A 114621-nucleotide genomic window follows, 5' to 3' on the forward strand; every position below is an offset into this window, starting at 1 on the left:
AGGATCGAATAGCTGTAGCCCTGCTCCGAGAGGAACCGCTGCCTGTTCTGCGCGAAGTCCTGGTCGAGCGTGTCGCGGGCGACAAGCGTGTAGAAGTTCGCCGTGAGCCCCGACGTCTTCGGGCGCAGCAGGCGGCCCAGACGCTGCGCCTCCTCTTGGCGCGAGCCGAACGATCCTGACACCTGAATGGCGACCGTCGCCTCGGGCAGGTCGACCGAGAAGTTGGCGACCTTCGAGACCACGAGCACAGGTTCGCTTCCGTCGCGGAAGAGCTGGTACAGCCGCTCGCGCTCATCGTTGGGAGTCTCTCCCGTCAGCTTGGGAGCGCCGAGAACGTCGGCGAGTTCGTCGAGCTGATCGAGGTACTGCCCGATCACGAGAATCCGTTCGCCCGCGTGCTTGTCGATCAGCCGCTTCACGGTGCTGATCTTCGCGGGAGTCGTCGCGGCGAGGCGATACCTCTCGTTGTCCGCCGACGCCGCGTATTCGAGCCGGTCGGCCTTGGGCATGTCGATGCGCACCTCGAAGCATTCCGCTGGGGAGATGTATCCCTGCGACTCGATCTCCTTCCACGGAGCGTCGAACCGCTTGGGGCCGATCAGGCTGAACACATCGCCGGCTCGCCCGTCCTCACGCACGAGCGTTGCGGTGAGGCCGAGGCGACGCCGTGCCTGCAGATCCGCCGTCAGCTTGAACACGGGGGCCGGAAGCAAGTGAACCTCGTCGTAGACGACGAGTCCCCAGTCGAGAGCGTCGAGAAGAGAGAGGTGTGCGTACTGTCCCTTCCGGCGCGACGTGAGAATCTGGTACGTCGCGATGGTGACGGGCTTGACCTCTTTGACCTCGCCCGAGTACTCGCCGATTTCGTCTTCGGTGAGGCTCGTGCGGCGCAGCAGCTCGTCGCGCCACTGCCGCGCAGAAACGGTGTTCGTCACGAGAATGAGCGTCGTGGTGTTCGCGGTCGCCATGGCGCCAGCGCCCACGAGGGTCTTCCCGGCGCCGCAGGGCAGAACGACCACGCCGGAGCCGCCATCGAAGAAGTTGTCGATGGCCTTGTGCTGATAGTCGCGCAGCGACCAGCCATCTTCGCGCAGATCGATGTCGTACGGCGTGCCAGGCGTGTATCCCGCGAGGTCTTCTGCGGGCCAGCCCAGCTTCACGAGCTCTTGCTTGACCTGCCCGCGAGCCCATGGCTCGATGAGGTAGCTCGTCTCTGACGGCTTTCCGATCAGTAGCGGGCTGATGCGCTTCGAACGCGCCACTTCCGTGAGCACAGCCGGGTCACCGCTCGACAGCACGAGCTCGCCCTCGTTGTTGCGCTCGATCACGAGCCGTCCGTATCGCGACACGGTATCGGCGATGTCGGTCGAGACGCTCTGCGGAACCGGGAACTTCGAGTACTCGTTGAGCGTTGCAAGCATCTCGTCTGAGCCATGGCCGGCTGCGCGAGCGTTCCACAGCCCGAGCCGCGTGATGCGATACGTGTGAATGTGCTCGGGGGCGCGCTCGAGTTCGGCGAAAACCGCGAGTGCGTGCCGAGCGTCTTCTGCGTCGGGGTGAGCGACTTCGAGAAGCACGGTGCGGTCGCTTTGAACGATGAGAGGGCCGTCAGACATAGCGTCTCAGCTTAGCGTCGTCAGCTGAGAACAGGGTTCACGAGCCAGCGGGCGACACAGAGCGGATGCTGGCAAGCGGAAGCGTTCGCTCGACATCTGCCGTGCTGTCGCGCCCCCGCAGCCGGCCCCCCGCGAGCCCCGTCGGCTCGAGCGAAAGTTCGACCGTCTCGCCTCCGGGCATCGCCACCGCGACGATGACGGTGCTGCGCGACCGGACGGCGAGCTCCAGCTGGCGAATCAGCCAGGCGTCGTCGGGGTGCGCGCTCGTTCCCTTGACGGAGCCGCGCAGCCTCGAGACAAACCCCGACAAGTCGGGTTCGGAGTCGACGGAGGGCTCCGCGACATGATGGCGTGAGACGCGCACAAGCTCACCGTGCTCGTCTTCTGCCGAGACGGGGTACCGTGCGTCCTGCAACGCCCAGAACACGAGATCGCGAGAGAACCGGCTCTCGAGGAGTCCGTGCCCCATCCGCCGCAGCGACAGCGACGCGAGGTTCTGGTCGACGGTGAGGGTCTCAAGAAGATCGTCATCGCTCGAGCGGATGATTGACGTCGCGCGGCCATCGATGATGCTCTCGCGCACGCGCAGCAGGCCGTGGTGCGCCGCAACGTCAGAGATCAGGTAGCGCAGGGGCTGAGGGATCCCGGTGAGCGAGAGGTCGGTGAGAAACGCGACGATGCTCGACTCGTCTTCGCCCGCGCCGAGTGCCCGGTCGATGCTGGCGCGCGTGAAACGGTACGTCGTCGCCTGCGATCGTGACTCGATGTCTGCCATGACACGCAACCGGGAGTCGCGCGATGGCACGAGCGGTCCAGGCGAGATGACGCTCAGGTCGTCTTGGACATAGACCTGACTGACCTCGTGGGGGAGCGTCGACCGCAGATGCGTGGCAGCGGCGTCAGGATGCCCCTCAAGCAGTTCCGCTCCGGCGCGTGAGAGAGTGTCGTCGGCGACGATGCCGAGAAGTTCCGCCTGAGTTACGAGGGCGTCGACGCGATTGCTCACGCGTTCGCCTCCGAGCGGATAACGCCAGCGTGCCTTCTCACGCAGCGTGCTCGCCCAGCGCGCGTCGCATCGAGCGCTCAGCAGCGGCCGGATCTCGTCAGGAATCGCGGTGCACCAGGCCGAGGCGAGAGCCATCCAGCGGTCAGCTGTCGATAGTTCGAGCCAGTTCAGTCCGTGCTGCGTTGGAGCCCAGTTGCGGCCGTCCAGCGCGAGAAGCTGTGCTGCCGCCGCCGCACGAAGCACCGCTCCGACGCTCTCGAACTCGATGCCCGTCGCCGTCGCAAGTCGTCGCGCGTCTGGCAGTGCGAGCCCTCCGCGGCCCAACTCTCTCGCAGGCGCGCGCAGCAGCTCGGTCACGAACTCGCCAGCCGCCGTCGTCGTCGTGAATGCGCGCTCGCCGGCAAGGGAGTCGATGCGGTCCGTGTCCGTGACGACGTTGAGCGCCGTGGGCGGATGATCGGCAAGCGCCGCGGTCGGGGGAAGGCCCTTGCCTCGAAACTCGTCGAGCGCGCTTCCGACCGCGTCAAGCGAATGAACGTGGTCATCCACAACGACGAGGCCAAGCGCGCCAGCGCGTGCAAGGCCATCAGCGGCCTCTTCCGCCGTCTCCTCGCCCGCACCCAGGGAGGCGACGAAGCTCGTCAGCTCAGCGAGAGTGTGGGGGGAGCGCAGCTCCGCTGCGGCCGAGAGCGCGAGCAGCATCCGCCTGTCACACGCGCGAAGCGCGCGCTCAACGCTCTGTCGCTCGAGAAGCTTCTCTGCAAGATCGAAGAAGTCTGCGATGCGCGGATCGTCAGAGACTCCGCGAGCGTGAAGCAACCGTAAGAGCTCATCGTCGGACAATGAGCGCACGTGCGTTGCGACGAGCAGGGCATCTGTCATGCATGGTTCCCGGTCATTGTCTGCGGGCTGCCCGGCTGCGGCCGACCGCTCCGGCGACGAGTAGCGCGATGAGCATGATCATCGCGAGAGGAAGTCCGATATACGGCGTCATCGCCACGACAGGCCAGAGCCCCGTTCCGAAGTCGGCCTGTTCCATGCCGTTCCAGGTGCCGATCATGATGGCGAAGAAGCTCGCGACCGAGATGAGCACGACTCCGAGAAGAGCGTAGGCGAGAACGCGCTGAACAACGCTTGTCGACGAATCCGATCCAGATGAAGCCACGTCCTCAAGGATAGGCCCACGAGCGCGAGCAGCGAATACGATAGAGGGGAGCAGGGTTCTCCTGCTCGCCGACGGTGACGTTCCGTCGGCGCACACCAGGCGCGTTGAGCGTCTCTTTTCACAGTGAGGTTTTCCATGCCCACCGGCAAGGTTAAGTTCTACGACGAAGACAAGGGATTCGGCTTCATCACGAGTGAAGACGGCGAGCAGGTCTTCGTGCACGCCTCGGCGCTTCCCGCGGGCGTGACGAGCCTGAAGGCGGGAACGCGCCTGGAGTTCGGCGTTGCGCAGGGAAAGCGGGGCGCGCAGGCATTGTCCGTGCGCCTGCTCGATAAGCCGCACAGCGTGGTTCGCATGAACCGCAAGCCGGCCGACGACATGGTTGTGATCGTCGAAGACCTGATGAAGATCCTCGACGGCGTCAGCGGAACCCTGCGTAAGGGGCACTACCCTGAGAACGCTCACTCACGAAAGGTCGCGGCGCTCCTTCGCCGCGTTGCGGACGAACTCGATGCCTGATTCCAGCGAAGAGACAACACGCGAGACAGCCGAGCAGGCGCCGCCGATGACGGATGCTGCGACAGCCGCAGCTCCCGAGGCCGACCCAGTGCTGCTCGACTCCGTCGATCTTGCCCGCGATGCGCTTCTCGATGTGACAAGCGAAAGCACGATCGGCGCCTTCGTCGGACACACCGTCGAAGACGCGACGACAGTGTCGCTGCTGTTCGAGAACAAGCTCGACGGGTATCCCGGGTGGCTGTGGACGGTCACCATTGCTCGTGTGGACGCCGAAGCACCCACGGTCGTGGAATCAGAGCTCATGCCGGGCGACTCGGCGCTGCTCGCCCCCGACTGGGTGCCGTGGTCCGAGCGTCTCGCCGAGTACCGTGCGCAGCAAGAAGAGGCAGCGCGAGAGGCCGCCGAGGCAGACGACGACTCTGACGACGATGATGATGATGACGACGTCGATGAGCACGGCTCGCACCTGCACGCGGGCGACCTCGACGGGGTCGACGTCGATGAGCTCGACGAGTCGAACGCCGAGGCCGATGATGATGAGACAGACGACTCGGACGATGACGACGCCGATCACGAAGACTCCGACGACGCCTCTGAGGGCTCAGCCGACGATACCGAGGGCGACAACTCCTCGAATCGAGCCGGTCGGCGCGGTTCTCGGCGCGGCGGCGGACGCGGCAGACGGCGTTCCCGGGGACGACGCCGCAGCTGAAAGCCGGCGTGGCCGTCCCCGAACGGCACTGCGACTACAGCGCGTCGACGACGTACTCGATCGACTGCACGAGCAAGCGCACGTCATCGGGGTCGATCGAGACGAACGTTGCTATGCGCAGCTGGTTGCGCCCGAGCTTTCGGTACGGCTCGGTATCGACGATGCCGTTTGCGCGAAGAGCCGATGCGACCGCCGCCGCGTCAACGCGATCGTCGAAGTCGATTGTGACGACGACGTTCGAGCGGTGGTCGGGGTCGGTGACGAACGGACGAGCGTAGTCGACAGCCTCTGCCCACGTGTAGAGAACAGACGACGACTCTGCCGTGCGCTCGACAGCCCAGTCGAGACCGCCGTTCTCACTGATCCAGCGAAGCTGGCTGTCGAGAAGATGAAGCGTTGCGACGGCAGGAGTGTTGAGGGTCTGGTTCTGCCGTGAATTGTCGACGGCGTTCTTGAGGCTCAGAAACTCGGGAATGTATCGATCAGATGCGGCCACGCGCTCCACTCGCTCGAGTGCCGCGGGCGAGAAGAGAGCGAGCCACAGGCCACCATCTGAACCAAGGTTCTTCTGCGGAGCGAAGTAATAGACATCGGTCTCCCGAGCATCGACGGCGAGACCTCCTGCGCCGCTCGTCGCGTCGATCACCGTCAAAGCGCCGTCGTCGCCCGATACGCGCTGCACGGGCGCCATGACGCCCGTCGATGTCTCGTTGTGCGGCCAGGCGTAGACGTCGACGCCTTCGACGGGGGACGGCGTCGCGAGCGAGCCCGGCTCGGCGCTGCGCACGTCGGGAGCCGACAGCCATGGCGTCGCGGCAGCCTTGGCGAACTTGCCCCCGAATTCACCGAACACCATGTTCTGCGAACGCTGTTCGATCAGACCGAACGCCGCGGCGTCCCAGAACGCTGTCGATCCGCCGTTTCCGAGAATGACTTCGTAGCCATCGGGAATCGAGAACAGCTCGCCGATCTGCTCTCTGACACTTCCGACGAGGTTCTTCACTCCTGGTTTGCGGTGCGACGTCCCGAGAAGGTCGCCCGCGACGTCGGAAAGGGCCTGAACCTGTTCGGTGCGGACTTTTGCTGGACCGCATCCGAATCGTCCATCGGCGGGCAGCAGGGCAGAAGGAATTTCGATCTCAGGCATAGGCCGATTCTATTTGCACGTCGACCGCGGCGCCGTATATTTGACGAATTCAAGATTCAGACGGATTCCCGGTAGGCTTGACGCCATAAGTGAGCACTGCCGGGGGAGGCATTGATGACCGACCTTATTGACACGACCGAGATGTATCTGCGCACGGTTCTCGAGCTGGAAGAAGAGGGCATCGTTCCTCTGCGTGCGCGCATCTCGGAGCGGCTCGGGCACTCGGGACCGACCGTGTCCCAGACTGTCGGGCGCATGGAGCGCGATGGACTCATCGTCGTGTCAGATGATCGCCACCTCGAGTTGACTGAAGATGGTCGTCGCAAGGCCGTTCATGTCATGAGGAAGCACCGGCTCGCCGAGCGGCTGCTGAACGACGTGATCGGTCTCGAGTGGGAGTACGTTCACGAAGAGGCGTGTCGCTGGGAACACGTGATGAGCGAGCAGGTTGAGCGCAAGCTCCTCGACATGCTGAATCACCCCACAGAATCCCCGTACGGCACGCCGATTCCCGGACTCGACGAGTTTGGGGAGAGTCCCGGTTCTGCGTTTTCCCAGGGCGTCGTCAACCTTGTCGCTCTCGTTCGTGATGCTGCTGGCCCCCGGCGGGCCAGCGTACGGCGCCTCGCTGAGCCCGCCCAGTTCGAGCCAGAGCTTCTCGCTCAGCTGAAGCAGGCGGGAGTTGTTCCCGGAAACGACGGAGAGTTCTCGCAGAACGACTCGTACATTGCTGTCACGATCGACGGCTTCGATGAGGGAATCGAGCTGCCCGAAGAGGTTGCGGCACACATCTACGTCACCGCGCCATAGCCGCACAAAAGGGCAGTGGGAACTGTCTGGCGCAAAACGTTGCGAAAACGTGACAAAACGATGCTGATGCCGTAGCCTCGGGTGGGTCCTGGGGTGGTAAGCCCTGGGAACGCCGTCGGGCGCCCTGCGTGAACTCGTCCCTGACGGCGAAACCCGAGACGACACCGCGTGGACGAGTCAGCTGTGCTGAAAGGGCGCCGGAGGAACCAGTGGCCCTATCCACCCCCACCGAACCCGAATCGACATCGTCCGCATCTGACGCACCGCTCACCCGACGGCAGCGTCGCGCCGCAGAGGCGAAGGCATCGACGGAGCTCGCGCATGTGCGCAGCACTCCACGGCTGGCGACAACGCGTGCCGCGCGCAGCGCCTCGACGCGGCCTGCTACGCGAACGGCGCCGGCCTCGGCGGAACGCATGGAGCGGACATCGCGATGGAAGCGCTGGCGTTCGACTCTCGTCATGATGATCGTCGTTCCGGGGCTGTGCGCGGCATTTGCGCTCCCCGGATCGTTCGCGGCGCCGAGCCAGGCTGCCGCCCTCTATGCCGAAACCGATCGAACCGCCGGTGCCCAAGAGCTGAGCGTCAGTACGGAGGCGAGTATCGCGACGGTTGCGCGTGACACTTACTCGGCGACGACGCAGGGCGAGCTCGATGCGGCAGCGGCCGAGAAGGCGGCGGCCGAGGCGGCGAAGCGCGCGCGTGCAGCGGCCGAGAACTCCACGCCGTCGGGCACCGCTGCACCTGCCGCCCCGCCGACCACCCCGTACAGCCTGTCCGCCGTATTCAACACGGCCAAGCAGTACATCGGCACTCCCTACGTATATGGGGGCGCGACGCCCGCTGGCTTCGATTGCTCCGGCTTTATCATGTACGTCTTCGGCCAGTACGGAATCTCCCTTCCGCACGGCGTCTCCGGTCAGGCGGCTGCCGGAACCCGCATCCCGACATCGCAGGCGCAGCCGGGTGACCTCGTCATCATGAACGGACACGACGGCTTCTATGCGGGCAACGGCATGATCCTCGACGCTCCGAAGCCCGGCGGGCATGTCAGCATTCGCCCGATCTGGACGAGCAACTACTACATCGTGCGCATCTGAGCATCGTGACGACCGGGTGAATTCTCGGTTGCAGCAACAGCGAACGGCGCGCCCGGTTACCCGGGCGTGTCGTTCGTGGGTTAATCTAAAGCTCAGACAACCCGCTGGAGGTGAGCGAGGCGATGAGCGGATTAGCCGGTGTCCATCCCATGGACATACGAGACTTCTCTGCTCGCCGCCATGTCGGAGAGATAGGCCGTCGATCGGCTGGAGGAAGGCACTGCCCACAGGGCGGTGCCTTTTGCGTTTCCGACCCCGTCTCCCCGCGGGATGCCGATGTGTCGAATTACCGGGAAGCCGTCACGGCCATTCGAGAGGAAGCGCTATGCGCACGTTGGTATTGAACGCAGGTTTCGAGCCGCTCGCGGTCGTCTCGTTCCGCAGGGCCCTTGCCCTGGTGATCTGCGGAAAGGCAGCCGTCGTCGAGATCGTCGAGGACGATCCGGTATGGGGAGTATCCGTGCGCTATGACAGACCGAGCGTCATCGTGCTGACGCGGTACGTGAAGGTACCGTACTCGCGACGCATCCCCGTGACGCGGCGCGGCGTGCTCAAGCGCGATCTGCACCGATGCGCCTACTGCGGAGCGCACGCGACGACGATCGATCATGTCGTTCCGCGGTCTCGAGGGGGAGAAGACAGCTGGCAGAACCTCGTGGCCTGCTGCCTCGCCTGCAACAGTACGAAGGGAAATCGGACGCCTGCGGAGATCGGCTGGCAGCTGCGCATCACTCCACGCATGCCGTACGGACCCGGGTGGGCCGTTCGCGGAGCCGAGGGAGTCGTGCCGCAGTGGGAGCAGTACCTCGCTCCCGCCGTCGCGGCGTGAGACGCAGAACACGTTAGACTGTCGAAGGTTTGCCTCTGTAGCTCAATGGAAGAGCAGTTGCGTCCTAAGCAAACGGTTGGGGGTTCGAGTCCCTCCAGGGGCACCGTTGAACAATGATGACACGTGATCACTGGCGACATCGCGACGTGCACCCACAGATTCCTCAGGCGTCTCGGCATAGGATCGAAGCTGATTGAGAACCTGCGAGGAGTGCCCCATGAGACTGCTGCTGATTCGTCACGGACAAACCCCGTCGAACGTAGCAGGACGCCTCGACACCGCGGTTCCCGGTCCCGGCCTGACCGAACTCGGCCTTGCTCAGGCCGCCGCAATTCCGCGAGCACTCGAACACGAATCTATCGGGACGATCTTCGCATCGACGCAGCTGCGCGCCCAGCTCACCGCGACCCCGCTGGCCGAGAGCCTCGACCGCGCGCTCACGGTGCGCGACGGCATCCGGGAAATCGACGCGGGTGAACTCGAAATGCGCAACGACTGGGATGCTGTTATGGAGTACCACCGCGCCTCGTTCGCGTGGGTCGACGGTCAACTCGATGAACGTGTTCCCGGCGGCGAGAATGGGCACGACGTGTTCGGGCGCTTCGACGCTGTCGTCGACGAGGCGGCAGCGCTCGGAGACGAGACCGTGGCAATTGTCGCGCATGGTCAGGTGCTGCGCGTCTGGGCCGCAGCGCGAACACGCGCCACGCAGAACTTCGCCGCAGAGAACCCGCTGCACAATACGGGCATGATCGTCGTCGACGGTACTCCGGGGGACTGGTCACTTGTCGAGTGGCGCGGCGAGCCGCTCGGCGGCGAGAACCTTGATGTCGGCATCAGCGGCGGTCCGGGCGGCACCGCGGAGCCCGTGCGCTGACCGCGCAGCTCGAATCAGGCGCGCGTGGGCTGACGCAGCGGAAGGCCTGCCGCACGGTACGCATCGTCAATGAGCGACATCGTCGCGACAGCATCCTGGGCATCTGACACGACGGGCGTGCCCGACCTCACAGCGTCGACGAAAGCGCGCAGCTGAAAGGCATAGGTGCTCTCGTTCGTCACGGACGCGACGCGCGTGCCCTCGGTCGTCGTGATCGTGAACTCGTTCCCCTCGTGAGGCAGGAACGGATGCGACGACACCAGCGTGCCGCGCTCGCCCGTGATCGTCGCGGACATGCTGGGCTCGCGTGTCATCGAGCAGGATGCCGTTCCTGTGGCGCCGTCCGGAAATTCGAGCGAGATGAGCATTGATCCGTCGACGTCTGGCGTGAACTCCGTCGCGGTGGCCGAGACCACGCGAGGCTCACCCGTGCCGAGCGCGCGCAGCAGGCGCAGCGGGTAGCAGCCGACGTCCATGAGCGAGCCGCCGGCGAGCTCACGGCTCCAGCGGACGTTGTCGGACTGGTCGACGATCGAGAACGAGAAGTCCGCGTCGATCGATCGGATGCCGCCGAGCTCGCCCGAGCTGATGACGTCGGTCATGAAGGACGTGACCGGATGGTAGAGGTTGTGGAACGCCTCCATCACGACGAGCCCGGAATCTGCGGCAACAGCGGCAACGCGGCGCGCCTCGTCGGCATTGGCAGCGAACGGCTTCTCGCACAGCACGTGCTTTCGCGCAGCGATCGACGCGAGTGTCCACCGGCCGTGAAGCCCGTTGGGAGCAGGAACGTAGACGGCGTCGATGTCGTCGTCGGAGAGGAGCTCATCGTACGAGCCGAACGCCCGCGGAATCGCGTGTTCGGCGGCGTAGCTGCGCGCACGGTCGATGTCTCTCGCTGCCACGGCGACGACCTCTGTGTCTGCGTTGTCGCGGGCAGGCTCGATGAGCGCGCGGGGCGCGATGTCTGCAGCGCCGAGCACGCCGATGCGAAGACGGGTCATAGTGCTCAGTCTGGCAGAACGGACACGGCTGTGACGCGTACGGGGGGCACGCTGGAGCGTCCGTGACGGCATCCCGGCGCCACGATGCACAAAACTGTGCGAAACTCGCCGACATTACCGGTTTTTCATGCTCTGGCGCTTAGTGTGGCGGTGTGTGGAGGCGTGACAGAATGAGCGAGAGAGCAATGTCTGACGACAACTCGTCACTTGAGCTTGCTCCCAACCTGACGCAACCACAGCAGATTTCCATGGGGGATCCCACAGTCGAAATGGGCAACGTGGCAGACGACGAGTGGCAGCGTTGGCGTGACGATCTCGCCGAGACCGGCGGAGTGTCGCCGCTGCTGCACTTCGACGACGAGCGCGAGTACCGCATCGAGCTGAGCGCGGCCCACCCGGGAAGCCTTCCGCAGTTCATCACCGGAAACTCCACGCTCCTGTCGAACCTCATTCGTGACGACGTCGCCCTGCGCTCCGCGCGGTCTGCGGCCGACCTCATCACGACGAAGGGCATCGAGCTGCGCACCGTGCGCGGGCTCGAAGCGGTGCACCTCGCCGTGGGGCTCGCTCACTGGCGGCATGGCGGAAAGAACTTCTGCGCTCCCGTGCTGCTTCGCCCGCTCGCGATTCGCCGGTACGGCAACGACTTCGAGCTCAAGCTCACGGGCTCCATCACGCTGAACCCCGAGCTCGCTCGCGCGCTCGAGGAGCAATTCGACATTCACCTCGACGCTCGAGCGTTCGAGGCGCTCGCCATGTCTGAGGGAGTCTTCAAGCCGCAGCCGGTCATTGACAGCCTGCGGGGCCTCACGGGCCATCTCGACTGGTTCAACGTTCAGCCCCGCCTCATCGTGTCGTCGTTCTGCGCCGTCGGTGCCGCCATGCGCCAGGATGCTGCTGAGCTCGACCATCCGGTGCTCGACGCTCTCGCTGGCAACGCGAGCGCGCGCCGGCTCATCGAATCGGGAACGAAACTCGTCGACGCAACGGGATCCGACGAACGCAGCCCCTCGACAGACACTCTCCTGCTTGACGCTGACGCCGAGCAGGAGAACGTGATCGCGCAGATCACCGAGGGGCAATCGGTCGTCGTCTCGACGCTGCCCGGAACAGGCGGTACGCAGACCATCGTCAATGCGCTCGGCGCGCTGGTCTCAGAACACAAGCGCGTACTCGTCGTGAGCCCGCGAAAGTCGACACTCGACGGCATCCGGCACCGCCTCAACGGTGTTGGGCTGCAGGGCCTGGCCGCTCACCCGCGCACACTGCGCCGAGACATCGTGCAGGCGATCTCGCGCAACGAGAAGTCGACGAGTCCCAAAGTCGCCGACATCGACGACGCTCTCGTGCGTCTGCGCAAGGTGCTGCTCGACTATCGCGCGGGGCTCGCGCGCAAAGACCCCGCTCTCGGGGTCACGATCTCAGACATGCTGAGTGCGCTGACGGCCCTGTCGAACCGTGCGACTCCGCCCTCGACGACCGCTCGACTCGGCTACGCGTCGCTGGCGCAGCTCGCCACGGGACGCGATGAGGTCGCCGAATCACTCGCGCACGCGGCGACGCTCGGGGAGTTTCAATACGGGCCGGACGACTCGCCGTGGTACGGAGCGAACTTCTCGACGACACCGGAGGCCAAGCAGGCTCACGAACTCGCGAAGCGCATCAACAACGTCGACCTTCCGCGTCTGCTCGAGCGCGCGTACGAACTCGTCGGGCAGACCCGCATGCGGCCGTTCGAGAGCATCGACGAGCTCGGCGTCTACCTTCGGCTCATGCTCGATATTCGCGAGACGCTCGACAAATTTCAGCCGGCCGTTTTCGATCGCTCGCTCACGGAGCTGATCGCGGCGACGGGGAGCCGCCGCGAGTCCGGGAGCATGTCGGCAGGCAACCGGCGTCGGCTGAAGAAGCTTGCGCGCGAGTACGTTCGCCCGGGCGTGCACATCGCCGACATGAACGCCTCCCTGCGTCGCATTCAGCAGCAGCGCATTCTGCTTCAGCGGTACGTCGATTCGGGACTGGCTCCAGAGGTGCCGCTCGGCATTGCCGATGTTCATGTCGCGCACCAGAAAGTCGTCAACGATCTCGCTGAGCTCGACATGCCGCTCGGACGCACCGATCACAACAGCCGCCTGGCCGCGCTGCCGATCCGGTCGCTTGTTCGCGTCATGTCGGGGCTCGCGGCAGAGTCGACGGTGATGGAGAACCTGCAGGAGCGCACGACCCTGATCACGCAGCTGCGTGAGCTCGGACTGACCCCGCTGTTGACCGATCTGTCGAACAGGCACGTTCCCGCCGACCGCGTCGCAGACGAGCTCGAGCTCGCGTGGTGGCAATCGGCGCTCGAGCACATGCTCGCCACAGACAAATCGCTGCTCGGGGCGAACACGAAGGTCGTCGACCGGCTCGAGTCGGACTTCCGGCTCGTCGACGAGGCGCACGCATCCGCGTCGGGGCAGCTTCTCGCCGGCATGCTCGCAGAGACGTGGCGCATCGGCCTCGTGGACTGGCCGGAAGAGGCGCGGGATCTCCGCTCCCTTCTCAAGTCGGTTCCGCGAGCGACCCCGGCGGAGCTCGAGGGAGTCGCGCCGCACTTGTCGCGTGCGCTGTCGCCCGTGTGGCTCACATCGCCGTACGAGGTGTGGCAGATTCCCGACAGCATCCGATTCGACGCCGTCTTTCTCGTGGATGCCGGTGCGTCGACGATCGCCGAGAATGTTGGTGCGATCAGACGCGCCAAACAGGTCGTCGCGTTCGGCGACACGGTGACGCAGAGCCCGACTCCGTTCCACACGGCAGTGGCGGATGCCGCTTCTGACGCGGCGCTTGCCGAAGACGTCGAATCACGCCACGCTGACTCAGCCATGGCCCGGCTTTCAGACCTGCTGCCGGGGCTGACGCTGACGCGCAGCTATCGGGCCGGGGGAGAGGACCTCGCAGAGCTGGTCAACCAGCGCTTCTACGGCGGTGAGATCGACTCGCTTCCCTGGGCAGGCTCGTTCCTGGGGCACGGCAGCCTCACGCTCGATTACGTGTCGAACGGTCACGGCATGCCCGACCCCGACACGGGAACCGTCGAATCCGTCGATCCCGAGGTCGTGCGCGTGGTCAATCTCGTGCTCGAGCATGCGACGAATCGCCCGCGCGAGTCGCTCATGGTCATCACGGCAAGTCAGCGGCATGCGACGCGCGTGCAGCAGTCCGTGCTCGCGGCTTTCGCGCGGCGTGCCGATCTGGCGGACTTCATCTTGCGCGAGCGCGCCGAGCCATTCACCGTGCTCACACTCGAACAGTCGGTGGCCGAGAGCCGTGATCGGGTGATTTTCTCGCTGGGTTACGGCGTGACCCCGCACGGTCGCGTGCTGTCGACGTTCGGCACGCTCGGGGAGCCCGGAGGGGACAGGCTGCTCGCTGTCGGCATGACCCGCGCACGCCGCTCCATGGTGATCGTGACGTGCATTCGCCCCGAAGACATCGATCCCGAGCGCATGCAGCACGGCATCGCCGCGCTCGCTCAGCTTCTGCGAGAACCGCCGCGCTGGTCTCCGCGTCCACCCGTCGTCGAAGGTGCCGAGCCGATGATGCTCGATCTCGCGGAACGCCTCTACCGCAACGGGCTCTCCGTCGAGATCGGCTATCGCGGAAAGCTCGCCCTCGTGGCCAGCTACCGTGACCGCGCGATCATCGTCGAGTCAGACGTCGAGGTGGCGTCAGAGTCGCTTCGCGAATCGCTACGTCTTCGGCCCGAGGTGCTCAGGCGGCTGGGCTGGCATTATCTGCGGGTGCACGGTTTCGATCTCTTCAGCGATCCCGTCGCGGTAGCGAGCAAGGTCATGTCGATCGTCGGCGCTCCCGAGACGCAGCCCGCGCAGCCGGGCAATGATCGTGCCGCTCAGCTTCTCGACACGGCACCGCAGCCCACGTTCGACGCGTGAACATGAATGAGCGTCCCGAACCGGCGCCGCGCCGCATCGTCCGGTCGCGCGGAGGCAGACGGGCGACGCTTCCGGCAGCGCCCGGCACCGATCCCGAGCCGGAACGAGGGCGTCCTCGTCCGCAGAGCGACTCCGATGAGGCCTGGGGCGACGACCCCTCGGGAAACGACCGCCGACTGCGCGCGGATAAACCGCCGCACTGGGGTTAAGGTGGCGCGCCGCAGCCCTCTGCGGGGAACCGCGGCACGCCTGTCTGTGTCAGACGTGCTTGCCCGTGCCGGAGTCCTTCGTCGTGTCCTGCTGCAGCAGGTCGCGAATCTCGGTGAGAACGTCGAGCTCGGTGACGGGACCCTCCTCATCGACGACACCGGCGTTCCGTCGCTCCTCTGCACGCGTGCGGAGCGTGTTGACGGGCAGAACAAAGACGAAGTAGACGACAGCGGCCACGATGAGGAAGCTGATGATCGCACCGATCACGGCGCCGAACTTGAATTGTGCGCCCGCGACCTCGAGAACCAGCGCGTTGTTCAGGCTCTCGGCCTTGAACAGCAGTCCGACGAGCGGGTTGATCAGGTTGTCGACGAGCGATGTGACGACAGCGGTGAACGCGGCTCCGACGACAACGGCGACGGCAAGGTCCATGACGTTGCCGCGCATGATGAATTCTTTGAACCCCTTGAGCACGTATCCCCCTCGTTATGAGCCGGAGGAGCTTCCCCCGGAATCCGATGCTGTGGTTGAGGATACCGGCTTCGACGCCGATCGCGAGTCATTTCGGTAGAAGCCTGTGCCGTTGAACGTGACCCCGAGGTTTCCGAACACCTTGCGCAGTTGCCCGCCGCATGAGGGGCATTCCGTCAGTGACGCGTCGGAGAACTGCTGGTGAATATCGAAGGCGTTATCGCACGCCGTGCAACGGTAGGAATAGGTGGGCATGGTCTTTCACTCGAATGAGAAATCCAGAATGCGGCCCGGAGTCACGACGCCGTCGACCGGCTGGTCGTGAGCCTCCTTCGGTACTTCCGGGAGCACCTCGTTGTCGAAGACGACTGCGTACACGGGAGGACGTTTCTCCATGGAACCCAGCGTCTTGTCGAAATAGCCGCGGCCCCATCCTAGCCGGGTTCCCTGAGTGTCGACGGCGCACGCGGGCACGATGATGAGATCGACATCGTTGATGGCGATCGGGCCCAGCAGCTCGCCGACGGCCTCGGGCATGCCCCACAGCCCTGTCTTCTCGACTCCCTGCTCACCGACGGTCCAATCGAGAAGGCCGTCTTCCCTGCTGATCGGAAAGAGAACCCGGATGCCGCTTGCCAGCGCCCAGTTGATGAAAGGCCGAGTGTTCGGCTCTGCCGTCGACGAGAGGTAACACGACACGGATCGGGCATCGAGTGCGGTCACGAGCGACTGCAGATTCTGCAGAAAGCCCTGCGTCGCCTGCTCCACTTCCGTCGATGTGAGGTTGTGGCGGCGTTCGCGAAGCTCGGCGCGCAGGGCGCGCTTCTCGTGATCTGAGGGGCTGGGCATGGGCCCCATTGTAGGTCGGGCGGCATCGATGCTTGTGTCATGAGGCGCGAGAGAGCGTCTGGCCGGTTACGCTTGGGGTATGACAGCGAGAGTTCGTAAAGCCGTTATTCCCGCCGCAGGCTTGGGCACCCGTTTCCTGCCGGCGACGAAGGCTCTTCCGAAAGAGATGCTTCCCGTGGTGGATAAGCCGGCGATCCAGTACGTCGTTGAGGAGTCGGTCAGCGCGGATCTGACGGATGTGCTGATGATCATCGGCCGGAACAAGAACGCGATCAGCAATCATTTCGACCGGGTGACGGAGCTTGAGCTGAATCTGCAGAAGAAGGGCGACACCCAGAAGCTCGAACGGGTCGTGAAGTCGCAGGAGCTCGCCGACATCTACTACCTGCGCCAGGGCGACCCGAAGGGGCTCGGCCACGCTGTCGCGAAGGCTCGCGCGCACGTCAACGATGAGCCGTTCGCCGTGCTGCTCGGAGACGACCTGATCGATGCGCGCGACCCGCTGCTGTCGACGATGATCGCGGAGCAGGAGAAGCGTGACGCGACGATCATCGCGCTCATGGAGGTCGACCCCGATCAGATTCATCTGTACGGTGCGGCGCAGGTCGAGCAGACCGATACCGAAGATGTCGTGAAGGTGACCGGGCTGGTCGAGAAGCCGGCGAAGGAAGATGCGCCGTCGAATCTCGCGATCATCGGCCGCTACGTGCTCAAGCCCGAAGTTTTCGACATCCTCGAGCGCACGGAGCCGGGTAAGGGCGGCGAGATTCAGCTCACGGACGCGCTGCAGGAACTTGCTGCCGATGACGAGCTCGCGGGCGGGGTCTACGGTGTCGTCTTCCGCGGACGTCGCTACGACACCGGAGACCGACTCGACTACATCAAGGCGATCGTGCAGCTCGCCCTGGACCGTGACGACCTCGGACCAGCCCTGGGGCCATGGCTCAAAGACTTCACCGGCTCTATCGACTGACGCCAACGCTCATCCTCGAACGCCGGCAGGAGGACTGACCGATGGTTGCTCCGCTGCCGACGCTTGAGCACGGGCGAATCGGCCTTCGCCCCATCAAGGTGCGGGACTCGAAGGTGCTCGAGCGTGAGCTTCTCGGAAATCGGACATGGCTGCGAGCCTGGGAGGCGACGAACCCGTATGGGGCCGGAAGCTTCGACGTTCGCGGCAGCATCCGCTCGCTCTTGGCACAGTCGCGGCAGGGAACCGGCCTTCCGTTCGTGCTCGAGTACGACGGCGAGTTCGCCGGTCAGCTCAACGTCTCGGGAATCACGTACGGTTCGGTCTCGTCTGCGACGCTCGGCTACTGGGTCTCTGAGCGGTTCGCGGGGCGCGATGTGACCCCGACGGGCGTCGCTCTCGTGACGGACTACTGTTTTGAGCGGCTCGGTCTGCACCGAATGGAGATCTGCATTCGCCCGTCGAACGCGCCGAGCCTGCGCGTCGTCGAGAAGCTCGGCTTTCGCTACGAAGGAATGCGCCGTCGGTACATTCACATCAACGGAGAGTGGGCCGACCACTTCTGCTTTGCTCTCGTGCGCGAAGAGCTCAACGAGTCGCTCCTCACGCGATGGCTCGGCAGGCGTGTGCCGCCAGATGCCTGTGTGATCCCCGAGGCGGACCGGCTGGCAGCGTCAGCGCCGCTTCGCATCTATCCGACTCGGTGAGGATGCTGGTAGGACACACCGAACGAATGACGGCTGTGTGCCGGTGTGACACGTAGCCTTGTGCCATGGCTGGCGGCGGATTTCTCAGCGGGGGCATCGTCTTCGCAATCGCAGCCGTGCTCTGGCTCGTCTACCTGATTCCCACATGGGTGCGCCGGCACGAGTACATGACGGCCGAGCGCAACTCCGTCCGGCTGCAGCAGACCCTGCGCATTCTCGCCGAGACGTCGGAGCTTCCCGACGAAGTGCGTGTCGAGGCCACGGCGCGCGAGGTCGCAGAACAGCAGAAGCGACTCAAGCGCATTGAGGCGGAGCGCGAGGCTGCGCGCAAAGCTGAGAGTCGCGCTGCCGTCGAGGCGGCGCGTGCAGAATCGCATGCTGCCGCGATGCGCGCGAAGGCCGATGCCCGGGCAGCGGCCGCACGAGCACGCTCGCAGGCCGCAGAGGCAAAAGAGCGTGCCGCAGCTGAACACGCTCGTGCTCGAGCGAAGACCAGGCTCATGCGCTCGCGTCGACGCGCGCGTCTTGCCACAACCGTCTTCATGGTCGCGAGCGCCGTCACGGCGGTCGCGACAGGTGTACCGGCCATGTCGACCGGGGCATGGATGCTGCCGGGCATCGCCGCGGGAAGCGTCGTCGTATCGATCGCGCTGCTGTCGCGTATGGCGACGATCGGCGCGCGAGTGATGCCAGCCGCGGCCGTGCCGCGCATGACGAACGTCGCCGAGCGTGAGATCTTCGATGCCGATCTGACGGACGAGCAGGAGGCCGTCGAGCGCACCTGGACGCCCACGTCACTGCCCAAGCCCCTGCACTTGTCGCAGGGTTCTGTTGCCGCGGCGACGCTCGCGGCAGAGGCGTCGCGCAAGCGTCTCCGTGAGGCGGCGCTCGCCGAGGCAATGGCGCAGAAGGCCGCAGAGGCGCAGCCGCAGGCGCTCTCGATCGAGCAACGGCGCGCCGCGAAAGACGAGCAGCGTGCCGCGCGGGAGCAACCGGCGCAGGCATCGCCCTATGCATCGATGGGCGTGGTCGATGAGGGCGAGATTCGAGCAGCCGATCTGCTGCGTCGGCGTATGGCCGCCGGATAGCCTGCTCACTCCTCGTGTCCGGAGAACGTGTCAGGACGTGATAATCTCGTATGCGTCTACGGGCCTATGGCGCAGTTGGTAGCGCGTCTCGTTCGCAATGAGAAGGTCGGGGGTTCGAATCCCCCTAGGTCCACCGTTTAAATGTCGCTGACCAGGCGTTGTGTATCACGCGACGTCGACGCGAACCTCATGCCAGCCTTCGGCGCCATCGGGAACGACCGGGACATCGTCTCCGCTTTGAACTGTGCCTTCGGCGTCGGTGGCACGAGCTTCGATGGTGTGCGCTCCTGGGGGAGCATCCCACTCATAGACCCACTGCACCCACGTGTCCGCTGAGATCGGCTCAGCGAGCCGACCCGGCATCCATTCGCCTCCATCGACGCGAACCTCCACCGCGCGAATTCCCGTGTGCTGCGCCCACGCGATGCCGGCAACGGCAATCGTGCCGACGTCGAGCGTCTTGCGTCCGGTCGGTACATCGATGCGCGAGCTGACCTTGACCGGACCCTTCTCAGCCCAGCCTCTGTTGGTCCAGTACGCGCTGGAACGCGCGAACGTTGTGACCTCGAGCTCGACGACCCACTTCGTTGCCGAAACATAGCCGTACAGGCCGGGCACGACCATGCGGACGGGTGAACCATGCTGGGGTGGAAGCGGTACGCCGTTCATGCCGACGGCAAGCAGGCAATCGCGATCCTCTTGCTCGAGAACCTTGAGCGGTGTGCCAGCCGTGAAGCCGTCGATGCTCCGCGACAGCACCATATCGGCGCCCGCGCGCGGCTGCGCCCGTCTGAGGAGCTCTCGAATCGGATAACCGAGCCATGTCGCGTTGCCCGTCAGGTCTCCGCCGACCTCGTTCGAGACGCACATGAGCGTGATATTCCGTTCTGTGAGCGGCAGTTCGAGCAACTCGCTGAAGGTGAGCGTCAGCGGGTTGTCGACCATTCCCGTGACGCGCAGGCTCCAGTCGTCAGGCGCGATGGACGGAATCTGAAGTGCGGTGTCGATGCGATAGAAATAGCGATTCGGGGTGATCAGCGGTGTGATGCCCGTGACGTCGAGAGCGGCGCCTTCGGGAATCGGGGGAGCAGGGGCCGCGGGACGCGGCAGCTTGATCGCCTTTCGAGCGGCATCGACCGCGAGGGATCCGGCATTGATGGCCCGGGACCCCGCGCCGATGACGGCGGCGCCCACGGCCGTGCTCGCGAGCACGACGAAGAAGCTGCGCCGCGACGCGACACCGGGCTGTCTCTGCCCGGTGCTGGATGGACGAGCGTCTGCCTGCCAGTGCGTGAGCAGTCTGCCGATTCGCAATAGCGTAAACACCGCTCCGAGCGTCCCGACGACGGCAGGGATCGCCCACCAGGGATCGGATTGCTCGCGCGTGGTCGCCGCAACGGTGGCGACGGCGCCGAGCACGCCGAAGATCACGACGCCCCACGGAGTACTGCGCACCTGGAGGATCCCTGCCGCCACCGCGGCCGCCACGAGAACGGCGGCGAGGAGCGTGAGAAGGAAGATCTTGTCGTTCGTGCCGAAGACGGCGATCGAGACGTCCTTTGCCCATGCGGGTGCGACATCGATGACGACAGAGCCGATTGCGATGATGGGACTGCTGGCGGGAGCGATGACGAGCGCAAGAGCTTCGGCAATGGCCGTCCCCACCGCCGCACTCACGATCCCCGAGAGTGCGGCCCACGTCAGAAGTGGTCTCGGCTTCATGGAGTCACCTTAGGCCGCATTCTCGTGAGTTCTCCGATTATCCGATGTCTGGACGCACCCCACGTGCGCGCGTCACGCTGCTGTCGGATGCTGTGCCCTGACAGCATCCGCGTGGCGCGAGAATGGGGCCATGCCGTTTACTCGTGAGCAGCTCGAGTCCTTTCGCAATGCGCCCGTTCCCGATCTGGTTGATGATGGCGTTCTCCTGCTCTTCGTCGGGATCAACCCGGGACTCTGGACGGCGGCGACGAGCACGCCGTTTGCGCATCCGGGAAACAGATTCTTTCCCGCGCTCCGTGAAGCGGGCATCTTCGATGCGGGAACCACGTTCTCAGACGGTCTTTCGGACTCAGAACGCCGCCGGTTCACGAACGCAGGACTTGGCGTGACAAATCTCGTGAATCGCGCCACGGTGCGTGCAGACGAGCTCTCCCTGCAGGAGCTGCGCGATGGGGCAGAGGCCCTTGAGCAGCGCGTTGCGCGACTCCAACCGCGCGTCGTCGCCATGGTCGGGCTTACAGCGTACCGGCAGGGGTTCAGGAGGCCGAAGGCGCGAGCGGGGCGTCAGGAGCAACGGCTCGCCGGCGCAGAACTCTGGGCGGTTCCCAACCCGAGCGGATTGAATGCTCACGAGACCATCGAAAGTCTCGCGCGCGCATACGCTGCGCCCGCGCGATCAGCGGGTGTCATCAGCTAGGAATGCCGTGCGAGGGCGCCCTTGATGTCTCGCAAAAAAAGTGGCGCAGTCGGGAATGATTCGAGAGCCCCAGCGTTACATTGAGTCGAAGGCACTCAAGTTTACTGTGGAGGTCAACACCTTGCCTGCATACTTCGGCCCCGTCGGCTCAGATCCACGCTCATTCGACGAGTTCCTCGCTCGTTACCTGCAGGGGCAGCGGGCCGCTCAATCAAGCCGCTCCATTGACATCACCCGCGTGCTCACGCGACGCACTCACGGCGTGCTCAATGACGCCGCCCGCTTCGCGGTGGAGCACGGCCATCACGAAGTCGACGCATTGCACATCCTGCGCGTCATGGCACTAGAATCGCCCGCCGCCGATGCCATGCGCGGCACGGGCGCGGATCCCGACGCGATCGCGACGAGCGCGGAGCAGGGACTGCCTGCAGCCCGCGAGCGCGATGCAGAAGAGCAGTCGCCCTCGCTGACGTCGTCTGCGCGACGTCTGCTCATCGACGCGTATCAAGTTGCTCGCGGATTCGGTTCGACCTATGTTGATCCCGAACACCTGTTTCTGGCGTTCGTTCTCGGAGACGACTCTCCGGCAGCGCGAATTCTGCAGAAGGCCGGCGTGACCCCTGCAGCGCTGCAGGCCGCAGCGAACGGGGAGGCTCCGACTCAGACCTCGACGGGGCAGGCCACGGGTGAAGCATCCGACAGTCCCATGCTCGAGCAGTTCGGTCGCGACCTGACGGCTGAAGCGCGTGAGGGCAAGCTTGATCCCGTCATCGGGCGCGCAGATGAGATCGAGCAGGCTGTTGAGATTCTGTCGCGGCGCACCAAGAACAACCCCGTGCTCATCGGCGACGCCGGCGTCGGAAAGACGGCTGTCGTCGAGGGTCTGGCACAGAAGATCGCGGCCAAGAGCGTGCCAATTCAGCTTCGCGAGAAGAGCGTCATCGAGTTGGATGTCGCGGCGATGCTGAGCGGCACTCGCTACCGCGGCGACTTCGAAGAGCGTCTCACCACCGTGATGAACGAGATCAGTGCTCGCAAGGACGAACTCATCGTCTTCATCGATGAGCTGCACACCGTCGTCGGAGCGGGTGGAGGCGGCGAAGGCGGAATGGATGCCGGAAACATCCTGAAGCCCCGACTCGCTCGAGGTGAATTGCACCTCATCGGCGCCACGACGCTCACGGAATACCGCACAATCGAGAAGGATGCTGCGTTCTCACGCCGTTTCCAGCCGATCACGGTCGGTGAGCCGAGCATCGACGACTCCGTGACGATTCTTGACGGTCTCAAGGGCGCATACGAGCAGTTCCACGCCGTCACCTACACGGATGAGGCGCTGCGCTCTGCCGTCGAACTTTCTGCACGGTACATGACCGACCGCTTCCTGCCGGATAAGGCCATCGACCTGATCGACCAGGCGGGCGCTCGAAAGCGTCTCGCCGACGGAGAAGCTCTCGACCTCGACACCCTGCGCACGGAGCTTGCCACACGCGAGGCCGAGAAGGGGGATGCTGTCGAGCGCGAGGACTACGAGGAGGCGTCGCGCATTCGCGATCAGATCACCGAGATCGTCGCCACGATCGACGCCGCGACCGGGACGGCGCAGCCAGTCGTCGGAGAGGCTGACATCGCGGAGGTGATCTCGCGAGCGACAGGAATTCCGGTCAGTCAGGTCAGCGACGACGACCGCGTGAAGCTCGCACGGCTGGAAGAAGAACTGCACGAGCGCGTCATCGGACAGCACGACGCTGTCGAGATGGTGTCACGCGCCGTGCGTCGCAGCAGAACCGGCATGGGCGACGAACGACGTCCGGTCGGAAGCTTCCTCTTCCTCGGACCGACGGGCGTCGGAAAGACCGAGCTGGCCAAGGCTCTTGCCTCGTCACTCTTCGGCACCGACGACGCTATGGTGCGGTTCGATATGAGTGAGTTCGGCGAGCGGCACACGGTGTCGCGCCTTGTCGGAGCGCCTCCCGGATACGTCGGCTACGACGAAGCGGGTCAGCTTACGGAGCGGGTGCGTCGGCGCCCGTACTCCGTGGTGCTGCTCGATGAGATCGAGAAGGCACACCCCGACGTCTTCAACCTGCTCCTGCAGGTGCTCGACGACGGACGGCTCACCGATGGCCAGGGGCGAACCGTTGACTTCCGCAACACGGTCATCATCATGACGTCGAACCTCGGGTCTGAGTTCTTGTCCAGTAAGACCGGAGCAATCGGCTTTGTTGCCGACGGAGCCGAGGGGATCGACGTTCGTGCACGGGTCATGGGTCGCCTGCGTGAGTCGATGCGGCCCGAGTTCCTGAACCGCATCGATGAGATCGTGCTCTTCAGCAAGCTGGAGCCCGAGCAGCTGCACGAGATCGTCCGGCTGCTTGTGACCAGCACAGAGAAGCGCGTGCAGGCCCAGGGCCTCAGCTTCTCGATCGACGAGCAGGCCATCGAGTGGATCGCGCAGCACGGGTACGAGCCAGAGTACGGCGCCCGGCCGCTGAAGCGCCTCATCCAGCGCGAGGTCGACGATCGCATCGCCGAACTGCTCGTCGACGAATCGTTCGCCGACCGTGCCGGGGTTGAGGTGACGACGGCTGACGGTGAGCTCATCGTTCTGCCGAGCCACAGCGACACGCGCCTCGTCGCCTGATCACGCAACACACACGGCGGCTCCCGCATTGCGGGAGCCGCCGTGCTCGCGTTCACTCCGGTCAGGTCTTGGAGGACCCGGAATCGATGATGGGAATCTCCGTCGTCGGAATCTCGGTTCCCCTGATGGACGCCCCTGCCGTCTCCGGAACGAACTTGAGGGCGATGAGTCCGACGGCGCACGCAGCCATCATGTAGAAGGCGGGAACAAGCAGGTTGCCCGTCGAATCGATGAGGGCTTCGTTGACGGCCGGAGCCGTGCCTCCGAAGAGCGCTGTCGCGACGTTGTACGTGATCGCGAACCCTGCGTATCGCACCTGAGTGGGGAACATCGCCGGGAACGTTGCTGAAATGGTTGAGAGCTGAATCACGTACAGCACGCCAAGGACCGCGAATCCGACGAGCGCGCCCGCGAAGCCCGTGCCCATGAGCATGTACATGGGCACCGCCGCGACGATGAGTCCGATCAGCGAGACCGCCCACATCGGTCGTCGCCCGACTCTGTCAGAGATCTTGCCCGAGAACGGAATGATGGCCATCATGCACAGCTCGCCGATGATGATCAGCAGCAGCGAGCCATCCTTGCTCATGTCGATCTGAGTTTCCAGATACGTGGGCATGTACGTAAGCAGCGTGTAATTCGCGACGTTCAGGGCGATCACGAGTCCCGCCATGCTCAGCAGAGGACGCCAGTAGTGGAGCACGAGGTCCTTCAGATCTCCGGTCGCCGACTGCTCGATCTGAGCGGTGTCCTCCATCTCGCGGAAAACGGGAGTGTCTTCCATCTTGCTGCGCAGATAGACGCCGATGAGGCCCATGGGTGCAGCGATGAGGAACGGAATCCGCCAACCCCACTCCATCATGGCGTCCTCGCCGATGATGAGGCTCAGAATCAGCACGAAGGCGGTCCCGAGCACGTAGCCGAAGAGAGTGCCGAATTCGAGGAAGCTTCCGAAGAAGCCGCGCTTCTTGTCGGGCGAGTACTCCGCCATGAACGTGGCAGCTCCTCCGTACTCGCCGCCCGTTGAAAAGCCCTGGACCATACGCAGGAAGATCAGCAGCCCTGGGGCCCACATGCCGATCGCGTCGACGTTCGGCAGGAGTCCGATCAGCGTGGTCGATCCCGCCATCATGACGATCGTCAGTGCAAGAATGGCCTTGCGCCCCAGCCGGTCTCCGAGCGGCCCCCAGATCAAGCCGCCCAGAGGGCGCACGAGGAAGGAGATTGCGAATGTCGCCAGCGCCCAGACGGTTCCGCCTGGGAAAAAGTTTGCCGTGATGTACGTAACGGCAACGGCGTAGACCCCGTAGTCGTACCACTCCGTCGCATTTCCGATCGCTGATGCTCCGATCGCACGCCTGATGGTCTTGCGCCCTTCGGGCGAGTCGGCGCTGGGAGCGCGGTACTCGGCCTCAGGCTCGGTCGGCTCCCCGGTATTCGGTGGCGTCGCCATGCTTCCCCCTCTGCAATTCGCGTGAACGTGCCAGGTGGCAGTGGGCCTATCTTGCCGCGCTTGAGGGCATTTGTCACCCATTTGCGACGAGAAATCACCGTGGTTCGCCACGCATGCGCACACGCCTCGTCACTCAGATAGGATGGAGCGCATGGGCTTCATCATCTCGTTCCTGCTCTTTGTCGTCGGGCTCTTCCTCTTCGGTGTTGCCTTTAACGCCGCCGCGTTCCAAGCTGTCATCTTCTTCGCCGGGATCATCCTGGTATGCCTCTCGTTCGGCATCCCTGCTCACATCCTGTCGAAGCGATAACGAGTTCATCGACTGGCGTCGGTTCAACTCTGTGAACGGTCTGCGCCGCATCGCCAGCAGGTCGGTGAGTCATCTTCGATGAACGCGCCGCACTCCGCGCAGACGTGGCTTAGCCAGCATGCTGGGTCTCCACCCGAATCCACATCGTCACCCATCACTTAATCGTGCGACGATGTTCGACGCCGGTCAAGACATCGAGCATCCCTGCCGTGTCACGCTCCCGAGACCGGACCGAGAAGTCCGTTGGCCGCCGCTTTGTGCGCAGCATCCGAATCGGATGGATGGAAGGCTCCTGCGAGCACGTCCCGATAGAGCCGCCCGAGCTCGCTCTTCGAGAAGTAGCTGCTCCCGCCCGCGACAGCTATGGCCTGGTCGACGACTGAGCGGGCTGTTTCGGTTGCTCGCACCTTGACCGCCGAGAGCTTGGGAAACCAGAGGCTTGCATGATCGACGCCATCGGCGATGTCCTGAGCGGCGCGTTCGATCTGAGCAGGGATCGCGTCGAGAGCCATCCACGCGTCTGCGATGCGCCAGCGAATGACCGCGTCGTCGGAGTACGCCGCGCCGTTGTTCTGCTTCGACGTGCGCTTCTTCGCGGTCTCGATGGCCAACTCGAGTGCGCGCTCTGCAAGGCCGGTGTACACGCTCGCGACGAGCAGCTGAAAGTTCGAGGAGATTGCGAAGATGAATGGATCCGGGTTCGGCCCCGGCTCCAGCCGACGCACAATCCTGTCAGGCGAGGCATGCGCACCCTCGAGGATCGTCGTGCGGCTCTGCGTCGCGCGCATGCCAACGGTGTCCCAATCATCCTTGATTGTGAATCCGCCATCGGCGCGGCGCACGAATCCGTACGCGATCTTCGGTGCATCGTCGGACGTCGAATCGAGTCCCATGGTTCCGAGGACGGTCCAGGCGGGGGAGAGCGACGTGAAGATCTTCGTGCCGTAGAAGGAATAGCCTCCCTCGCCATCAGGCCGCGCCTCAGAATTGGAGCCGACGAGAACGAGATCGTTGCCTGCCTCGCTGATTCCGAATGCGTAGACCTCGCCACGTGAAGCGCCTTCGAGCACAAAGTCCAGAGAGGAGTCGCCGCGTCGTCGGAGCTGCTGGGCCACTCCCGTCCAGATCAGATGCATATTGACGGCGAGGGCAGTCGCCGGCGCGGCTGTCGCGAGCCTTCGCTGCAATCGGGAAACCTCGACAAGCGACAGCCCCGATCCTCCGAGTTCTGTCGGGACGAAGGCTTTCAGATACCCGGCCTCCACGAGATCTTCGAGATCGTCGTGGAAGAACCCGTTGCTGCGATCGAGCTCCGCGGCTCGGGAACGAATGCGCTCGAGCAGAGCGTCGGGCAGCAAATCAGTCATTGTCGTCTCCTCGATCCTCGACGCTGCCGAGTGGCGTCGTCGTCACCTCCATGCTCGCACTCCGGCGGTGTCCGAGGGGGCTATTCGCGGACAGCATCCGACATAAATGATGAATGCTCAGCTTTCCCCCATTATTGGGGTGAGAAATCTCTCACGCTCGGCCACACAATGGAGGAGAGCTGGCCCCTAACCAGTTGAACCCGAAAATTCCTCCTCAGAAGAGTGAGCCAATGACGATCAAAAACCCCCGATCGAGCGAGCGTCCCCAACGTTTCATGCTCGTTCTCGGCAGCGCCCGCCAGGGGCGCATCGCCCTCCCGATCACCCTCTGGGTGCATGACCTCCTGTCGGACTACTCCGGTGTGTCGGTCGACCTCGTCGATCTCATGGAACAAGACCTCCCGTTCATGAGCGAACCCGATCTCAGCGAGAACCGTGCCTATATCAACGCACACTCACGAGCCTGGAGCGAGCGAGTTTCCGCGGCGGACTCGGTCATCTTCGTCGCTCCCGCGTACGGCGATGGCCTCTCGCCCGTCGTGCGCAACGCCATCGACTACCTGGGCCGAGAGTGGAAAGAGAAGCCCGTTGGCCTCGTCACGTATGGGCGAGACGCGAAACGACTCTCGAGGCGTCTCGGTCGCTCGCTTCAGGAGCGCGGCATGAGCGTTGTTCGGCCCCTCGTTGCGCTCGCTCACGCGCGAGCGCACGTTCACGGTGTCGACTTCGACAATGATCCGCAGAGCAGCAGGGCGTGCGAACGCATGATCGATGAGTTGCGCGTACTGTCGGGGCGTTCGGATCGCCAGATGCTCGCCGAGGACGTCGCCTGAGAGCGCGTCAGAGTGTCTGCACCGGCTCGGTGTCGGGGATGGGCGATGCGTCTCTTCCGCGAAGGTCGGGCAGAGCGGGGCGGAGTGCAAGCGGCACGAGGAATCCGATGAACGCGAAGACGGCGGCCGTCCAGAGCGCTCCGACGGCGCCGTTCTGATCGATCAGGAATCCGGCAATCGCCGAACCGATCGCCGAGCCGATCAGCTGGCCCGTGCCGATCCAGCCGTACGCTTCCGCTGTATCGCTGAACTTGACGCTCGACGACACGATGGCGAAGATCACGGCGAGAGCCGGAGCGATGCCCACTCCGGCGATGAGGAGCGTTCCGGCGAGCCACCACACGCCAAGCGCTGCGGTGGCTGCGGCCATTCCGAAGCTCACGATGAGCATTCTCCGCGCGAGGGACCACGGCGTGATCCCCGCGTGTCCAAGTGATAAGCCGCCGACGAGACTCCCGACAGAGAAGATCGCCAGGACCAGCCCCGCTTCGACTCCCTCGTCTCCGAACGTCGCCACGACTCCCGCCTCGACGGCTGCGCACGCGCCTACGAGCAGAAAGCCCGTCATGGTGGCGATGAGCACCGTCGGCTTCTTCAGAACGCTCCCGAAGGATCTCCGGCTGGGCGGAATGCGCACCTGCCCCACTTCCGGTGAGGCGATGAACCATGTGCCTCCGATGACCATGAGGGATGCTGCGAGGGCGATAGCCCACACGGGGCCCACTTGCGTCGCAACCACCGTCGTGACGACGGGGCCGAGTACCCAGATGATCTCCTGGGCGGAGGCATCGAGCGAGAACAACGGCGTCAGCTGCGTCGAGTTCACGATCTTTGGATAGATCGTGCGCACGGCCGGCTGGATCGGCGGCGTGCTCAGGCCTGTGAGGAGTCCGAGGCTGATGTACGCCCAGAGCGGCATCGGCACGAGCGCGATCGTGAGCACGGAGAGCGTGCATATCGCGAGTGTCAGAACGAGCACGCGCCGCATGCCCCAGCGCCCCATCCAGCGGCTCGTCAGTGGGCCGGCGACGGCCTGCCCGATGCTGGTGGCGGCGAGCACCAGCCCCGCGTCGGCGTACTGCCCAGTCTTGTGCTCGATGAAGATCAGGAATCCGAGCGACAGCATCCCTCCAGGGAATCGCGCAACCAGCTGCGCGCTGATAAGCCGCCCCACTCCGGGGTGGCGCAGCAGGCTCCAGTAGCTCGTCACGATTCACCAGTGTAAGTGCATCTCGACACGCCGACACGCCCAAAGAATGTCGGTGGCTGCCCCTAATTTTGGAGCTGTGGATGAAGAGCGGATTCACAGCGACGAAAGGGCAGGTATTCGCCCATTTAAGTGTTGTATTCGGTGAGGGAGCGGCAGTGGAGAAACGGTGGATAACTCACCGAAATCGGTGGAAAGTGCGGTGGAAAACTACATCCCTGTAACTACTATCCCTAGGGGTTCCACTCAAAACGAAGAACTATATGTAGTATTGAAAGCCCGGCGGGGGAATGCCGGGAAAACAAGAGATTTCAGGTTGGGAAGGGTCTTCAATTATGGCAATCGCGGTTTACACAAAGCCTTCATGTGTTCAGTGCACGGCGACCTACCGAGCGCTCGACAGCAAAGGCATCGAGTACGAGGTTCACGATCTTTCCGAAGACGAGTCGGCGCTCGAGCAGGTCAAGGCTCTCGGCTACCTGCAGGCCCCCGTCGTCATTGCCGATGACGAGCACTGGTCCGGGTTTCGTCCCGACAAGATCAACGAGCTCGCCGAACGTCTCGGCTAACAGCCTCGACGGTGCCCTGCATCGCGTGGCGGCACCACGCAGCCGCCACGCCCACACTGCCATGGGAGGTGACGCACAATGACTCGGCTCGTCTATTTCTCGAGTGTCTCGGGAAATACGCACCGTTTCGTCGAGAAGCTGGGGAAGCCGGCTGAGCGCATACCCCTGTACGCGAAGGAAGCCGGGTTGAAAGCCGACGAGCCATTTGTGCTTGTCACCCCGACGTATGGCGGCGGCAATGGGCAAGGCGCTGTACCCAAGCAGGTGATCCGGTTCCTCAACGACGAGGAGAACCGAGGCCTGCTGAGGGGCGTCATCGCCGCGGGAAACACCAATTTCGGTGACGCGTACTGCCTCGCGGGCGACATCATCTCGGCTAAATGCAAAGTGCCGACGCTTTATCGATTCGAACTCTTCGGAACACCGGACGACGTGAGCGTCGTCCATGATGGATTGGACCAATTTTGGAAAGCACACTGACCGACGCGGTCGCGACGGAGAGCGGCATGGACTACCACTCGCTCAACGCCATGCTCAATCTGTATGGAGCGAATGGCGAGATTCAGTTCGACAAGGACAGGGAAGCGGCTCGCGAGTTCTTCCTGCAGCACGTCAATCAGAACACCGTCTTCTTTCACTCGCTCAAGGAGCGCCTTGACTACCTCGTCGAGAAGGAGTATTACGAGAAGGACGTTCTTGACCAGTACTCCTTTGAGTTCATCCAGAAGCTCAATGACCTGGCCTATTCGAAGAAGTTCCGTTTCCAGACCTTCCTCGGCGCTTTCAAGTACTACACGTCGTACACTCTGAAGACGTTCGATGGCAAACGCTACCTCGAGCGGTTCGAGGACCGCGTCGTCATGACGGCTCTCGGCCTCGCGCAGGGCGACGAGAAGCTGGCGATCGACCTGGTCGAAGAGATCATCTCCGGGCGCTTCCAGCCGGCGACTCCGACGTTCCTCAACACGGGCAAGGCCCAGCGCGGCGAACTCGTCTCGTGCTTCCTGCTGCGCATCGAAGACAACATGGAGTCGATCTCACGCGGGATCAACTCGTCGCTTCAGCTCTCGAAGCGAGGTGGAGGAGTTGCGCTGCTGCTGTCGAACATCCGTGAGTCGGGCGCCCCAATCAAGCAGATCGAGAACCAGTCCTCTGGCATCATTCCGGTCATGAAGCTGCTCGAAGACTCCTTCAGCTACGCGAACCAGCTCGGAGCGCGTCAGGGAGCCGGTGCCGTCTACCTCAACGCGCACCACCCCGACATTCTGCGCTTCCTCGACACCAAGCGAGAGAACGCTGACGAGAAGATTCGCATCAAGACGCTCTCTCTCGGAGTTGTGGTTCCCGACATCACGTTCGAACTCGCCAAGAAGGGCGAGGACATGTACCTGTTCTCGCCATACGATGTCGAGCGTGTCTACGGAGTTCCCTTCGGCGACATCTCGGTGAGTGAGAAGTACCAGGAGATGGTCGACGACCCGCGCATCAAGAAGTCGAAGATCAATGCGCGCGAGTTCTTCCAGACGCTCGCGGAGATTCAGTTCGAATCGGGCTACCCCTACATCGTGTTCGAGGACACGGTCAACCGTGCGAACCCGATCAAGGGTCGCATCAACATGTCGAACCTGTGCTCGGAGATCCTGCAGGTCAACACGCCGACGACATACAACACCGACCTGTCGTACGACCAGATCGGCAAGGACATTTCGTGCAACCTCGGGTCGCAGAACATCGCTCTCACGATGGACTCGCCCGACTTCGGCAAGAGCATCGAGACGGCGATCCGCGGCCTCACGTCGGTGTCCGACCAGAGCCACATCAGCTCAGTTCGCTCTATCGAGGACGGCAATGACCGCTCGCACGCCATCGGCCTCGGCCAGATGAACCTGCACGGTTACCTCGCCCGTGAGCACGTGCACTACGGCAGCGAAGAAGGCATCGACTTCACGAACATCTACTTCTACACGGTGCTGTTCCATGCGCTGCGCGCCTCCAACGCGATCGCGAAGGAGCGCGGCGAAACCTTTGATGGGTTTGCCGACTCGAAGTACGCCTCGGGTGAGTTCTTCGACAAGTACACGGATCAGGTGTGGGAGCCGCAGACAGAGCGCGTGCGCGAGCTGTTCGCCGATGTTCACATTCCCACCCAGGAGGACTGGGCGGCGCTCAAGGCCGACGTGCAGGAGCACGGCATCTACAACCAGAACCTTCAGGCTGTGCCCCCGACGGGATCGATCTCGTACATCAACAACTCCACGTCGTCGATTCACCCGATCGCGTCGAAGATCGAGATTCGCAAGGAAGGCAAGATCGGCCGCGTGTACTACCCGGCGCCGTTCATGACGAACGACAACCTGGAGTACTACACCGACGCGTACGAGATCGGCTACGAGAAGATCATCGACACGTACGCTGCGGCAACTCAGCACGTCGATCAGGGTCTGTCGCTGACGCTGTTCTTCAAGGACACCGCTACGACTCGAGACATCAACCGTGCGCAGATCTACGCATGGCGCAAGGGCATCAAGACGATCTACTACATTCGTCTCCGTCAGCTGGCCCTCGAGGGCACTGACGTGTCCGAGTGCGTCTCCTGCATGTTGTGACTAGATCGTTATCTGTGAAAGGTAGTAAGAACCCGTGACCCCTCCCGAGAAGTTGAAGCTGGTCGAGCAGGTGCAGGCCATCAACTGGAACCGCATCGAGGACGAAAAGGACGTCGAGGTGTGGCACCGCCTCACCGGGAACTTCTGGCTACCCGAGAAGGTGCCGCTCTCGAACGATGTCCAGTCGTGGAACACGCTCACCGAGCAGGAACAGGTGCTCACGATGCGCGTGTTCACGGGGCTGACGCTGCTCGACACCATTCAGGGCACGGTCGGCGCCGTCTCGCTCATTCCCGACGCTGTCACACCGCACGAAGAGGCCGTGTACACGAACATCGCGTTCATGGAGTCCGTGCACGCGAAGAGCTACTCGTCCATCTTCTCGACGCTGTGCTCGACGAAGGAGATCGACGAGGCGTTCCGCTGGTCGGTCGAGAACGACAACCTTCAGCGCAAGGCAGCGATCATCATGGATTACTACCGTGGTGACGAACCGCTCAAGCGCAAGGTCGCCTCGACGCTGCTCGAGTCGTTCTTGTTCTACTCGGGCTTCTACCTGCCCATGTACTGGTCGAGCCGGGCCAAGCTCACCAACACGGCAGACCTCATTCGCCTGATCATCCGCGATGAGGCCGTGCACGGCTACTACATCGGCTACAAGTACCAGAAGGGCGTCGAGAAGCTCGGCGAGGCAGAGCAGCAGGAGCTCAAGGACTACACGTTCAACCTGCTCTACGAGCTCTACGAGAACGAGGTGCAGTACACGCAGGATCTCTATGACGGCGTCGGTCTGACCGAAGACGTGAAGAAGTTTCTGCACTACAACGCCAACAAGGCGCTCATGAACCTCGGATACGAGCCGATGTTCCCCAAGACGGTCACCGACGTGAATCCGTCGATCCTCTCAGCGCTCTCGCCGAACGCCGACGAGAACCACGACTTCTTCTCGGGGTCGGGATCGTCGTACGTCATCGGCAAGGCCGTGTCGACCGAAGACGAGGACTGGGACTTCTAGATCGCACGAATGAACGGGGTGGATGCTGTTGCACACGCGACAGCATCCACCCCGTTCTCGTGTCGGGGAACGTGGCAGACTGAACGAGATGACAAAGCCGTACTACCGCGACCTCGGCGGATTGACCTTTGAATCGACGATCCACGCCCAGGGGGCCTGGAACGAACACGAGCAGCACATGGCTCCAGCATCGGGGCTGCTGACGCACGTGATCGATGGGGAATTCGCGAAGCCGGGGCTGCGCATCTCCCGGCTGAGCTTCGAGATCTACGGGATCATTCACGCAGGACAGTTCAGCGTGCGCACTCAGGTGCTGCGCCCCGGCCGCACGATCGAGCTCGTGCAGGCCGACATGATCTGCGGTGATCGAGTCGCGATCTCGGCCCGCGCCTGGCTGCTCGCGACCTCAGACACTGCCGATATCTCGGCGATTGAGGATGCTCCCATGCAGCCGCTCGCCGCCGCGGCCGAGTGGAACGGTATGTCGCCGTGGCCCGGAGGCTATATTGAGTCGCTGGAATTCAGAACCCTCGGCGAGCCTCGTCCCGGCGCCAGGCAGACGTGGCTGCGGTCGCAGCATCCGCTTGTCGACATCGGTGATGTGTCGCCGCTCGCGCACCTCGTGAGACTTGCCGACACGGCAAATGGCCTCTCCGGTCGTGAGCATCCCGACCGGTTGCTGTACCCCAACGTCGATCTGCAGATTCACGTGCACCGCCTGCCGCAGGGCGAGTGGCTCGGCATCGACGGTGTTCAGCAGTACGGACCCGATGGCGTCGGGCTGACCTCAAGCATCCTGAACGATGAGCTCGGTCCGTTTGCACGCACAGAGCAGATTCTCACGTTGCGGCGGCGCTGACCGCCTGGCGATCGAGACAGAGGAGGAACATGACATCGGCCCTTGTGACGCCCCGGCAGCTTCGAGGGATGCTGGAGGGCTCGTCGACTGTGCGGCTTCTCGACGTGCGCTGGAGGCTCGACAGCCCGCATGGCAGGGCGGAGTATGAGCGCGAGCATCTTCCCGGCGCCGTCTACGTGGACCTCGACACCGATCTCGCTGCTCTGGGGAAACCGGCGACCGAGGGGCGCCACCCGCTTCCGGACATCGCTGCGCTGCAGGAGACCGCACGAAGGCTGGGAATCTGCTACGGCGATACGGTGATCGCGTACGACGCGTGGAACAACATGGGCGCGGCACGCGCGTGGTGGCTGCTCGGCTGGGCAGGAATCCGCGACGTGCGCGTCGTGAACGGCGGCATCGCCGCGTGGCAGGCTGCGGGTCTGCCGGTCGAGAGTGGAGACGTGGTGCCCGCGCGCGGCGACGTTGACCTGATGCCCGGGAGTCGGCCGACGCTCACGATGGATGAGGCGGCTGCGCTCGCCGACGACGGAGTGCTCACCGACTCGCGTGCCGAGGAGCGCTTCCGCGGGGAAACGGAGCCGTTGGACCCTCGCGCCGGACACATTCCCGGGGCAGCCAATGTTCCTGCGGCGTCGTACCTGCGCGACGGCATCTTCGCAGACGCAGATGAGCTGGCGCACGTGTTTCGCGAGATCGGAGTCGAACCGGGAGTCGAGGTCGGCACCTATTGTGGCTCAGGAGTTACGGCGGCCCATACCGCTCTCGCGCTGCACGAGATCGGAGTGACAGCCTCCCTCTTTCCCGGATCGTGGAGCCAATGGTCGAACCACAGTGATCGCCCTGTCGCGACGGGACGGTGAACGAGGGTGCCGAAACGCTACTGCTCTGAGGGCTGCGGCCGCAGAAAGTAGGCGCCGAGTGAGCCGGCGAGAGTGGCGAACACCACGACGGAGTACACGGCGAGAACGATCTGCAGAAACTGCGAGAGCGCGCTCGTGCTGTCGATGCCGCCGCCCGTAATCGTTGCCAGTGCGGCCTCGTGCAGTGCCTGCCCATACGTCTCGTATGAGCCGGTGAGGTACAGCAGCTGACTCGACACCAGCACGACGACGGCGGTGACCGCGCCGAGCCAGGCAATGCGTCCCGTGAGCAGTCGTCCTGCCGAACGCGTTCCGCGGATACCGGCCGAGATGACGCTGCCGAAGCGCGCGAATCGCGTCAGCCGCACGAGGCGAAACGCCTGCAGCGCCCGAAAGAACCGCAGGAACGGTACGAGGAGGAAGATGATCTGCCACCAGTTTCGCTTCCAGAAGGCCTTCTGAAATCGAGCGATGTACGCGCGCAGAAGGAATTCGGCGACGAAGATTGCCCAGAAGCCCCAGCTGAGGACCGTCAGCACCGTGATGAGAACGGGGTTCTCGGCGAGAAGCTGACCGAGCACGATGAAGACGAAGATGACCCCGAGGATTCCCATGGGACGGTCGAGGTGCCGCGCGAGCGCTTCGGCATCGCTGATGCGCTCTGCCTCGCGGGCCGCGGCGGTATCCCGTGTCTCTCCGCTCGTCATCATCGCCTTCCTCTTCGCCGCACACAGCTGCGCCGATTGGTTCGACGCTACCAACTCGCGGCGCGGGATCAGGCGGTGAGCACCTTCTGAATGCGCTGCGGCGAGACCGTTTGAGCGGTGCCCAAGTGCTGCGCGAAGTAGCTCACGCGCAGTTCCTCAATGAGCCAGCGCGCGGTCACGAGCTTGTCTGCTGCGAAGGGCGCAAGCGGAATGGTGCCGCCAGCATCTTCGAAGCGCTGGGTCACGGTCTGCACGTCTGTCATCCACACGCGATCGCGGTTCGGGTTGTCGGGGAGCTTCTCTGCGCGATGCTTAATCGCCGCAAGGTAACGCGGGAGATGCTGGAGGTGCTCGCGTCCGGTCCTCGACACGAACCCGTCGAACACGAGACCCTCACGCTGCTGCTTGGCATCGGTCAGCGCTGGAATTAGCGCCATGCTGCTCACGCGCTTCAGCGCTTTGTCGGCCTCACGCGCTGCCGTGAGAATGCGTGCCGTGAGTGAGACCACCTCGAACATGGCATCCATGACCGACGACGACACGCGATCGCGCACGGCCTCGAATTGAGCACGCGTGAAGACCATGCCGTCGGGGTGCATTCGAAGCAGCACGTCATCGACGCACGCGAGCAGGCAGTCGTTCATCAGCTGCGGCGTGGACGGGTACGGACTCGCCGCGAGCGTCAGCTTCTCGGCGGATGTCAGGTGGGACTGCACATACGACGCAGGGTTTGCGGTGGCGAGCAGGAGCAGGCGCCGGATGCCGCCTGGCATCGCCCTGCGCTGGTCGCGCTCAGAAGCTTCAATGCGAATCGAGACGCTCTCGCCGTCGTCGACAAGCGCCGGGTATCCCCGGATGACTCCGGCAGCCTGCCGGGTGTCGACGTAGCGCGGCAGCTCATCGACGTCCCACGTCGTCAGCCCCGTTCTCTCGATGCGGCTCGGAGCGCGCGTCGATGCTGCCCGAGCGACGCTGTCTCGCACGCGCGAGCTGAGCCGCTGCTGCAGCCGTCGGAGATCCTTGGATGCCGCGACTTCGCGCCCCTTCTCGTCGACAACGCGAAAAGTCATGCGCAGGTGCCCCGGTACGCGGTCGATGTCGAAATCGTCGGCCTCGATGGGCATGTAGGCGAGGCGCTTCACCGCGATCGCGAGCGAGGCAGTGAGCGTGTCAGCATCCGTCGATTCTGGCTCTGGCGGCGCATCGGGGAGCTCGGCCAGCAGCTTTGCCGCCCAGTCGGAGGCCGGAACGATATTGCGCCGCAGTGCCTTCGGGAGTGATTTGATGAGAGCCGTCACGAGTTCGTGTCTGAATCCCGGAACCTGCCAGTCAAAGCCCGCCGGCGACAACCGGGGGAGCAGGGCGAGAGGAACGGCAGCGGTCACACCGTCTCGCTCGCTGCCCGGCTCGAACCGGTAGGTGAGCTTGAGGGTCTGGTCACCCTGCCGCCACGTCGGAGGGAAGGCCTCGTCGTCGACGGCGGGGACATCTTGCGGAAGAAGGTCGTCGGGCTTCATCGTGAGCAGCTCCGGAGCGTCGCGACGCGCAGTGCGCCACCAGCCCTCGAAGGAGCGCGTCGACACGACGTCTGAGGGAATTCGCGCGTCGTAGAACTCGAAGACCGCTTCGTCGTCGAACAGGATGTCGCGTCGGCGCGTGCGTTCTTCAACGCGGGCCAGTTCGCGACGCAAACGCGTGTTCGCCTTGTCGAACGACTGCGGGGAATCCCACTCTCCGTCGACGAGAGCGTGCCTGATGAAGAGCTCTCGGCACAGCGGCACGTCCACGCGGGCGTACTGCATGCGCCTGCGGGGCACGATCGGTACGCCGAAGAGCGTCACCTTCTCGTAGGCGACAACAGCGCCCTGCTTCTTCTCCCAGTGCGGTTCGGAATAGCTGCGTTTGCACAGATCTCCCGCGATCTGCTCGGCCCACGCGGGGTCGATCGACGCGTTCGTGCGCGCGAAGAGCCTGCTCGTCTCGACGAGTTCCGCACTCATGATCGCGTTCGGCTGCTTCTTCGCGAGGGCCGAACCGGGGAAGATGACGAATCGGGTGTTGCGCGCGCCGATGTAGTCGCCCTTCTTCGGCGGCCGGCCAGACGTCGTTCCTTTTCGTGATGTGCTTGCGGCAGCATCCTTGAGCCCGATGTGCGAGAGCAGCCCGGCCAGCAGCGATCGATGGATGCCGTCGGGATTCACCGCGGGCGCGGCGAGGGTGAGACCGAGCGGCTTTGCGAGGCGCTTGAGCTGCCGATACACGTCTTGCCACTCGCGCACGCGCAGGTAGTTGAGAAGCTCCCGTTTGCAGAGTCTGCGGAATGCACTCGACGAAAGCTCGCGCTGCTTCGCCTCGAGATAGTTCCAGAGCCCGAGGAGCGTGAGGAAGTCGCTTGTCGGATCGACGAATCTCGCGTGCAGCTCGTCGGCCTGCTGCCGCTTCTCGAGGGGACGCTCGCGCGGATCCTGAATGGTCAGGGCCGCGACGATCGCGAGCACTTCGCGGGACGTGTTCCAGCGTTTCGACTCCACGACCATGCGAGCGAACCGGGGATCGATGGGAAGCCGCGCCAGATCGCGGCCGACCTTGGTGAGCTTCGGCGTCGTTCGCGCGCCGTGGCCTGGCGGCAGCGCGCCGAGCTCAGTGAGCAGGTCGACGCCGTCTTTGATGCCTCGAGGATCGGGTGGCTGCAGGAACGGGAATGCCTGGATATCACCGAGCCCGAGCGACACCATCTGAAGGATGACCGATGCCAGATTCGTGCGCAGGATCTCCGGGTCGGTGAATTCAGGCCGCCGCTCGAAATCTTCTTCGGAGTAGAGGCGGATGGCGATGCCGGGGCTTGTTCGGCCCGATCGCCCAGATCGCTGATTCGCCGATGCCTGCGAAATGGCTTCGATGGGTAGACGCTGCACCTTCGATCGCGCGCTGTAGCGCGAGATGCGCGCCGTGCCCGCGTCGACGACGTAGCGTATTCCCGGAACCGTGAGGCTGGTCTCGGCCACGTTCGTCGCCAGAACGACGCGTCGTTTCACGCCCGCCAGTTCAGACGGCCGGAAGACCTTGTGCTGGTCGGCCGAACTCAGGCGCCCGTACAGGGGGAGAACCTCCGTGACACCGCCGCGCTCATTCGCAAACCTGCTGCGCAGCGCGTCGGCGGCGTCTCGGATCTCCGCCTCTCCGCTGAGAAAGACGAGAACGCCTCCATTCGACTCGCGGGAGAGCTCGTCGAGAGCGTCGACGATGCCGTCGACGATCGTGCGGTCGTCCGTCGAGGAATGCGTCGCGTCTTCGTCGTCGGACTCCGTCTCGTCGTCGGCGACGAGCGGGCGGTAGCGAATCTCGACGGGGAACGTGCGGCCGGAGACTTCGATGATCGGTGCGTCGTCGAAGTGCTGCGAGAAGCTCTCGGGGTCGATCGTCGCCGACGTGATGATCACTTTCAGGTCTGGCCGCTTCGGCAGCAGCTGCTTGAGGTACCCGAGGAGGAAATCGATGTTGAGACTTCGCTCGTGGGCTTCGTCGATGATGATCGTGTCGTAGGCACGCAGCATCCGGTCTCTGTGAATCTCGTTCAGAAGAATGCCGTCGGTCATGAGCTTGATGCGGGTGTCTTTCGACACGCGGTCGGTGAAGCGCACTTGGTACCCGACCGTCGCCCCCAGTTCGCTGCCCAGCTCGTCGGCGATCCGCTCGGCGATCGTTCGCGCCGCGAGACGCCTCGGCTGCGTGTGCCCGATGCTCTCGCGGCCGAGTTCGAGACAGATCTTGGGCAGCTGCGTCGTCTTTCCTGACCCGGTCGCTCCCGCGACGATGACCACCTGGTTGTCACGGATCGCTGTCGCGATGTCGTCGCGCTTCTGGCTGACCGGAAGCTCAGGCGGATACGAGACCGAAAATGACATAGCCCTCCATCTTACCGGCGGATGGCTGTGCACGGCCGTCGTCGCTATGCTCGTTGCGGGGCGAAGCGCTCCACCGCGACTTTCAAGGAGGACACATGGCCTGGCTGGTCACCGGAGGCGCCGGGTACATCGGCGCGCACGTCGTTCGGGCGTTCCGCGCCGAGGGCATCGACGTGGTCGTGCTCGACAATCTCTCCAGCGGCCATGCTGACTTCGTTCCCGACTCGGTGCCGTTCGTGCGCGGCTCAATCCTCGACAGAGAGATGCTCGAGCGAACGCTCCGCGAGCACAACGTCACGGGTGTTGTTCACGTCGCCGGGTTCAAGTACGCCGGCGTTTCTGTTCAGAAGCCGCTGCACACGTACGAGCAGAACGTCACGGGCACCGCCATCCTTCTCGAGGCGATGCAGAGCACGGGAGTCGACAAGATCGTGTTCTCCTCGAGCGCCGCCGTCTACGGCACGCCTGACGTGGATCTCGTTACCGAGGACACTCCGAAAGCTCCCGAGTCGCCCTACGGCGAGTCCAAGCTCATTGGCGAATGGATGCTGCGGGACCAGGAAATCGCGATGGGGCTCGCCCACACGTCGCTGCGTTACTTCAATGTCGTCGGCTCGGGCTACTCCGACGTGTACGACACGAGCCCGCACAACCTGTTTCCCCTCGTCTTCGACGCGCTGCTCGGGGGCCAGACGCCGCGCATCAACGGCGATGACTACCCGACCCCGGACGGAACCTGCGTGCGCGACTACATTCACGTCGCCGATCTCGCCGCCTCGCATGTTTCGGCGGCGAAGAGTCTGGATGCTGGTCAGGTGCTTGAGCCTGTCTACAACCTGGGGTCAGGCGACGGCGTCTCTGTCGGGCAGATCATGGCGACCGTCGCCGAGGTGACCGGAATCGACTTCACGCCGGAGATCGCGCCTCGCCGCGCCGGCGACCCCGCGCGAATCGTGTCGACGGGGGAGAGCGCGGCCCGTGATCTCGACTGGGTGATGCGCCACAGCCTCGCCGACATGGTCTCGAGCGCGTGGAGCGCACGTCGCTCAGCACAATGAGATAACTCTCGGTGAGTCGTGAACCCTCGATCGAGGGTTGAGGGTTTACGATCTACGACTTGACCGAAACGAATTACAGGGGTGTAATTTATTGAACGCGTCAACCGGCGTGTTGCGGGTAACACAAGGTGGGGAGACGATATGGCACTGCCAGAATATCGTTCCGGAGTTCCCGATGACTGGTTCGTCGACCCGGTTCAGTTGGGGGTCCCTGGAGTTCGGCGGGATGTCGATGATGACAATCCGCTGGCGTGGCAGGCAGATGCGCTGTGTGCTCAGACCGATCCCGAGGCGTTCTTTCCCGAGAAGGGCGGCTCGACGCGTGATGCCAAGCGCATCTGCGACAGTTGTGAAGTTCGGTCCGAGTGCCTGGAGTATGCGCTCATGAATGACGAGCGATTCGGCATTTGGGGCGGCTTGTCTGAACGTGAACGCCGGAGGCTCAAGAAGCGGGCGAGCTGACTGGTCACGGCAGCAGGACGCGGGACGCCGACGAGGCAAAGGCCTCGTCGGCGTCCGCGTTTTCGACTGGGCGTGCCGCAACGCGTGTCTCGGGCAAAGCCGACATAAGCTGAGCCCATATGGAAACACGAGTCACCGCACTCGTCGTCGCCCACCGCGACGTCGAGCACCTGCGCCGCACGCTCGACGCGCTCGACAGTCAGACCCGTCGTGCCGATGCGGTGGTCGCCATCGCGTTCGACGCGTCTGACGAGGTACGGCGGCTACTTGAGGAGCGACCGATCGATCGTCTTCTCACATCGAAGGAGCAGCTGACCTTCGGTCGCGCGCTCGCCGAGGGAGAACGCACGCTTGAGGATCCCCGGGGAGACGATGACTTCCTGTGGCTGCTCGCACAAGACAACGCTCCACTCCCGCACGCGCTCGAACAGCTGCTCGCGCGCTTCGAGACAGCGCCCTCGGCAGCGGTTGCCGGGCCGAAGCTCGTGGATTGGAATGACGCCTCCCGGCTCAGGGGCATCGGTGAAACGATGACGACCCGCGGCAAGACCGTGACCTACGTCGACGATCAGCTCGACCAAGGGCAATACGACACCATGAGCGATGTGCTCGCTGTCGCGTCTCCCGGCATGCTCGTGCGGCACACCGTGTGGCGCGAGGTCGACGGCTTCGACCCGGCACTCGGTCCGATTGACGATGGTCTCGATTTCTGCGTCCGCGCTCGGCTCACGGGGCGACGCGTCGTTCTGGCGCCTCGAGCCGTCGTCGCGGTCTCGGGAGATGGCATCGCCGGTGCGCCACGCTCTCGCCGATGGAGCGTCAAACAGAGGCGCGCTCGCCTCTCCCGTACGGCAGAACTTCATCGGCGGCTCGTCTACGCCCCTCGCGTCTCGCTGTTCTGGCATTGGGTTCTTCTCATCCCTCTTGCCGTTGCGCGCTCGATCGCGCTGCTCATCCGCAAGCAGCCGGAACTCATCGCAGCGGAATTTCGAGCGGCGGCGTGGGTAGTGTTCGGCGGCACCCACGTGGCGGCGGCCCGCAAACGACTCGCCGCAGCTAAAACGGTCGGCTGGTCGACACTCAACGATCTCAAGATGTCAAGCCGCGAAGTCGCCCGCCGCAAGCGCCTGGAACGTGAAGACGGCGTGCCTCTCGGGGCCGTCGAGCGGAGTGACCTGCGCTTCTTCACGGGCGGTGGCGGATGGATCGTGCTCGCGTCACTCGTCACGGGAGCGATCTTGTTCATTCGCTTCGTTCCCGCGACGACGCTTGCCGGAGGGGCGCTCCTTCCGCTCAGCGGCGACGTCTGGAGCCTCTGGCAGAACGTCGGCTACGGCTGGCGCAGCGTCGGCGACGGCTTTGTCGGAGCGGCAGATCCATTCGCTGTCGTTCTGGCTCTTCTGGGCACCCTCACGTTCTGGCAGCCGTCGTATTCGCTCGTCCTGCTCTGGATTCTCGCGCTTCCTCTTGCAACGCTCACGGGCTGGTTCGCCATGACGCGGCTCACGGAGCGCAGCGGCTACCGCAACCTGGGCGCCATCGCCTGGACGCTCGCGCCGACCTTCCTGATCGCCCTGGCCGAGGGACGTCCGGCCGCCGTCATCGCGCACATTCTGCTGCCTGTGCTCTTCTCGGCGGGAGTCGTCGCCGCGCGCTCGTGGGGCGCTGCCGCTGCAGCATCCCTTCTGCTCGCTCTTGTCTCGGCGTGCGCGCCGTCGCTGATTCCCGCTCTGCTTGTGCTGTGGCTCGTTGTCGTCGTTCTTGCGCGTGCCCGTTTCGGGCGCGTACTCTTCGTTCCAGTCCCGCTCATCGCCCTCTTCGGGCCTCTCGTGTGGCAGCAAGGGGTTGAATCCGGGCGGTGGATCGCGCTCCTTGCCGATCCGGGCAAGCCGATCATCTCACCAGACGTGTCTGTCGTCGACCTGCTTCTCGGCATTCCGCAGACAGGTCTCGCCGGGTGGCGGGATGCCGCAGCAGAACTGGGCGTGAATGCGATGGCCGTAAGCATCGCCGTTCCCGTGCTCGTGGGAATCGTCGCTCTGGTCGGGCTGAGCGGCCTGTTCCTGCCCGGTGCACTGCGGGGCCTCGCCCTCTGGTGCATCGCGGCGCTCGGTTTCGTCACGGCCGTCGTGGCCTCACACGTCGCCGTGACGTTCGTCGGCGCGCAGACCACGAGCATCTGGCCTGGGCCGGCACTGAGCCTGTTGTGGCTCGGCATGACGGGAGCTGCGGTTTCTGCATGCGACAGTCTGCGTGTTCACGGTCGGCTTCCGGCGATCGTCGCGGGAGTGGCCGTCGCAACGGTTGCCGTACCCGCGCTCATCATGGTTCCGCTGGGAGACGGCTCCGTGTCGTCGAGCGATGGACGCACCCTGCCCGCCTATGTCACAGCGGCTGCCGACGACGATCCGGGACTCGGCACCCTTCGCATCACTCCCGAATCAGACGGGGCGATCGTCGCGACGGTGATTCGGGGCGAGGGCGAGTTTCTCGACAGGCAATCGACACTCGTGAACACAGGCTCGCTCGCCGCTGACGCGAACGGCGACCTGGCCGTGCTCACGGGCAACATCGTCTCGGTGAGCGGACATGCATTCACACCCGATCTGCAGAAGCAGGGGATCGAATTCGTGCTGCTCGCACCGGCGCCCGACGCGACGAGCGAGGAACAGCTCGCCGTCGCGTCGCGTGCAGAAACTGCTCTTGACGCGAACGCCGAGCTGGAGAACGTTGGCGTGACAGACGTCGGAACCCTTTGGCGCACGACGGAGGAGGTTGACGGACGCGAGCCAGGTGCTGTGCGCTCAGTCGGAACGGCTCTCTCGCTTGCCGCACTCATCGCCGTGACGCTTATCGCGCTGCTCATTGCGATTCCGACGAGCAGCTCGAGAGAGGCGGCCCGTATGAGCCCGCGCACGGTCGGCCGACGGGACCCGAACGAGGGAATGGTCGTGCGCGAGGTACCGGATGATCAGGCGCTGCTCGCCGATCCGGATGCCGAAGCAGAACCGGAGTGGGCGGACGTCGTGTCGCTGCCCGGTGCCGCGCCAGCGCCCGAAGGCGCCACATCAGAGAAGGAGAGCGACGATCATGCGTAAGCACCTGCGATTCAGCATGCGCATGGGCGCGGGAGCGGTGACGGTGCTCGCACTCGCTGTCATTGCCGCGGCCGCGCTGATCGTCGACGTTCCGACGTACCGGGCCGACGCGACTCCAGTCACGGTGACGCCCGAAGCCGCTGATCAGGTGCGCGTGTGCCCGGGGAGCCTGCTCGAGGTCGGACAGGAGGCGAGCGCGGCGACCGCACTCACGCGCTTGGGCGATCCGTCGCGCGCGGCCTCGGCATCGGGAGACACCGGCATCGACGCGTCCACGATCGCCGCGCCCGGCGTCAGTGGTGACGCTCCAGGACCTGCGACTCTCACGCTCCCGGCATCCGGCGACGCGGGAACCATGGGGGCAAGCCAGTCGCAGTCTGTCGGCACAGAGACGATCGCGGGCTTCGCCGCGGCCGAGTGCCAGGAGACACGCTCCGACATGTGGTTCGTCGCCGGGTCGACCGATGTCGGGCGCACGAGCCTCGTCATGCTCAACAACCCCACGGGAGTCGACGCGATGGTCGATATCGCGGTCGTCGGAGAGAACGGGGCGATCGACAGCCCCAACGGAATCGGCATTCTCGTCGAAGCAGGCTCGCAAAAAGTTGTTCCTCTGGCCGGGATTGCGCCGAACACCGTGACTCCCGTCGTGCACGTGACGAGCACGGGAACCGATATTCAGGCGTGGGTTCAGCATTCGTCGATCCGCGGTCTCATTCCCGCTGGTGTCGAGATGGCCGGGCACGGAACCGACCCGTCCGAGTCGACGACGATTCCCGGCGTGCAAATCTACGCGGAACAGCCGACGATCGATACGCAGGAGTACGACGATCGGCGGCCGTCGCTTCGCATCTATGCGCCGAGTGGAGCTCCCGCGCATGTCTCGGCTACGGTGACTGACGAAGCGGGCGCCGAAGTCTCGACGTTCGCTGTCGATGTCGCCGCGGACACCGTGGGAGAGTATCCGCTCACCGACCTCAAGCCGGGGCGCTACAGCATCCAGATCGACGCCACAGAACCCGTCGTCGCAGGCGCGCGCACAAGCGTCGCCGACGACAAGAGCGGTGATTTCGCCTGGTTCGCATCGGCTCCGCCACTCGAATCGCCATTTGTCGTCGACGCCGCACCTGGTCCAGGACGGAGCCTCGTTCTGCACAACGCAAGCGCGACCGAGACCACCGCAGACATCGGGTCAGAGTCCGTGACGATCGCGGCCGGGGCCACCTACACGCACGCGCTGGACGGGCCGGTCGTCGTGACGCCGGAGTCGCCGCTCTCGGCGGCCGTGACCTACGCAGGCGGAGACTCCGTGTCGTCGTTCACGATCACCGCGCCGAAGCCGGCATCGGAACCCGTCGACGTCTATGTGCGATGACCTCAGTGAAAGCTGTGCCCGCCGAGATCGAGATCCCAGGGGTCGAGCCCGAGGTATTCGGCAGCCGCTTGAAACGTGCAGCTCTCGGCCGCCATGCGCCGGTGAAGATCGTCGTTGAGATGCAGCCGCGTCAGACGCTGAACCGGAACGCGATACAGCACGATGCTCCGTCGAGAGCGGTCGATGCTCCAACGGTCGATGCCGTCGCCGTGCTGCTCAGACGCGGGCATGCTCGCCACCATGAACGTCACATCGCCGAGCTCCTCGGGGTACGCGCCGCGCAGATAATCGGCGGCCGCGGCGACACTCACGGCGAACAGATCCGTGCGTGCGGCGAGCGGCCGAAGCGGAGGGCGCAGAACCGAGCTGCGCCCCGAACGACCGTGCCTGTCGTGGCGGTGTGCGGGGCGAGGAAACATCTCGCGTTTTCCGCGTCCGGAGATGCGTCTGGGCATGTTCCCATCGTATGTGAGGAGCGCCCCGCTCTGGGGTGAGGAGCGGTGGTGAAGTCACCGTAAACTGATGCTGATGGATGAGAGAATCTGTTCACGAGTCGGATGCAGCCGCGAGGCCGTCTCGACGCTCACATACGACTACGCGGACCAGATGGCCGTGCTCGGCCCACTCGGTCTGTCACGGGAGCCGCACAGCTACGATCTGTGTGCGCTGCACGCGGAGCGGCTCTCCACTCCGCAAGGGTGGCAGATCATCAAACATGCGAGTCAGACGGAGGCATAGTGGGCGCGAAGCAGGTTCGGTCGGCGGCTGAGAGGCTGACGGCCGCCGTCAAGACGTACGACGTGCGCGGGCTCGTCGACGTCGATCTGACCGACGAGATCATCGAGGCCGTCGGTGCCGCGTTCGTGGATGAAATCGACGCGGAAGGCACCGAGGTCGTCGTCGGACACGACATGCGGGACTCCTCGCCGCGCTTCGCCGCCGCGTTCAGTGCGGGCGTGCGCGCACGCGGCGGCAATGTCGTCGCGATCGGGCTCTGCTCCACAGACGAGAGCTATTTCGCGTCGGGGTCGATGGATGCCGCGGCGGCAATGTTCACGGCCAGCCACAACCCCTCGGTGTACAACGGCATCAAGCTGTCGCGTCCGGGCGCGCAGTCCCTGTCGATGGACACGGGCCTCGGAGCAATCAGGGACCGCGCTATCCGCTATCTCGAATCCGGGATCCCCACGGTGGACGCACCGGGCACCGAACGCTCCGCTGACGTGCTCTCTGACTATGCGCGAGCCCTGCGTGCCGTCGTTCCCCTCGAGCAGATCCGACCGCTGCGCATCGTCGTCGATGCCGGCAACGGAATGGGCGGTATGACGGTCCCCGCAGTCCTGGGCGAAGCAGCGGGTCTCGCGGCGCTTCCCGTGGAGATCATTCCCCTCTACTTCGAACTCGACGGCACGTTCCCGAACCACGAGGCGAACCCGCTCGACCCGGCGAACCTCACAGACCTCACTCGCGCCGTCATGGAGCACGGTGCCGACGCCGGTCTCGCCTTCGACGGCGACGCCGATCGCTGCTTCGTCGTTGACGAGAACGGCGACGCCGTGAGCCCCTCTGCGGTCACGGCGATCGTCGCCGTGCGCGAGATCGCCCGTGAGCGCGAGAGCGATCCGGCCGCGAGGCCGCTCGTGCTGCACAACCTGATCACGTCGCGCTTCGTTCCCGAGATCATCGAAAGCCGCGGTGCCGAGCCCGTGCGCACGCGAGTCGGTCACTCGCTCATCAAGGCGCAGATGCGCGATACCGGAGCAATCTTCGGTGGCGAGCACTCTGCGCACTACTACTTCCGCGATTTCTGGGGAGCCGACAACGGCATGCTCGCCGCGATGCACGTGCTCGCCGAGCTTGGGTCGCAGCCCTTGCCGCTGTCAGAATTCTCCGCCGAGTTCAGCCCCTACCGGCAGTCGGGCGAGATCAATTCGACGGTCGACGACGTCCCGCTGGCGTATGCGCGCATCGTCGAGGCGTTCCAGGGGCGGGCGCAGTTTGACGAGATGGACGGCCTCACAGCAACGGGAATCACGCCGGAGGGCGAGCCGTTCTGGTGGTTCAATGTTCGCCCGTCGAACACCGAGCCGCTACTGCGCTTGAACGTCGAGGGCGAGGATGCTGCGACGATGGAGGCTGTGCGCGACGAGGTGCTGTCGCTCATTCGCGCCTGAGCCGCGTGGAACAATGGTCGTATGACCAGTTCTGCGCCCTTCGACTACCAGATCGCCGACCTCTCTCTCGCTGAAGCGGGGCGCCACCAGCTTCGCCTTGCCGAGAACGAGATGCCCGGCCTGATGGCCCTGCGCGACGAATACGGTGCGTCGCAGCCGCTCGCCGGCGCGCGCATTGCCGGTTCTCTGCACATGACGGTGCAGACGGCCGTGCTCATCGAGACCCTCGTGGCGCTCGGCGCCCAGGTGCGCTGGGCGAGCTGCAACATCTATTCGACGCAGAACGAGGCGGCTGCGGCCGTTGTCGTTGGACCCGAGGGAACGATCGATGCGCCCGCGGGTGTTCCCGTGTTCGCGTGGAAGGGCGAGACCCTCGCCGAGTATTGGGCGTGCACCGATCGCATCTTCGATTGGAGCAGCGAATCAGAAGCCGCGGGGGAGAGCTGGATCGGCCCGAACCTGATTCTCGACGATGGCGGCGACGCCACGCTGCTCGTGCACAAGGGCCGAGAGTTCGAGGCTGCTGGGGACGTTCCCGAGGCGACGGATGCTGACAGTGAAGAGTTCAGCGTTGTTCTCGACGTGCTGCGTCGCTCCCTTGCAGCATCCCCTGACCGCTGGACCCGCATCGCCGGCGAGCTCGAGGGCGTCACCGAAGAGACGACAACGGGCGTGCATCGCCTGTACGAACTCGCGCGTTCGGGTGAGCTGCTCTTTCCGGCGATCAACGTCAACGACTCGGTGACGAAATCCAAGTTCGACAACCGCTACGGCATTCGCCATTCGCTTCCCGACGGGCTCAACCGGGCAACCGACGTTCTCATCGGAGGCAAGGTCGCCTTCGTCGTCGGCTATGGCGACGTGGGAAAGGGTGCGGCCGAGGCGCTGCGGGGTCAGGGCGCTCGCGTGATCGTGTCAGAGGTGGACCCCATCTGCGCCTTGCAGGCGGCGATGGACGGTTTTCAGGTCGCGACGCTCGAGTCCGTCGCCGACCAGGTCGACATCGTCATCACGTGCACGGGAAACCGCGCTGTCGTTCGTCCCGAGCACATGCTCGCCATGAAGCACCTGGCGATCGTTGCGAACGTGGGGCACTTCGATAATGAGATCGACATGGCGGGCCTCGCCGCGATCGATGGCGTTGTGAAGCTCGAGATCAAACCACAGGTTCACGAATGGCGCCTGCCGACGGGTCGCTCGATCCTGGTGCTCAGCGAGGGACGTCTCATGAACCTCGGCAACGCGACGGGGCACCCGTCGTTCGTGATGAGCAATTCCTTTGCCAACCAAGTGCTCGCGCAGATCGAGCTGCACGAGCGTGGCGATCGGTATTCGACGGACGTTCACGTTCTTCCGAAGCGCCTCGACGAGAAGGTGGCACGGCTGCACCTCGACGCGCTCGGTGTTGAGCTCACCTCGCTGTCGCCGGAGCAAGCGGCGTACATCGGCGTTCCTGTCGAGGGGCCGTACAAGCTCGAGCACTACCGGTATTGAGCGATCGCGCCCGAGATCACCGCGCAGGAGACGGATGCTGCGGGACGCGCGCCGGAAACGAATGCGGATTGTCGTGCAACAGCGGCTGCAGGCGCTGCAGCCGCTCGCGCTCGAGCATGAGAGCGCGGTAGCTGCGCTCGCGACGCAGAGCGGCGACGGCGTAGAGGAACGACAGCGGATCGGTCTGGGGCAGCGGAGCGACGTGCGCTGACGCCTCGTTCGCGAGATCGTGTGCCAGCCGCGCGCGAGAGTGCGGGGTCATGCGTGCGGCCTGGGAGAGAAACTGCGCGATGCGCCGTGCGAGCCGGTCGGGAAGACGTGCGACATCGGCGACCTGGGCCCACGCGGTCAGGTGCTGCGGAACGGGGTACACGGCCGGGCTGATGCGCGGGACGCGCTCGTGCTGTGAGTAGGTTCCTGCGAGCATGTCGCCGATGCGCTTGGAGCGGGCGCCGAGAAGTCCGACGAGGGCCGCGCCGCCTCCGAGCGTCATATAGATCTCGAAGAAGCCGACGAGGGCGCGGATGAAGGCGTGCCTGAAGCCGATTGCGCCGCCGTCGTCGCGCACGATGCGCGCGCCGATCGCGAGCCGACCGAGCGAGCGGCCTCGTGTGAGCAGTTCGACAGCGGTCGGCACGACGATCGTGGAGAAGACAATGATGGCGATCATGAACGCTTGCATCGCGGCGGTGTCCATGCCGGTCTGTGCTGCCGACATGACGAGAAGCAGCACGAGAACCACTGCCAGGGCGACAGAGACGAGAACATCGATCATGGCGCCCGCCGCGCGCAGCAGAAAGCTCGTCGAGCGAACATCGAGTGCGACAGCCTCGCCGGTGATGAACTCGTCGGCGTCGCGCGAGAATGTGACGGCTTCGCTCATGGGTATCATCTAATCAGATGGATCTTGATGCCTATACCGCAGCCCACAGATCGGATTGGGAGCGACTCGACGAGCTCTCGCGCACTCCGAGGCTGACGGGCGAGCAGTCAGACGAGCTCATCATGCGGTATCAGTCCGGCGCGACGCAGCTGTCGGCCATCAAGACGACGGCCGGATCGACAGCTGTCGGGGATCGACTGAGCGTCGTGCTGTCCCGAGTGCGCCTGCGCTTTACAGGAGCTGCGGGCAACGCGCTGTCGCAGCTTCCGCGGTTCTTCATGCTTCAGCTGCCCGCAGCCCTGTACCGGCTGCGGTGGCTCACACTCGCTGTCACCGTCGCGACAGTACTCATCGCTCTCGCGTTCGGAGTATGGATCTCGCAGGATCCGCGCGTTCTCGCCAACCTCGGCAGCGAGTCCGAGCTCTCATCGCTCGCGCGCGACGAGTTCGTCGCCTATTACTCCGAGAATCCGGCGGCGTCGTTCGCCGGCCGTGTGTGGACGAACAACGCGTGGATCGCCGCGCAGTGCATCGCCTTCGGAATCACCGGCGTCTGGGTGCCCTACGTCGTGCTGCAGAACGCGCAGAACCTCGGCATCACGGGCGCTGTGATGTTCGCGTACGACAAGGGTGACGTGTTTTTTCTCTTCATCGCGCCGCACGGCCAGCTCGAGCTGACGTGCATCTTCGTGGCCGCCGCGGCGGGGCTGCGCATCTTCTGGTCGTGGGTGGCTCCGGGGCGCCGCACGCGTCTTGACTCAATCGCCCACGAGGGACGTAGCCTGATCACCGTTGTCGTCGGGCTTGTCATCGCTCTGTTCGTGTCGGGAATCATCGAGGGCTTCGTCACGCCCTGGCCTCTGCAGGAGCAGACTGAGCCAGCACTCGGCTGGGCGATCAAGATCGGCATCGGAACACTCGCGCTTGCGGCCTTCCTCGCGTACATGCTCGTCGTCGGGCGCAGAGCGGCTCGCCACGGCGAGACGGGAGACCTCGACGCGTTCGGCTCGGGGGCGACGACGCTCACGGCGGCGTGAAAGGCGAGGCCTCGCGACACGGCTTCCGTTCTTTTGACTGAGTCAAAACAAGTGATAGAGTGCTGATATGCACACCACGACGGACGCCGAGTTCAGCACAGCGCTGCGCGACGCGGGGCTGAAGGCCACGGCCCCGAGGCGGAGTGTGCTGCGCGTGCTCGAAACCAACCAGCACGCAGATGCCGCCGCGATCTTCGAATCCGTGCTCCACGACCTGCCCGACACCTCGTTGCAGGCCGTGTACGGAGTGCTGTCGGCGCTCACAGAGGTCGGCCTCGTGCGGCGCATCGAGCCCGCCGGGTCGCCCGCACTCTACGAGCGGCGCATCGGCGACAATCACCACCACGTCGTGTGCACGCAGTGCGGAGCCGTGCGAGACGTTGACTGCGTGGTCGGTGAGGCGCCGTGCCTCACACCGTCGAACACGGCGGGATACGCCATCTCAACGGCCGACGTCACATTCTGGGGCGTGTGTCCCGACTGCCAGAAGGCCACTGACTAGTTTTTCTCGTTCTTTTCACGACGTGCGATCGTCCGATCGCGTCATCACCCATGCCCACAATCAAGGAGAAGTATGTCTGAAACTCCCGTAACGACAACGAACACCGGCTCGCCTGTCGCCGCAGACGGATACTCGCAGACCGTCGGCGCCGACGGGTCGATCGTGCTCACCGACCACTACCTGGTCGAGAAGCTCGCGCACTTCAACCGTGAGCGCGTGCCCGAGCGAGTCGTGCACGCCAAGGGCGGTGGCGCGTTCGGCACGTTCGAGGCCACGGAGGACATGAGCGCGTACACGCGCGCGGCGCTGTTCCAGAAGGGCACGACAACCGAGATGCTCGCACGCTTCTCAACCGTCGCCGGCGAGCAGGGTTCGCCTGACACGTGGCGTGATCCTCGGGGCTTCGCGCTGAAGTTCTACACGTCGGAGGGCAACTACGACCTCGTGGGCAACAACACGCCCGTGTTCTTCATTCGCGACGGCATCAAGTTTCCCGACTTCATCCACTCGCAGAAGCGTCTTCCCGGCATCAACACGCGTGACAACGATATGCAGTGGGACTTCTGGACGAACTCGCCGGAGTCCGCCCACCAGGTGACGTGGGTTCTCGGAGACCGCGGCCTGCCGGCATCCTGGCGCACTATGGACGGGTTCGGCTCGCACACGTACCAGTGGATCAATGCCGAGGGCGAGCGCTTCTGGGTCAAGTACCACTTCAAGACCGATCAGGGCATCGAGAACCTCACGAACGAGCAGGGCGAGAAGCTCGCGGGCCAGGACGCCGACTACCACCAGCGCGACCTGTACGAGGCGATTGAGCGCGGTGACTTCCCGTCGTGGACGCTCTACGTGCAGATCATGCCGTATGAAGACGCGAAGACGTACCGCTTCAACCCGTTCGACGTCACCAAGGTGTGGCCGCACGCGGATTACCCGCTCGTCAAGGTCGGCACGATGCAGCTGAACCGCAACGCCGAAAACTACTTCGCGCAGATCGAGCAGGCGGCGTTCGCCCCCTCGAACTTCGTGCCGGGAATCGCGGCCAGCCCCGATCGGATGCTGCAGGCGCGCATCTTCAGCTACGCAGACGCGCATCGCTACCGCGTCGGCACGAACCACGCGCAGCTGCCCGTGAACGCGCCGAAGGTCGACGTGCACTCGTACTCGAAGGACGGCCAGAGCCGCTTCTCTTTCCCGTCGTCGGACCGCCCGGTCTACGCGCCGAACTCGTTCGGAGGCCCGCAGGGAGACCCCCAGGTCGCGGGCGATGCCGCTGGATTCCCCAGTGACGGAGAGCTCGTGCGGTCCGCTCAGGTTCTGCACAGCGAAGACTCCGACTTCGTGCAGGCCGGCACACTGTACCGCGAGGTTATGGACGATGACGCGAAGGCTCGCTTCCTCGACACCATCACAGGCCACGTGGGAGCGGTGAAGAACGACGACATCCGCGCTCGCGCGATCCAGTACTGGAAGAACGTCGACGCCGACCTCGGTGCGGCGCTCGAGGAGCGTCTGGCCGCGGGAGCAGCGGGAGCGCCCGTTGTCAACGGCACCGACACCGAAGCAGCAGAGGCCGTCGCCTAGCACGACCGCCACGAAACACGCCCGGGAGCCGCTCGGCTCCCGGGCATTCGTGCACGGTGGCCGCTACAGCCGACCCGCGGCCTTGAGCGCGATGTAGTGATCGGAAAGTGCCGGGGGAAGATCAGCGGGCGCCCCCGTGACCACGTCGGCGCCCTGCTGCCTGATCGCCGCCGAGACGCGAGCGACGTCCAGTAGCGAACGTTCAGCGGATGCCGCACGATAGACGTCCTCTCGACGATCACGCTGCGACACGGCAGCTTCGACGTCCGGATCCGTGACACTGGCCACGACAACCGTGTGCTTCTGGGTCAGCTGCGGCAGAACCGAGAGCAGGCCCTGCGAGGCGCCAGGCGCGTCGATCGACGTGAGCAGCACGACGAGCGCTCGGTGCGCCGTGATGTCCCGCACCTGCCCGGGCACAGCATCCCAGTCCATCTCGATAAGCTCAGGATCGATCCCTGCGAATGTGTCCACCATGCGCGCCAGCAGCGCGGGACCGTTCGCTCCTTGCACGCGTCCGCGCACGCGCCTGTCGAACGCGACGACGTCGACGCGGTCTCCCGCACGCGTCGCGAGAGCCGCGAGCAGCAGCGACGACTCGAACGCCGTGTCGATGCGCGGCTCGTTGTCGATTCGCGCCGCAGACGTGCGACCGGTGTCGATGATGATGACGACGCGGCGGTCTCGTTCCGGACGCCACGTTCGCACGACCAGGTCCTGACGCCGCGCGGTGGCGCGCCAGTCGATGGAACGCACATCGTCTCCGCGCACATACTCGCGCAGCGAATCGAACTCGGTTCCCTGTCCGCGCACCATCACGGGACTCGCGCCGTCAAGCTCTCGCAGGCGCGCGAGCCTGCTGGGAAGGTGCTTTCGCGCGTTGAACGGCGGAAGCACGCGCAGCCGCCCCGGAGCTGACAGCGTTGCCTGACGCGCGCCGAGCCGCAGAGGCCCGAACGAGCGCACCGTGACATGGGAGCTCGTGCGGTCTCCGCGTCGAAAGGGCGTGAGCCGCTGCGTCGCAGCGCGTCGCTCTCCCGGCGGCAGCACGACACGCTGGCGCGGCTCAGTCGCTCCCGCTGACGGCTGCCACGCGTCGCGCACGATGGCGCGCACCGTGCGCTCGCCCTGATTTGAGACCAGAATTCTGCTCGTCACGGTCTCGCCGAGGCGCACGCGCTCGGGGAGCTCGCGCAGAATGCTGAGGCGTCGCGGGGAACCGGCGAGTGAGACGTCGATGACCAGCAGAAGCACGCACGCCGCGAGCCAGAGCCCGAGCGGCGCCCACGCGTTCCCGGTCGCCTGTCCGACAACGATGACGGGAACCACGCCCGCCGCCAGGAGCGCAACGAACCAGCCGGTGACCGCCATGACTAGAACGGCACCTGCACCTGCTGCATGACCGACGTGAGGATCGCGTCGACAGACACGCCCTCCAACTCGGCTTCGGGGCGAAGCTGCACTCGGTGTCGCCACACGGGAATCAGCATCGCCTGCACGTGGTCCGGGGTGATCGATGTGTACCCCGTGAGCCAGGTCCAGGCCTTCGTCGCTGCGAGCAGTGCTGTCGTGCCGCGCGGGCTCACCCCGATGCGCACCGAGGGGCTCTGCCTCGTGGCGCGCGCCAGATCGACGAGGTATGTCAGCACAGCGTCCGTGACGCCAACGCTCGCGACAGCATCCTGAGCCGCTCTGATGTCGGTAGCGCTCACAACGGGCGTCACCCCGGCAGAGGCCAGATCGCGGGGGTCGAAGCCATGCGCGTGCCGTCGGAGCACCTCGACCTCGGTCTCGCGTTCGGGAACCTCCAGAACGAGCTTGACGAGAAAACGGTCCAGCTGCGCCTCGGGCAGCGTGTACGTTCCCTCGTACTCGATCGGGTTCATCGTGGCGGCGACGAGGAACGGGTCGGGAAGCTTGCGCGTCACGCCGTCCGCCGAGACCTGGCGCTCCTCCATGGCCTCGAGAAGAGAGGACTGGGTCTTGGGCGGCGTGCGGTTGATCTCGTCTGCGAGCATGATGTTCGTGAAGACGGGGCCTTCGCGAAACTCGAACTCACCGGCCTTCGTGTCGTAGACGAGCGAGCCCGTGACGTCTCCTGGCATGAGGTCGGGCGTGAACTGCACGCGCTTGGTGTCGAGCGACAGCGACGTGCTCAGCGACCGAACGAGCAGCGTCTTCGCAACGCCAGGCACGCCCTCGAGCAGCGCGTGCCCGCGGGCGAGCAGCGCGACGACGAGTCCCGTCACCGCGGCGTCTTGCCCCACGACAGCCTTGGCGACCTCCGCGCGCACCTGAGCGAATCGTTGACGCAGGTCGTCGTGCGTGTCCGTCGTGGCCTCGGGGGCGGTGCCTGTGGCGTTCTGAGGCGAGTCGTGATGATTCGTCATTGTCACATTCTTCCTGTTTCGTCGATCGTCGCGCGCACGCGGGTTTCAAGGTCGTTCACGGCGTCAGACAGGGCCATGAGCTGAGAGTCGGACGACGGAAGATCGTCGACGAGCACAGCGCGAACCTGTCGCGGGTCACGGGCGAGGAGGGATGCTGTCGCGTCAGCGACCTGCCACGCCGTCGTGCTCGGCGGCAGTCCGAGCAGACCGGCGAGGCGCGACACAGCGCCCATGCGCAGCGTGTCGATCGCGTGCACGCGCGCGTTGCCCCGCTCATAGAGGCGCGCGCGACCCTCAACCGTCTCGCGTGCGGGAACGTGAACAGGCAGCTTCTCGACAACGACGGGACCGAGCCTTCGGCCACGCCAGAACATCGCGGCGATGGCGGTGAGCGCGAGCAGGACGGTGAAGGGAACAACCCACGGAGGCGTCAGCTCGCCGAGCGTCGGGGGAGCATCGGTCTCGACGTCGGCGATCGTCGGCAGGTACCAGACGAGTTCGTCATTCGCGCCGAGCAGATTGAGCGCCAGGGCGGCGTTGCCGCCGTGCAGAATCGCCTCGTTGCTGAACGCGTTCGGATCACCGAGGAGCGTGAGAGGTCCTGCTGCACGCGGAATCGCCACGAGACCGTATCGACCGTCCGTGGCGGGAAAGCAGCCGTGCGCGTCGACACCGTTGTCAATGCGAAAGGTGTACAGCACGTCCGCAGTCTGCGCCGCTTGAGCGGCGGGAACCGTGCACTGCGCCGCGACCGGGGCAGCGTCGTCGGGCTCGGCACCGCCGGCTCGCACGCCGGGGGCGATCTCACGTAGATCAGCGAAATCCGGAGTCATGATGACGACGTTCGCCGCCTTCTCCGCGAGTTGAGAAAGACCGCGCGCGTCGAGGAAGCCACTCTCGTCGTAGACGAACAGCGTCGCATGCGCACCCGCGAGGCCCTCGGCAGCATCCGTCGCGCTGTCTGCCGTGGTGATCGAGACGCCGTGCTCTTCGAGAACCGTGACGAGGCCCTTGGCGCCAGATGGCGCGGGGCTGTCGGCCTGGAGCGGCCGGGTCTGCGCGGCGTTGCCGCCGGTGAGTGCGATCGCGATCAGCGTGATGACGAGGGCTCCGACGGCGCACACCATCCAGAAGCCAGCACGACGCAGCCGCGTTCGCACCGTGGGCGTCAAAGACTCGGCGATGCTCACGATTGCGAGACCTCCGGCGTCGTTCGCGCCGGCTTCAGCTCAGTGATCTCCGCGTCGAGTGCCGCGATCGCCTCGTACTGCTCGCGCGAGGCATGGCCCTGCAGGTAGCGGACAGAGTCGAAGTCGGATGCTGCCGCATGCAGCGACTCGGCACGAGTCGGGAACGCGGCGCTGGCTGAGGCCGCGAACGATCGGGCGGTCGTTCCGGGCAGCACGGTCACGACGGTGCGCTCATCGAGCCCGCGGGCGAGCGCCCGGAAGGCCTCGAGGGTCGCGATGTCCCACTCGCGTGCCTGCGCAGCATCACGGGCCGCGGCACGCAGATCTCGCGCACTGCGCGTGTCGTCGTCTCCGAAGAGTGCCGGGGGACGCTGGCTTGAGCGGTTGCGGCGTGGCACGCCCCAGATCATGATCGCCGCGACAATTGCCGCGGCGATCACGAGCACGACGAGCACCGGAATCCACGCCGCGAACGTTCCGTCGCCCGGAACGACGAGCGAGAGGAACCAGTCTCGGATCGCTGCGGCGATGCGGTCGATGAGCGAGGGCTGCGCTGCCGTGTACTCGGGCTTCGACAGTTCGCGTACGAGCCAGTCGTACGCCTCATCGCGACCCGGGGTCAGCGGGGGAGCGTCGTCGAATGCCAGGATTCCGCTCACTGCTGGCTTCTTGGTGCGAACGGGTCTGGCGCAGAGAGATCGCCGACCTGGCGAGACTCCACAAACCGAATGAGCTCGATGTCGAGCCCCTCGCGCCGCATGCGCAGATCAACGTAGATGAGCGCGAGTGCCCCCGATTGCACGACCGACATGATCGCGCTCAAGACAACGGTGATCAGCACCAGAATGACTTCGGCAACCGCGAGGAGCGCGAGCATCGCGCCGACGTCGGAGCCCGTCGGATCGAGCAGCCCGGGGACGATCCCGAAAATGAGCGAGACGGGGGTTGTGATGATCTGGGCGGCGATGTTGAGGATCGTCGCGATGAGGAAGATCACGCCGAACGTCTTCCAGAAGCTTCCCGTCGTGAGGCTCCAGGAGCGCGCTAGGGCGCGCTTGAGTGAAGCCCGCTCCATGACGATCACGCTTGGAGCGACCGCGAGCTTTGTGAACACCCAGATTCCGAGAGCTGCCACGGCAAGGCTGCCGAAGACGATGATGAGAATGCCGATGACGATTCCCGCGTCGCCCTGCACGATCACGAGCGCGCCGAGACCCCCGACCACGGCGAGTGCAACGAGGATGGAGCCGAGGTAGAGGAAGGTCCACGCGAGCAGCGTCCAGAATCGTGGCCACGTCGCACGCCAGATCTCCCGAAGGCGAGGCTTTTCGCCGAGGATCGCTCGCGCGGTGTCTGTCACGACGACGCCCTGCAGGAAGGCAGAGCCGACGACCGAGACCAGGAGGGGAACGATCATCGACAGCAGGATGGTCAGCACCGCGCCCGCCGCGATCTCGTCCTGGTCCTGCGCTGTTGCCTGGTCGATGCGCCCGAGCATGACCGCGGTCACCACGCCCGTGATGACAATCGTGAGAAGAACGACAACGCCCTGAATGATGAGCGCGCTGCCGACCGTTGCCTTGGGGTTGTGGCGCAGCTCTTTGAACGGAGCGGTCAGGAGCGCACCGAAACTCAGAGGGCGCAGCGGAATAAGTCCTGGCGTCGGCGGCGGAGCCCATCCGCCCGGTGCGCCGAACGGCTGCTGCCCAAACTGCGGTGCGGGGTATTGACCGTATGGCGGCGCCTGCTGTTGCCCGTACTGTGGCGGCGCGTACTGGCCGTATGGCGGAGGCTGACGCTGGTCGTACGGCGCGCCGTGCTGCCCGTGAGGAGCGTGCTGTCCCTGGGCGTGGCCGGATTGGGCACCGTTCCCGTCGCGGCCATCACCCGCGCCGGGAGGTGGGCCCGCGGAGTCGCCCGATGGGGAGTGCCATGACCCGTTGTCGCTCACTCGTGTGTGCCCCCTTTAACTCGCGCGCGAGACAGTGTGGTTCTACTCTGTCACACGGCGTCGCGGTCGCGCGCGTTTCGTCGCGAGACGTGACCCGTGACGTCAGATAGCCTTGTGGCACGCGTGACGGGACGCCGCCGCGCGCACAGAGAAACGAGAACGAGACGAATGAACCCACGAATTCTTGTTGTCGACGATGACACAGCGCTCGCGGAGATGATCGGCATCGTGCTGCGAACCGAAGGGTACGAACCCATCTTCTGCGCGGACGGCACCGCTGCCCTCACCGAGTTCAAGCAAGAGAAACCCGACCTCGTGCTCCTTGACCTCATGCTTCCCGGAATCGACGGGATCGAGGTGTGCACGCAGATCCGTCAAGAATCCGGGGTTCCCATCATCATGCTCACGGCGAAGTCCGACACGGCTGACGTGGTGCGCGGGCTCGAGTCGGGAGCGGACGACTACATCGTGAAGCCATTCAACCCCAAGGAGCTCGTCGCACGCATTCGCACACGTCTGCGACCAGCATCCGAACCGGCTCAGGAGACGCTCGAGATCGCCGACCTCAGCGTCGATGTGGCGGGACACGAGGTGCGACGTGGCGACAAGAGGATCAACCTCACGCCTCTCGAATTCGACCTGCTGCTCACGCTCGCGTCGAAGCCTCAGCAGGTGTTCACGCGCGAAATGCTGCTCGAACAGGTCTGGGGGTACCACTACAAGGCTGACACGCGGCTCGTGAACGTGCACGTGCAGCGGCTCCGCGCCAAGATCGAGCACGATCCCGACAACCCGCGCATCGTGACGACCGTGCGGGGGGTCGGATATCGGGCGGGCGCATCGGGCTCTTGAGACCATGAGCTCACCGCTGTCGTTCGCGGAGCTCGGGCTCTCGCAGGTTCGCACGTGGCCGCGGCGCGTGCGAGAACTGTGGAGAAGATCGCTGCGGTTTCGAACCGTGTCGATCACCGTCGGGCTCACGCTCGTCGCCGTGCTCGCGTCGGGCGTCTACATGTCGATCAGCGTGCGCAACGACCTGTTCTCGTCGCGCTTGAGTCAAGTGCTTGATGACTCGAGTCGCACCATGAGCTCGGTGCAGCGCCTGTTTGAATCAGCCGCCATCAACGATCGTGTGGCGATCACGACGGTTATGAACACGGTGCGCAATCAGCTGGCGGCGACGTCATCAAGCCAGCTCATCGCCGGCTACCGCGCGCCGGGGCAGAGCTACAGCCCGTACGCGCCTCAGGGGTTCCGCAGCTCAGAGCTGGCGGGGGGCGTTCTGTCCTCTGAACTGCGCGACAAGGTGCAGCAGGACGTCGGCACACAGTGGTGGCAGTCGGTCACGCTCTCGGGACCAGACGGCGAGGTCCCCGGCGTGATCGTCGGCCAGCTCGTCGACGTGCCCGGTGCCGGACAATACGAGTTCTACATCGCTTTCGATCTCAGCGATTCGGAGCAGACTCTGCAGTTTCTGCAGCAGACCATGCTCATCGTCGGTCTCGCCCTGCTGCTGCTCGTCGGAGCTGTCGCGTGGGTGGTCGTTCGCCTGGTCGTCGAACCCATCACGATCGCGGCAGAGACCAGCCAGAGGCTCGCGGACGGCGATCTCGGCGTTCGGATACGCGAGACCGGTGCCGACGAGCTCGCGACGCTCGCGCGCTCGTTCAACGGCATGGCCGACACCCTCCAGCAGCGGATTCGAGAATTGGCAGAGCTGTCGCTCGTGCAGCAGCGGTTCGTCTCCGACGTCTCCCACGAACTGCGCACTCCGCTCACCACGATCCGGCTCGCCGATGACGTCATCTACGACCAGCGCCACTCGTTCCCGCCCGCGACCACTCGCACGGCAGAGCTGCTGCACACCCAGGTCGAACGATTCGAACTGCTGCTCGATGATCTTCTGGAGATCAGCCGGTATGACGCTGGTTCCGTTCAGCTCGAACTCGAGCCGACCAATCTTGCGGCGCTTGCGCGCGACTGCATCGAAGGCATGGAAGCACTCGCGGCAGAGCGTGGATCGGACATTCGCCTCGTCGCCCCGGGCGGGCACGGCGATGTCGACATGGATCCGCGGCGCATCCGGCGAATCGTGCGCAATCTGATCGGAAACGCCATTGAGCATGGGGAGGGCGGACCGATCGTGGTCACCGTCGACAGCAACGCGGATGCTGTCGCCCTCACCGTGCGCGATTACGGGCTCGGGATGAGCGAGTCCGACGTCGAGCACGTCTTCGACCGGTTCTGGCGCGCAGACCCGTCGCGCCGGCGCACGATCGGAGGCACGGGTCTCGGCCTGGCGATCTCCCTTGAAGACGCGGCTCTGCACCGCGGTGTGCTCGACGTGTGGTCTCGCCTCGCAAAGGGAAGCAATTTCCGGCTCACGCTTCCGCGAAAACCGGGAGCAGTCGTTGCCTCGTACCCGCTTGAGCTCGTGCCCGAAGACGCCGACGGCTCGCTGCCGCTGCTTCCGAAAGGAGACGACGCATGAGACGCGTGACGACCGTCGTGGCCATCGGCGCGATCATGGCACTGCTTGTCGGCTGCGCGGGGATACCGCGCAGCGGCAGCGTGCACGAGGGAAATCCGGTGGGCGAAGACGAGAACAGTGCAGACGATGTCACGCTCATCGCCGACGCCCCGGTTCCCGGCGCATCGCAGGAGGACCTGCTGAAGGGGTTCATCGCCGCCGCCTCGAGTCCGCTCAACAACTACGCCGTCGCGCGCGAGTTTCTCGCACCGGACTTTCGGCTCGAGTGGAATCCTGACGCTTCGGTGACCCTCGACGATCCCGGTGGTCGACAGTTCGACCGTGTCTCGGACTCCGCCATCGACGTCGCGGTATCTCCCACGGCGGTTGTTGACGACTCAGGCGTCTACTCCGAACGTGCGGGAGCCGGCACGGTGGAGCAGAGCTATTCGTTCGCCAAGGTGGGAGACGAGTGGCGAATCACTGAAGCGCCCAACGGCATCCTCCTCGAGCAGTCGCTTTTCGAGACAGTGTTCGACCAGCACGCGCTCCGGTTCTTCACTCCCGACTGGACATCTCTCGTTCCCGACCTGCGGTGGTTCCCTTCGGGAAGCTCGTCAGCAACGCGCATCGTCACCGAGCTGCTCGCCGGACCCAGCGAGTGGCTGGCACAATCTGTGACGACGGCTTTCCCCGACGGAACACGGCTGGCCCGCAGCTCGGTTCCCGTGACAGATGGGGAGGCGCAAGTCGACCTGAGCCGAGACGCATTGACGGCCGACGATTCCGCCCGCAAGCGCATGAAGGCGCAGCTGGTCGCGAGCCTCGAGAACGTTGCGGGCGCAGGGATCGTCTCGATTCTCTTCGACGGGCAGCCCACCGACATTCCGTCGCTGACCGTGCGCGAGCCGCGCGTCGACTCTCGACCGCTCATCATGACCGAGGAAGGATTCGGCTACGCGGCTGGAAGCGGCATCGAGGAGATCGCAGGGCTCTCGGAGCCGGTGGAGAGCCTCGACGTCACGGCAGCGGCGATCAACAGTGAGAACACGCAGATCGCGGTGCTCAGCGACCGCGGCGTGTATTCGATCAGCGCTGGCGAGGACCCCGTGCTCGTCGACGGGAGATCGGACCTCATCGCCCCGACAATCGATGACGCGGGATTCGTGTGGACGGTTCCGGCAGGCCAGCCCGGAGGCGTGAGAGTCCACGATGCCGAGGGAACGGCTTTCGACCTGCAGCCATCGTGGCCGGAAGCATCGACGATTGTCTCGCTCGAACTATCGCGCGACGGCACTCGTATCGTGGCGCTCATCGATTCGGGTGGAACACCTCAGCTCCTGCTCGCCGGAGTGCGTCGCGGAGCTGACGGAGCCCCCACGTCGCTCAGCGACACTGTGCGATTCCCCGTTGCCGACGGCACGCCTCTGTCGGCCACGTGGGTTGATGACAAGTCCGTCGCGGTGCTCACGAGCGAATCGACGAACCAGGTTCAGCTGATCGAATTGGGCGGACCATCGACGAGTATCGGCGCCGCAGAAGAGGCTGAACATCTTGTCGGCAGCAACGGCGCCGAGGAGCTCAGGGCACTCACGAGCGACGGAGATCTGCTCTCACGACGGGGCAGCGGATGGCAGACGGCTCGTGAGGGAGTGCGCTTCATCGCAACGCAGATCGGTTCGCCGTCGGGCTGATTCGTCCACAGTCGCGCATGCGATGCCGCGCGCCCACAGGTTTCGCGACGATCGGCCGTCACGGCGTCTCGCAGGCGAGACTTGATGCATGCCACGACATCTCGGCCGACCCTGGGGTCCTGCTCTCAGGGATCGGTGCGTCACCGGCATCCGGCATGTCGTCGGCGAGACGCTCGCCTTTCTCATGCCCGTGTCGTGCGCCGGCTGCGGAGATCCCGGCGTCGCCGTGTGCGCCGTGTGCCGGGGGTCGCTCGCCGACGGCATCCTGACCCGCACTGTCGACGGTGTGCGGGTCTACAGCGCTGCTCCGTACTCCGGAAGGGCGAAGCGGATGCTGCTCGCACTCAAACGCGACGGGCGCGTTGACGCGGCCACGGTACTCGGCGAGGCACTCCGCGCTGCGATCGATGCAGCTCTCGATGACGCCGAGGGCGTGCAGGTCGAGCTCGCAGCGGTTCCCGCCTCACGGCGATCGCGTCGGACGCGCGGTTTCGTCCCCGTCGATCTCATTGTTCGTCGCGCAGGCCTCACCCGGTCGCGCGTGCTTGCCTGGGCACGTCGGCCTCGCGATCAGATCGGGCTGGGTCGCCGGCAGCGCAGCGAGAACCTGAGGGGCGCGATCACCGCACGTCGAGCATCTGGACGCCGATTCATCCTCGTCGACGACATTGTGACGAGCGGCGCGACGCTCGCCGAGTGCGTGCGTGCGCTGCGGGAATCCGGGGCGGAGATCGTTGCGTGCGCGACCGTCGCATCGACCCTCATGCGCGTCGCCACGCCCGATTCGCCAGTAGGCGTGACAAGGTTCGCCGCTGGGGCTACGGTGTATGAAAAGGCGTGAAAGGATCGCCCGGAAGACCAGGCGACTTCGCGCCGGATCCGGAGGTCGCCGTGGAAACTAACATCGTCGGAATTGGCCTGGGAATCACCGATCGCTTCCGTGATTACGTGGAAGAGAAGTCGGAGAAGATCACCCACATCACGGACCGCATGATCGCGTTCGAGGTCAAAGTCAGCCGCCACACCGACAAGAGCGGAAGGAACGGCGACGATCGCGTCGAGCTGACGCTCATCGGCCCAGGCCCGCTCGTGAGGGCCGAGGCTCAGGGCGGAGACAAATACAGCGCGTTCGACGTCGCGATCGACAAGCTTCTTGAGCGAATACGCCGCGCGAAGGAGCGCAGGCAGGCTCGTCGTGGAAAGAAGCGCACGTCGCTGCACGCTGCCGCCACGGGAGAGTTCGCGGCTGTCGGACTTCAGCCCGCTCCCGCTGAGGTCATCGATCGTGTGCGGGCGGGGGAGTCTCCCGTTGACGACGTTGAGACCGAGGAACAGTATTCGCCCGTCGTCATCAGACAGAAGACGTTTCCTGCTGAGTGGATGACCGTCGATGATGCCGTCGATCGCATGGAGCTCGTCGGACACGACTTCTTCCTCTTCATCGACGCGCGCACCGACCGTCCGAGTGTAGTCTACCGGCGCAAGGGATGGGACTACGGCGTCATCGAGCTTTCAGACGAAGCAGAGGCTGCAGCCAACAGGGCATGAGTCACGGCCAGGCGGCCAGGCGAACCCGGATGCGCAGGGCGCCTGGCCGCCGTTCTTCAGCGTGTGCCAAGCGCCAGGTCGCTAACATGGGTACGATCGACCCCGGCCCGATCGAACGAGACGGGACCTGGCGCCGTTGGCGCCGTGAACAAAGTGGAGTGCATTCGTGGCCTCAGTACTGGAAAAAGTCCTTCGCGTCGGCGAAGGACGCACCCTCAAGCGCCTGAAGAACTATGCAAAGGCGATCAACGCACTCGAGGATGACTTCGCCGAGCTCAGCGACGAGGATCTCAAGAACGAGACCGCAGAGCTTCGAGAGCGTTACGAGAACGGTGAGAAGCTGGATCATCTTCTTCCGGAGGCATTTGCAGCGGTCAGGGAAGCGTCGAAGCGGACGCTCGGCATGCGCCACTTCGATGTTCAGCTCATGGGCGGTGCCGCGCTTCATCTCGGCAACATCGCCGAGATGAAGACCGGTGAGGGAAAGACGCTTGTCGCGACGCTGCCGGCTTATCTCAACGCCATTACGGGACGAGGCGTTCACATCATCACGGTGAACGATTACCTGGCGAGTTATCAGTCGGAACTGATGGGGCGTGTCTTCCGTGCGCTCGGAATGACGACGGGCGTGGTCGTCTCGGGGCAGACGCCGGACGTTCGGCGCCAGCAATACCAGGCCGACATCACATACGGCACGAACAACGAGTTCGGATTCGACTATCTGCGCGACAACATGGCCTGGCAGAAAGAAGGCATGGTCCAGCGCGATCACTACTTCGTCATCATCGATGAGGTCGACTCCATCCTCATCGATGAGGCGCGGACGCCGCTGATCATCTCGGGCCCGTCGTCAGGGGAGGCCAACCGCTGGTTCACCGAATTCGCACGCATTGCGCAAAGCCTCGTCTCCGGCGAGGACTACGAGGTCGATGAGAAGAAGCGCACCGTCGGCGTGCTCGAACCCGGAATCGAGAAGGTCGAAGATCATCTCGGAATCGACAACCTCTATGAAGCCGCGAACACGCCATTGATCTCGTTCCTCAACAACGCCATCAAAGCGACAGCCCTCTTCAAGAAGGACAAGGACTACGTCGTGATGAACGGCGAGGTCATGATCGTCGATGAGCACACCGGCCGCATCCTCGTCGGACGCCGCTACAACGAAGGCGTTCACCAGGCGATCGAAGCCAAAGAAGGCGTGTCGGTAAAAGCTGAGAATCAGACTCTTGCGACAGTGACGCTTCAGAACTACTTCCGCATGTACGACAAGATCGCGGGAATGACCGGTACGGCTGAGACGGAAGCCGCTGAGTTCATGTCGACGTACAAACTCGGTGTCGTGCCGATCCCGACGAACAAGCCGATGCAGCGCGTCGACCAGTCGGATCTGGTCTACAAGACCGAAGAAGTGAAGTTCGCCCACGTCGTTGACGACATCGCCGAACGACACGAAGCGGGTCAGCCTGTACTCGTCGGCACCACGAGCGTGGAAAAGAGCGAGTACCTCTCGCGACTGCTTGCGAAGAAGGGGATCAGGCACGAGGTCCTGAATGCGAAGAACCACGCTCGCGAAGCGACAATCGTTGCTCAAGCCGGACGCGTGGGGGCTGTCACCGTCGCAACCAATATGGCCGGTCGTGGAACGGACATCATGCTCGGCGGAAACGCGGAGTTCCTCGCCGTTCAGAAGATGGAGGAACTCGGCCTGTCGACGACCGAGACGCCCGACGAGTACGAAGAGAAGTGGGACGACGTCTTCGACAAGGTCAAGGCCGACGTTCAGATTGAAGCCGACAAGGTCATCGAGGCGGGCGGGCTTTACGTGCTGGGCACAGAACGGCACGAGTCGCGACGCATCGACAATCAGCTCCGCGGACGCTCGGGCCGCCAGGGAGACCCGGGAGAGAGCCGCTTCTACCTCTCGCTCCAGGACGATCTCATGCGTCTGTTCAACTCGGGTGCTGCCGAGAGCCTGATGTCTCGTGGAGTGCCGGACGACGTCGCCATCGAGTCGAAGGTCGTCAGCAGGGCCATCCGCTCGGCTCAGTCGCAAGTGGAGTCCCGAAACGCTGAGATCCGCAAGAACGTTCTCAAGTACGACGATGTCCTCAACCGGCAGCGCGAGACGGTGTACACCGACCGCAGGCAGATTCTCGAGGGCGATGACCTGCAAGAGCGGGTCAGGGTCTTCCTTGAAGATGTCGTCACCGAAGTGCTCGACGAGCACATCGGTGAGGGTAACGGCGATGACTGGGACTTCGACGCCCTGTGGGCCGAGCTCAAGACTCTCTACCCGATCGGGCTCACCATTGACGAAGTGGTCCAGGAGGCAGGCTCGAAGGGCCGCGTCAACCGGTCGTTCGTGCAGCGGGAGATTCTCTCTGACGCGAAGCTGGCGTACGAGCGGCGCGAGGAACAGCTCGGTTCCGATGCCATGCGCGAGCTTGAGCGTCGCGTCGTGCTGCAGGTGATTGACCGCAGATGGCGCGACCATCTGTACGAGATGGACTATCTCAAAGACGGCATCGGCCTACGGGCCATGGCGCAGCGCGACCCGCTCGTCGAGTACCAGAGAGAGGGCTTCTCTCTCTTCCAGCAGATGATGGGGCAGATCCGCGAGGAATCGATCGGTTACCTGTTCAACCTTGACGTCGAAGTCACTCGACCCGACGACGCGGAGGGTGAAGTGAGCCCCGTGATCGTCGCCAAGGGGCTCGCGCGACCCGATGGAGAGACGGAGAAGCTCAGCTACTCGGCCGCGAACGAAGAGGGCGAAGTCGAAGTTCGCAATCAGCGAGGTCAGATCGAGAAGGGCGCGACGGGCAAGGCTCAGCGAGCGGCGCGCGCGGCCGGCGGTGCTGGTACACGACCGCAGGCTCCGCGTCAGCCTCGTCAGACGGCTCCGGCTGCGCAGAAGAAGCCCGCGCAGCGTGGAGCATTCGGGCAGGCGACCTCAGACGAGGCAAAGCCGGAGCCGGCAAACCGCGCTCAGCGACGGGCGCAGCAGAAGAAGAAGTAGGTCTTCAGAGAACGCCAACGGACGTCGCGCGCCAGCGATGGTCGATGCCCTCAAGCCGGATCGCCACGGCTCGAGCACGCGTGCGCCCTACCTGAACCATGATCACGGCCTCGCACACGTCGTCCACCGGCGTCTGCAGGTGAACGGTCCCGACATGCACGATCGGTCGAACCGCGCTCTGGTTCTTGAGAGATCGAGCCCGCGCGGCGAGCACCGCCTGCTTCACGAGTGTTTTATAAACGTCTTCGCTGATCCAGCGTGAGAGCTGTTCGAGATCGCGTGCCCCCGCGATGACTTCGATCACACTCCGCGTGAGGTTGACGAGCAGAGGTTCGGGATCCGGAAGCTCCGACGCGCTCGTTCGCAGATAGGTGAACTCACTGTCGGGATCGGCAATGCCGCACCGGGCGGGGAGGGCAGGAAGGGCATGTGTCTGCTCGTCGTTTCGTGCGAGATTGCCTTCACTCATCTTTTCTCCGCCCGACCGTGGGATCGGCCCTGGCCGGGCCGCTGCGCCGTAGCGGGCCCGTGATGAACCCACTGAAAGTCGACCCCCGCGCGGGGGTCAGAACTCATGGTTAGACACTCAACCAGGTGGGAAGCAATCTTGTAAAGGAATTTGGCCAATCTGTGGATAACTCGGCAGTCGAACGGGCAAGGCGCTAGTCTCGGGCACCATGAGATGGGACAGCTTGTTCGACGATCTCGAGAGCCAGCTGGATTCGGCATGGAGCGCTGAAGAAATTGAGCGCCGTGCAGAGGACGAACGGCTTCGCATCGCCCGGCTGGGCATGCGAGATCGCCTGATCGCCCTCGGTCGCAGCTCCGTCGGCGATCGCGTCCCGCCCTCCCCGTTACGGGTGATCCTGCGCTGCGGGCGCGAGGTGTCCGCCATTCCGCGAACGTTCGGAAGGGACTGGATCGCCGCGGACACGATCAGGCAGCACGGAGGCAACGGTGCATGCCTGATTGCGCTTGCGGGCATCTCCAGCATCCTCGTGAACTCTGACGACGCCGAGCGCAGCCTGGCGGAGGGAGATCCCATGGGCCAGGACCCTCAGATCACCGATCGCATCGGCTTGCCGTTCGTGCTGCGGGACCTGTGCCGCCGGCGCAGCTATGCGAGCCTCTCGATGGCGACCTCGCGCGACGCGATCGGCGGAACCATCGATCGCGTTGCTCGTGACCATTTGGATGTCGCCCGTCACCCGCGCGACACTCCACGTCGTGCACGCGATGTCTCGCATGTGCAGGTTCTCGCCCTCGCCGAACTCGACATGGTCGAACTCTGATCGAGCGATCAGCGGCGGTGTTTGGCGGTCTCGTCGATGTCTTGGATGCTCGCCGCATTGGCTTCGTGCCAGAGACTCATGCGGCGGGTCTCTTCGTACTTCTGCTGAATGTAGTCTTCGAGCACGCGGCGTTCGACGCGCCACCGAGCCGGGCTCCCGACACGAATCGCGGGCAGCTCTGCAGAGGTGATGAGCTCGTGCACCTCGTCGATGGAGATGTTGAGGATCTCCGAGGCATCGGCCACCGTGAGAAAGCGGCCGATTGACTCCGACGAAATGTGGTCCATATGTATCGATTATGGTCACTGCACCTGAGTGAAACGTGGCCTGTGGATAACTTTCTTCGATCTGTCGTGAACTTGGCACGATGGTCACCATGCCGAAGGAAACCTCGTCCGCGCCGCGCTCCACTCGTCGGCGATTCTGGTTTGATCCTCGCTTCGTCATCGGCCTCGTTCTGGTCGTCGTCTCCGTTGCGGGAGTGTGGTTCGTCGTCGATTCAAGTGACAAGACGGTTCCCGTGTATGCCGCGTCGTCGACGCTCCCCGCGGGCTCGCCGTTGTCCGTCGACGATCTGACGGTCTCGCGCGTGAGTCTTGGCTCTCTCGACGGAGAGTACATTCGCGAAGGTGACTTGCCCGAAGGACGGCTCGTCATCTCGAGAACGATCGGTAACGGTGAACTGGTGCCCGCATCCGCGGTGGTCGCGGCGGTCGAGAGCTCTGTCTCTGCGGTTGTGATCGAGATTCGCGGAGAGCTTCCCGAGTCCGTCGCGGTCGGCGCTCGCGTCGACGTCTGGGCCGCGGCACCGGACGAGCAGAATGGCTTCGGGCAGCCGACGGTCATCGTCGACGGTGCGGTCGTTGCACGGGTGAGCTCTGACGACGCCATGGTCGGCCAGCAGAGTACGAGCGTTGAGATTCTCGTTCCCAAGGGTGACGTGGCCACTCTGCTGAGTGCGCAGGCGAACGGGCACGCGCTGTCGCTCGTGCCAGAAGCGAGCGCATCGTGACTCGGCTGGTTCTCGCTGTATCCCGCGAGACGGAAGAGCGCATACTCGAGCCGGTTCTCGAGCGAGGCCACGATGTTCTTGCCCGGCTCGGCCCGCTCGATGACGTTGCTGAGATCGTCGCTCGCACACGTCCCGACGCGCTGCTTGCCGACGGAGACGTCATGAGCGAGGAGCTTCTCGCCCGCTGTGACGATTGCGGATGCCGAGCCGTGGCCGTGTGCTCGGACGAGGGGCAGCGCCGGCACGTATCGCGTCTCGGTCTTCGAGAACACGTTGATTCCCACGCCAGCATTGCGCAGCTCGAAGCCGCGATTGCTGGCCCCGATGTCTCGACCGCGACGGCCGAGCGGTCGCGGGGGATCGTGACCTCTGTGTGGGGTCCCGCTGGAGCTCCCGGGCGAACGACGCTGGCGATCTCGCTGTCTGTCGAGCTGGCGGCTCTCGGGGCCCGCGTGTGCCTCATCGATGCCGACACCTGGGGTGCTTCGGTCGCGCAGATGCTGGGAATGCTCGACGAGTCGCCTGGTTTCGCCGCCGCGTGCCGACTGGCCGGCCACGGGGCTCTGACCCACGACGAGCTCGATCGCATCAGCGAACGCTATCCAGTCGCCGACGGCTCCCTCGTCGTTCTCACGGGGCTCACGCGAGCGTCGCGCTGGCCGGAGCTGACGACATCTCGGGTCACCGACACCGTCGAGACGTGCCGCCAGTGGGTCGACCACGTCGTCATCGACACAGGATTCAGCCTGGAAAGCGATGAGGAGATTTCCAGCGACCTGTTTGCGCCACGGCGCAATGCGGCGACGCTTGCGGCCCTTCGTGCGTCGGACCGCGTCATGGCGGTCGGCCGTGCGGATCCTGTCGGAATCAGCCGGTATCTTCGCCAGCACGCAGAGCTGCTCGAGGTCGTCGCAGGCATACCCGTTCACACGGTGATGAACCGCGTACGCTCGGGACCGATCGGCGTCGCGCCTGCGGGGCAGATCGCCTCGACGCTACAGCGTTTCGGCGGCATCGAGAAGCCGACGATGATCGCGAACGATGACCGTGCCGCTGACGCTGCCCTGCTTGAGGGACGTTCGCTTCGCGAGGTGGCACCGCGGTCTCCTGCCGGGGCGGCCATCGCGAGCCTGGCGCGATCCATGATGCCCGAGGCAGCGACGCCTGCGACGCGGAGAGAGCGCAGGGCGCGATCGGCACCCACTCAGCATCCGCGCGCGTGGCGGCTGTCCGGGAGAGCGACCTCGTCACCATAAACTGGTGCAATGTCGACGCTCAGTGATCTGATTCTCGCTCAGGGCCGCTCAGACGAAGCGGATGTTGAATGGCTGCACATGCTCGTGGAAGACGCGCAGCTGCTCGCCGATCTCGCCTTCGCTGACATCGTGCTGTGGGTGCCGACGCACGACGACAGCTTCATCGCTGTGTCGCACTATCGCCCCTCGAGCGCCGCGACGCTCTTCTACCGTGACTTCGTCGGGCAGAAGGTGAAGCAGCAGTGGCGAGCTCAGGTGACGGAGGCGTTCTCGTCGGGCACAATCATCGACTCGTCTGCTCCCGACTGGTACGAGGAGACACCGACACGCGTCGTTGCCGTTCCCGTCGTTCGACGGCTCACAGCAGAAAGCACCGTCACCACCCCCGGGCCGATTGCCGTGCTGACGCGGCACACGAACCTCAGCGAGACGCGCTCGCCGAGCCGGCAGGAGCTGACCTTCAACAGCTGTGCCGCCGACCTCTTCGGAATGATCGCGTGCGGCGACTTTCCCGACCTGTCGGCTCCGACGGGTCCGAGGCGAGGAGCGCCACGGGCATCAGACGGTCTGCTGCGCATCGACGTCGAGGGCACGACGACCTTTGCGAGCCCGAACGCGCTCTCGGCGTTCAACCGCATGGGCTTCGAGGACGAGCTCGAGGGGGAGTCGCTCGCCGACGTGACGACCGAGATCTTGGGCGATCAGCAGGACATCGACGAGTCGCTTCCCCTCGTCGTCACGGGACGTGCTCCGTGGCGCACCGACGTCGAATCTCGCGGCGTCACGATCTCGCTGCGTTCGATTCCGCTGCGCGTGAACGGCGACAGGGTTGGCGCCATCATCCTGTGTCGTGACGTCACCGAGCTGAGGCACAGGGAGCGCGAGCTGCTGACGAAGGACGCCACGATCCGCGAGATCCACCACCGGGTCAAGAACAACCTCCAGACCGTTGCGTCTCTGCTGCGCATTCAAGCACGCCGCGCCCATTCCGACGATGCGAGCAACGCGCTGACCCAGGCGATGCGACGTGTGACCGCGATCGCCGTCGTGCACGACACGCTGTCTGAGGGGCTGTCTCAAGACGTTGACTTCGACGACGTCTTCGAGCGGGTGCTCATGCTCATCGCCGAGGTCGCCTCAACGCACAACACGACAGTGCGGCCCGCGAAGACGGGTGAATTCGGAGTGCTGCCGAGCGAATACGCGACCCCGCTCGCGCTCGCGCTCACAGAGCTGGTCACGAACGCCGTCGAGCACGGCCTCGCCGGTCGCTCGGGCGAAGTCGAGATTCACGCGGAGCGGTCGGACGACGTTCTCTCGGTCACGGTGCGTGACAACGGAATCGGTCTGCCCGAGGGGCGCGTCGGCCAGGGACTCGGAACGCAGATCGTTCGTACGCTCATTCAGGGCGAGCTGAGCGGAACCATCGATTGGCACACGGTCGTCGGTGAGGGCACCGAGGTCACGATCGAGGTTCCCCTGCGGTTCATTCAGAGCGACCGCGGCCGTTAACGTCAGACGAGGTCGGATGCTGTCGACAGCATCCGACCTCGTCGTCAGGGAGTGCTAGGAGGCGCGGCGGGCGCGAGCCGCCCGACGCTTGAGCGCGCGGCGCTCGTCTTCGCTGAGACCGCCCCAGACGCCGGAGTCCTGGCTGGTCTCAAGCGCGTACTGCAGGCAGATCTCCGTGACCGTGCAGGTGGCGCAGACGGCCTTGGCCTTTTCGATCTGGTCGACGGCTGGACCAGTGTTACCTACCGGGAAGAAGAGCTCCGGGTCAGCTGTGAGGCAGGCGGCCTTGTCGCGCCAGTCCATGGGTATGCTCCTTATATCTGCGAGAATTGGTCGAAATGACCACAGGGAACGGCCGAGTCGAGGGGGAGGCCCGCCGATCGGAGCCTGCTCACAACCCTGTGAACGAAAAACTCGGCCTGCACAATCGTCGCATATCGGCCAGAATCGATCAATAGTTTTGTATGGGATATTTCTGTGAGTAACCGTTTCGACACCGCTTCGTCACCGGGCTCTGGTAGCCGTTCTCGAGCAGTCGTCGTCACGGCGGCGCTGATCGGCCTTGAGGCCCTTGCGCTCGTGATCATTGTCGCCACGCTCGTCATCGACCTCTTTACGCTGCGTCCTGACCGGTACGACTCGGCGATCGCCCTGACGGTGCTCGCCGCTGTCGCGGCAGTCTGGATGCTCGCTGTCACTGCCGCATTCTGGCGCGGGCGACAGTGGTCGAGGGCGGCGGCCCTGACATGGCAGGTGCTTCAGATCGCCGTCGCGATCGGAGCCTTCCAAGGCGTCTTCGCCCAGCCGACGATCGGCTGGGCACTGCTTGCCCCCGCGCTCGCGGTGATCGTGCTTCTCATGACGCGCTCAGTCATCGAGCATTCACGCGCGAGAGACGGCGGGGCATCGTAGCTCAGTCGTCGACGCCGAGCTTGCGGCGCAGCATTCCCACGTGGCCCGTTGCTTTGACGTTGTACAGCGCGAGCTGCACCGCCCCGGTTTCGTCGACGACGACCGTGGAGCGCAGCGTGCCCGTGAGAATGCGTCCGTAGCTGTTCTTCTCACCGTAGGCACCGTACGCCTTGTGCACGGTGAGGTCTTCGTCTGACAGCAGCGGAAACGTCAGCGCATCGCGCTCGGCGAAGGCCGCGAGCTTCTCGGGCGAGTCCTTTGAGACGCCGACGACGCGATACCCCGCAGACTGGAGGCTCGCGAGGTTGTCGCGGAAATCACACGCCTGCGTCGTGCACCCCGGCGTCATGGCGGCGGGGTAGAAGTAGACGATGACACGCTCTCCAGAGAAATCGGAGAGCGAGACGGAATCGCCGTTCTGATCGGAAAGCGTGAAGGCGGGAGCGGCGTCGCCGGCAACGAGTCGGGGGTAGTCGGTCATTCCTCCAGCCTATGCGCCGAACGGAGTCAACCGGTGAAGGTCGTCAGCAGCCGCTGAAGCGAGTCGAGACGCTGGAGCGCGACCTCGTCGAGATCGCCGTCTCGCGCGGCCTCGTTGAGGGCGCAATCGGGCGCGTCGGGGAGATGCGTGCAGCCGCGCGGGCAGTTCTCGGCCACCTCGCTCAGGTCAGGAAACGCCTCAAGGATGTTGTCGGTGTCGACGTGTCCGAGACCGAATGACCGTACGCCAGGAGTGTCGATGATCCAGCCGGAGCTCCCGTCGCGCGCGACCCGGTAAGAGACGGCAGACGACGACGTATGCCGGCCACGCCCCGTCACCTGATTGACGTGACCCGTTGAGCGATTGGCTTCGGGGACGAGGGCGTTCACGAGCGTCGATTTACCGACGCCCGAGTGACCGACGAACACTGTCGTGTGCCCGACGAGTGCCCCGGCTATCTGGTCAAGTGGCATGTCATCGGTTCGGCTCGTGAAGACGGTGAGGGGAAGCTCGGCGAAGAGCGAGCGAAACTCCGCTGGATCGGCGAGGTCGGTCTTCGTGATGACCATGAGCGGTGTGATCCCGGCGTCGAACGCGGCAACGAGGTACCGGTCGACGAGGCGGGCCCTGGGTTCGGGATTCGCCGCGGCGACAACGATGAGCATCTGGTCGGCGTTCGCGACGATGATTCGCTCGACGTCGTCGGTGTCGTCGGCGCTGCGGCGAAGCAGCGTCGATCGGTCTTTGATTCGAACGATGCGCGCGAGCGTTCCCGGTTGGCCCGAGAGGTCACCGACGACGTCGACGCGATCCCCGTTGACGATGGGCTGCCGTCGCAGCTCGGACGCCCTGCTCGACGTGACCTCGCGTTCGGTCGGCTGATCTTCATCGAGAAGCACGGTGTACCGCCCGCGGTCCACCCCGAGCACGGTGCCTGTGACAGCATCCTTGTGGGCAGGCCTCGTCTTTGTACGGGGCCGTGAGCCGCGCCTGCTGGGCCGAACGCGCACGTCGGACTCGTCGAACAGCGGTTCGTCGGTCTCGTCGTCGCCGTTCCACCAGCTCATGTGAGGGTGGCGTCCGTTGTTCCCGAGGAGACGAGGCCGTGCCACAGTTCCGTGAACTGGGGCAGGGTCTTCGCCGTCGTGGCGATGTCGACGATCTCGACGCCGGGCACCGCAAGCCCGATGAGCGCGCCCGTCGTCGCCGTGCGATGGTCGTTGTAGGTGGGCCAGATGCCCCCGTGGAGCGGTTTCGGACGAACCGAGACGCCATCGTCGTGCTCGGTGACGTCACCGCCCAATGCGCCGAGTCCCGAAGCGAGTGCGGCCAGCCGATCCGTCTCGTGATGACGGATGTGCCCGATGCCGCGAAAGCGCGATGGCCCGTCGGCGAAGGCGGCGAGAGCGATGAGGGTCGGCGCGAGCTCGCCTGCGTGGCTCAAATCGATGTCGACACCGCAGATGCTGTCGCCAGACGTCACGGTGAGGCTGCCGTCAGTGCCGTGCGAAACCCTCGCACCGAACTCGGGGAGGATCGTCGCCAGATCGGCACCGACCTGCGTGGTCTGCGCCGGCCAGTGCGGAATCGTCACGGAGCCTCCGGCGACAAGAGCCGCGGCAAGGAAGGGCGCCGCGTTCGACAGATCCGGCTCGATCGTGACATCGCGACCGGCGATGCCGCCCGGTTCGACGCGCCAGATTCCGAGCTCAGGCGACGACGCCTGAACGCCGCGGTCGCGCAGTGCCGCGATCGTCATGTCGATGTGCGGAAGGCTCGGCAGCCGTTCGCCCGCGTGGCGAAGAGTGACGCCCGTGTCGAAGCGAGCCGCTGAGAGCAGAACCCCTGAGATGAACTGGCTCGAGGCAGACGCGTCGATCGAGATCTCGCCGCCAGCGACGGAACCGGTGCCATGTACGGTGAAGGGCAGCGAGCGCGTTGCAGGATCGATGTCGACCTGCAGCTGTCGCAGCGCGTCGAGAAGGCCCTCCATGGGGCGGCCCCGGGCAGCAGCATCCGCATCGAATGTTGTCGGCCCGAGCGCGAGCGCGGCAACGGGAGGCACGAAGCGCATGACCGTGCCGGCAAGGCCGCACTCGACAGTGGTCGAGCCAATCAGCTCACCTGGCGTCACCGCGAAGTCCGGACCGTACTCGCCCCTCGCGTCTACCTCGTCGATCTGCGCGCCGAGGCCGCGGAGCGCCTCGACCATATTCTGGCTGTCTCGCGAATGCAGCGGTGCCCGCAGCCGGCTGGGCGCTGACGCAAGCGCCGAGAGAACGAGCTCGCGATTCACGAGAGATTTTGAGCCGGGAAGCGAGACGTGACCTGACAGGGCAGCGCTCGCCGTCGGAGCCGGCCACAGCGTCTCGCCGTCAAGGCGGCTGCGGTCGCCGGCAAGCTGGTCATCGGGACCGGAATATTTCGACTCGAACATCGTTATCTAATGTATCGGCGAATTCTGCGGAGGGACACATATGACGATGGGCGTAACTCTCGAGCGTCCTCGCGCGCACGACGTAGACTTGACAGCGATGACTGTGCCCGAGAACCCGACGCCACAGGCGGGGGACGATCCCCACGCCCTTTTCGAGGAGCAGGCTCTGCCGTTCCTCGACCAGCTTTACGGAGCTGCAATGCGCATGACGAAGAATCCGTCTGACGCTCAGGATCTTGTGCAGGAGACGTTCGTCAAGGCCTACGCGGCGTTCGGTCAGTTCAAACAGGGCACCAACCTCAAGGCGTGGCTGTACCGCATCCTGACAAACACGTACATCAACCTGTATCGCAAGAAGCAGCGCGAGCCGTTCCAAAGCGCCATTGACGATCTCGAGGACTGGCAGCTGGGTGGAGCGCAGTCGACAACGGCGAGTTCTCACCGTTCGGCCGAGAGCGAAGCCATCGACCGCATGCCGGACAGCGCGGTGAAGCAGGCGCTCCAGGACATTCCCGAGGACTTCCGTCTCGCCGTGTACCTGGCAGACGTCGAAGGATTCAGCTACCAGGACATTGCAGAGATTATGAAGACCCCCATCGGAACCGTGATGAGTCGACTGCACCGTGGCCGTCGCATGTTGCGGGACCGTCTGACCGATTACGCCGTCGAGCGGGGCATCACGGCCTCATCGACTAGGAGCACGAAATGACTGATTGTGGTTGTGAGAAGGCACGTCAGGACCTTGAGGAGTTCTTGAGGAACGAAGTGTGTCGCACAGATGCTGCGGACATTCGAGCGCATCTTGCCGAGTGCGAGGACTGCACGCGCGAGGCACTGCTTGCCCGAACGCTCACAGAAGCCGTGCAGCGTGCGTGCAGAGAGACGGCTCCAGAGGAGCTGCGCGCGCAGGTGATCGCGCGGCTGCGAACGGCGACAGCGCACTGACCGCGCAAGCGACGCTCAGTGCGCGCTCGTGCCGTCGTCCATGTGGCTGAGTCGTGTCTCCTCCGCATCGAGAATCGCTTGAGCCCTCTCGAGAACGCGCGAGCTGTACACGCCGCGTGACCGGGCATCGAGCAGCGCAGCGCGCTCGGCTTGCAGTACAGTGCGGCGCAGCGCGCGCCTTTGCTCGTGCGGCCCCGGCGTATCGCCCCCGAGCGACTCCGACATGGCCTCGGCCAGTCGCGTCGTGTCGACTCGGACCTGCGCGATGGTCGACGGATCATACGGTTGTCCGTTCGGCTGCTTCAGCTCGGGGTTGTCGAGCAGCGCACCGCCGACTGTGCCGATCTCGTCGATCAGCACAGCGAGTTCGGAACGATCGGCCGTTGCGTCGGAACCCTTGATGCCGAGAGCCCTGATCAGAAGCGGAAGCGTGCCGCCCTGCACGACGAGGGTGACGATGGCGACGGTGAACGCGATCAGCACGAGCTGAGGCCTGTATGGAGTCTCTTCGGGGAGTGACTGGGCCGCCGCCAGAGTGACGACCCCGCGCATTCCCGACCAGCCCAGCACGGCCGCACCGCGCCAACCGAGTCCCTCCGACGTGAGAAAGTCCATGTCGGCCTGGCGTCGCTGAAGCATGCGTGTTGCACGGTTCCATCGCTTCGATGGCTTGACGTCGGCTGGTCGTGCCGCGGCGAGGCGTTCCAGCGCCTGGTTGAGCCGAGGGGCCTGCTGTTGCGCGCGGCGCTGCTCTGACCTCAGAGAGGCGAAGAGCGGCACGATGAAGATCACGCGCACGACGAGCAGAATCGCCGTCGCGAGAAGGCCCAAGAGGATGCTGTTGATGACGCTGAATCCCGCGTCGTCGACCCGCGCGACGAGCAGGTGCACCTCGTAGCCCATGATGAGAAAGACGCCGTTCTCCAGAATGAGCTGGGCCGTGCGCCAGTTGATGCGCTCGCTGATGCGATCTTGCGCAGAGAAATGACGTGCACTCTGGTGCCCCGTGATGAGTCCAGCGGTGACGACGGCGACGACGCCCGAGGCGCCCATCTCCTCTGACGGCACGAATGCGATGAACGGCACCGCGAACGAGATCGCCGTCGTCAGCACTGAATCGTTGAGCTTGGAGCGCACCCACACGGAGACGAGACCGATGATCGTGCCGACGGCAATCGCGACGAACACGGCGAACAGGAAGTCGCCGACAACACCGAAGAACGTCACGGTACCGCCGACGGCGGCGATCGCGGAGCGAAGCATCACAAGGGCCGTCGCGTCGTTGACAAGCCCTTCGCCCTCCATGACCGTCACGAGGCGGGGCGGAAGACCAAGGCGCTTTCCGATCGACGTTGCCGCGACAGCATCCGGAGGGCTTACAACCGCTCCAAGCGCGATTGCTGCGGGCAGCGAGAGGTCGGGCAGGAGGAGATAGAAGATGAAGCCCGTCACGAACGCCGAGACGATGACGAGCAACACGGACAGACCGCTGATCGCCTTGAAATTTCGCCGGAAATCCACGATGGGAACGTTGACGGCCGCCGAGTAGAGGATCGGCGGGAGTGCGACCGTGAGAATGAGCTCGTGCGGAAGCTCGAATTCTGGTGCGCCGGGAATGTAGCTTGCGCCGACGCCGATCAGGACGAGCACGATCGGTGCCGCGACACCGAGCTTCGGGGCGAAGAACGAGACGACAACGATGACAAGCACGCCCACCGCGCTTAGGAGGGCGAGCTCAGATTCCATGGAACCATTTTACGGATCGGCTGGACTGAGAACGACAAAGCGGTCGGCGCCTGCAGGCGCCGACCGCTTCCAGCACGGCTCAGAGCGAGAGTGCGCGCTCGATGAGCTTCGTGTGCTCAGCGGCGTGCCGCTTCGCGGAGCCCGTTGCGGGCGATGCCGCCGCGGGCCTCGTGATGCCCGTGATCTTGTCGTTCGACAGGTGCTTGGCCAGCTCGAGGGAGATGAACGGCCATGCTCCCTGGTTCTCGGGCTCTTCCTGCACCCACACCAGCTCGGCGTTCGGGTACTGAGAGAGCACATTGCGAAGCTCTGTGCCCGGAACCGGGTAGTACTGTTCGACCCGCACGAGGGCGATCCGGGAATCGGGGTTCTTGGTCAGCTCGTTGCGGAGATCCCAGTGGATTTTTCCCGCGTGCAGGATGACCCTCTTCACCTCGGACTTGTCGCTCACGCGGTCGTCATCGATGACCGGCTGGAACGTTCCCGAGGTGAAGGCGTCAACATCGCTCGTCGCGCCCTTGAGGCGGAGCATCGCCTTCGGCGTGAAGACGATGAGCGGTCGGCGCGGACGTGCGTACGCCTGCCTGCGCAGCAGGTGGAAGTACGACGCGGGAGTCGACGGGCGAGCCACAGTCATGTTGTTCTCGGCGCAAAGCTGCAAGAACCGCTCGATTCGCGCAGACGAGTGGTCGGGACCCGCACCCTCGTAGCCGTGGGGGAGAAGCAGCACGACGCTCGAGCGCTGTCCCCACTTCTGCTCAGCCGATGCGACGAACTCGTCGATGATCGTCTGCCCGCCGTTGGCGAAGTCGCCGAACTGGGCCTCCCACAGCACGAGCGCATCGGGGCGCTCGACGGAGTACCCGTACTCGAAGCCCATCACGGCATATTCAGAGAGCAGCGAGTCGTAGATCCAGAAGCGCGCCTGGTTCTCGGACACGTTCGTGAGCGGCAGCCATTCCTGGCCGTTCTCGCGGTCGTGCAGAACAGCGTGGCGCTGAACGAAGGTGCCACGGCGGGTGTCCTGCCCGCTCATGCGCACGGGCGTTCCCTCGAGCACGAGAGAGCCGAAGGCGAGCAACTCGCCGAATGACCAGTCAATGCCCCCATTGCGGCTCATGTCGACGCGCTTGTCGAGCAGCTGCTGGAGCTTTTTGTGCACGGTGAAGCCGGCGGGCTTGTTCGAGAACGCATCGCCGACCTCGTGGATGACCTCAACGTCGACACCGGTTGTCTCGGGCTCGCCGGTGTATCCGTCTTCGTCGGTGTCGGGGATGACGACAGGCGTCGAACTCGTCTGCGCCGCGTGCGTCTCCATGAACGCCTTTTCCAGGCGGTCCTGGAAGTCGTTGTGGGCCGACTCGTACTCTTCCTGCGTGATGTCGCCGCGTCCCACGAGCGCCTCGGCGTACAGCTTGCGCACAGAGCGCTTCGCCTCGATGAGGTTGTACATGAGCGGCTGCGTCATCGACGGGTCGTCGCCCTCGTTGTGACCGCGGCGACGGTAGCAGATGACGTCGATGACGACGTCGGTGTGGAACTCCTGCTGGAACTGGAACGCCAGCTGCGCGACGCGAGTGACCGCTTCGGGATCGTCGCCGTTCACGTGCCAGATGGGAGCCTGGATCGTCTTCGCGACATCGGTTGAATAGACCGATGTGCGACCCTCACCGGGGGTCGTGGTAAACCCGACCTGGTTGTTGACCACGACGTGGATCGTGCCGCCGGTGCGGTATCCGCGAAGCTGAGAGAGCTGCATGGTCTCGAGCACGACACCCTGGCCGGCCATGGCCGCGTCGCCGTGAATGAGGATAGGGAGCGTGCGGAATGTGCCGATCGGCTGGCGGTCCTGCTTCGCGCGGACGAGGCCTTCGAGCACTCCGTCGACCGCTTCGAGGTGCGACGGGTTTGCCGCGAGGTACACGGGGAGCTCGGACCCGTCGAGTGCTCGGAATGTGCCCTCGGTGCCGAGGTGGTACTTCACGTCGCCGGAGCCCGTGTTCTTCGAATCCTGGTGGCCTTCGAACTCCTGGAAGATCTGCCCGTACGTCTTGCCCGCGATATTCGTGAGCACGTTGAGCCGGCCACGGTGCGCCATGCCGATCGCTGCGCCGTCGAGCTCGCGCTCGGTGGCCTCCTGCAGGATCGCATCGAGCAGAGCGATCGTCGATTCGCCGCCCTCGAGGCTGAACCGCTTCTGGCCCACGTACTTCGTCTGCAGGAACGTCTCGAAGGCTTCTGCCTCGTTCAGCTTGCCGAGAATGCGCATCTGCTCGTCGTGCGTCGGCTTTGCATACGGACGCTCGACTTTGCCCTGGATCCACGCCCGTTGGGCCGGATCCTGAATGTGCATGTACTCGAGCCCGATCGTGCGGCAGTACGAGTCGCGAAGCACCCCGAGAATGTCGCGGAGCTTCATCTGGCGCTTGTCGGTGAAGTTGCCCGTGACGAATTCTCGATCGAGGTCCCAGAAGGTCAACCCGTGCGACGCGATGTCGAGGTCGGGATGGGCTCGCTGAACATACTCGAGCGGGTCGATGTCGGCCATCAGGTGCCCGCGGACGCGGAATGCATTGATGAGCTCCTGAACACGCGCCGTCTTGTTCACGGTGTCGCTCAGGTCGACGGAGATGTCAGGCGCCCAGTGGATCGGGTCGTACGGAATGCGCAGCGCCGCGAAGATGTCTTCGTAGAAGTTGCGCTGCCCGATGAGGAGCTCGTGGACCTTCTTGAGGAACTCCCCAGAGCCGGCACCCTGGATCACGCGGTGGTCGTATGTCGAGGTGAGGGTGATCGTCTTGCCGATGCCGAGCTCGACGATCGTCTTCTCGGAGGCGCCCTGAAATTCTGCCGGGTACTCGAGAGCGCCGGCGCCGATGATGCAGCCCTGGCCCTTCATGAGTCGGGGAACCGAATGCACGGTTCCGATTCCGCCCGGGTTCGTCAGCGAGACACTCGCACCCTTGAAATCATCCGCCGTGAGCTTGTTCGCCCGAGCGCGCTTGACGAGGTCTTCGTAGGCCGAGAGATACTCGCCGAATGAGAGCGTCTCAGCGTTCTTGATCGCCGGCACCATCAGGGCGCGCGAACCATCGGGCTTGGGAATGTCGATGGCGATTCCGAGCCCGATGTGGGCAGGAGCTACGACGCTCGGCTTGTCGTCGACGATGTCGTAGTAGACGTTCTGGCTCGGGAAGTCCTTGAGTGCCTGAATGAGCGCCCAGCCGATGAGGTGGGTGAAGCTCACCTTTCCGCCGCGCGCCCGCTTGAGATGGTTGTTGATGACGATGCGGTTGTCGATCATCAGCTTGGCGGGGATCGTGCGTACGCTCGTCGCGGTCGGAACCGTGAGGCTGATATCCATGTTCGCCGCGAGGGCTTTCGGCATTCCCCTCAGAGGAGTGACCGTGTCCTTCGGGCCCTCGTCTTCGGACTCCGACCCGGAGCTCTTCTTCTCGGGAGAGCTCTGCGGTGCATCAGCGGGGATCGGCTGGGACTTGGGCTGCACGCTCGTCGTCCGGGCGACAGGACGGCCACCGTTCGACGTTGTCTTGGCTGCGGCGCCTGATCCTTCGCTCGGGGCCTCGCCACTCACGGGACGATAGTTCTCGAGGATCGGCCACCAAGACTTGTCGACCGAGTTCTTGTCTGCGAGGTACTTCGCATACATCTCGTCGACGAGCCATTCATTGGCCCCAAAATCTGCTGCGGCGCCACCATCGGCCCCAACTCCGGTCAACTGGCCTGACACCGTTGATCGCCCACCTTCTCTGTCAAAAATCGCCACCTGCGGCACCGCACCAGGGACGAGCGGAACCTCGACTTGTACTGGTTCAAGCCTACGTCCTCTTCGCGTGCATTGCGGGCGACGGCCAAGTAGCTTTGAGTTATGCGATTCATCGGAGAAGTCCCGGCGCACGACCTGACGTACTCGGACGTGTTCCTCGTGCCCTCACGGTCAGACGTAGTAAGCCGCCTCGACGTGTCCCTAGCGCCAGACGACGGCACGCCGGCGACGATTCCGCTTGTATCCGCGAACATGAACTCCGTGACGGGACCGCGCCTCGCAGCATCCCTCGCGCGCCGCGGCGGGCTCGGTGTGCTTCCGCAGGATATGCCGCTGCAGGAGCTCGACGCGGCCATTCGGTGGGTCAAGAACCAGCCGGTTCTGTGGGACACGCCGACGGTCTTCGGCCCCAATGCCACGGTCGCCGACGTCGTCGAGGAGATCCCGGCCGTCGAAGGGCACGGCGTCGTCCTCATGGACGGCGACGAGTACGTCGGAAGCATCCCCACCAAACGCCTAGCGACGGCGCTTCCCGATGCCCGTCTCGGCGACCTCCTGCGCGGTTCGCAGGCATCGCTCGATGCTGAGGACATTCAGACCGGTCGGCGGGCCTTCGATCTGATGGCGGATGCGTCCCTGAGTTTCTCCGCAGTTCTGCGTCATGGAAAGCTTGTCGGCTCCGTAAGTCAGCGAGGCGCCCTGCGCTCGACGCTGTACGCTCCCGCCGTCGACAATGACGGCCGGCTTGCGGTCGCCGCTGCAATCGGGATCAACGGAGACGTGCAGGCGAAGGCGAAGGCTCTCATCGGCGCGGGCGTGGATGTGCTCGTCGTCGACACCGCGCACGGGCACCAGGAGGCGATGGTCAGCGCGCTGCGTCGTGTCTCTGAGCTGAACCTGGGGATCCCCATCGTGGCGGGCAACGTCGTCACGGCCGTTGGTGTTGCAGATCTCGTGGACGCGGGCGCCTCGATCATCAAGGTTGGGGTCGGCCCAGGCGCCATGTGCACAACGCGCATGATGACCGCTGTCGGACGGCCTCAGTTCTCTGCCGTGCTCGAGGCCGCGGCAGAGGCGGCCGAGCAGGGCGCACACGTCTGGGCGGACGGCGGAATCCGCTACCCGCGCGATGTCGCCCTTGCCCTCTCGGCAGGCGCATCGAGCGTCATGGTCGGTTCATGGTTCGCCGGCACGATCGAGGGGCCCGGTCGTCTTCGCACGGACCCGTCGGGGAAGTTGTACAAGGAGAGCTGGGGGATGGCCTCGACGAAGGCCGTGCAGGAGCGCTTCGGCCGGCTCGATTCGTACGAGTTCGCTCGCAAGATGCTCTTCGCAGAGGGTATCTCATCATCAAAGATCTATCTCGACCCGGAACGGCCGTCGATCGAGGACCTTCTCGACATGATCACCTCCGGAGTCCGCTCGTCGTTCACATACGCGGGAGCCCGCAGCGTCGCAGAGTTCCACGAACGTGCAATCGTCGGTGTGCAATCGGCAGCAGGCTACGAAGAGGGAAAGGCGCTCCCCGTGTCATGGTGAACTGTCAGGTGGCGGAACGGAACCTGGCCGTATACTGATCGTTATGGACGATCCTCCTCCTGCTTCAGCATCGGACTCTCATAGACCCAGCCTCCTGAAGGAGGCAGCCCGTGCATGACCTTGTGCTTCTCGCGATCGGCCTCGTGCTGACCGTCGGAACCGGTCTTTTCGTCGCAAGCGAATTCGCGCTCGTCAATCTCGATCGCGCTGACCTTGAGGCTCGTCGTGATCGAGGCGAAACCCGCCTGTCCATGACGATCGACGCGCTCAAAGTCACGTCGACGCACCTCTCGAGCGCCCAGCTCGGAATCACGCTCACCACGCTGCTCACTGGCTACACACTCGAACCGGCCTTCACGTCGTTCATCACGGGGCCGGTCGTCGCGTGGGGGGCGCCGGAGGCGCTCGTGCGACCCATCGCAACAATTGTCGCCGTCGGCATTGCCACGCTTCTGTCGATGATCATCGGCGAGCTGGTGCCGAAGAACTTCGCGCTCGCAATTCCGCGCGCCACCGCAAAAATCGCCGTTCCGTTTCAAGTCGTCTTCACCGCCGTGTTCAAACCCGCGGTGCTCGCGCTCAACGGCAGCGCGAACTCCATTCTTCACGCGATGGGTGTCGAGCCGAAGGAAGAGCTTTCGGGCGCCCGATCGGCCGAGGAGCTGTCGAGCCTCGTTCGGCGCAGCGCCGGCGCGGGAACTCTCGAGAGGGACACGGCGACTCTGCTCGATCGCACGCTGCAGTTCTCGGGGCGTACAGCATCCGATGTCATGACGCCGCGCCCGCAGGTGGACGCGGTCAGTCGCACCGACAGTGCGCAGCGCGTGATCGATCTGACGCGCTCCACAGGGTACTCACGGTTTCCCGTGACGGACGAGGGTATCGACGACATCGTCGGGCTCGTGCACGTGAAGAAGGCCGTCGCCGTTCCCAAGGACCGTCGCGCGGACGTGCCTGTATCAGCGCTTCAATCCGAGATCGTGCGGGTCCCAGAGACGATGCGTCTCGATTCGCTGATTCCCCGGTTGAGGAGGCATGGCTACCAGATGGCTGTCGTCGTCGACGAGTACGGCGGCACCGCTGGCGTCGCGACGCTGGAGGACCTGGTCGAAGAGATCGTCGGCGAAGTGACAGACGAGCACGACCGCACGCGCGCGGGAGTGGTCCGCACCGCCTCGGGCGTTGTCTTCCCCGGAAGCCTTCGGCCCGATGAACTACGCGAGCGTACCGGTGTGCAAATTTCTGACGACGGACCATACGAGACCGTCGCCGGCTTCATCGTGAGCGAGCTCGGCCGGCTTCCCGACGTCGGCGACGAAGTAGAGATCAGCGAGGGCGTCCTGCGTGTGACGCGCATGGACGGACGTCGTATCGACAGGGTCCGCTTCAGCCGAGGGGAGGAGCAGACCGATGAGTGACTGGTGGGGTATTCTCTGGCTCGTCATGCTGCTGCTCGGCAACGCATTCTTCGTCGGGGCGGAATTCGCCGTGATCTCCGCCCGACGTTCGCAGATCGAGCCGCTCGCCGAAAAGGGAAAGAGCAGCGCGAAGGTCGCCCTGTGGGCAATGGAGCACGCGACGCTCATGCTGGCGACGAGTCAGCTGGGAATCACCGTGTGCTCGCTGCTGATTCTGAACGTCTCGGAACCGGCGATCCACCACCTCCTCGCCGGACCGCTCGGGCTGACCGGTTTGAGTACCGAGATCGTCGACACGATCGCGTTCGTCATCACGCTGCTGCTCGTCTCGTACCTTCACGTCGTCTTCGGCGAGATGGTTCCGAAGAACCTGTCGTTCTCAAAACCCGACACCGCCGTGCTGCTGCTCGCGCGCCCGCTCGTGTGGGTCGGTCGCGTGTTCAAGCCGGTAATCCACTTTCTGAATGGCACAGCAAACCTGGTGCTCCGCATGTTCCGGGTGGAGCCGAAGGACGAGGCGAACTCGACCTTCACTCTCGATGAGGTGGCGACGATCGTCTCGCAGTCTCAGCGAGAAGGGATGCTGACAGATGCGACGGGGACGCTTGTCGCGGCGTTCGAATTCACGAACAAGAAAGTGCGCGACGCCGCCATTCCGCTGGAGGATCTCGTGACCCTCACATCTGAGGCGACACCAGCCCAGATTCAGCGGGCGATCGCGAAGCGCGGGTTCTCACGCTACGTGATCGTCGATGACAACGGCCTTCCCTCGGGGTACATTCACCTGAAGGACGTGCTGCGCGATGCGGGCGAGTCCGAGAACGACGAGGAGCCGATCCCGGCCAAGCGCATCAGGCAGCTGGTCTCGCTTTACGACGGAACAGACCTCGAGGATGCACTCACGAGCATGCGCTTGTCCGGGGCTCACCTGGCGCAGGCGTTCGACCGAGAAGGCAACACCACGGGAGTGCTCTTTCTCGAGGACATCATCGAGGAGCTCGTGGGGACCGTCGAAGACGCGAGCCAGCGTCAGTAGGCGCGCTCGTACTGTCCGGGAACGAACGAGGCGGCGGCACCGAGCGTCGCCGCCCATTCGTTCACGCGCTGAGGGTTGCGCAGAGCCGAGCGACCGAGCATCACGGCGTCGGCTCGCTCTGACGTGACGATCTGCTCGGCACATGCCGCGTCGTCGATCAGTCCGACGGCGCTCACGGGAACGGAGACGGCCTCCCGCACACGGGTTGCGAACTGGACCTGGTACCCGGGAGCAAGCGGAATGTCGGGGTGTGCGAGGATGCCGCCGCTGGACACATCGAACGCGTCGGCTCCCGCAGCCTCAGCGCGCGCGGCAACGGCGGCGCACGCATCGGCATCCCAACGTTCCCCCTCGGAATCTGACCAATCCGTTCCCGACAAGCGCACCATCAGGGCAGCGTCGCCGATGGAAGCGCGCACAGCTTCGATGACGCGGATGAGCAGCCGCGCCCGGTTCTCGGGGCTGCCGCCGTACTCGTCGGTGCGCTCGTTCGCCGCCGGAGACAAGAACTGGTGCAGGAGATAACCGTGGGCTGCGTGGATCTCGACGACGTCGAACCCGGCCGCGATCGAACGCGTGGCAGCATCCGCGAACGCATCGACGAGCGCGTCGATCTCGGTGAGGTCGAGCTGCCGTGGTGCGTCGAGGCGGCCGAACGCGAGAGGCGAGGGCGCAACGGTCTGCCAGCCGCCCGCATCGGTAGGGATCGTCCCTGACGCGGTCTCGCCCCACGGTGAGTACGTCGACGCCTTGCGTCCCGCGTGCGCGAGCTGAATGCCGGCTGTCGCACCGCGCTCGTGGATGCCGGCGACGACCTGCGCCCATGCCTCGGCTTGGGCGCTTGACCAGATTCCGGTGTCGCGATCAGAGATGCGGCCCTCGGGAACGACGGCCGTCGCCTCTGTCATGACCAGCCCGAAGCCTCCTGCCGCAAAGCTCGTCAGGTGTGCGAAATGCCAGTTGTTGGGCATTCCGTCGCGACCAGGGCACGAGTACTGACACATCGGCGAGAGCCAGACGCGATTGCGAATCGTCGTCGTTCCAACGGAAATGGGCGTGAACAGTTTGGGCGAATCTGAAGTCGTTGGCACGTATTCAATCTATCGTGGGTGACTATGAGCTGGGTTGAATGGACGGATGCTGACGCGGCGGCGCGCGTGCGCGTGCCCGGTTCCGCAGACGACAAGTACTCTCGGGGTGTGCTCGGCGTCGTCACCGGGTCGGACACGTTTCCCGGCGCAGCTGTTCTCGGGGTTGAAGCCGCAGTGCGGGCGGGCGTCGGAATGGTGCGGTATCTCGGTGCCGAGCGTGCGGCCGACGCTGTTCTGCGACATCGTCCGGAGGTCGTGACCGCCGACGGGCGCGTGCAGGCGTGGTTGATCGGGTCAGGTCTCGATGAAGACGCGCGTGCTGCTGCGGGTTCGAGGATCGCCGACGCCCTCGACTCTGGGTTGCCCGTGATTCTCGATGCCGGAGCCCTGCGCGACGCGACGTCGGCGCGGGATCGATCGCGCGTTGTCATCACGCCGCACGCGGGCGAGCTCGCCCGGCTGCTGACGACGACGGGGACCGATGTGACCGCCGAGCAGGTGAAGGCCAGCCCCGACTCCTGGGCTGTGCGCGCCGCGGAGGAATTGAGGGTCACTGTCCTTCTCAAAGGCGCGACAACGCACATTGTCTCGCCCGAAGGCAGCCGCGTCACCGTCTCGCAGACGACGTCGTGGCTCGCGACGGCCGGAACGGGCGACGTGCTTGCCGGAGTGCTCGGCGCGATGCTCGCGACACATATCGATGGAGACGAGCAGGTTGTCGCCTCGACAGCGGCGTCGGCGGCTCTCCTGCACGACCGAGCGGCACGCATCGCATCACGCGGTGGCCCCATTGCCGCGCTCGACGTCGCCGACGCCCTCCCGGCAGCTGTGCGATCGCTGCTCGATCGCGCGGGCTCATAAGATGAACGAGTGAGAAGCCGGGCGTTCCTGTGGGTGGCATTCCTCGTCGTCCACATTGCGTTGTCATGGCTCTGCCTCACCGCCCCTGGCCTTCCGCTCGGCGACGTGACGCTCGTGTACAAACCGTGGGTCGGGCAGGCACTCAACGAACAGTTCGTCGTCGGCATTGACACCGGCTGGGTCTACCCGCTTCTCGCGCTCATTCCCATGCTCGGGGCGTCGATCGCTGGATTCGAGGCCTTCGGCGTTACGTGGCTCGTGATGGTGACGATTCTCAATGCCATCGCGTTCGCGGTTCTGATCCGCGGCGGACGCAGGCGGCGACGGGCCGCCTGGTGGTGGATTGCCGCCCTCGCCTGCCTTGGGCCGATCGCGCTGGCGCGCATCGACGCCGTGACGGTGCCGCTCGCCGTCGTCGCAACGCTCATGGCGCTGCATCGACCCGCTGTCGCGGGTGCCGTTCTCGCCGTCGCTACCTGGATGAAGGTCTGGCCCGCCGCCGTGATCGCGAGTTTGGTCATCGCTCTGCGGACGCGCTGGCGCATTGTGATGGCGGGCGTCGCCGTCACGATCGCTGTCGTCGGCGGTGCGCTCGCTCTGGGATCCGGCTGGAATGTTCTCAGCTTTCTCACGGAGCAGACCGACAGAGGCCTGCAGATCGAGGCGCCGCTGTCCATGGTGTACCTCTGGCAGGCCGCGTTCGGAGCGCCGGGATACTTCATCTACTACGACCGCGAGATCCTCACGTTCCAGGTGACGGGCACAGACGTCGACGTGGTGATCGCTCTCGCGACGCCTCTGCTCGCTGCCGCTGTGCTCGCGGTCGCGCTGCTGGGCGTGCGCGCCGTGCGGTCGGGCGCGGCGACAGCATCCGTGCTCCCGCACCTCACGCTCGCTCTCGTCTCGGCGCTCATCGTGTTCAACAAGGTGGGCTCGCCGCAGTTCATGGTGTGGCTCTTCGTCCCCGTAATTGCGGGACTGGTCGTGAGGGGCGGCGACTTCTTCGTGCCCGCCGTGATGGTGCTCTGCATGTGCGCGCTCACGCAGGTGGTCTACCCGTACCTGTACAGCCTGCTGCTCGAGACGTGGATTCCGATGGTCATCGTGCTCACGGTGCGCAACATCGGCACGCTCGTCGTGTTCGGCTGGGCGGTGTACGCACTGTGGCGCGACGGCAGATTGACACGGGATGCCGTTGAGGCGCTGCATGCGTGAGGCAACGGTGCGACACTGAGGTAAGGAGGTTTCACATGCTTGTCGCTTTTTCTGTCGCCCCGAGCGGAACCGGTCGGGAGGACGCGTCGGTTCATGACGCCGTCGCCGCTGCTGTGAAGATCGTGCGGGAGTCGGGGCTGCCGAACAGCACCGACTCCATGTTCACGACGATCGAAGGGGAATGGAATGAGGTATTCGACGTCGTACGCCGTGCCACGGAGGCGGTCGGCGAGTACGGTTCGCGCGTATCTCTCGTGCTGAAGGCGGACATCCGCCCCGGTTATGAGGGAGAGATCAGCGGAAAAGTCGACCGGCTCGAGCGCGCTCTCGACTCCTCGTCGTAAGTCGAGTGGTGCCTCAGCGGTCTTGGGTTAATTGACGATGATGCCGTCGAGAATCGCCTGCTTGCGCAGCGCGACTTTTGTGCCCACGTCGATTCCCTTGCTGCGGTACTTCTCGCGAATGCGCTTGAGGTACGACTTCGCCGTCTCTTCGGAGATGCTGAGTTCATAGGCGACGGACTTGACGGGATCGCCCGCCGCGTAGAGGGCCATGACACGGCGCTCTTGAGCGCTCAGGCGGGGAGATGCGGAGGATGCCCGGCCGAGCGCGGCATCGAGTTCGGCAGAGATATACGAGTCGCCACGCTCAGCTGAGCGGATGGCCTCGACCATGGCGGAGGCGGGCTCGCTCTTCACGAGGTAGCCGACGGCGCCCGCAGCGAGTGCCTCACGCACGACGCCCGGGTCGGAGTACGCGCTCATGACGACGGTCTGCGTGCCCGTAGTCTTGAGCGTCGAGAGCTTGAGCGAGACGGGAATGTTGTCTTTCAGATCGAGGTCGAGAAGCACGACGTCGACCGGAAAATCGGGGTGCGTCAGCAGCTCCGGCCAGGTGGGGACCGCGGTGATGACATCGACATCGTCGGCGCTGTCGGTGATCCACTGGGTGAATGCGCTCAGGATCATGCGGTGATCGTCAACGATCGCGACGCGGATCTTGTTTTGAGTCATGGCGTTCCTCTCTGCACTCGAAGTCTACTGTCCGGGATCGATCGCGCATTCAAGGGCGAACCGCGTTGCGCCAGGAGTCTGAGTATGAACTAAGGTACCGACACTGCGCAGGGCCGCCCACGCTGCCGGTTCGATCCTGTGGCGTTTGAGATCGTCGACGACGATCTGAATGTGGCACCGTCGCTCGGGACCGGTTTCGCGCTGCACCGTGTACACCTCGCCGATCCGGACGCGCGTGCGCAGCGCCGGCCCCTCGGACGAGAGCGCGAGCAGCCAGAGCGACGAGAGCAGCCCCTCCCTCTGGGCGGGAAGGAGCAGCGCCGCGGTCGCGTGGGGATCGTCCAGATCGAGTGATCCACGGAGGACGCCTGACTCGATCACCGCGTGATGCAGCCACGTATTTTGCCGCCCCGACGCCAGATATCCGCGCAGTTCCGTTGCCAGAGCGGCAGCGTGCTCGGCGACATCGGGGGAGAGGGGGAGTTCAAGCTCGCCAGACGCCACCCGGTCGAAGATGACCTCTACCTCGTGGTCGACGGTGGCGAGTCTTTCTGAGGCGAGCAGCTCGGGCCCGAATGCGGGAGCGGTCACCGTGCTCTGGATCATGACGCGGTCGAGCGCCTTGCGGCTCAGCGAGCGGTAGGCGTTCATGGAGAGGCTGCCGATGAAGGGTGGAACGATCGCGATGGCCAGCATCACGAGTTCGGCGCCGAATGACGCTGCTCTCGCGTGCTCGCTCGACGCGATTCCGGCGATGAGAATGAGCGTGAGCACTCCCGTGCACACGACGATCTCTCCGATCGGCCGCAGCGAGAGAGCGCCGATGAGCACGCCGCCGATTGCGCACGCCGCCGTGGGGAACGTGCCCGAGTTTGTCTCACCCCACACGCCGGCCACATCGACGATCGCGACGAGCGCCAAGGGAATCGACGCGATCCAGAAGGAACGGGCGGTCAGGTGATAGCCGCGGTGTCGCACATGCCAGACGACAGCGCCGAGGGTTGCGAGGAACAGCACCCACGTGCCGACGTTGACCGGGAGATTCGGGTACGAGCCGAGGTTCGACACGAACCGAATGAGTGAGTAGACGACGATGACAGCGCCCGCGAAGCCGGGCCCGACGCCGAGCCGCGCCGTGCCGAGTGCAGCCTGCGAGGTCGCGCGCAGACCGGCTACCCTGGCACGGTCGGATCCGCTCGGTTCGGGAAGGCTCACTTGGGAACCTCCAAGACCACCGTGGTGCCTGCGCCCGGTGAGGAGAACACGCGCACGGTGCCGCTGATCTCTTCAATTCGGGCAACGACGGACTCGCGGAATCCCATGTGCTGGTCGGGTATCTGAGACGGGTCGAAGCCGACGCCGGCATCCGTCACCACCCCGCGTACGATGACGCCGTCATCGCTGAGCGTCACATGGGCCTCGCTCACGTGCGCATGACGCCTGACGTTCTCGACGCACTCGGTGAGGGCGTGCATGAAGGCGTCAAGTTTTGCGTGCGCGAGACCGAGCTGCCCGGAGCCGTGCCATGTGACGGCGAGCTCTGTGCCGTTGAAACGGTTCTTGACGGCCTCGAGTGTCTCGCCGAGCTGAAGCTCGGCGGTGTTCGTCAGCGTGTACTGTCCGGAAGCCCGCGGTGAAGGGCTCTCTCCTCGGCGAAGCCGGGCGAGGAGTTCCCGGTCGCTTGCAGCCTGAGCGCGGAGTGTGTCGGGATCGACGCCGACTCCGGAGTGCGCGAGGAGCGAGAGCGTTGCGAGCGCCGTGTCGTGCAGCAGACGAGCGTCCCGCAATCGCGCTGCCTCGGTCTCGCTCGCGCGTCGTTCCAGATTGTGCGCGCGACCGATGCTGACGATGCGCCTGATGACACGAGAACGGCTGCTCACGAGCCAGATCCCGAACACGAGACACAGAACCCACAGCACGGTGACCAAGCCGATGAGGCCTCCCACGTTCGCCGCGGGAATGTCGATGGATTCGGCGAGGAGCAGGCACGAGAGTTCTGTGACGATGAACACCGCGCCGATCGCCAGTACGCCGCCTCGGGTCGCGGTGAGTGAAACCGCGAGAGAGCCGATTCCCCAGCCTGCGACGACGCACAGTGCCGCTCCCATCGTGAAGTTGATGCCAGCGGGCGGAACGCCGGCTGTAATCACCACGAGTGTCAGAAGTCCCGCACCGACGACGCACGCCTGCCGGAGCAGTGATCTGCCTCGCCACGCCCAGACGGCGGCAGCGGCGAGAGCGAGGTGTGCGGCGATCGCCGCCGGAAGCCAGCCGAGGGCGATCGCGCCCGGAATGAACATGGCGACGAACGACATCGCTGTGCCAACGATGCTGAACGAGAGCGTTGTCATGGCGACGAGCTGCGCGTGCTGAGCGTCGAAGTACTCGAGAGACTCGCGCTGTTGCCGCCCGGGCGCAGACGAGGCGATCTCACGCCACACCGCCATGCGCCTCACCTCATCAAACCTCGTCGCGAATGCGACCTCAGTCTATTGGGAACCTGGCTAAACGCTGAGAAGACGTGCCAGATGCTGCGCGATGAGGTCGCCCTCGATGAGAAAAGCGTCGTGGCCGAAATCTGACGAGATGACGGCGGGAACGTCGCCGTCGATGTTGCCAGGCACAGCAGCGGCGATCTGTTCTTGGCCGGTGACAGGGAAGAGGCGGTCGCTATCAATGCCGAGCACGAGAGTGGGCATGGTCACGCGAGAGCACGCGGAGGCGATGTCCCCGCGGCCCCTGCCGACGTCGTGGGAGTTCATCGCCTCGACGAGTACGGTGTAGCTGTTCGCATCGAAGCGGCGCGTGAACTTATTGCCGTGAAAATCGATGTACGACTCGACGGCGAAGCGACCGCCGTGGCCGAGGGGGCTGATGTCGGACTGCCATGTGCGGGCGAAGCGCGAATTGAGCTCGTGGGGGCTGCGATAGTTGATCATCGCGAGCCGGCGCGCGAGCGCGAGGCCGCGGTACGGACCGTTTCCGTCGGATGCGTCGTAGTAATAGCCGCCGTTGAAGTGCGGATCGGTGCGCACGGCTTCGATCTGCACAGTGTTCTGCGCGATCTGGTCTGCCGTGGACTCGGGAGGCGCGGCGAGCACGGCCAGGCGCCGCACACGTTCCGGGAATGTCGTGCCCCATTCCAGAGCGTGCATGCCGCCCATCGAGCCGCCGATCACGGCCTCCCACGCGTCGATGCCCAGAACGTCGGCAAGCCGCGCCTGCGCGTTCACCTGATCGCGGATCGTCGTGTAGGGAAAGCGGGAGCCCCATTCCGTGCCGTCGGGTGCGAAGCTTGCGGGGCCGGTCGTCCCCTGGCATCCGCCGAGCATGTTCGGCGCCACGACGAAGTAGCGGTCCGTGTCGATGACTTTGCCCGGACCGACGATGTCTTCCCACCAGCCGGCCGTCGGATGGCCGGCACCCGCGGGACCGCGTACGTGCGAATCGCCCGTGAGAGCGTGCAGCACGAGAACGGCGTTGTCGCGGTCGGCGTTGAGTGTTCCCCATGTCTCGTACGCGATCCGCACGAAGGGAAGCGCACCTCCGGCCCCGAACGAAAACTCGCCGAGCGCAGCGAAGAGCCGGGCGCCCGCCGGGTCTCCGTCTCGCCACGCCCCCGTTGCAGGAGGACGGCCGATGACCGTGCGGCTGTCGGCTTCGGTGATGAAGCTCCACGGCACAGTGTCGTCGAGGCGCTGCGAATGCATGATCTCATTCTGTCTGCCCCGACGGAGTGCGCGGGCATTGTTACAGGCAGGGCTCAGCGAGACAGCACAGTGAAGGCGGCGCGGATGCTGACAGCATCCGCGCCGCCTTCGACACCGCTCGAGGCGCTATGACGCGTGCGCGACCTCGCGTGCCGCGGCGAATGCCTGCTCGAGATCGGACTTGAGGTCGTCGAGGTTCTCGAGCCCGACGGACAGGCGCACGAGCCCGGGGGTGACGCCCGCTGTGAGCTGCTGCTCGGGAGAGAGCTGCGAGTGCGTGGTCGAGGCCGGGTGGATGACGAGCGAACGCACGTCGCCGATGTTCGCGAGGTGAGAGAACAGCTGCAGGCTGTTGACAAAAGCGCGTCCAGCGTCGACCCCGCCCTTCAGCTCGAACGACAGCACGGCACCGACGCCCTTCGGGGCGTAGCGATTCGCCTTCTCGTACCACGGACTCGAGGGCAGCCCCGAGTAGTTGACGCTCGCGATGTCCGGGTGCTCTTCGAGCCACTCGGCGATCTCCTGTGCGTTCTGGACATGCCGTTCGATGCGCAGAGACAGCGTCTCGATGCCCTGGATGAGCTGCCAAGCGCTCGCCGGAGCGATGGCGGAGCCGAGGTCGCGCAGCAGTTGCACGCGCGCCTTGATGATGTAGGCGATCGAGTCGCCGAGCACTGTCGTGTAGCTTGCGCCGTGGTAGGAGGGGTCGGGCTCGGTGAGGCCGGGGAACTTGTCGACGTGCTTCGACCACTCGAATGTGCCGCCGTCGACGATCACGCCGCCGATGACGGTGCCGTGGCCGCCGAGGAACTTCGTCGCGGAGTGCGTGACGATGTCTGCGCCGTGCTCGAGCGGACGAATGAGGTACGGGGTCGCGATCGTGTTGTCGACGATGAGGGGAACGTCGTTGGAGTGGGCGACGTCGGCGACTCCAGCGATGTCGAGAACGTTGATGCGCGGGTTTCCGATCGTCTCGGCGAAGAATGCCTTGGTGTTCGTGCGAACGGCGCGGCGCCACTCGTCGAGGTCATCCTGGTCTTCGACGAACGTGACCTCGATGCCCAGCTTCGCGAGCGTGTACTTGAACAGGTTGTACGTGCCGCCGTAGATCGACGATGACGAGACGACGTGGTCGCCCGCCTGCGCGATGTTCAGAATCGAGAACGTGGACGCGGCCTGGCCCGACGCGAGCAGCAGTGCTCCCGTACCGCCCTCGAGCGCGGCGACCCGCTGCTCGACGACATCCTGAGTCGGGTTCTGGATGCGCGTGTAGATGTTGCCGAACTCGGCGAGAGCGAAGAGGTTCTTCGCGTGCTCTGTGTTGTCGAAGACGTAGCTCGTCGTCTGGTAGATCGGCGTGGCGCGCGACTTCGTGACGGGGTCGGGGGCTGCGCCAGCGTGGATCTGCAGGGTTTCGAACTTCCAGTTCGAGTGTGCGTCAGTCATGATGTTCCTCTGTCGTGGGGTGGGTGCGGTGACCAGTGGCTTGTGCCACCGAGAGTACGCACTTGAACGGTGCACGCCAAGGGTCCGCGAAACATGACGTCATGTTGAGCGGTAGCGTGCCCGTAAGATCGGCAGATGGATGCTGTGACGCACACACGCCAGCAGTGGACGGAAATGCCGGAGACACTGACCTCGCGCATTTCCGCTGTGATCGGCGAGGTGGTGTCTGCGGAGAGCCAGCCGAGCGGGTTTTCAACGGGGGTTGCCGCACGGGTGACGACGGCGACAGGAGCGCGCGCGTTTGTGAAGGCGGCCGATCGCGGGCGCAACGAGCAGACGGTTGAGCTCCACAGGCGCGAGGCGCGCATTCTCGGCGATGTGCCGCTCGGCCCCTCGGCACCTCGACTCATCGGCACAGCAGAAGACCACGACTGGTTTGTCCTGATCGTCGACGACATCGCCGGCAGGCATCCTGACGAGCGCGCGGGCGACACCGAACGCGTTCTCGACGCGCTCGCCTCGCTGCCGCGCGTCACCACGATGCACGGGTTGCCGCGCGTCGCCGAGACCGAACAAGACGCGATGGCGGCGTGGAAAGAGCTAGAGGATGCCGCTGGTGGCGACGTGCCCGAGTGGGCGCGCCGCCACCACGCACTGCTCGCCGACCTTGCGTCGCGCGCCGTCGACGCGCTGCGTGGCGATTGGCTGCTGCATTTCGATACCCGCGCGGACAATCTGCTGGTCGAGGCTGATGGAACGGTGCGCATCGTCGATTGGCCGTGGGCTGCGCTCGGCTGCCGCTGGTTCGATGCGCTCTGCTATCTCATCGATGTTCGCATGCGGGCGGAGCCATGCGACACGAACCTGCTCGTTGAGCAGCATCCGATCTTCGCGGACGCTGCCAGCGGCGACGTCACCGCCGTGCTCGCGGGCCTGGCCGGGCACTTCCTCGACAAAGCGCGCCGCCCCGCACCCGCGTTCATGCCGGCACTCCGCGCGTTTCAGCGGGCTGAAGGCGAGGCCGCGCTCGACTGGGTGCGCGAACGAGTGGAGTGACCGCTCGTGAGCAAATAGTCTTGAGTGCATGACCTTTCGCCGTGCCGTCGTCACTGGAGCAAGTTCGGGAATCGGCTGGGCGACGGTCGCCCGGCTGGTCGACAGTGGATGGAAGGTGATCGGCGTCGCTCGCCGCGCCGATCGTCTTGAGCAGCTTCACCGCGAGACGGGCGCAGACGTGCGCACGTGCGACGTAACGAACCAGGCGGATGTCGACGCGCTCGCAGCATATGTCGCAGAGTCCGGAGGCGCGGATGCTGTCGTGAGCAACGCCGGCGGCGCGCTCGGCCTTGCGACGGTCGAAGAATCGTCCATCGACGACTGGTCGCGCATGTACGACGTCAACGTGCTGGGCACGAAGCGCATCGTCTCGGCGCTGCTGCCCGTGCTGCGCGCCTCGGTCGAGCCGGGCCGTGCGGCATCGATTCTCGGCGTCACGTCCATCGCCGGCCAGGTCGCCTACGAGAAGGGCGGCGGGTACAACGCCGCCAAGTTCGCTCAGCGTGCGCTGCTGCAGGCGCTGCGGCTCGAGCTCGCCGGCGAGCCGATCCGCGTCATCGACGTCGCCCCAGGACTCGTGCACACCGAGGAATTCTCGCTCGTGCGGCTCGGTGGAGACCAGAGTGCGGCGGATGCCGTCTACGCCGACGTGCCCCACCCGCTCACGGCCGACGACATCGCGGAGACGATCGTGCACGCCCTTGAGCTGCCCCCGCACGTCAATCTGGACCAGATCACGGTGAAGCCTGTGGCCCAGGCCGCACCGCACAAACTTGTCAAGGGAGAGCTGAAGGTGAACGCATGAGCGACGAACGCGAAGTTCTGAGCTGGGACGATTTCGGGGTCGCGTCGCGGGAGCTGGCGCAGCAGGTACTTGAGGGCGGGTACCGACCGGATATCGTTGTCGCCGTCGCTCGCGGTGGTCTGCTGCTTGCCGGGTCCATCGCCTATGCGCTGGGAACCAAGAGCTGCGGAAGCATCAACGTCGAGTTCTACACCGACATCCACGAGACGCTTCCCGAGCCGGTCGTGCTTCCGCCCGCGCTCGACGCGCCGAGTCTCAACGGCAAACGCGTACTGCTCGTCGACGACGTCTCTGACTCAGGAAAGACGCTCGCGCTCGTCGTCGAGCTACTGGGGCGGCACGGCGCCGAGGTGCGTTCTGTCACGCTCTACTCGAAACCGCGCACCGTGCTCGAGCCTGACTTCGTGTGGCGCAACACCGACAAATGGATCACGTTCCCATGGTCGGCTCTGCCGCCCGTCACCGTCGAAACAGTCGCGACGGGGGAGACCGCGTGAGCATCTATCTGAGTGGCGGAGGCGATGTTCCGCTCGCCGATTTCATTGCGGATGCTGCGAGAAGCAGCGAGCGTCGGGGCGCCGACGTGCCCCGCATCGCCGTGATCTACACGGGAAGGGCTACGCGCCAGACGACGCCGGACGACGTCGCGCAGGCCCTTGCGCGTGAGGGCTCCTGCGAACCGGTGATCCGCGAGTATGGTGCGACCGATGAGGCGGCGCTCACGGACCTCGTCGACATCGACGCGCTCTATGTCTCGGGCGGCGACGCGCGTGAGTATCTGCGCGCCCTGCAGCCCATCGTCGGTGAGATTCGTCGCCGCGTCGCCGAGGGCACCCCGTACTTCGGCACGTCGGCGGGCGCTCTCATCGCCGCGGACAAGGCGCTCGTCGCGGGGCACAGCATCGGAGGCATCGCTGTCGCGCCCGACACTATCGGCGCCGGGGCGAGCGAACTCGAGATCGCCGAGGGAATCGGTCTCGTCGACATCACCATCGACGTTCACGCTGCTCAGTGGGGAACCATCTCGCGCCTGATCGCGGCGACCGAGGCCGGTCTCGTCGACGGCGGCGTCGCGATCGATGAGGGCACGGCGCTGGTCGTCACCGACGGAGGCCTTGAGGTGCACGGCGCAGGCTCGATGTGGCAGGTGATGCCGGGCGAGCACGGGGTGACCGTGGCGACGGCGGCGGCCTCGTGACGCCGAAGAGCCTGCAGGAGCTGGCAGCATCCGGATCTCTCGACCCGGGCTGGGCCGACGCACTCGCCCCCGTGGCTCCGACGATTGCTCAGATGGGCGATTTTCTGCGCGGTGAGACCGCGGCCGGGCGAGGATACCTTCCGCGAGGGCACCAGGTGCTGCGCGCCTTTGAGCAGCCCCTTTCTGACGTGCGCGTTCTTATTGTCGGGCAGGACCCGTACCCGACGCAGGGGCATCCGATCGGGCTGTCGTTCGCCGTCGATCCGCACGTGAGACCGCTGCCCCGCAGCCTGCAGAACATCTACCGCGAACTCAACGATGACCTCGGTATTCCGCCGGCCTCGACGGGGGACCTGACGGCGTGGTCCCGCAGCGGCGTGATGCTGCTCAATCGTGTGCTCACTGTCGCTCCGGGCAGCCCCGCATCCCATCGCGGCAAGGGCTGGGAGTCGGTCACCGAGCACGCGATCCGGGTGCTCGTCGAACGCGATGCTCCGCTGGTCGCGCTGCTCTGGGGCCGCGATGCGCAGAGTCTTCGCCCCATGCTCGGCACGACGCCCGTCGTCGCGAGTGCGCACCCGAGCCCGCTCTCGGCCTCGCGGGGGTTCTTCGGGTCGAAGCCGTTTTCACGCGTCAACGAGCTGCTCGAGCAGCAGGGCGCTCCGCCCGTCGACTGGCGCGTCGAGAGGACACATGGGTGAAACACGACGGGCATAGCCTGACCTCGTGACGGCAGAACCCGCGACTTCCACAACGACCGAGCCTCGGACGATCAGGCGAGCGATGACCGGTGACGCCGCGGGCATCTCCGAGATCTACGCGCACTATGTGGCGGAGTCTTTCGCGACGTTCGACGAGCTCCCGCCCACCGTCGGCGCCTGGGCTGAGCGGCTCAGCGCGCTCGACGCATCGGGGCATCCTGTGCTCGTCGCTGCCGCAGCATCCGGTGATGTAATCGGTTACGCGTACGTCGCGCCGTGGAAGCCGAAGCACGCCTATCGAGCGACGGTGGAGAACTCGATCTACCTCGCGCCGTCGGCCGCGGGCACCGGACTCGGTCGTCGGCTTCTCGCAGGGCTCATCGATGCGTGCCGCGATGCGGGTCACACAGAGATCATCGCGGTGATCAGCGACAGGGGAAGCGACGCATCATTGGCGCTGCACGAACACGCGGGCTTTCGTCGTGTTGGCCGGCTTGAGAACGTCGGCTGCAAGTTCGGCACGTGGCTCGGCGTCCATCTGCTGCAGTACTCCGTCATGTGATGTGCGAGCGATGTGGGTAGCCTCAAGGCATGGCGGAACTGCACGACCTCAGCGCCCTCGACCTGTGGCGGGCGTTGCAGAAGGGTGAGACCAGCCCGACCGATGTGACAGAACACGTGATCGAGCGCGCCGAGCGTCACAATGCGCAGCTTGGTGCCTTTGTGACAGTGACACCGGATGCTGCGCGGCAGCGCGCCGCCAGGGTGCAGTCGAGTGTTCCACACACATCCCGCCTCTGGGGGCTCCCACTCGCAGACAAAGACCTCGTCAACAGAGCGGGTGTGCCGACCGGCTTCGGATCGCGCCTGTTCCAGGGAGTTGAACCCGCGGCATCCGATGAACTCGTCGAGGTTCTCGACGCGGCTGGCGCCGTGAGTATCGGCAAGACAGCCACGCCCGAGTTCGGTCTTGCCGGGTACACGGAGCCGCTGGCAACCGGCCCCGTGCGCAATCCATGGGATCTGACGCGCGGGGTAGGAGGGTCGAGCGGAGGCGCGGCCGCGGCTGTAGCGGCGCGCATTCTGCCGTTCGCGCCGGGCAGCGACGGCGGCGGATCCATTCGCATTCCTGCAGCGGCGTGCGGCCTCGTCGGCATCAAGCCGTCGCGTGGCCTCGTTCCGTCGGCGAGCGGCATCACCTCGCTCGGCGGACTGTCTGTCGGGGGTGCTCTCGCCCGAACGGTGACCGACGCGGCACTGCTTCTCGACGGCATGATCGGGCGCGTGAACGGTCGCATCGAACATCACTACACGCTCAGAGCTCCTGACGACAACGACGGTGATCTACTCGGGGCAGCAGTGCGCGGGGAAGGCCGCTACCAGCTCGGGGTCATGACCAACACGCCGTTCGACGGCGAACTCGACATCGTCGTGGATGCTGCTGCGGCGGCGGCCGTCGACGAGGCGACGACCCGTTTCGCTGACATGGGGCACGGCATCGAGGAGTTCGAGCTTGATCACGACAGCCGCTATGCACAGAGATTTCTCGCTCTGTGGCACGCGTCGGCGGCGTCGCTGCCCATCGAGGGATCACGGCTTGAACAGCTTGAGCCGCTCACCCGCCACCTTGTCGAGCGCGGACGTTTGATGAGCGCGCGCGATCTGACCGCGGTGCTCGGCGCGCTGAGCGAATTCGAGCGAAGCGTCATCGCTCAGTTCTCGCGCTTTGACGCTGTGCTGACGCCGACGCTCGCTCTCACGCCGCGGCCGTTGGGCTGGTTCGACGCCGAGGATCCCGAGCGAAACTTTCGTCAGCAGTGCGAGTACGAGCCGTACACCTCATTCGTCAATGTCGCGGGTCTGCCGGCGATCACGCTTCCCCTCGTGCAGACCGAGACGGGGCTGCCCATGGGAGTGCAGCTGATCGGGCGGCCGGGTGGTGAAGCAACCCTCTTCGCGCTCGGAACGCAGCTCGAGCGCCGCGTGCGGTGGCAGGATCGTCGACCTGGCGATTTCTCTCGCTAGAACCCCGTGTGCCCGGCCCCACGGAGGTTCGCGACGCGCGGCGGGAGCAGCCCGTGCCCGCGTCTCACGTCTGGGCTTGTCGAGCACGTTGTGGCCCGCGACGCCGTCAATCGTTCTCGTGCATATCGAGTGCGGGAACAGCGTCAAGCAGACGCGTTGTGTACGGATGCTGGGGGCGCGCAAGCACCTCGGCGGTATCGCCCTTCTCGACAATCCGGCCGTCGGTCATGACGGCCACATTCTCACACAGGTCGCGGACGATCCCGATATCGTGAGAAACGAGCACGAGTGTGAGCCCCAGTTGCGCCTTGAGATCGGCGAGCAGTTCGAGAATCTGCGCGCGCACGGTCACGTCGAGTGCGCTGACCGGCTCATCGCCCACGAGCATGCACGGTTCATGCACGATGGCGCGTGCCAGGGCGATGCGCTGGCGCTGGCCGCCCGAGAACTCATGCGGGTAGCGGTCGGCCATCTCGCCATCGAGTCCGACCTGCCCGAGCACCTCAAGCACTCGCGCCCGGTGGTCGCCTGCAATCCGCAGTCCTGACAGGGGTTCAGAGACGATCCGACCGACGGTCATGCGCGGATCGAGCGACGCATAAGGGTCTTGAAACACGATTCCCGTTTCACGGCGAAACCACCCGGCCCGGCGCCCGCGGGCGACAGGCCGCTCGCGAAACTCGACGTGGCCGCTCGTCGGCGTGTCGAGGGCGAGCATGAGCCGCACGAGCGTCGACTTTCCGGAGCCCGATTCTCCGATGATTCCGAGAGACGCGCCTTCGGGAATCTCAAGGTCCGTGCTCCGCAGAGCATGTGTGACGGAACGCGGCGCAAAGAGCGTGTCGCGCCGGTTCACGTAGTCGCGGGTCAGTCCGCACAGCCGCATGAGGGGGGTCGTCACGTCGCCTCCGGTCTCGTCCAGCTCGTCGCGCGCGCAGCATCCACGATTCTCCTGGTCACCGCAGACGTCGGATGTGCGAGCAGATCATGTACGGAGCCCGATTCGGCGAGACGTCCGTGGTCGAGAACGATCGCCGTTTCGACGATGGATTTCAGAACGGCGAGGTCGTGCGTGATGAACACGAGCGAAGTGCCGAGCTGCGTGACGACGCGTTCGAAGAGCTCGAGGATCTCCGCTTGAATCGTGACGTCGAGCGCCGTCGTCGGTTCGTCGGCGATGAGCACCTGCGGGCGCGCGGCCAGAGCCATGGCGATTCCCACTCGCTGACGCTGCCCGCCCGAAAGCTGGTGCGGGTACCGCGAGAGCATCGCCTCGGGGTCGTTGAGCGCGACGAGCTTCGCGAGCTCGAGGGCGCGGGCGCGGCATTCGGCCCGGCCCAGTCGTTCGTGAATGCGCACGGGCTCCATGATCTGCCTGCCGATCGTGCGGATCGGGTTGAGGGCAGTGCGCGGCTCCTGAAAGACCATGGCAATGCGCGACCCGCGCACCCGGGCGAGTTCGCGGTCGGGGCGGCCGAGCAGCTCACGACCGTCGAGGCGGATGCTGCCCGTCGCCGTTGCGCCGTCGGGAAGCAGCCCGAGCACGGCCAGAGCCGTCATCGACTTTCCGGAGCCGGACTCGCCGATGATGCCGATGCGCCCTCCGTCATCGACGGCGAATGAGACGGAATCGACGACCGTGCGTCCTGCGACGGTGATGGTCAGGTCGGTCACGCTGAGGCTCATGCCGTGATCACCTCCGGTCGGCCGAGACGCGGGTCCGTCGCGTCACGCAGGCCGTCGCCGAGCAGGTTGAACCCGAGAACCGTGATTGTGATGGCGAGTCCGGGCCAGACCACCGAGAGGGGGTGGATGCTGATGTACGCCTGCAGCTCGGCAAGCACGCGCCCCCATGACGGCGTCGAGACGGGCGCGCCGTAGCCGAGATACGACAGTCCCGTCTCGGCAAGTACCGCGACAGCCATGCACCACGAGAGCTGAACGATGAAGACGGGGGCAACGTTGGGAAGGATGTGCCGCGTGAGATTTCGCACGGGACCGAGTCCTGCAGCGACTCCGGCGGTCACGAACTCGGAGTGAGACACGCGGCGGATCTCCGGACGCGTGACGCGGCCGATGTTGACACCGAAGCTGATGCCGACGGCGAGGATCACGACCATGAGGGATCCACCGAACGCTGAGGCGAGCATCATGGCGATGAGGAGCGTGGGGAAGGCGATGAGAATGTCGATGAGCACGGCGATGACCTCGCGGAACCAGCGAGAGGTGAGCGCGCCGAGTACGGCGAAGACGACGCCGACGATCGCGCCGACGAGAGCGGAGCCGATCGCCACCTGCAGGGTCACGCGCGATCCAGCGAGGAGCACGCTGAAGATGTCGCGCCCGATGTTGTCAGTGCCGAGCAGATGATCGGGGGAAGGGGGCTGCCATTTGTCGAGCACGTCCGTGTGCACCGGGTCGTGGGGAGTCCAGACCAGGGATACCAGGGCGCACAGCACGAGCACGGTTGTCGATGCGATGCCGAACAGGCCCGCCGGGCTGCGCAGGAGCGAGCGCGCCCATCCGGGGCGTCTTGTCACGGGAGCAGGAGCGGTCATGCTGAGACCTCCCGCTGCCGAGGATCGATGGCTCGTGCGACGATGTCCACGACTGTGCCGATGATGAGGACGAGTCCTGTCAGCACGAGAACGTCTCCCTGCACCTTCTCAAGGTCGCGGTTGCCGACGTCCGTGACGAGCATGCGACCGATCCCGGGAAGGTTGAAGAGCTGTTCGATGATCACGGCGCCCACGAGCAGCCCGGCGATCTGAAGGGCGAGCACAGAGACGACGGTCAGGGCGACGTTCGGCATACCGTGCGTAACGAGGGCGCGCGTGCGGGTCAGACCTTTCGCCGCCGCCGTGCGCACGTAGTCCTGGCCGAGTGCTTCGAGGGCTGCCGAGCGAATGAAGCGCAAGAGGACGGCGCCCTCGACGACGCCGATCGTGAGTGCGGGAAGCACGAGCGAGTAGAGTGCCCTGCCCGGCGCCTCCCAGCCATCGCGTGGAAACCCCTGCGGAGGGAACCAGCCGAGCCCCACCGCGAAGACGACGACGAGCAGCATGCCCGCCCAGACGACGGGAACGGCAGCGATCGCCTGCGATGCCATGCTCATCGCGGACCCCGTGATGCTGCGATGCTTGAGCGCCGAGAGGATCCCGAGCGGGATCGCGATCACGAGGGCAGTCGCGAGAGACAGCACGGCCAGCGGAATCGTCACTTGCGACTTCTCGACGAGCTCGGAGGTCACCGATGCGCCGGTCAGCATCGAGCGTCCGAGGTCTCCCGAGAGGATGCCGCCGAGCCAGTCCCCGTACTGCGCGAGCAGCGGCTGGTTCAGTCCGAGCGATTCGCGGATCGCTTGCACCTGCTCCGGAGTGCCGTCGGTTCCGGCGATGACTTGTGCGACGTCCCCGGGCAGAACCCGGAGCGTCACGAAGATGAGCGCGCTCGCGACCAGCAGCCCGACGAGGAGCAGGGCGAGGCGGGTGAGGGCGAATCGAATCACGCGGTCACAGCGAGAGAGCTCAGATCGAGGCGTGCGTTGGGGGAATCGGTGGGGAAGCCCGTGATGCCCTCGGCGATGGCCGTGAGCGTGAGCGCGTTGTAGAGCCAGTCGGCGGCATGGTCTTCGGCCACGATCTTGGCGGCGTCTGCCAGCTTCTGCTCCGCTGTCTCCGGATCCGTCGCACGAACCGACTCGGCGTAAAGCTTCTGCACGTCGGCGTTGTCGTAGCCGAAGTAGTAGTCAGGATTTGCCCAGTTGCCGAAATCGCGCGGCTCAAGGTGATCGACGAAGCTGAGATCGTAATCGTGATTGGTGTACACGTCATTGAGCCAGGTCGAGAACTCGACCGAGTTGACGGTGAGCTCGACGCCGATCTCTTTGTACGCGGACACGAGCAGGTTGGCGACGGTAGTGCCGTAGATGTTCGGAACGGTGAGTTCGAGCGAGAGACCCTCGACCCCGGCCTCCGCCAGGAGGCTCTTCGCCTCTTCTGGGTCGTAGGGCCGCAGAGAGGTGAGATCCTCATAACCGGGATCGAGCGGCGGAATCGGGCCGCCCATCTCGACGCCCGCGCCGCCGATCGCGTCAATGACCGCGGCGTGGTCGACGGCGAGCTGGAGGGCCTTGCGCACGCGAACGTCGTCGAGCGGCTTCCGCTCGTTGTTGAACGCCAGCGTGTACTTGTCCGTCGTCTTGCCCTCGTGCAGCGTGAATTCGGTGCCTTCGAACTGCCCCCGCAGGTTCGGGTCGACAGCAGTGAGAACGTCGAGGTCTCCCGCCAGGGCCGCGTTTACGCCAGCCGTTGTGTCGCCGATGTAGACGAAGACGACTTCAGCGACTTTCGCAGCATCCCCCCAGTAGTCGTCGTTGCGCGCGAGCGTGATGGAGTCTCCTTGCTTCCACTCCTCGAGCGTGAACGGACCCGTGCCGTTCGCCGTCGTCGATATGTCGTTGTCGGCATCCTGATCGAGAACGAGACCCGCGCGTCCGCTGAGGTTCCACAGCAGGTTAGAGTCGGGTTCGGAGAGCGTGAGCGTGACGGTGTCGTCATCGGTCGCCGCAATCTCCGTCACTGATTCGAGCAGTTCATGGTCTCGGAGCTCTGGGTCGTCTTTCACCTGCGTGAGGGACCACACGACATCGTCGACAGTCAGCTCATCGCCGTTATGGAACGTGATGCCGTCGTTGATGTCGAACGTGTAGGTGAGCCCGTCATCGCTGACCTCGTGTGACGCTGCGATGGTGTCGACGATCGCGCCCGTGGGGGTGCGCGAGACAAGTCCCTCGTAGACGTTGTCGATGAGCACCTGATCGAGTGCCGCCCCGGACGTGCGTCGGATGTCAAGGTCGGTGGGCTCGAGAACGAGTCCGACATTGACAGACGCCTCGGAGTCGGGACCACTGGCCTCGTCGCCCTGGCTGCCGCATCCGCTCAGCGCAAGCGCTGAGATGGCGGCGATACCGATGGCGACGTAGGGGGTTCTCATGCGGAGCAGGTCCTTTCGGTCAGGCTCGAGCCTCGGGGAGTTCCGATGTGCGCGAGCTTTCTTCGAGAGAAGAGAGGACATCGGTGATGACACGGGCAAGTGCGACGGGATCATCCTCTTGAACATTGTGCCCTGTGTCGAGTTCTATGACGTGCGCGCGGGGAAGACGTCCGGTGAATTCTCGGACGCGTTCGTCACTGACGAGACCCCGCCTGGCTCGCACGAGCCAGACCGGCACCGCGACGTCGCCCAGTACGCGCCAGAGTCGCTCGGGGTCCCACCTGAGCGACGGACTCATGCCCGAAAGGTTTCCGAGGTGATGTGTGAAGACCACGCGCCCATCGTCGCGCACGCACGTGTTGAGAGCGACGCCGCGGGCGACGGATTCCCTCGACACTCCGATCCCCGCCGATCGTGCTGCCTCGACAACGTCATCGCGACGGGCAAAATCTGTCGGACCCGCGAGAAAGGCCGCGACCGGCGACGTCTCGTCCGCGCTGACTCCGGGTGTGATGTCGACGAGGATCAGACCGGCCGTGGCCGGGTCCTCCGCCGCAATGAGGGCGGAGGTGAGCCCGCCAAGCGACTGCCCGACTAGGAGGCGAGGGCCGGCGAAGCCGCGAATGACAGAAGAGAGGGATGCTGCGAGGGTCTCCGGCCGGTAGTCGGCGTCGTCGCGCCACTCGGAGCATCCGTGCCCGGGCAGATCAAGGGCGACAGCGGGTGTGCCGAGAGCTGCAGCAGTCGCGTCCCACGTGTGAGCGTTGAGCGCAGCACCGTGAAGGAAGGTGACGACGGGGCGACCATCGCCGTATCGAATGAAACTCACACGTCTGTGCTCAGCGTCGTTCGTCGACGCGCGAGCAGCGGCCTGCAGGGGGAGGGGGATGCCGAATTCGACAGCCTCCTCTTCGCGAAAGCGAAACTCGTCGTCTGCGTCGTCGACGCGATTCATGATCTGCCTTGCCGTGAGAACGTACCTGAACGCGCACGGTGGCAGTGCGATGCGGATCTGGCGCTCGCTCGTCCGTCCTGAGTACAGTTGTGACGCATGGCTCCATCATCTCGCATTCACCCGTCACGCACGCATCGTGACGCCTACACGGCGCTGAGGAATCTCTCGACGACCGTCGCCGGCATCGCCAAAGACGTCGATCTCGACCCGATCCTGGTCGAGCTCGTCCAGATGCGCGCGTCGCAGATCAACGGCTGCGCGTATTGCCTCGATGTGCACTCCCGGTCTCTTGAGAAGCTCGGGGAATCGGCTCAGCGTCTGGCCGTTCTCGCGGCGTGGCGAGAAGCGGACCTGTTCTCTCCTCGTGAGTGCGCCGCCTTGCGTCTGACCGAGGCTGTCACCCTGATCCACGCCGATCAGCTCCCCGATGACGTCTATCGGGAGGCGACAGAGCTGTTCTCTGCAGAGCAGTATGCTGCGCTGCTCTGGGTGATCGTGTCGATCAACTCATTCAATCGCGTTGCGATCGCGGGTCGTTATGAGATCGGTCCGCGATGAAGTTAGGCGTGGCTATACTAAAAACATGGTGAACGAGATCCAATCGCGGGGCGTCGGTGCCCGCGCGCGGCGCGAATCGCGCGGTCTCGGTCACGTCTACCTGCTCACGGCCGATGAGACATCGATCGCCGAGCTCGAGGCGGCGCTGCAGGCGCTTCCGTACTGCGCGCGCGGTCGCGTGTTCGTCGAAGTCGACTCGGCTGCCGACATCTCTCGCATCGATGTGCCGACCCGCATGACGGTGACGTGGCTCACGCGGGGTACCCGGTCCGGTGCGCCGGGAACGGGCGCCGCATGTGCCAACGGCGAAGCGGTGAGCCGTGCTGTCAAGGCGTGGTCCGATGAAATGCTCTACGGCTCGACGGACACTCCGCACATCTGGCTCGGTGGTCACTATCGCGGGGTCTCTGCCGTGCACGAACATCTTGTCGCCGAACTCGGGGTGGATCCCGAGCGCATCGTCACTCCTGCCCTCTACGGTCTGAGGCGCTGACTCCGTCGTGACTGCGTCGATTCCCGCCGTCACCCTGCGCACGGGACACGAGATTCCGCAGATCGGGCTCGGCGTCTACAAGGTTCCCGACGACGAAGCATGCGACGTTGTTCTCACGGCGCTCGAATGCGGCTACCGGCACATCGACACGGCGACTCTGTATGCAAATGAGTCGGGGGTCGGCGAAGGCATTCGACGCAGCGGCATTGCCCGCGACGACCTTTTTGTCACGACGAAGGTGTGGGACGCCGATCACGGTTTCGACAAGACGCTGCGCGCGTTCGACGAGAGTGCGCGTCTTCTCGGCCTCGACTATGTCGACCTCTATCTCATTCATTGGCCCGTTCCGAGCAGAAACCTCTATGTCGAGACATGGCGCGCGCTCGAACGGCTACACCGCGAGGGACGGGTCCGCTCGATCGGCGTCTCGAACTTTCACCCGCACCATCTCGAACGGCTGATGGGGGAGTCAGACACGGCGCCCGCCGTGAACCAGATCGAACTGCATCCGTGGCTCCCGCAACGAGACGTCCGGGCGTACAACAGCCGCCACGGAATCGCCACGGAGGCGTGGTCGCCGTTTGCCCGGGGTCGGATTCTCGACGATCCCCTGCTGTCGGCGCTCGCGCGCACGTACGCCGTGACACCGGCTCAGATCCTCGTGCGCTGGCATCTGCAACTCGGCAACATCGTGATACCCAAGTCGGTGACGCCCAGCCGCATCCGTTCAAATATCGATGTCGCGGGATTCGAGCTCGGAGCAGAAGATCTTGAGGCGATCGGCCGCCTCGAATCGGGGGAGCGAACGGGACAGGATCCCGACGTCCATGGGCAATGACTCACGTCACTTGCGAGATTTAGGTTAGGCAACCCATACTAGAAGGGTGACGTACAAGACGGATGCTGCAGAGCTGACAGAGGAGCGCCCAGCGTTCAGCAACTTCGATCTTCGCGTGTCGCGGGTCCGGCAGCTCAGCCCGCACTTCACGAGAGTCACTTTCGCCGGCGAGGAGCTCGCGTACTTCGGAACCGAGGGACTCGACCAGCGCATCAAGGTGGTCCTCCCGCTTCCCGACACCGGTTTCGATACCTTCCCCATGGGTGCTGACTGGTACAGCGAATGGCGCGATCTCCCGGAGCACCAGCGAAACCCGTTCCGCACCTACTCGATCCGTGACATTCGCGTCGAGGATCGTGAACTCGACGTCGACTTCGTCGCCCACGGCGACGGCGGTCCGGCTTCACAATGGGCGGCGAGTGCGCGCGCGGGTGACCGTGTCGTCGTGGTCGGCCCTGATTCGCGCAGCGCCGCTCGCGGGGTCGGTCTCACGTGGAATCCTGGCTCGGCGAAGCACTTGCTCATCGCGGGAGATGAGACGGCAGTTCCCGCGGTCAGCGCGATTCTCGAATCGCTGCCCCGCGACGCCGTCGGCCGCGTCTTTCTCGAAGTGCCGTGCCCCGACGACATTCTGCCGCTTGACGCCCCGACGGGTGTGATCGTGCAGTGGATTCCGCGCATGGCACCCGAACGCGACTACGGTCTCGGGCTCGTTGCATCGGTGTGCGACTGGGTGCGCGAGCACGTGCGCACCGTTTCTTCACCGGCGAGCACGATCGACGACATCGATGTCGATCGTGAGATCCTCTGGGACGTTCCCGACGGTGTCGATGCGCCGGGGGCGGGCGACATGTACGCGTGGATCGCTGGCGAAGCGTCTGCGATCAAGACGATCAGGCGTTTCCTCGTTTCCGAATCGGGACTGGATCGCCGGTCGGTCGCTTTCATGGGGTACTGGCGACTCGGCAGAGCCGAGAGCTGAGCCACGATGACCCGTTTCGAAAGGACACGTGTGTCGTCATTTCGCTCGATGAGCGTTGCTCTGGCCGCGGTCGCGTCCGTCGTCGTCCTCAGTGGATGTGCGTCCACCGCGGCCGAGAGCGAGTCGGCCGAATCGGCGAACGGCGCATTTCCCGTCAGCATCCACAGCGCGCTCGGCACGGCCGAGATACCCTCAGAGCCCGAACGCATCGTCACGCTCGGCCAGGGAACAGCCGACACGGTCGTTGCGCTGGGACTGACGCCGGTTGCCGTTGAGGCAGATCCGTGGGGCGGTGACGACGAGGGGTATCAGCCATGGGTGCGCGAAGCCATCGAAGAGCGGGGAGATGAGCTTCCAGCTCTCATCGAAGCCGGGGCAGAACTCGACATTGATGCAATCGTCGCGGCTGACCCCGATGTGATCCTTGCCCCGCAGTCCGGACTGACGCAGGACCAGTTCGACGTGCTCAACGACCTCGCGCCAACCGTCGCATACCCTGGGCAGGCGTGGAGCACCGCATGGGACGAGCAGATTCGTCTCATCGGTGAAGCCCTCGGGCGAACCGCCGATGCAGCAGAGCTGTCCGACGAGATCATCGAAACGCTCACAGCTGTCGCGGAGTCTCATCCGGAATGGGAGGGTACGACGTTCGCGTACACATTCACGTCGACGCCCGGAACGCTCGGTGTCTTCCAGCCCACGGAGCCGCGCGCAGCGCTCCTTGAACTCATGGGTCTCACGCCCGCGGACTTCATCACCGAGCTGCCCGTCAACGAAGGCACGTCGTCGAGCACCCTCGGGCTCGAGAATGCCGACGCGCTCGACGACACAGATCTTCTTTTCACCTGGTTCGGGGACGAGGCAGCGCAGAAAGACGTCGAATCTCAGCCTCTCTATGCTCAGATTCCCGCCATCGAGCGCGGTTCTGACGTCACCATTTATGACCATCAGTTCGTGACTGCGGCAAGCCTCATCACGCCGTTGAGCGTTCCCTGGGTGGTTGACGAATACACCCAGCTCATCGAAGAAGCCATGGAGAACCTCTGATGACCCGACTGACCGGAGTCGTGGCCGCCGCCGCGATCATTGCCCTTTCGCTCGCGGGCTGCTCGACAGCATCCGAGTCACCAGGCGACGAGTCGACGAGCGATGGCGCATTCCCCGTGACGATCGAAAGTGCCCTCGGCACCGCGGAGATTCCCGAAAAGCCCGAACGTATCGTCTCGATCGGCTGGGGAACGCCCGACATCGTCGTCGCACTCGGTGAGACACCCGTCGCGATCGAAGAAGACACGTGGGCTGGCGACGACGACGGGCTGCTGCCGTGGCTTCGCGACGCGATCGAGAAGAGCGGTGAACAGCTCCCCGAGACCTTCAGCGTGTATCCCGAGATCGACATGGATGCTGTCGTGAAGGCCGATCCCGACGTCATTCTCGCTCCGCAGTCCGGGCTTACACAGGATCAGTACGATGTGCTGTCGCAGCTCGCTCCAACGGTCGCGTACCCGGATGCTGCGTGGCAGACCGACTGGAAGACGCAGATCTCGACAGTGGCGACAGCGCTGGGGCAGACGGATGCTGCAGACGAGCTGATCGGCGGGATCGAGACGCAGCTCGCAGATGCGGCTGCTGAACACCCTGAATTCGAGGGCCTGACGTTCGCCTACGTCTACGCGGGCAAACCGGGAGAGCTTTCGGTCTATCTCAAGGGCGACCCTCGAGTCGACTTGCTTACGGCGCTCGGATTCGAACTCGACCCCGCGGTCGCCGATCTTCAGCCCGCAGAGGGCACGTTCACGGCGACGATCGGCATGGAGAACGCCGACATGCTGAGCGATGTCGATGTGCTGTTCACGTGGTACAACTCCGACGACGAGAAGGCCGCCGTTGTCGAGCAGGAGCTGTGGCAGCAGATTCCCGCCGTGCAGAGTGGCGCCGTCGTCGAGTTCATCTCGAATCGAGAACTCGGAATGGCGACGAGCGTGCTCACTCCACTGAGTGTTCCGTGGGCGCTCGACGAGTATCTTCCGCTGATTTCGGAGGGCGTCTCGCACGTCGATGGCTGATCGTCGACGGCACGGTGCCGGCCGCTACGCCATCGGCGTGGCGGCCGCTCTGATGCTGCTCGCCATCGCTGTCGCGCTGAGCCTCGGCGTCGGCTCGAAGCCACTTGAGCTAGCACAGATCATGGCTTCGATCGGCGGCAACGGCGATGAGTACGTCGATGCCGTTCTCGCAAGCCGCGTTCCGAGAACCGTGCTCGGACTCATCGTCGGTGCAGCTCTCGCTGTCGCGGGAGGAGTGATGCAGGGGGTGACGCGTAATCCGCTTGCGGATCCGGGGCTTTTCGGAATCAACGTCGGAGCCGCGGGAGCGATCGTCACGGGTATCGCGTTCTTCGGTGCAACGGTGACGGGATATGTGTGGCTTGCCCTCCTCGGAGCTGTCGTCGCCGTCGTCATCGTCTACGCGCTCGGCTCATCAAACGGACAGTCGGCGGGGACTCGTATCGTGCTCGCCGGAGCCGTCGTGACCGCGGTCTTCTCCGCCTATGTGCAGGCCGTGTCCCTGAGCTTTCCTGAGGTCTTCGACGCGTATCGCTACTGGGTGGTCGGGTCGCTTGCCGGGCGCAGTCTCGATCAGGCCTGGCTGATCCTGCCTTTCATCATCGTCGGTCTGCTTCTCGCGTTCGTTCTGGCGCCCGGGCTCAATACGCTCGCTCTCGGTGACGACATCGCGGCATCGCTGGGGCAGCGCCCGCTCGTTGTTCGGCTCTTCAGCGGAGTGTCGGTCGCCGTTCTCGCCGGCGCTGCGACAGCCGGTGTGGGGCCAGTGCTCTTCGTCGGGCTGGCCGTGCCGCATATCGCGCGTTCGGTCTCCGGCCCCGACCACCGCCGTCTGCTTCCGCTGTGCCTCATTCTCGGCCCGGTACTGCTTCTCCTCTCCGACGTCCTCGGCCGGGTGATCGCTCGACCCGACGAGCTCATGGTGGGCGTCATGACGGCGATCGTCGGAGCGCCAGCTCTGTTTATCGCGCTGCGTCGAATGCGAGGTGAGCGGCGATGACCGGGCATCATCGCACAGTGCGGATCGGCAGGCGGCTGTCTCTGCTCGTTCACATCCGCACGATGATCGTGTGCGCCCTCCTTGCCATGGCCGTCGTCGTGCTCGCGGTGCTCACGCTCGGACTCGGTGATCTCGGTGTGCCGCTCTCGGAGCTTCCCTCGGCTCTTGCGGGTGACTCGGGTGCGAGCAGCTTCGTGGTGCAGACTCTTCGCGGGCCGAGACTTCTCGTCGCTCTCGGTGCTGGTGCGGCATTTGGGGTGAGCGGATCGCTTTTCCAGCGCGTGACGCGCAATCCGCTTGGCAGTCCCGACGTCATCGGGCTCACGGCCGGTGCGTCCGCGGGCGCCGTCGCCTTCGGCATCCTCTGGCCTGGAGTCGTGCCTCTGCCGCTCGGTGCTGTCCTGGGGGCTGCGGCTGCGATCGGGGTCGTCTACATTGCGACGGGTACCGGTTTCGCGTCGCCCGGAAAGCTGATCATCGCCGGAATCGGTGTGCAGGCTATTGCTCTGTCGTTCGTGCAGTTCATGCTCACACGTGTG

The 114621-nt window shown here is 64.8% G+C and carries 106 protein-coding genes and 2 tRNA genes (2 of these 108 only partly in view); 67 read left to right on the forward strand and 41 right to left on the reverse strand.

What is annotated here, in order from left to right:
• The 3 genes in view from ATJ78_RS08610 to ATJ78_RS08620 are tightly spaced (at most 37 nt apart) and all read right to left on the reverse strand, a layout consistent with a single transcriptional unit that may run on beyond the window.
• Positions 1 to 1616 carry the 5' portion of a DNA repair helicase XPB gene (locus tag ATJ78_RS08610; protein WP_098407221.1) on the reverse strand. 25 nt of this gene lie to the left of the window's left edge, so only the first 1616 of its 1641 coding nucleotides appear in the window; it begins with the start codon at positions 1614 to 1616; its stop codon lies beyond the left edge, outside the window.
• Between the two features lie 37 nt (positions 1617 to 1653).
• Positions 1654 to 3504: a helicase-associated domain-containing protein gene (locus ATJ78_RS08615; RefSeq protein WP_098407222.1), complete on the reverse strand. Its 1851-nt coding sequence runs from the start codon at positions 3502 to 3504 to the stop codon at positions 1654 to 1656.
• Between the two features lie 13 nt (positions 3505 to 3517).
• Positions 3518 to 3787 carry a multidrug ABC transporter ATPase gene (locus ATJ78_RS08620; RefSeq protein WP_098407223.1) on the reverse strand — a complete coding sequence of 90 codons (270 nt, stop codon included), beginning with the start codon at positions 3785 to 3787 and terminating at the stop codon, positions 3518 to 3520.
• 135 nt (positions 3788 to 3922) lie between these two features.
• Here ATJ78_RS08620 and ATJ78_RS08625 point away from each other — a divergent pair, with 135 nt between their 5' ends.
• Both ATJ78_RS08625 and ATJ78_RS08630 read left to right on the forward strand, forming a co-directional pair.
• Complete coding sequence (locus ATJ78_RS08625; RefSeq protein WP_098407224.1) at positions 3923 to 4306, forward strand: cold-shock protein; 384 nt, start codon at positions 3923 to 3925, stop codon at positions 4304 to 4306.
• On the forward strand, positions 4299 to 5018 hold the full coding sequence (locus ATJ78_RS08630; RefSeq protein ID WP_098407225.1) for a DUF3027 domain-containing protein: 720 nt from the start codon (positions 4299 to 4301) through the stop codon (positions 5016 to 5018). The genes ATJ78_RS08625 and ATJ78_RS08630 overlap by 8 nt, the downstream gene beginning before the upstream one ends.
• A 34-nt stretch (positions 5019 to 5052) precedes the next feature.
• Here ATJ78_RS08630 and serC read toward each other — a convergent pair whose 3' ends face one another.
• Complete coding sequence (gene serC / locus ATJ78_RS08635) at positions 5053 to 6165, reverse strand: phosphoserine transaminase (protein WP_098407226.1); 1113 nt, start codon at positions 6163 to 6165, stop codon at positions 5053 to 5055.
• A 114-nt stretch (positions 6166 to 6279) separates the two neighbouring features.
• On the opposite strand from serC, the gene ATJ78_RS08640 reads away from it, so the two are divergent.
• From ATJ78_RS08640 to ATJ78_RS08660, 5 genes are all read left to right on the forward strand, one after another.
• Positions 6280 to 6975, forward strand: coding sequence for an iron-dependent transcriptional repressor DtxR (locus ATJ78_RS08640; protein ID WP_098407227.1), 696 nt, complete (start codon positions 6280 to 6282; stop codon positions 6973 to 6975).
• A 209-nt stretch (positions 6976 to 7184) separates the two neighbouring features.
• Positions 7185 to 8075, forward strand: coding sequence for a C40 family peptidase (locus tag ATJ78_RS16195; protein ID WP_281253376.1), 891 nt, complete (start codon positions 7185 to 7187; stop codon positions 8073 to 8075).
• A gap of 325 nt (positions 8076 to 8400) precedes the next feature.
• Positions 8401 to 8904, forward strand: coding sequence for an HNH endonuclease (locus ATJ78_RS08650; RefSeq protein WP_098407228.1), 504 nt, complete (start codon positions 8401 to 8403; stop codon positions 8902 to 8904).
• A 31-nt stretch (positions 8905 to 8935) separates the two neighbouring features.
• Positions 8936 to 9007, forward strand: a tRNA-Arg gene (locus ATJ78_RS08655).
• A gap of 114 nt (positions 9008 to 9121) precedes the next feature.
• On the forward strand, positions 9122 to 9781 hold the full coding sequence (locus tag ATJ78_RS08660; protein ID WP_098407229.1) for a histidine phosphatase family protein: 660 nt from the start codon (positions 9122 to 9124) through the stop codon (positions 9779 to 9781).
• Positions 9782 to 9795: 14 nt separating this feature from the next.
• Here ATJ78_RS08660 and ATJ78_RS08665 read toward each other — a convergent pair whose 3' ends face one another.
• Positions 9796 to 10785, reverse strand: a complete 990-nt coding sequence (locus tag ATJ78_RS08665) for a Gfo/Idh/MocA family protein (RefSeq protein ID WP_098407230.1) — start codon at positions 10783 to 10785, stop codon at positions 9796 to 9798.
• A 170-nt stretch (positions 10786 to 10955) separates the two neighbouring features.
• On the opposite strand from ATJ78_RS08665, the gene ATJ78_RS08670 reads away from it, so the two are divergent.
• Both ATJ78_RS08670 and ATJ78_RS08675 read left to right on the forward strand, forming a co-directional pair.
• Positions 10956 to 14720 (forward strand): AAA family ATPase, encoded by a 3765-nt coding sequence (locus ATJ78_RS08670; protein WP_211288447.1) that lies wholly within the window; start codon positions 10956 to 10958, stop codon positions 14718 to 14720.
• 2 nt (positions 14721 to 14722) lie between these two features.
• Positions 14723 to 14929 carry a hypothetical protein gene (locus tag ATJ78_RS08675; RefSeq protein ID WP_098407231.1) on the forward strand — a complete coding sequence of 69 codons (207 nt, stop codon included), beginning with the start codon at positions 14723 to 14725 and terminating at the stop codon, positions 14927 to 14929.
• A 49-nt stretch (positions 14930 to 14978) separates the two neighbouring features.
• Here the strand turns inward: ATJ78_RS08675 and mscL are convergent, their stop codons facing one another.
• From mscL to ATJ78_RS08690, 3 genes are read right to left on the reverse strand one after another with little or no spacing between them, the layout of a single operon-like run.
• The gene (gene mscL, locus ATJ78_RS08680) at positions 14979 to 15377 is read right to left on the reverse strand and encodes a large conductance mechanosensitive channel protein MscL (protein ID WP_342744786.1); all 399 of its coding nucleotides are present in this window, start codon (positions 15375 to 15377) and stop codon (positions 14979 to 14981) included.
• A gap of 39 nt (positions 15378 to 15416) precedes the next feature.
• The gene (locus ATJ78_RS08685) at positions 15417 to 15656 is read right to left on the reverse strand and encodes an FmdB family zinc ribbon protein (protein ID WP_098407233.1); all 240 of its coding nucleotides are present in this window, start codon (positions 15654 to 15656) and stop codon (positions 15417 to 15419) included.
• A 6-nt stretch (positions 15657 to 15662) separates the two neighbouring features.
• Positions 15663 to 16250 (reverse strand): 5-formyltetrahydrofolate cyclo-ligase, encoded by a 588-nt coding sequence (locus ATJ78_RS08690; protein ID WP_098407234.1) that lies wholly within the window; start codon positions 16248 to 16250, stop codon positions 15663 to 15665.
• A gap of 79 nt (positions 16251 to 16329) precedes the next feature.
• Between ATJ78_RS08690 and galU the strand changes: the two genes are divergently transcribed.
• From galU to ATJ78_RS08710, 4 genes are all read left to right on the forward strand, one after another.
• On the forward strand, positions 16330 to 17223 hold the full coding sequence (galU, locus tag ATJ78_RS08695; protein WP_098407235.1) for a UTP--glucose-1-phosphate uridylyltransferase GalU: 894 nt from the start codon (positions 16330 to 16332) through the stop codon (positions 17221 to 17223).
• Between the two features lie 41 nt (positions 17224 to 17264).
• Positions 17265 to 17927 carry a GNAT family N-acetyltransferase gene (locus tag ATJ78_RS08700; protein WP_098407236.1) on the forward strand — a complete coding sequence of 221 codons (663 nt, stop codon included), beginning with the start codon at positions 17265 to 17267 and terminating at the stop codon, positions 17925 to 17927.
• 65 nt (positions 17928 to 17992) lie between these two features.
• Positions 17993 to 19015 (forward strand): hypothetical protein, encoded by a 1023-nt coding sequence (locus tag ATJ78_RS08705; protein ID WP_098407237.1) that lies wholly within the window; start codon positions 17993 to 17995, stop codon positions 19013 to 19015.
• A 60-nt stretch (positions 19016 to 19075) separates the two neighbouring features.
• Positions 19076 to 19148: transfer RNA gene (locus ATJ78_RS08710), tRNA-Ala, on the forward strand.
• 32 nt (positions 19149 to 19180) lie between these two features.
• Here ATJ78_RS08710 and ATJ78_RS08715 read toward each other — a convergent pair.
• On the reverse strand, positions 19181 to 20737 hold the full coding sequence (locus tag ATJ78_RS08715) for a molybdopterin-dependent oxidoreductase (protein ID WP_098407238.1): 1557 nt from the start codon (positions 20735 to 20737) through the stop codon (positions 19181 to 19183).
• 130 nt (positions 20738 to 20867) lie between these two features.
• Here ATJ78_RS08715 and ATJ78_RS08720 point away from each other — a divergent pair, with 130 nt between their 5' ends.
• A complete protein-coding gene (locus ATJ78_RS08720; RefSeq protein WP_098407239.1) occupies positions 20868 to 21434 on the forward strand; it encodes a mismatch-specific DNA-glycosylase in 567 nt (188 codons plus the stop codon).
• 121 nt (positions 21435 to 21555) lie between these two features.
• Positions 21556 to 24078: an ATP-dependent Clp protease ATP-binding subunit gene (locus tag ATJ78_RS08725; RefSeq protein ID WP_211288448.1), complete on the forward strand. Its 2523-nt coding sequence runs from the start codon at positions 21556 to 21558 to the stop codon at positions 24076 to 24078.
• Between the two features lie 61 nt (positions 24079 to 24139).
• Here ATJ78_RS08725 and ATJ78_RS08730 read toward each other — a convergent pair whose 3' ends face one another.
• On the reverse strand, positions 24140 to 25531 hold the full coding sequence (locus ATJ78_RS08730) for an MFS transporter (protein ID WP_098407241.1): 1392 nt from the start codon (positions 25529 to 25531) through the stop codon (positions 24140 to 24142).
• Positions 25532 to 25682: 151 nt separating this feature from the next.
• On the opposite strand from ATJ78_RS08730, the gene ATJ78_RS15875 reads away from it, so the two are divergent.
• A complete protein-coding gene (locus tag ATJ78_RS15875) occupies positions 25683 to 25841 on the forward strand; it encodes a hypothetical protein (protein ID WP_156088589.1) in 159 nt (52 codons plus the stop codon).
• Positions 25842 to 26053: 212 nt separating this feature from the next.
• On the opposite strand, the gene ATJ78_RS08735 is transcribed toward ATJ78_RS15875, so the two are convergent.
• A complete protein-coding gene (locus ATJ78_RS08735) occupies positions 26054 to 27208 on the reverse strand; it encodes an acyl-CoA dehydrogenase family protein (RefSeq protein ID WP_098407242.1) in 1155 nt (384 codons plus the stop codon).
• Between the two features lie 230 nt (positions 27209 to 27438).
• Here ATJ78_RS08735 and ATJ78_RS08740 point away from each other — a divergent pair, with 230 nt between their 5' ends.
• Positions 27439 to 28041, forward strand: a complete 603-nt coding sequence (locus tag ATJ78_RS08740; protein WP_098407243.1) for an NADPH-dependent FMN reductase — start codon at positions 27439 to 27441, stop codon at positions 28039 to 28041.
• 7 nt (positions 28042 to 28048) lie between these two features.
• On the opposite strand, the gene ATJ78_RS08745 is transcribed toward ATJ78_RS08740, so the two are convergent.
• On the reverse strand, positions 28049 to 29251 hold the full coding sequence (locus ATJ78_RS08745; protein ID WP_098407244.1) for an MFS transporter: 1203 nt from the start codon (positions 29249 to 29251) through the stop codon (positions 28049 to 28051).
• Positions 29252 to 29583: 332 nt separating this feature from the next.
• Here ATJ78_RS08745 and nrdH point away from each other — a divergent pair, with 332 nt between their 5' ends.
• The 6 genes from nrdH to ATJ78_RS08775 all read left to right on the forward strand — a co-directional run bounded on the left by nrdH (position 29584) and on the right by ATJ78_RS08775 (position 35160).
• Complete coding sequence (gene nrdH, locus ATJ78_RS08750; protein ID WP_098407245.1) at positions 29584 to 29817, forward strand: glutaredoxin-like protein NrdH; 234 nt, start codon at positions 29584 to 29586, stop codon at positions 29815 to 29817.
• Between the two features lie 78 nt (positions 29818 to 29895).
• Positions 29896 to 30297 (forward strand): class Ib ribonucleoside-diphosphate reductase assembly flavoprotein NrdI, encoded by a 402-nt coding sequence (gene nrdI, locus ATJ78_RS08755; RefSeq protein WP_098407246.1) that lies wholly within the window; start codon positions 29896 to 29898, stop codon positions 30295 to 30297.
• A gap of 26 nt (positions 30298 to 30323) precedes the next feature.
• A complete protein-coding gene (gene nrdE / locus ATJ78_RS08760; protein ID WP_098409290.1) occupies positions 30324 to 32423 on the forward strand; it encodes a class 1b ribonucleoside-diphosphate reductase subunit alpha in 2100 nt (699 codons plus the stop codon).
• 34 nt (positions 32424 to 32457) lie between these two features.
• Entirely contained in the window at positions 32458 to 33438 is a 981-nt protein-coding gene (nrdF, locus tag ATJ78_RS08765) for a class 1b ribonucleoside-diphosphate reductase subunit beta (RefSeq protein WP_098407247.1), read from the forward strand.
• 88 nt (positions 33439 to 33526) lie between these two features.
• Complete coding sequence (locus ATJ78_RS08770) at positions 33527 to 34297, forward strand: thioesterase family protein (RefSeq protein ID WP_098407248.1); 771 nt, start codon at positions 33527 to 33529, stop codon at positions 34295 to 34297.
• 29 nt (positions 34298 to 34326) lie between these two features.
• Positions 34327 to 35160, forward strand: a complete 834-nt coding sequence (locus ATJ78_RS08775) for a sulfurtransferase (RefSeq protein WP_098407249.1) — start codon at positions 34327 to 34329, stop codon at positions 35158 to 35160.
• A gap of 17 nt (positions 35161 to 35177) precedes the next feature.
• Here the strand turns inward: ATJ78_RS08775 and ATJ78_RS08780 are convergent, their stop codons facing one another.
• Together ATJ78_RS08780 and hrpA are read right to left on the reverse strand one after the other, a co-directional pair.
• Positions 35178 to 35870, reverse strand: coding sequence for an ion transporter (locus ATJ78_RS08780; RefSeq protein ID WP_245836257.1), 693 nt, complete (start codon positions 35868 to 35870; stop codon positions 35178 to 35180).
• Between the two features lie 65 nt (positions 35871 to 35935).
• Complete coding sequence (gene hrpA, locus ATJ78_RS08785) at positions 35936 to 39772, reverse strand: ATP-dependent RNA helicase HrpA (RefSeq protein WP_098407250.1); 3837 nt, start codon at positions 39770 to 39772, stop codon at positions 35936 to 35938.
• 95 nt (positions 39773 to 39867) lie between these two features.
• Between hrpA and galE the strand changes: the two genes are divergently transcribed.
• From galE to ATJ78_RS08805, 4 genes are all read left to right on the forward strand, one after another.
• Positions 39868 to 40830 (forward strand): UDP-glucose 4-epimerase GalE, encoded by a 963-nt coding sequence (galE, locus tag ATJ78_RS08790; protein WP_098407251.1) that lies wholly within the window; start codon positions 39868 to 39870, stop codon positions 40828 to 40830.
• A 141-nt stretch (positions 40831 to 40971) separates the two neighbouring features.
• A complete protein-coding gene (locus ATJ78_RS08795) occupies positions 40972 to 41292 on the forward strand; it encodes a WhiB family transcriptional regulator (protein WP_098407252.1) in 321 nt (106 codons plus the stop codon).
• Between the two features lie 119 nt (positions 41293 to 41411).
• Positions 41412 to 44390, forward strand: coding sequence for a glycosyltransferase family 2 protein (locus ATJ78_RS08800; protein ID WP_098407253.1), 2979 nt, complete (start codon positions 41412 to 41414; stop codon positions 44388 to 44390).
• Positions 44383 to 45765, forward strand: a complete 1383-nt coding sequence (locus tag ATJ78_RS08805) for a DUF5719 family protein (RefSeq protein WP_098407254.1) — start codon at positions 44383 to 44385, stop codon at positions 45763 to 45765. The genes ATJ78_RS08800 and ATJ78_RS08805 overlap by 8 nt, the downstream gene beginning before the upstream one ends.
• A 2-nt stretch (positions 45766 to 45767) precedes the next feature.
• Here ATJ78_RS08805 and ATJ78_RS08810 read toward each other — a convergent pair whose 3' ends face one another.
• A complete protein-coding gene (locus ATJ78_RS08810) occupies positions 45768 to 46220 on the reverse strand; it encodes a hypothetical protein (protein WP_098407255.1) in 453 nt (150 codons plus the stop codon).
• Positions 46221 to 46293: 73 nt separating this feature from the next.
• Here ATJ78_RS08810 and ATJ78_RS08815 point away from each other — a divergent pair, with 73 nt between their 5' ends.
• From ATJ78_RS08815 to ahcY, 3 genes are read left to right on the forward strand one after another with little or no spacing between them, the layout of a single operon-like run.
• A complete protein-coding gene (locus ATJ78_RS08815) occupies positions 46294 to 46503 on the forward strand; it encodes a DUF3499 family protein (RefSeq protein ID WP_098409292.1) in 210 nt (69 codons plus the stop codon).
• On the forward strand, positions 46503 to 47939 hold the full coding sequence (locus ATJ78_RS08820; RefSeq protein ID WP_098407256.1) for a phosphomannomutase/phosphoglucomutase: 1437 nt from the start codon (positions 46503 to 46505) through the stop codon (positions 47937 to 47939). Before ATJ78_RS08815 ends, ATJ78_RS08820 begins: the two co-directional genes overlap by 1 nt.
• Positions 47940 to 47960: 21 nt before the next feature.
• Positions 47961 to 49433: an adenosylhomocysteinase gene (gene ahcY / locus ATJ78_RS08825; RefSeq protein WP_098407257.1), complete on the forward strand. Its 1473-nt coding sequence runs from the start codon at positions 47961 to 47963 to the stop codon at positions 49431 to 49433.
• 16 nt (positions 49434 to 49449) lie between these two features.
• On the opposite strand, the gene ATJ78_RS08830 is transcribed toward ahcY, so the two are convergent.
• A complete protein-coding gene (locus ATJ78_RS08830) occupies positions 49450 to 50316 on the reverse strand; it encodes an RDD family protein (protein ID WP_098407258.1) in 867 nt (288 codons plus the stop codon).
• Positions 50317 to 50333: 17 nt separating this feature from the next.
• Between ATJ78_RS08830 and ATJ78_RS08835 the strand changes: the two genes are divergently transcribed.
• The 3 genes from ATJ78_RS08835 to ATJ78_RS08845 all read left to right on the forward strand — a co-directional run bounded on the left by ATJ78_RS08835 (position 50334) and on the right by ATJ78_RS08845 (position 53439).
• Positions 50334 to 51353, forward strand: a complete 1020-nt coding sequence (locus tag ATJ78_RS08835) for a stage II sporulation protein M (RefSeq protein WP_098407259.1) — start codon at positions 50334 to 50336, stop codon at positions 51351 to 51353.
• Between the two features lie 67 nt (positions 51354 to 51420).
• Complete coding sequence (locus tag ATJ78_RS08840; RefSeq protein WP_098407260.1) at positions 51421 to 51855, forward strand: Fur family transcriptional regulator; 435 nt, start codon at positions 51421 to 51423, stop codon at positions 51853 to 51855.
• A 72-nt stretch (positions 51856 to 51927) separates the two neighbouring features.
• Positions 51928 to 53439, forward strand: coding sequence for a catalase (locus tag ATJ78_RS08845; RefSeq protein WP_098407261.1), 1512 nt, complete (start codon positions 51928 to 51930; stop codon positions 53437 to 53439).
• A gap of 63 nt (positions 53440 to 53502) precedes the next feature.
• Here ATJ78_RS08845 and ATJ78_RS08850 read toward each other — a convergent pair whose 3' ends face one another.
• The 5 genes from ATJ78_RS08850 to ATJ78_RS08870 are packed head-to-tail and all read right to left on the reverse strand — an operon-like array spanning position 53503 to position 58970.
• Positions 53503 to 54810: a DUF58 domain-containing protein gene (locus ATJ78_RS08850; RefSeq protein ID WP_098407262.1), complete on the reverse strand. Its 1308-nt coding sequence runs from the start codon at positions 54808 to 54810 to the stop codon at positions 53503 to 53505.
• Positions 54811 to 54812: 2 nt separating this feature from the next.
• Positions 54813 to 55829 carry an AAA family ATPase gene (locus tag ATJ78_RS08855; protein WP_098407263.1) on the reverse strand — a complete coding sequence of 339 codons (1017 nt, stop codon included), beginning with the start codon at positions 55827 to 55829 and terminating at the stop codon, positions 54813 to 54815.
• A gap of 2 nt (positions 55830 to 55831) precedes the next feature.
• Positions 55832 to 57019 carry a DUF4350 domain-containing protein gene (locus ATJ78_RS08860; protein WP_098407264.1) on the reverse strand — a complete coding sequence of 396 codons (1188 nt, stop codon included), beginning with the start codon at positions 57017 to 57019 and terminating at the stop codon, positions 55832 to 55834.
• Entirely contained in the window at positions 57016 to 57678 is a 663-nt protein-coding gene (locus ATJ78_RS08865; protein WP_098407265.1) for a DUF4129 domain-containing protein, read from the reverse strand. The genes ATJ78_RS08860 and ATJ78_RS08865 overlap by 4 nt, the downstream gene beginning before the upstream one ends.
• Complete coding sequence (locus ATJ78_RS08870) at positions 57675 to 58970, reverse strand: hypothetical protein (protein WP_098407266.1); 1296 nt, start codon at positions 58968 to 58970, stop codon at positions 57675 to 57677. Before ATJ78_RS08870 ends, ATJ78_RS08865 begins: the two co-directional genes overlap by 4 nt.
• Before the next feature lie 168 nt (positions 58971 to 59138).
• Here ATJ78_RS08870 and mtrA point away from each other — a divergent pair, with 168 nt between their 5' ends.
• The 6 genes from mtrA to secA all read left to right on the forward strand — a co-directional run bounded on the left by mtrA (position 59139) and on the right by secA (position 67701).
• Positions 59139 to 59822, forward strand: a complete 684-nt coding sequence (gene mtrA / locus ATJ78_RS08875; protein ID WP_098407267.1) for an MtrAB system response regulator MtrA — start codon at positions 59139 to 59141, stop codon at positions 59820 to 59822.
• Positions 59823 to 59826: 4 nt separating this feature from the next.
• Positions 59827 to 61461 carry an MtrAB system histidine kinase MtrB gene (gene mtrB / locus ATJ78_RS08880; protein ID WP_098407268.1) on the forward strand — a complete coding sequence of 545 codons (1635 nt, stop codon included), beginning with the start codon at positions 59827 to 59829 and terminating at the stop codon, positions 61459 to 61461.
• Complete coding sequence (locus ATJ78_RS08885) at positions 61458 to 63134, forward strand: LpqB family beta-propeller domain-containing protein (protein ID WP_098407269.1); 1677 nt, start codon at positions 61458 to 61460, stop codon at positions 63132 to 63134. The genes mtrB and ATJ78_RS08885 overlap by 4 nt, the downstream gene beginning before the upstream one ends.
• Positions 63135 to 63222: 88 nt before the next feature.
• Positions 63223 to 63975: a ComF family protein gene (locus ATJ78_RS08890; protein ID WP_098407270.1), complete on the forward strand. Its 753-nt coding sequence runs from the start codon at positions 63223 to 63225 to the stop codon at positions 63973 to 63975.
• A 50-nt stretch (positions 63976 to 64025) separates the two neighbouring features.
• A complete protein-coding gene (gene hpf / locus ATJ78_RS08895; RefSeq protein WP_098409293.1) occupies positions 64026 to 64682 on the forward strand; it encodes a ribosome hibernation-promoting factor, HPF/YfiA family in 657 nt (218 codons plus the stop codon).
• Between the two features lie 166 nt (positions 64683 to 64848).
• Positions 64849 to 67701: a preprotein translocase subunit SecA gene (gene secA / locus ATJ78_RS08900; RefSeq protein WP_098407271.1), complete on the forward strand. Its 2853-nt coding sequence runs from the start codon at positions 64849 to 64851 to the stop codon at positions 67699 to 67701.
• Between the two features lie 4 nt (positions 67702 to 67705).
• On the opposite strand, the gene ATJ78_RS08905 is transcribed toward secA, so the two are convergent.
• Entirely contained in the window at positions 67706 to 68170 is a 465-nt protein-coding gene (locus ATJ78_RS08905; RefSeq protein ID WP_245836258.1) for an Rv3235 family protein, read from the reverse strand.
• A 208-nt stretch (positions 68171 to 68378) separates the two neighbouring features.
• Between ATJ78_RS08905 and ATJ78_RS08910 the strand changes: the two genes are divergently transcribed.
• Positions 68379 to 68993 carry a hypothetical protein gene (locus tag ATJ78_RS08910; RefSeq protein ID WP_141898759.1) on the forward strand — a complete coding sequence of 205 codons (615 nt, stop codon included), beginning with the start codon at positions 68379 to 68381 and terminating at the stop codon, positions 68991 to 68993.
• Between the two features lie 8 nt (positions 68994 to 69001).
• On the opposite strand, the gene ATJ78_RS08915 is transcribed toward ATJ78_RS08910, so the two are convergent.
• Entirely contained in the window at positions 69002 to 69280 is a 279-nt protein-coding gene (locus tag ATJ78_RS08915; protein WP_098407273.1) for a helix-turn-helix domain-containing protein, read from the reverse strand.
• 89 nt (positions 69281 to 69369) lie between these two features.
• On the opposite strand from ATJ78_RS08915, the gene ATJ78_RS08920 reads away from it, so the two are divergent.
• From ATJ78_RS08920 to ATJ78_RS08930, 3 genes are read left to right on the forward strand one after another with little or no spacing between them, the layout of a single operon-like run.
• Complete coding sequence (locus ATJ78_RS08920; RefSeq protein WP_143741395.1) at positions 69370 to 70005, forward strand: SAF domain-containing protein; 636 nt, start codon at positions 69370 to 69372, stop codon at positions 70003 to 70005.
• Positions 70002 to 71261: a CpaE/TadZ family protein gene (locus ATJ78_RS08925; protein ID WP_098407275.1), complete on the forward strand. Its 1260-nt coding sequence runs from the start codon at positions 70002 to 70004 to the stop codon at positions 71259 to 71261. Before ATJ78_RS08920 ends, ATJ78_RS08925 begins: the two co-directional genes overlap by 4 nt.
• A gap of 9 nt (positions 71262 to 71270) precedes the next feature.
• Positions 71271 to 72773 carry a sensor histidine kinase gene (locus ATJ78_RS08930; protein ID WP_098407276.1) on the forward strand — a complete coding sequence of 501 codons (1503 nt, stop codon included), beginning with the start codon at positions 71271 to 71273 and terminating at the stop codon, positions 72771 to 72773.
• A gap of 54 nt (positions 72774 to 72827) precedes the next feature.
• Here the strand turns inward: ATJ78_RS08930 and ATJ78_RS08935 are convergent, their stop codons facing one another.
• Positions 72828 to 73076: a WhiB family transcriptional regulator gene (locus ATJ78_RS08935; RefSeq protein ID WP_098407277.1), complete on the reverse strand. Its 249-nt coding sequence runs from the start codon at positions 73074 to 73076 to the stop codon at positions 72828 to 72830.
• Positions 73077 to 73250: 174 nt separating this feature from the next.
• Between ATJ78_RS08935 and ATJ78_RS08940 the strand changes: the two genes are divergently transcribed.
• Positions 73251 to 73685, forward strand: coding sequence for a hypothetical protein (locus ATJ78_RS08940; protein WP_098407278.1), 435 nt, complete (start codon positions 73251 to 73253; stop codon positions 73683 to 73685).
• Between the two features lies 1 nt (position 73686).
• Here ATJ78_RS08940 and bcp read toward each other — a convergent pair whose 3' ends face one another.
• From bcp to aroA, 3 genes are read right to left on the reverse strand one after another with little or no spacing between them, the layout of a single operon-like run.
• The gene (gene bcp, locus ATJ78_RS08945; RefSeq protein ID WP_098407279.1) at positions 73687 to 74166 is read right to left on the reverse strand and encodes a thioredoxin-dependent thiol peroxidase; all 480 of its coding nucleotides are present in this window, start codon (positions 74164 to 74166) and stop codon (positions 73687 to 73689) included.
• A gap of 26 nt (positions 74167 to 74192) precedes the next feature.
• The gene (gene rsgA, locus ATJ78_RS08950) at positions 74193 to 75233 is read right to left on the reverse strand and encodes a ribosome small subunit-dependent GTPase A (RefSeq protein ID WP_098407280.1); all 1041 of its coding nucleotides are present in this window, start codon (positions 75231 to 75233) and stop codon (positions 74193 to 74195) included.
• A complete protein-coding gene (gene aroA, locus ATJ78_RS08955) occupies positions 75230 to 76603 on the reverse strand; it encodes a 3-phosphoshikimate 1-carboxyvinyltransferase (RefSeq protein WP_098407281.1) in 1374 nt (457 codons plus the stop codon). The genes rsgA and aroA overlap by 4 nt, the downstream gene beginning before the upstream one ends.
• Positions 76604 to 76700: 97 nt before the next feature.
• On the opposite strand from aroA, the gene ATJ78_RS08960 reads away from it, so the two are divergent.
• Together ATJ78_RS08960 and ATJ78_RS08965 are read left to right on the forward strand one after the other, a co-directional pair.
• Positions 76701 to 77312, forward strand: coding sequence for a sigma-70 family RNA polymerase sigma factor (locus ATJ78_RS08960; protein WP_211288449.1), 612 nt, complete (start codon positions 76701 to 76703; stop codon positions 77310 to 77312).
• Positions 77309 to 77548, forward strand: coding sequence for a zf-HC2 domain-containing protein (locus ATJ78_RS08965; RefSeq protein WP_098407283.1), 240 nt, complete (start codon positions 77309 to 77311; stop codon positions 77546 to 77548). Before ATJ78_RS08960 ends, ATJ78_RS08965 begins: the two co-directional genes overlap by 4 nt.
• Positions 77549 to 77563: 15 nt before the next feature.
• On the opposite strand, the gene ATJ78_RS08970 is transcribed toward ATJ78_RS08965, so the two are convergent.
• Both ATJ78_RS08970 and ATJ78_RS08975 read right to left on the reverse strand, forming a co-directional pair.
• Positions 77564 to 79294: a cation:proton antiporter gene (locus ATJ78_RS08970; RefSeq protein WP_098407284.1), complete on the reverse strand. Its 1731-nt coding sequence runs from the start codon at positions 79292 to 79294 to the stop codon at positions 77564 to 77566.
• A gap of 79 nt (positions 79295 to 79373) precedes the next feature.
• Positions 79374 to 83045: a multifunctional oxoglutarate decarboxylase/oxoglutarate dehydrogenase thiamine pyrophosphate-binding subunit/dihydrolipoyllysine-residue succinyltransferase subunit gene (locus tag ATJ78_RS08975; RefSeq protein WP_098407285.1), complete on the reverse strand. Its 3672-nt coding sequence runs from the start codon at positions 83043 to 83045 to the stop codon at positions 79374 to 79376.
• Between the two features lie 138 nt (positions 83046 to 83183).
• Between ATJ78_RS08975 and guaB1 the strand changes: the two genes are divergently transcribed.
• The 3 genes from guaB1 (at position 83184) to ATJ78_RS08990 (ending at position 87074) form a co-directional block, all read left to right on the forward strand.
• Positions 83184 to 84620, forward strand: a complete 1437-nt coding sequence (guaB1, locus tag ATJ78_RS08980; protein WP_098407286.1) for a GMP reductase — start codon at positions 83184 to 83186, stop codon at positions 84618 to 84620.
• Between the two features lie 110 nt (positions 84621 to 84730).
• The gene (locus tag ATJ78_RS08985; protein WP_098407287.1) at positions 84731 to 86038 is read left to right on the forward strand and encodes a hemolysin family protein; all 1308 of its coding nucleotides are present in this window, start codon (positions 84731 to 84733) and stop codon (positions 86036 to 86038) included.
• Positions 86031 to 87074 (forward strand): hemolysin family protein, encoded by a 1044-nt coding sequence (locus tag ATJ78_RS08990; protein ID WP_098407288.1) that lies wholly within the window; start codon positions 86031 to 86033, stop codon positions 87072 to 87074. Before ATJ78_RS08985 ends, ATJ78_RS08990 begins: the two co-directional genes overlap by 8 nt.
• Here the strand turns inward: ATJ78_RS08990 and ATJ78_RS08995 are convergent.
• Positions 87068 to 88165, reverse strand: coding sequence for an NADH:flavin oxidoreductase/NADH oxidase (locus ATJ78_RS08995; RefSeq protein ID WP_098407289.1), 1098 nt, complete (start codon positions 88163 to 88165; stop codon positions 87068 to 87070). The genes ATJ78_RS08990 and ATJ78_RS08995 overlap by 7 nt on opposite strands.
• Before the next feature lie 24 nt (positions 88166 to 88189).
• Between ATJ78_RS08995 and ATJ78_RS09000 the strand changes: the two genes are divergently transcribed.
• From ATJ78_RS09000 to ATJ78_RS09010, 3 genes are read left to right on the forward strand one after another with little or no spacing between them, the layout of a single operon-like run.
• Complete coding sequence (locus tag ATJ78_RS09000) at positions 88190 to 89026, forward strand: ADP-dependent NAD(P)H-hydrate dehydratase (RefSeq protein WP_098407290.1); 837 nt, start codon at positions 88190 to 88192, stop codon at positions 89024 to 89026.
• A 9-nt stretch (positions 89027 to 89035) separates the two neighbouring features.
• Entirely contained in the window at positions 89036 to 90241 is a 1206-nt protein-coding gene (locus ATJ78_RS09005; protein WP_143741396.1) for a glycosyltransferase 87 family protein, read from the forward strand.
• A gap of 35 nt (positions 90242 to 90276) precedes the next feature.
• Entirely contained in the window at positions 90277 to 90585 is a 309-nt protein-coding gene (locus ATJ78_RS09010; RefSeq protein ID WP_098407292.1) for a thiamine-binding protein, read from the forward strand.
• 27 nt (positions 90586 to 90612) lie between these two features.
• Here the strand turns inward: ATJ78_RS09010 and ATJ78_RS09015 are convergent, their stop codons facing one another.
• The 5 genes from ATJ78_RS09015 to ATJ78_RS09035 all read right to left on the reverse strand — a co-directional run bounded on the left by ATJ78_RS09015 (position 90613) and on the right by ATJ78_RS09035 (position 96410).
• Entirely contained in the window at positions 90613 to 91254 is a 642-nt protein-coding gene (locus ATJ78_RS09015; protein WP_098407293.1) for a response regulator transcription factor, read from the reverse strand.
• A gap of 24 nt (positions 91255 to 91278) precedes the next feature.
• A complete protein-coding gene (locus ATJ78_RS09020; RefSeq protein ID WP_098407294.1) occupies positions 91279 to 92469 on the reverse strand; it encodes a hypothetical protein in 1191 nt (396 codons plus the stop codon).
• Entirely contained in the window at positions 92466 to 93701 is a 1236-nt protein-coding gene (locus ATJ78_RS09025) for a sensor histidine kinase (RefSeq protein ID WP_098407295.1), read from the reverse strand. Before ATJ78_RS09025 ends, ATJ78_RS09020 begins: the two co-directional genes overlap by 4 nt.
• Positions 93702 to 93758: 57 nt before the next feature.
• Positions 93759 to 94964, reverse strand: a complete 1206-nt coding sequence (gene metX / locus ATJ78_RS09030; RefSeq protein ID WP_098407296.1) for a homoserine O-acetyltransferase MetX — start codon at positions 94962 to 94964, stop codon at positions 93759 to 93761.
• 126 nt (positions 94965 to 95090) lie between these two features.
• Entirely contained in the window at positions 95091 to 96410 is a 1320-nt protein-coding gene (locus ATJ78_RS09035; protein ID WP_098407297.1) for a bifunctional o-acetylhomoserine/o-acetylserine sulfhydrylase, read from the reverse strand.
• Positions 96411 to 96545: 135 nt separating this feature from the next.
• On the opposite strand from ATJ78_RS09035, the gene ATJ78_RS09040 reads away from it, so the two are divergent.
• The 7 genes from ATJ78_RS09040 to ATJ78_RS09070 are packed head-to-tail and all read left to right on the forward strand — an operon-like array spanning position 96546 to position 102195.
• Positions 96546 to 97466: an aminoglycoside phosphotransferase family protein gene (locus ATJ78_RS09040; protein ID WP_098407298.1), complete on the forward strand. Its 921-nt coding sequence runs from the start codon at positions 96546 to 96548 to the stop codon at positions 97464 to 97466.
• A gap of 28 nt (positions 97467 to 97494) precedes the next feature.
• The gene (locus tag ATJ78_RS09045; RefSeq protein WP_098407299.1) at positions 97495 to 98271 is read left to right on the forward strand and encodes an SDR family oxidoreductase; all 777 of its coding nucleotides are present in this window, start codon (positions 97495 to 97497) and stop codon (positions 98269 to 98271) included.
• Complete coding sequence (locus ATJ78_RS09050) at positions 98268 to 98768, forward strand: phosphoribosyltransferase (protein WP_098407300.1); 501 nt, start codon at positions 98268 to 98270, stop codon at positions 98766 to 98768. Before ATJ78_RS09045 ends, ATJ78_RS09050 begins: the two co-directional genes overlap by 4 nt.
• Positions 98765 to 99469: a Type 1 glutamine amidotransferase-like domain-containing protein gene (locus tag ATJ78_RS09055; protein ID WP_169923431.1), complete on the forward strand. Its 705-nt coding sequence runs from the start codon at positions 98765 to 98767 to the stop codon at positions 99467 to 99469. The genes ATJ78_RS09050 and ATJ78_RS09055 overlap by 4 nt, the downstream gene beginning before the upstream one ends.
• The gene (locus tag ATJ78_RS09060; RefSeq protein ID WP_098409295.1) at positions 99466 to 100170 is read left to right on the forward strand and encodes a uracil-DNA glycosylase; all 705 of its coding nucleotides are present in this window, start codon (positions 99466 to 99468) and stop codon (positions 100168 to 100170) included. The genes ATJ78_RS09055 and ATJ78_RS09060 overlap by 4 nt, the downstream gene beginning before the upstream one ends.
• A 25-nt stretch (positions 100171 to 100195) precedes the next feature.
• Entirely contained in the window at positions 100196 to 100732 is a 537-nt protein-coding gene (locus ATJ78_RS09065; protein WP_245836259.1) for a GNAT family N-acetyltransferase, read from the forward strand.
• Between the two features lie 29 nt (positions 100733 to 100761).
• Positions 100762 to 102195, forward strand: a complete 1434-nt coding sequence (locus ATJ78_RS09070; protein ID WP_098407303.1) for an amidase — start codon at positions 100762 to 100764, stop codon at positions 102193 to 102195.
• A gap of 106 nt (positions 102196 to 102301) precedes the next feature.
• On the opposite strand, the gene ATJ78_RS09075 is transcribed toward ATJ78_RS09070, so the two are convergent.
• The 6 genes from ATJ78_RS09075 to ATJ78_RS09100 are packed head-to-tail and all read right to left on the reverse strand — an operon-like array spanning position 102302 to position 108145.
• Positions 102302 to 103081, reverse strand: a complete 780-nt coding sequence (locus ATJ78_RS09075) for an ABC transporter ATP-binding protein (protein WP_098409296.1) — start codon at positions 103079 to 103081, stop codon at positions 102302 to 102304.
• 11 nt (positions 103082 to 103092) lie between these two features.
• A complete protein-coding gene (locus ATJ78_RS09080; protein ID WP_098407304.1) occupies positions 103093 to 103881 on the reverse strand; it encodes an ATP-binding cassette domain-containing protein in 789 nt (262 codons plus the stop codon).
• Positions 103878 to 104753, reverse strand: a complete 876-nt coding sequence (locus ATJ78_RS09085; RefSeq protein WP_098407305.1) for an ABC transporter permease — start codon at positions 104751 to 104753, stop codon at positions 103878 to 103880. Before ATJ78_RS09085 ends, ATJ78_RS09080 begins: the two co-directional genes overlap by 4 nt.
• Complete coding sequence (locus tag ATJ78_RS09090; RefSeq protein ID WP_098407306.1) at positions 104750 to 105703, reverse strand: ABC transporter permease; 954 nt, start codon at positions 105701 to 105703, stop codon at positions 104750 to 104752. The genes ATJ78_RS09085 and ATJ78_RS09090 overlap by 4 nt, the downstream gene beginning before the upstream one ends.
• Positions 105700 to 107190 (reverse strand): ABC transporter substrate-binding protein, encoded by a 1491-nt coding sequence (locus tag ATJ78_RS09095; RefSeq protein ID WP_098407307.1) that lies wholly within the window; start codon positions 107188 to 107190, stop codon positions 105700 to 105702. The genes ATJ78_RS09090 and ATJ78_RS09095 overlap by 4 nt, the downstream gene beginning before the upstream one ends.
• 19 nt (positions 107191 to 107209) lie before the next feature.
• Positions 107210 to 108145, reverse strand: coding sequence for an alpha/beta fold hydrolase (locus tag ATJ78_RS09100; RefSeq protein ID WP_098407308.1), 936 nt, complete (start codon positions 108143 to 108145; stop codon positions 107210 to 107212).
• Between the two features lie 96 nt (positions 108146 to 108241).
• On the opposite strand from ATJ78_RS09100, the gene ATJ78_RS09105 reads away from it, so the two are divergent.
• The 8 genes in view from ATJ78_RS09105 to ATJ78_RS09140 are tightly spaced (at most 46 nt apart) and all read left to right on the forward strand, a layout consistent with a single transcriptional unit that may run on beyond the window.
• A complete protein-coding gene (locus tag ATJ78_RS09105) occupies positions 108242 to 108703 on the forward strand; it encodes a carboxymuconolactone decarboxylase family protein (protein WP_098407309.1) in 462 nt (153 codons plus the stop codon).
• Positions 108704 to 108728: 25 nt separating this feature from the next.
• Positions 108729 to 109196 (forward strand): SIP domain-containing protein, encoded by a 468-nt coding sequence (locus ATJ78_RS09110; protein WP_098407310.1) that lies wholly within the window; start codon positions 108729 to 108731, stop codon positions 109194 to 109196.
• 7 nt (positions 109197 to 109203) lie between these two features.
• Positions 109204 to 110034: an aldo/keto reductase gene (locus tag ATJ78_RS09115; protein WP_098407311.1), complete on the forward strand. Its 831-nt coding sequence runs from the start codon at positions 109204 to 109206 to the stop codon at positions 110032 to 110034.
• A 46-nt stretch (positions 110035 to 110080) separates the two neighbouring features.
• Complete coding sequence (locus tag ATJ78_RS09120) at positions 110081 to 111016, forward strand: siderophore-interacting protein (protein ID WP_245836261.1); 936 nt, start codon at positions 110081 to 110083, stop codon at positions 111014 to 111016.
• Between the two features lie 30 nt (positions 111017 to 111046).
• Positions 111047 to 112063 (forward strand): ABC transporter substrate-binding protein, encoded by a 1017-nt coding sequence (locus ATJ78_RS09125; protein ID WP_245836262.1) that lies wholly within the window; start codon positions 111047 to 111049, stop codon positions 112061 to 112063.
• A complete protein-coding gene (locus tag ATJ78_RS09130; RefSeq protein ID WP_098407313.1) occupies positions 112063 to 113082 on the forward strand; it encodes an iron-siderophore ABC transporter substrate-binding protein in 1020 nt (339 codons plus the stop codon). The genes ATJ78_RS09125 and ATJ78_RS09130 overlap by 1 nt, the downstream gene beginning before the upstream one ends.
• Complete coding sequence (locus ATJ78_RS09135) at positions 113075 to 114082, forward strand: FecCD family ABC transporter permease (protein ID WP_098407314.1); 1008 nt, start codon at positions 113075 to 113077, stop codon at positions 114080 to 114082. Before ATJ78_RS09130 ends, ATJ78_RS09135 begins: the two co-directional genes overlap by 8 nt.
• A protein-coding gene (locus tag ATJ78_RS09140; protein WP_098407315.1) for a FecCD family ABC transporter permease crosses the window boundary here: on the forward strand, positions 114079 to 114621 show its 5' portion. Its footprint extends 486 nt past the window's final position; only the first 543 of its 1029 coding nucleotides appear in the window; its start codon is at positions 114079 to 114081; the stop codon falls past the right edge of the window. The genes ATJ78_RS09135 and ATJ78_RS09140 overlap by 4 nt, the downstream gene beginning before the upstream one ends.

It is taken from the genome of Paramicrobacterium agarici (assembly GCF_002563955.1).
Lineage (GTDB): Bacteria > Actinomycetota > Actinomycetes > Actinomycetales > Microbacteriaceae > Paramicrobacterium > Paramicrobacterium agarici.

Coding starts and splice junctions, on each gene's coding strand:
- ATJ78_RS08615 (WP_098407222.1), bottom strand. CDS start 3,504: ATGACAGATGCCCTGCTCGTCGCAACGCACGTGCGCTCATTGTCCGAC.
- ATJ78_RS08625 (WP_098407224.1), top strand. CDS start 3,923: ATGCCCACCGGCAAGGTTAAGTTCTACGACGAAGACAAGGGATTCGGC.
- ATJ78_RS08630 (WP_098407225.1), top strand. CDS start 4,299: ATGCCTGATTCCAGCGAAGAGACAACACGCGAGACAGCCGAGCAGGCG.
- serC (WP_098407226.1), bottom strand. CDS start 6,165: ATGCCTGAGATCGAAATTCCTTCTGCCCTGCTGCCCGCCGATGGACGA.
- ATJ78_RS08640 (WP_098407227.1), top strand. CDS start 6,280: ATGACCGACCTTATTGACACGACCGAGATGTATCTGCGCACGGTTCTC.
- ATJ78_RS08650 (WP_098407228.1), top strand. CDS start 8,401: ATGCGCACGTTGGTATTGAACGCAGGTTTCGAGCCGCTCGCGGTCGTC.
- ATJ78_RS08660 (WP_098407229.1), top strand. CDS start 9,122: ATGAGACTGCTGCTGATTCGTCACGGACAAACCCCGTCGAACGTAGCA.
- ATJ78_RS08665 (WP_098407230.1), bottom strand. CDS start 10,785: ATGACCCGTCTTCGCATCGGCGTGCTCGGCGCTGCAGACATCGCGCCC.
- ATJ78_RS08670 (WP_211288447.1), top strand. CDS start 10,956: ATGAGCGAGAGAGCAATGTCTGACGACAACTCGTCACTTGAGCTTGCT.
- ATJ78_RS08675 (WP_098407231.1), top strand. CDS start 14,723: ATGAATGAGCGTCCCGAACCGGCGCCGCGCCGCATCGTCCGGTCGCGC.
- mscL (WP_342744786.1), bottom strand. CDS start 15,377: ATGCGCGGCAACGTCATGGACCTTGCCGTCGCCGTTGTCGTCGGAGCC.
- ATJ78_RS08685 (WP_098407233.1), bottom strand. CDS start 15,656: ATGCCCACCTATTCCTACCGTTGCACGGCGTGCGATAACGCCTTCGAT.
- ATJ78_RS08690 (WP_098407234.1), bottom strand. CDS start 16,250: ATGCCCAGCCCCTCAGATCACGAGAAGCGCGCCCTGCGCGCCGAGCTT.
- galU (WP_098407235.1), top strand. CDS start 16,330: ATGACAGCGAGAGTTCGTAAAGCCGTTATTCCCGCCGCAGGCTTGGGC.
- ATJ78_RS08700 (WP_098407236.1), top strand. CDS start 17,265: ATGGTTGCTCCGCTGCCGACGCTTGAGCACGGGCGAATCGGCCTTCGC.
- ATJ78_RS08705 (WP_098407237.1), top strand. CDS start 17,993: ATGGCTGGCGGCGGATTTCTCAGCGGGGGCATCGTCTTCGCAATCGCA.
- ATJ78_RS08715 (WP_098407238.1), bottom strand. CDS start 20,737: ATGAAGCCGAGACCACTTCTGACGTGGGCCGCACTCTCGGGGATCGTG.
- ATJ78_RS08720 (WP_098407239.1), top strand. CDS start 20,868: ATGCCGTTTACTCGTGAGCAGCTCGAGTCCTTTCGCAATGCGCCCGTT.
- ATJ78_RS08730 (WP_098407241.1), bottom strand. CDS start 25,531: ATGGCGACGCCACCGAATACCGGGGAGCCGACCGAGCCTGAGGCCGAG.
- ATJ78_RS15875 (WP_156088589.1), top strand. CDS start 25,683: ATGGGCTTCATCATCTCGTTCCTGCTCTTTGTCGTCGGGCTCTTCCTC.
- ATJ78_RS08735 (WP_098407242.1), bottom strand. CDS start 27,208: ATGACTGATTTGCTGCCCGACGCTCTGCTCGAGCGCATTCGTTCCCGA.
- ATJ78_RS08740 (WP_098407243.1), top strand. CDS start 27,439: ATGACGATCAAAAACCCCCGATCGAGCGAGCGTCCCCAACGTTTCATG.
- nrdH (WP_098407245.1), top strand. CDS start 29,584: ATGGCAATCGCGGTTTACACAAAGCCTTCATGTGTTCAGTGCACGGCG.
- nrdI (WP_098407246.1), top strand. CDS start 29,896: ATGACTCGGCTCGTCTATTTCTCGAGTGTCTCGGGAAATACGCACCGT.
- nrdE (WP_098409290.1), top strand. CDS start 30,324: ATGGACTACCACTCGCTCAACGCCATGCTCAATCTGTATGGAGCGAAT.
- ATJ78_RS08770 (WP_098407248.1), top strand. CDS start 33,527: ATGACAAAGCCGTACTACCGCGACCTCGGCGGATTGACCTTTGAATCG.
- ATJ78_RS08775 (WP_098407249.1), top strand. CDS start 34,327: ATGACATCGGCCCTTGTGACGCCCCGGCAGCTTCGAGGGATGCTGGAG.
- ATJ78_RS08780 (WP_245836257.1), bottom strand. CDS start 35,870: ATGATGACGAGCGGAGAGACACGGGATACCGCCGCGGCCCGCGAGGCA.
- hrpA (WP_098407250.1), bottom strand. CDS start 39,772: ATGTCATTTTCGGTCTCGTATCCGCCTGAGCTTCCGGTCAGCCAGAAG.
- galE (WP_098407251.1), top strand. CDS start 39,868: ATGGCCTGGCTGGTCACCGGAGGCGCCGGGTACATCGGCGCGCACGTC.
- ATJ78_RS08795 (WP_098407252.1), top strand. CDS start 40,972: ATGGCACTGCCAGAATATCGTTCCGGAGTTCCCGATGACTGGTTCGTC.
- ATJ78_RS08800 (WP_098407253.1), top strand. CDS start 41,412: ATGGAAACACGAGTCACCGCACTCGTCGTCGCCCACCGCGACGTCGAG.
- ATJ78_RS08805 (WP_098407254.1), top strand. CDS start 44,383: ATGCGTAAGCACCTGCGATTCAGCATGCGCATGGGCGCGGGAGCGGTG.
- ATJ78_RS08810 (WP_098407255.1), bottom strand. CDS start 46,220: ATGCCCAGACGCATCTCCGGACGCGGAAAACGCGAGATGTTTCCTCGC.
- ATJ78_RS08815 (WP_098409292.1), top strand. CDS start 46,294: ATGGATGAGAGAATCTGTTCACGAGTCGGATGCAGCCGCGAGGCCGTC.
- ahcY (WP_098407257.1), top strand. CDS start 47,961: ATGACCAGTTCTGCGCCCTTCGACTACCAGATCGCCGACCTCTCTCTC.
- ATJ78_RS08830 (WP_098407258.1), bottom strand. CDS start 50,316: ATGAGCGAAGCCGTCACATTCTCGCGCGACGCCGACGAGTTCATCACC.
- ATJ78_RS08835 (WP_098407259.1), top strand. CDS start 50,334: ATGGATCTTGATGCCTATACCGCAGCCCACAGATCGGATTGGGAGCGA.
- ATJ78_RS08840 (WP_098407260.1), top strand. CDS start 51,421: ATGCACACCACGACGGACGCCGAGTTCAGCACAGCGCTGCGCGACGCG.
- ATJ78_RS08845 (WP_098407261.1), top strand. CDS start 51,928: ATGTCTGAAACTCCCGTAACGACAACGAACACCGGCTCGCCTGTCGCC.
- ATJ78_RS08850 (WP_098407262.1), bottom strand. CDS start 54,810: ATGGCGGTCACCGGCTGGTTCGTTGCGCTCCTGGCGGCGGGCGTGGTT.
- ATJ78_RS08855 (WP_098407263.1), bottom strand. CDS start 55,829: ATGACGAATCATCACGACTCGCCTCAGAACGCCACAGGCACCGCCCCC.
- mtrA (WP_098407267.1), top strand. CDS start 59,139: ATGAACCCACGAATTCTTGTTGTCGACGATGACACAGCGCTCGCGGAG.
- mtrB (WP_098407268.1), top strand. CDS start 59,827: ATGAGCTCACCGCTGTCGTTCGCGGAGCTCGGGCTCTCGCAGGTTCGC.
- ATJ78_RS08885 (WP_098407269.1), top strand. CDS start 61,458: ATGAGACGCGTGACGACCGTCGTGGCCATCGGCGCGATCATGGCACTG.
- ATJ78_RS08890 (WP_098407270.1), top strand. CDS start 63,223: ATGCCACGACATCTCGGCCGACCCTGGGGTCCTGCTCTCAGGGATCGG.
- ATJ78_RS08905 (WP_245836258.1), bottom strand. CDS start 68,170: ATGAGTGAAGGCAATCTCGCACGAAACGACGAGCAGACACATGCCCTT.
- ATJ78_RS08910 (WP_141898759.1), top strand. CDS start 68,379: ATGAGATGGGACAGCTTGTTCGACGATCTCGAGAGCCAGCTGGATTCG.
- ATJ78_RS08915 (WP_098407273.1), bottom strand. CDS start 69,280: ATGGACCACATTTCGTCGGAGTCAATCGGCCGCTTTCTCACGGTGGCC.
- ATJ78_RS08920 (WP_143741395.1), top strand. CDS start 69,370: ATGCCGAAGGAAACCTCGTCCGCGCCGCGCTCCACTCGTCGGCGATTC.
- ATJ78_RS08930 (WP_098407276.1), top strand. CDS start 71,271: ATGTCGACGCTCAGTGATCTGATTCTCGCTCAGGGCCGCTCAGACGAA.
- ATJ78_RS08935 (WP_098407277.1), bottom strand. CDS start 73,076: ATGGACTGGCGCGACAAGGCCGCCTGCCTCACAGCTGACCCGGAGCTC.
- bcp (WP_098407279.1), bottom strand. CDS start 74,166: ATGACCGACTACCCCCGACTCGTTGCCGGCGACGCCGCTCCCGCCTTC.
- rsgA (WP_098407280.1), bottom strand. CDS start 75,233: ATGAGCTGGTGGAACGGCGACGACGAGACCGACGAACCGCTGTTCGAC.
- aroA (WP_098407281.1), bottom strand. CDS start 76,603: ATGTTCGAGTCGAAATATTCCGGTCCCGATGACCAGCTTGCCGGCGAC.
- ATJ78_RS08960 (WP_211288449.1), top strand. CDS start 76,701: ATGACTGTGCCCGAGAACCCGACGCCACAGGCGGGGGACGATCCCCAC.
- ATJ78_RS08965 (WP_098407283.1), top strand. CDS start 77,309: ATGACTGATTGTGGTTGTGAGAAGGCACGTCAGGACCTTGAGGAGTTC.
- ATJ78_RS08970 (WP_098407284.1), bottom strand. CDS start 79,294: ATGGAATCTGAGCTCGCCCTCCTAAGCGCGGTGGGCGTGCTTGTCATC.
- guaB1 (WP_098407286.1), top strand. CDS start 83,184: ATGCGATTCATCGGAGAAGTCCCGGCGCACGACCTGACGTACTCGGAC.
- ATJ78_RS08990 (WP_098407288.1), top strand. CDS start 86,031: ATGAGTGACTGGTGGGGTATTCTCTGGCTCGTCATGCTGCTGCTCGGC.
- ATJ78_RS09000 (WP_098407290.1), top strand. CDS start 88,190: ATGAGCTGGGTTGAATGGACGGATGCTGACGCGGCGGCGCGCGTGCGC.
- ATJ78_RS09010 (WP_098407292.1), top strand. CDS start 90,277: ATGCTTGTCGCTTTTTCTGTCGCCCCGAGCGGAACCGGTCGGGAGGAC.
- ATJ78_RS09015 (WP_098407293.1), bottom strand. CDS start 91,254: ATGACTCAAAACAAGATCCGCGTCGCGATCGTTGACGATCACCGCATG.
- ATJ78_RS09025 (WP_098407295.1), bottom strand. CDS start 93,701: ATGGCGGTGTGGCGTGAGATCGCCTCGTCTGCGCCCGGGCGGCAACAG.
- metX (WP_098407296.1), bottom strand. CDS start 94,964: ATGCATTCGCAGCGCCTCGACGACACTGTGCCGTGGAGCTTCATCACC.
- ATJ78_RS09035 (WP_098407297.1), bottom strand. CDS start 96,410: ATGACTGACGCACACTCGAACTGGAAGTTCGAAACCCTGCAGATCCAC.
- ATJ78_RS09040 (WP_098407298.1), top strand. CDS start 96,546: ATGGATGCTGTGACGCACACACGCCAGCAGTGGACGGAAATGCCGGAG.
- ATJ78_RS09045 (WP_098407299.1), top strand. CDS start 97,495: ATGACCTTTCGCCGTGCCGTCGTCACTGGAGCAAGTTCGGGAATCGGC.
- ATJ78_RS09050 (WP_098407300.1), top strand. CDS start 98,268: ATGAGCGACGAACGCGAAGTTCTGAGCTGGGACGATTTCGGGGTCGCG.
- ATJ78_RS09070 (WP_098407303.1), top strand. CDS start 100,762: ATGGCGGAACTGCACGACCTCAGCGCCCTCGACCTGTGGCGGGCGTTG.
- ATJ78_RS09075 (WP_098409296.1), bottom strand. CDS start 103,081: ATGCGGCTGTGCGGACTGACCCGCGACTACGTGAACCGGCGCGACACG.
- ATJ78_RS09080 (WP_098407304.1), bottom strand. CDS start 103,881: ATGAGCCTCAGCGTGACCGACCTGACCATCACCGTCGCAGGACGCACG.
- ATJ78_RS09085 (WP_098407305.1), bottom strand. CDS start 104,753: ATGACCGCTCCTGCTCCCGTGACAAGACGCCCCGGATGGGCGCGCTCG.
- ATJ78_RS09095 (WP_098407307.1), bottom strand. CDS start 107,190: ATGAGAACCCCCTACGTCGCCATCGGTATCGCCGCCATCTCAGCGCTT.
- ATJ78_RS09100 (WP_098407308.1), bottom strand. CDS start 108,145: ATGAATCGCGTCGACGACGCAGACGACGAGTTTCGCTTTCGCGAAGAG.
- ATJ78_RS09105 (WP_098407309.1), top strand. CDS start 108,242: ATGGCTCCATCATCTCGCATTCACCCGTCACGCACGCATCGTGACGCC.
- ATJ78_RS09110 (WP_098407310.1), top strand. CDS start 108,729: ATGGTGAACGAGATCCAATCGCGGGGCGTCGGTGCCCGCGCGCGGCGC.
- ATJ78_RS09130 (WP_098407313.1), top strand. CDS start 112,063: ATGACCCGACTGACCGGAGTCGTGGCCGCCGCCGCGATCATTGCCCTT.
- ATJ78_RS09135 (WP_098407314.1), top strand. CDS start 113,075: ATGGCTGATCGTCGACGGCACGGTGCCGGCCGCTACGCCATCGGCGTG.